Genomic DNA, 110,026 nt, shown 5'->3' on the forward strand with positions numbered 1-110,026 from the left:
CGGGGTCAACGGGCTGCGGCAGACGCTCTACGGGGGAGAGGCGTGGATCATCGTTCGCGACGTCTCGGTGCTGTTCGGCGTGTTCGTCGTCGCGATCCTCCTGACCGCGCTGGCGGCGCGACGGCAGAAGGTCTGGACCCCCAAGCAGCTGCAGCCCGAGCTCGTCATCTGACGGTGACGACCAGGTCGACCGTGCCGACTGCAGGCAGCACCCGGCGTACCTCGTCGGCGACGGTCGCCGTGGTCGCGTCGGCGGCCGCGAGCGGGGTGCCGGAGTCGGAGGTCGGTGACCGTCGAGCAGGCGGCGCCCGACGTCGCGGGCCGTCCCCCACAGCAGGACGAGGATGGCGAAGGTGATGAGCAGGCCGACGATCGGGTCTGCGAGCGGGAACCCGGACCAGATCCCGACTACTCCGAGGACGACAGCGAGGGATGTGAGTTCGTCGGTACGGGCGTGCAGGCCGTCCGTGACGAGGGCGGCAGAGCCGATCCGGCGACCGACCCGGATGCGGTAGACCGCGACGACCGCGGAGAGGGCGATCATCGCGACCACGCAGAGTCCGGCCAGGTCCTCGGCGCGTCCGAAGCCGTAGGCGTACCGGTCCGTGGCCATCCGGCGGCCGAGGGCGAAAGCGATCCACAGCGGCACGGCGGTCAGGGCGTCGGAGAAGTTGTGGACCGTGTCGGCCAGCAGGGCGACCGATCCGCTCCGCGACGATCGTGAGCTGCGCCATCGCGGTCGGGGCGAGGACGGCGAGCCTGATCGTGACTGCGCGGATGCCCTGCCCGCTTGCCTCCAGGACGTCGTCCACAGATCTTGCCGGGTCGTGCGAGTGCGGGACGAACAGCTCGTGAAATCACCACTCGACGAGGGCGAAAACGTTGGCGCTAGGGTGGAATGAAGTCGCGCTCACATAAGTTGATAGGATCAGACTCAATTAACTGAGTGCAGGCAAATCGGCGGGTCGCGAGCCCGCCCCGCGATCCATCAGGAGGAACTCATGGCCCGTGCGGTCGGAATCGATCTCGGCACGACCAACTCTGTCGTCGCCGTGCTGGAGGGCGGAGAGCCCACCGTCATTGCGAACGCCGAGGGTGCGCGTACGACCCCGTCCGTCGTCGCCTTCGCCAAGAACGGGGAGGTGCTGACCGGAGAGGTCGCCAAGCGCCAGGGTGTCACCAACGTCGACCGGACCATCCGTTCGGTCAAGCGTCACATGGGCACCGACTGGTCCGTGAAGATCGACGACAAGACCTTCACCCCGCAGCAGATCTCGGCGTTCGTGCTGCAGAAGCTCAAGCGCGACGCAGAGGCATACCTGGGCGAGCCGGTCACCGACGCGGTGATCACCGTCCCGGCATACTTCAGCGACGCTCAGCGCCAGGCCACCAAGGAGGCGGGCGAGATCGCCGGCCTCAACGTGAGCCGCATCATCAACGAGCCCACCGCCGCTGCGTTGGCGTACGGGCTCGACAAGGGCGACGACCAGACGATCCTCGTCTTCGACCTCGGCGGCGGCACCTTCGACGTGTCCCTGCTCGAGATCGGCGACGGCGTCATCGAGGTGAAGGCCACCAGCGGCGACAACCACCTCGGCGGCGACGACTGGGACCAGAAGGTCGTCGACTGGATCGTCGACAAGTTCAAGGCGAGCACCGGCCTCGACCTCACCAAGGACAAGATGGCCATGCCGCGTGTCCGTGAGGCTGCCGAGCGCGCCAAGATCGAGCTGTCCAGCTCGCAGTCGACCTCGATCAACCTGCCGTACATCACCGTCGACGCCGAGAAGAACCCCGTGTTCCTCGACGAGACGCTGACGCGTGCGGAGTTCCAGAAGATCACCGCCGACCTGCTCCAGCGCACCCGTGCGCCGTTCGAGCACGTCATCAAGGACGCCAGCATCAAGGTCGCCGACATCGACCACGTGGTCCTCGTCGGTGGCTCGACCCGCATGCCGGCCGTGTCCGACCTGGTCCGTGAGCTGCTCGGCGGCAAGGAGCCCAACAAGGGCGTGAACCCTGACGAGGTCGTTGCCGTCGGCGCGAGCCTGCAGGCCGGCGTCCTCAAGGGCGAGGTCAAGGACGTGCTGCTGCTCGACGTCACCCCGCTGTCGCTCGGTATCGAGACCAAGGGTGGCGTGATGACCAAGCTCATCGAGCGCAACACCACGATCCCGACCCGGCGCTCGGAGGTCTTCACGACCGCCGACGACAACCAGCCGTCGGTCGCGATCCAGGTCTACCAGGGCGAGCGCGAGATCGCGGCGCACAACCAGATGCTCGGCACGTTCGAGCTGACGGGCATCGCGCCGGCCCCGCGTGGCGTGCCGCAGATCGAGGTCACCTTCGACATCGACGCCAACGGCATCGTCAACGTCTCCGCCAAGGACCGGGGCACCGGCAAGGAGCAGTCGATGACGATCACCGGTGGGTCGGCCCTCTCCAAGGACGACATCGACAGGATGGTCCGCGAGGCCGAGCAGTACGCCGAGGAGGACCGCAAGGCCAAGGAGGCCGTCGAGGTCCGCAACCAGGGTGAGACGCTCGTCCACTCGACGGAGAAGTTCCTCGCCGAGAACGGCGACAAGGTCTCCGACGACGTCAAGACCGAGGTCCAGGCCGACGTCGACGCCCTCAAGGAGTCGCTCAACGGCGACGACACCGACGCCATCAAGGCCGCCATCGCCAAGCTCGGCGAGTCGAGCCAGAAGATGGGGACGGCGATGTACGAGGCCGCGTCGGCCCAGGCCAACGCCGCCGGCTCCGGTGAGGGGCAGGCGCAGGCCGAGGAGGACGACGTGGTCGAGGCCGAGATCGTCGACGACGAGGGTGAGAACAAGTGACGTCGGAGCGCGACGTCACGCCCGAGGCTGAGGGGGTGCCGGAGCAGGAGGCTGCTCCGGCCCCCGAGGCCACGGCCCAGGAGGAGGAGCTCGCCGCGTCCGACCTCGCGCGCCAGCTCGCCGAGCGGACGCTCGATCTCCAGCGCCTGCAGGCCGAGTACGTCAACTACAAGCGGCGCGTCGACCGCGACCGCGAGGTGCAGCGGGTGAACGCCACGGCGTCCGTCCTCGCCTCGTTCCTCCCGGTGCTCGACGACATTGGCCGCGCCCGTGACCACGGTGAGCTGGAGGGCGGCTTCAAGGCCGTCGCTGACTCGCTCGTCCAGGCCACGAGCGCGCACGGGCTGGAGCCATTCGGCAAGCACGGCGACGTGTTCGACCCGATGCTCCACGAGGCGCTCATGCACCGCCTCGACGCCGACGCGCCCGAGGGCGAGCCGACCGTCGACGCGATCATGCAGGTCGGATACCGGATTGGCGACAAGATCCTGCGCCCCGCGCGGGTCTCGGTCGTCGAGCACGATCCCGCCGGCGAGGCCGAGGCAACCTCGGAGGTCGACGGCGCGTCCGAGCCCACGGCGGAGTGATCCGCACGAGAATTCGATCGATCAGAAGTAGGGAGGTGGTCTCGTGAACAACGAGTGGTTCGAGAAGGACTTCTACAAGGTCCTGGGAATCTCGAAGGACGCGAGCGCGTCCGACATCAAAAAGGCGTACCGCAAGCTCGCGCGGGACCACCACCCCGATGCCAAGCCCGGCGACAAGGCCGCCGAGGACAAGTTCAAGGAGATCTCCGAGGCGTACGGCGTGCTCTCCAACGCCGAGAAGCGCAAGGAGTACGACGAGCAGCGGGCGATGTTCTCCTCCGGCGGGTTCGGCGGCGGGTTCGGCGGCGGCCGAACGGGCACCGGCGGATTTGGCTACGGCCAGAGCGGCGGCGGGGGGTTCGACTTCTCCGACCTGCTCGGCGGGGTGTTTGGTGGCGGCGGGGCACGTACGCGCTCGGCGCCGGCGCGTCGCGGTGCCGACCTCGAGTCCGAGACAACGCTGGCGTTCGAGGACGCGATCTCGGGGACGACGGTGTCGCTGCGGATGTCCAGCGACGAGCCGTGCCCGACCTGCCACGGCACCGGGGCCAAGGCGGGCACCGTCCCGCGGGTCTGCCCCCGCTGCGAGGGCAGTGGCATGCAGACCAGCGCGTCGGGCGGCGTCTTCACGATGACCGAGCCGTGCGACGTCTGCCGCGGCCGTGGCCTGGTCGTCGACGAGGCCTGCGACACGTGCCACGGGTCGGGACGCGCCGCGTCGTCGCGGACGATGCAGGTCCGCATCCCCGCCGGCGTCAAGGACGGCCAGCGCATCCGCCTCAAGGGCAAGGGTACGAAGGGCGAGAACGGCGGTCCCAACGGCGACCTGTACGTCACCGTGCACGTGAAGCCGCACCGGGTGTTCGGCCGCAAGGGCGACAACCTCACGGTCACCGTGCCGGTCACGTTCGACGAGGCCGTGCTGGGCGCCGAGATCGCGGTCCCGACGCTGGGCGGGGCGCCGGTCCGCATCAAGGTCCCGGCGGGCACGCCCAACGGGCGTACGTTCCGGGCCCGGGGCAAGGGTGCGCCGCGCAAGGACGGCACCAAGGCCGACTTGCTCGTGACCGTCGAGGTCCAGGTGCCCACGGCGCCGACCGAGGGGGAGCGGGCCGCGGTCGAGTCGTACCGGGATGCGCGCGACGGCGGCGACCCACGCGCGACGCTCTTCGCGGGAGGTGCGTGATGATGTCGCGCGGCAACGGTGACTTCGTGCCGCCGGGCCCCGAGGCGAAGGTCTTCGTGATCAGCGTCGCCGCCGAGCTGTCCGGGCTGCACCCCCAGACCCTGCGGACGTACGACCGGCTAGGGCTGGTCCGTCCCGCGCGCACGGGGGGTGGCGGGCGTCGTTACTCGCTGCGCGACATCGAGCTGTTGCGCTCGGTGGCGCGACTGACCGCCGAGGGACTCGGGCTCGAGGGCGTCAAGCGCGTCCTCGAGCTCGAGAACCAGGTGATGGCGTTGCAGTCGCGCGTCGCCGAGCTCGAGGACGAGCTGGAGTCGCGCGGTGCGGCGATGCCGCAGGTGCGCAACCTACCGGTGGCCTTCACCGAGGCGCCGACGTTCGTCGTACGGAGCACGCGCCGGCGCTGAGCGCGGCCTGGCCGGCGGCCTATCCCCGGTACGCGGGGGCGCGGGTGGTGCCGGGGCGTGGAGCGGACTCCAGCAGCGGCTGCACACGCCGTGCGATGAGCACCGACAGCACGACGATGCTCGTCGAGCGGACGATGCTCGGTGACTGGTCGAGCCGCAGCAGCGTCGCCTGGAGGTCCTCGTGCGACGCCGTGGCCACGAGGCACAGCACGTCGAACGACCCCGTCGTCACGACCGCCTCGACCACCTGCGAGATCGCGTCCAGAGCCTCGCGGACCTCGTCGAGCGCGCCCTGCGCGATCTCCAGCGTCACATAGGCCTGGACCGGGAACCCGGCACGCCGCAGGTCGACGTCCGGTCCGTACCCGGTGATCACGCCCTCCTCCTCGAGCCGCTTCAGGCGTGCCTGGACGGTGCCGCGGGCGACGGAGGTGGTGCGGGACAGCTCCAGCACTCCCGCACGCGGATGCGCGTGCATCGCGCGGATCAGGGCGAGGTCCAGCTCGTCGAGGGTCATCTGCCCACTGTCGTATGAACTGGGCTGGTCGTCCACCACAAAGGGGGATCGGATGGGCGATCTGCACGTTCTGGCCAGCCCGCGGCGCACGGGTTGCACAGCGGTCGACGAGACGCTGTGATCGGGACCACAACCGTTCACGGAGGGACCCGCGATGACCATCGAGCACACGCTGACCAGTGAGGAAGCTCTCGCCGGACTCGACGTCGACCAGCTCAAGCAGCTCGTCGGCCTGGTCGAGTACGACGAGCAGAACGATCCCTTCCCGGTGACCGGCTGGGACGCGGTGGTCTGGGTCGTGGGCAACGCCGCGCAGGCCGCCCACTACTACCAGTCGGCGTACGGGATGGAGCTCGTCGCGTACTCCGGTCCCGAGACCGGCAACCGCGACCACGCGGCGTACGTGCTGCGCAGCGGCGGGGTGCGCTTCGTCCTGAAGGGCGCCGTCGCTGCCGACAGCACCCTCGTCGCACACCACGCCGCGCACGGCGACGGCATCGTCGACATCGCCCTCGAGGTGCCCGATGTCGACCGCTGCGTCGCCCACGCGCGCGAGCAGGGCGCGACCGTCCTCGAGGAGCCGCACGACGTCACCGACGAGCACGGCACGGTCCGCGTCGGCGCGATCGCGACGTACGGCGACACCCGCCACACCCTTGTCGACCGCTCGCGTTACGACGGCCCGTACCTGCCCGGGTACGTCGCGCGCACCAGTGGTTTCGACCCTTCGACAGGCTCAGAACGGCGCAGGCTCAACCAGCGGGGGGACGGTGCCCCGCGGCGGATCTTCCAGGCGCTCGACCACGTCGTCGGCAACGTCGAGCTCGGCCGGATGGACGACTGGGTCGACTTCTATCACCGCGTCATGGGCTTCACGAACATGGCCGAGTTCATCGGGGACGACATCGCCACCGACTACTCGGCGCTGATGAGCAAGGTCGTGGCCAGCGGCAACCACCGCGTGAAGTTCCCGCTCAACGAGCCGGCGGCCGGCAAGAAGAAGTCGCAGATTGACGAGTACCTCGAGTTCTACGGCGGCCCCGGCGCTCAGCATCTCGCGCTCGCGACGAACGACATCGTGCGTGCGGTCGACATCCTGCGTGCTGAGGGTGTCGAGTTCCTCGCGACGCCGGAGTCCTACTACACCGACCCGGAGCTGCGCGCCCGCATCGGCGAGGTCAGAGTGCCGATCGAGGAGCTCCAGGCACGCGGCATCCTCGTCGACCGTGACGAGGACGGCTATCTGCTGCAGATCTTCACCAAGCCGGTCGGCGACCGCCCGACGGTGTTCTTCGAGCTGATCGAGAGGCACGGCTCGCTCGGCTTCGGCAAGGGCAACTTCAAGGCGCTGTTCGAGGCGATCGAGCGTGAGCAGGAGCGGCGCGGCAACTTCTGAGCCAGCGTGGGACGCCGGGTAATGGCACGTTGGTGCCATGGCCAAGCATTCGCGTCCTCTCGGGGTCGACATCGGTGGCAGCGGCATCAAAGGTGCTCCGGTCGACCTGAAGAAGGGTGAGTTCGCCGATGACCGACTGCGGATCGCAACGCCGCAGCCGTCGACGCCGGACGCCGTGGCGGAGGTGGTCGCCGAGATCGTCGACCACTTCGCGCCGGCCAAGGATGCGCCGGTCGGGGTCACAGTGCCGGCCGTCGTCACCCGCGGCCTCGTCCGTACGGCGGCCAACATCGACCGGAGCTGGATCGGGACCGACGCCGCACGACTGCTCACCGGACGCCTGGACCGCCCCGTCGTCGTCACCAACGACGCCGACGCCGCCGGCATCGGGGAGCTGGAGTACGGCGCGGGTCGCGGGACCTCCGGGCTGGTGATCATGACGACACTGGGGACGGGCATCGGCACCGCCCTCATCAGCGACGGCGTCCTCGTTCCCAACAGCGAGCTCGGCCATCTGCGCATCGACGGCGAGGACGCGGAGAAGTCGACGTCGTCGGCGGCACGCGAGAACGAGGACCTGTCGTGGGAGGAGTGGGCCGCGCGGTTGCAGACGTACTTCGCGCGGGTCGAGGACCTGTTGTGGCCCGACCTCTTCATCGTCGGGGGAGGGGTCGCCAAGCATGCCGACCACTACCTCCCGCTCCTGCACCTACGGGCCCCGATCGTCGCGGCGCGACTCGGCAACGCGGCGGGCATCATCGGCGCCGCGGTGCTCGCCGCTGGGGCGTACGGCTGAGCGGCTCGCCGCACGTCACGCAGCCTGAGGCCCGCTCTCCGGGGCGCCGTCGTCCTCGCCCTCGTACGTGAAGAACGAGATCCGGCCGTCCGTCTCCAGGACAGCGATCTCGACGTCACGCAGGCGCCGTACGCCCTGCTGGCGCGCGGAGGTGACCAGATCGGCCAGGCTCAGGCGCTGGTCTGCGAGCACCTTCATGCGCGGCTCTCCGTCGCGAAGGACCACGACCGGCTCGCCGCGGATGAAGCGCAGGCGCCGCGGCCACCGCCACGAAAGCCAGGACAGCGCGACCGTCAAGAGGGTGAACGTGCCGACGGCGAGCACGGCTCCCGTGACGGAGGAGTCCTGCTGGGTGACCGCGCCCTGGATGAGGTCGCCCATGACGATGAAGAGCACCAGCTCGAACGTGCTCAGCTCGCCGAGCGTCGAGCGGCCCACGGCCCGTGTGATGAGCCACAGGAACGCGAAGACGACGATCGCTCGGATGACGATCTCCATTGCGGGTCCTCGTTCTGACGGGGGTCAGGGAACCAGGCTCGTACGGATCCGGGTCGACGCGATCCGTCGACCGTCGTCGACCACCGAGACGGTCGCCTGCTCGCCCTGTTGGCTGGAAGGCTGGATGTACACGTCGAAGTCGATGCGCACCTCGGTGGCACCTGGTGCTGCGGCGACGGTGAGATAGAGGAGCTTTCCGTCCGTGCTCGAGTCGCTGGGGTCGGGGAAGATGCCTTGGTGCTCGAAGATCTCGAGGTACTCCTGCGAGATCGCGAGGACGACCTCCTCACCGACACCGTCGGGGTTCGACACCGTGATCGACAGCGGGGTGTCGAGCCCGGCGCGGGCGAGTCGCGGGTAGTCGACCGACAGGGTCCAGCCGTCCTCCTCGGTCGTCGCCGTCAGGTTGCGGACGCCGAACAGCCCGGCGGCTCCGGCGACGACGACCGCGCAGAGCACCACGAGCGTGATCCGCGTCGTCCAGCGCGCGGTGCCGGTCGTGCTGCCCTCGGGTACGTCGTCGAACGTCGTCACGGACGACATCCTGCCTTGCGCGGGCCGTGCTCGTCCCCGGCCCCCCATCGGGCTTGTCGCACTAACGTGGGGTGCATGGAATTCCGCTACCTCGGCGACAGTGGTCTGAAGATCAGCGAGATCGCCTACGGCAACTGGCTCACCCACGGCTCCCAGGTGGAGGCCGACATCGCGACCGAGTGCGTACGCCGTGCTCTGGACGAAGGCATCACGACGTTCGACACCGCGGACGTCTACGCCAACACCAGGGCGGAGTCCGTCCTCGGGGCGGCGCTGGCCGGCGTCCGCCGCGAGTCCCTGGAGATCTTCACCAAGGTCTACTGGCCGACGGGCCCCGGCGGTCCCAATGACTCCGGCCTCTCCCGCAAGCACATCATGGAGTCGATCGACGGGTCGCTGCGTCGCCTCGGCACCGACTACGTCGACCTCTACCAGGCGCATCGGTACGACGTGGAGACGCCGCTGGAAGAGACGATGCAGGCCTTCGCCGACGTCGTACGGTCAGGCAAGGCGCTCTACATCGGCGTCTCGGAGTGGACCGCCGACCAGCTCCGCGCCGGTGCGGCCCTGGCGAAGGAGCTGCGCATCTCCCTCATCTCCAGCCAGCCGCAGTACTCGATGCTGTGGCGGGTGATCGAGGAGGAGGTCATCCCGACGAGCGAGGAGCTCGGCATCAGCCAGATCGTCTGGTCGCCGATCGCGCAGGGCGTGCTCACTGGCAAGTACCAGCCCGGCCAGCCCGTGCCTCCGGGCTCTCGCGCGACGGACGCAAAGGGCGGCGCCGACACGATCGCCCGCTGGCTCAACGACGACGTGCTCGAGCGTGTCGCGCGTCTTGCGCCCGTCGCCGCCGACGCCGGCCTGACGATGGCACAGCTGGCGGTGGCGTGGGTGCTCCAGAACGACAACGTCTCGGCCGCCATCATCGGGGCCTCCCGTCCCGAGCAGGTGAGCGACAACGTCGCCGCGAGCGGGGTGCGGCTCGACGCGGAGATCATGGACGCGATCGACGACGTCCTCGCGGACGTGGTCGTGCGCGACCCTGCGATGACCGGCCGCAACGCCCCGAAGCAACGCCCCAGCTGAGAGGACGACCATGAGCACGCTCGACGACCGAGGACCACGCCGACAGCTCCTCCAGCTGTCGGCCGAGGAGTGCTGGGACCTGCTGCAGAACCAGGAGGTGGGACGGGTCGGGTTCGTCCACCACGGCACGCCGCAGATCTTCCCCGTCAACTTCCAGGTCCACGAGGGCCGCGTCCTGTTCCGGACCACCCCGTACGGAGCCGTGGCGCAGGCGGTCACCGACACGCCGATCGCCTTCGAGGTGGACATGATCGACCACCCCAACCAGACGGGATGGTCGGTGCTCCTGAGCGGGACGGGCCAGCACGAGACCGATCCTGCGGTCCTCAGCGAGCTGTGGGGACCCGACCGGGCGACGCCGTGGGCCGACGGCAGCCGGATCCTGTGGATCGCGCTGACGCCCAGCGAGGTGAGCGGACGGCGCATCGCCTGGGAGTGATCTCTAGGCACACGTCGCCGTGTCAGGCGATGATCGCGTCATGACCCAGCAGGTGAGTCCCGAGGAGTTCGACGACGTCCTCGAGCAGGTGCGTCAGTTCGTCCGCAAAGAGGTCGTTCCCCGCGAGCGCGAGATCGTCGAGTCCCGCGGTCCCCGACGACCTGCGGGCGATGGCGCGGGAGATGGGTCTGTTCGGCTACGCGATCGACCAGGAGTGGGGCGGCCTCGGCCTCGACCTCACCCAGGAGGTCGAGCTGGCGATGGAGCTGGGCTACACGACGCTGGCCTTCCGCTCGATGTTCGGCACCAACAACGGGATCGCCGGCCAGGTTCTCGTGAACTTCGGCACGGACCCGCAGAAGGCGGCCTGGCTGGAGCGGATCGCGAGCGGCGAGGTCGTCGCGTCGTTCGCGCTGACCGAGGCCGGTGCCGGGTCCAACCCTGCCGGCCTGCGCACCCGTGCCGCACGGGTCGAGGGCGGCTGGGCGCTGTCCGGCGAGAAGCGGTTCATCACGAACGCCCCGCTCGCCGACCTCTTCATGGTGTTCGCTCGGGTTGTCGGGGCCGACGGCGACGGGCAGATCGCCGTCTTCCTCGTGCCAGGTGACGCGCCAGGCCTGACGGTCGGCCCGCACGACAAGAAGATGGGCCAAGAGGGCGCGTGGACGGCCGACGTGCACCTTGACGACGTACGCGTCGACGACGACGCACTCGTCGGCGGCGCGGTCGAGGTCGGCTACCGGGCGGCGATGACCTCGCTGGCCAAGGGCCGCGTCCACATCGCCGCGCTCGCCGTCGGGCAGGCCCAGCGCGCGCTCGACGAGTCGGTCTCGTACGCCGCGACGGCGACACAGGGCGGGACGCCGATCGGCGACTTCCAGCTCGTCCAGGCGATGCTCGCCGACCAGCAGACGGGCGTGATGGCCGGTCGCAGCCTGGTTCGCGAGGCCGCGCGGGCGTACGTGTCCGGCGAGGACCGTCGGATCGCTCCGTCGGCGGCCAAGCTGTACTGCACGGAGATGGCCGGCCGTGTCGCGGACCTTGCCGTCCAGGTCCACGGCGGGTCGGGCTACATGCGTGAGAGCACGGTCGAGCGGATCTATCGCGACGTGCGTCTGCTGCGCCTGTACGAGGGCACTAGCGAGATCCAGCGCCTCATCATCGGCTCGAACCTGATCCGTCGGCAGCGCCAGAGCTGATCAGCCGAGCCGGACCTGGACATCGGCGCGGGTGCGTGACTCGGCGACGAGCCTCGCGTTCGCCTCGTCGCTTCGGCGTACCCACGCCTCGGCCTGCGCCGGCGACTTCCCGAACGCGACGTGCCGGGCGACCAGCCGTCGTCCGCGCAGGTCGTCTGGGACGTCGACGTACCAGACCTCGTCGAGCAGCGACCGGACGTCGCGCCACCCCGGCTCGTCGAGCAGCAGGTAGTTGCCCTCCGTGAGCACGAGGCCTGCCTCCCGCGGGACCGCGAGCGCCGCCGCGATCGGCTGCTCGAGGTCGCGCGCGAACCCCGGGACGTAGACCAGATCCTCGTCGCGCGTCGCGATCCGGCGCAGCGCCGCCGCGTACCCGCCGACGTCGAACGTCGCTGGTGCGCCCTTCACGTCGAGGAGCCCGAGCCGTGCGAGCGAGTCGTCGGCAAGGTGGAAGCCGTCCATCGGCACGTGCGCCACCGCGAGATCCACGCTGCGCGCGACGACCGCCTCGACCAGCCACGACTTGCCTGCACCGGGCGGTCCGGCGACGCCGAGCAGACGCCCGCCGTCGCGTACGAGGGCGCGGGCGCGCGCTGCGGCGGAGTCGAGGTCGGCCAGCACGGTGGTCACGAGCACCAGTGTGCGCATGGGTGACCGGTCGTGCGGGTATCGGGAAGCGGAGAGCCCGTACGAGAGGAGCGCGCCATGCCGGGTCGCAAGTCGCCGGGACCGAGCGTCAAGGACAAGGACCTGTACGAGGAGCTGCGCGACGAAGGCAACTCGAAGCAGAAGTCGGCGCGCATCGCGAACGCCGCCGCAGCGCAGGGGCGCGCGAAAGTGGGGCGCAAGGGCGGCAAGGCGGGCGACTACGACGACTGGTCTAAGTCCGACCTGTACGCGCGTGCGAAGGAGATCGGGATCGACGGCCGGTCGTCGATGACCAAGGGCGAGCTGATCTCGGCCTTGCGCAACAGCTGACGCGCGCCCTCGTGCGTCGCGACCGCCACCGCCCTACGCTCGGACCCTGGGCGGAGGGAGACGGCGATGGGAATCGTCACGCGAGGCTTTCGCGGACGCCGCGACCGCGATGAGGTCGTGCTGCCGCCCGGTCAGTACCTCGAGCACGGGTTCCCTGTGCTCTCGGCGGGGCCGACGCCGCAGATCGCACCGGGTGCGTGGTCGTTCACGGTGACGACGGAGACCGGGTCACAACGCCGGTGGAGCTGGGACGAGCTGCGGGCGATGCCGGCCGAGGACGTGACCGTCGACCTGCACTGCGTCACGAAGTGGTCCAAGCTCGGCACGCGCTGGCGCGGTGTCAGCGTCGACCTGCTGCTCGACGGCGTAGACACACAGGCCGCGTACGTGATGGCCCACTCGTACGGCGGCTACACGACCAACCTGCCGCTCGCCGACCTGCGCGACGGGCAGGCGTGGGTGGCGTTCGCGTACGACGGCGCGCCGCTGCGGCCCGAGCACGGCGGACCCGCACGACTGCTCGTCCCGCACCTGTACTTCTGGAAGTCGGCCAAGTGGGTGCGCGGCCTGGAGCTGATGAGCACGAACGAGCCCGGCTTCTGGGAGCGCGCGGGCTACCACGACTACGGCGATCCGTGGCGCGAGCAGCGCTATGCGGGCGACTGATGGCGGGGATGCCGTGGCGTCGTGCCGTGGTGCTGGCGCGCCGCGAGGAGACACCGACGGCGGCGACGCTGCTGCTGCACGTCGACGGTGACCATCAGGCCGTCGCCGGGCAGCGGGTGGAGGTCCGGCTGACCGCCGAGGACGGCTACACCGCCGACCGTGAATACTCGCTCGCGCGCGTCGGTGACCTCGACCGGGCCGAGATCACCGTGCAGGCGATCGAGGGGGGAGAGGTCTCGTCGTTCCTCGTCGACGACATCGAGGTCGGCGCCGAGCTTGAGCTGCGCGGACCGATCGGAGGGTGGTTCGTGTGGCGGCCCGAGCAGACCGAGCCCGTCCTGCTGGTCGCTGGCGGCTCTGGCGTCGTGCCGCTGATGGCGATGATCCGGGCCCGTCGTGACGCCGGCAGCAAGGCGCCGTTCCGGCTGATCTACTCCGTACGCTCACGTGCCGAGCAGTTCTACCGCCGGGAGCTCCGCGCGCCCGATCCGGGACTCGACGTCACGATCGCCTACACGCGTGAGGCGCCGGAGGGTGCTCCGCGGCCGGCGGGGCGCCTCACCGTCGCCGACGTCAACACCGGCGGGTGGCCACCGGACTTCGCGCCCACCTGCTATGTCTGCGGCCCCACGGGGTTCGTCGAGACCGTCGCCGACATGCTGGTCGCGTTGGGCCACGACCCACGCCGGGTGCGCACCGAGCGGTTCGGGCCCACCGGCGACGGCTGAGCAGGACGTTCGCGCGATGGCGGGGTACGGCCGCCCGCGCCATGATGAACGGAACGTGACGGGGGACGAGAGGGGACGGCGATGACGGCATCGACCGGCGTCGAGCTGCGGATCAGCGGCGGGCTGGCCGGGACGCAGACGGTGGAGGTCGCCGTCACCGAGAACGGCGCGGAGGCGCTGCTCGGCGTGCTCGACAAGCACGAGATCGGGTATGAGGTGCTCGACAAGAGGCTCGAGTCCCTCCCCGGCGGCACGGTGCTCTCCGTGGGCTCGTTCCACCTCGGCCCGAACGGGTCTGGGCTCGGTCAGGCTCTGCAGGACTTCGCGCGGGCGGTCGCCCCGATCGTCCCGGAGGTCACCATCGGCGGCACGCCGTACGAGATCGCGGAGTCGGGCGCGGTCGCGTCGGCGCTGGTCGCGCTACGGACCGCGCAAGACGCCGAGGATGCCGCAGCAGCCGAGGCCCGTGCGAAGTGGGAGCGTGGATACGAGATGGAGCAGGGTGCCGACGACTCCGAGGAGCCCAAGTAGCCCCTGAGCTCAGGCGGCGCTGTGGAAGAGCCTGGCGAGCTTGTCGAGCTCGCCCTCGGGCCTGTCTTCCGTCGGCGGTGCCGGGGGAGTCTCGGGCGTGGACGGCGTGGACGGCTGCTCGGGCTCGGGCTTGGTCGCTTCGGGCGCCTCAGGCGGCGCGGGAGGCCGCGGCATCCAATCGACGGGCACGGGCAGCACGGGCTGCGGTGCTTCGGGGCTGTCGAGGATCGACGTCATCCGCTCGATCTCCCGTGAGAGGTGCTCCTGCGGTGATGCGTCCTCCTCGACAACCAGATACTTCGCGGCGTTCTCCTCGGCGGCGAGCTTGGCGGGATCGCGCGGCGCCACAGGAGACGCCGGGGTCCACGGCACCGCCGGGCCCGGGAGCAGGAGCCCACGGCTGTCCTTGCGTGCCGCGGCCACCGTCCGTACGACCAGCGCGCCGGTCAGCAGCAGCGAGGCGGCCACCCAGGCAGTGACGAGCGCTTCGACGCCGGCGCGCGGCGCCAGCGGCAAGATCAGGTTGAACGGGACGAGCGCGGCCGCCAGCGCTACGAGAAACAGCGTCCCGAGCGGCTGATACCAGCTGCTCTCCCAGCTGAACAGCACCCGCTCCCGGTCGTCGACGCGGTGCCGGTACGTCGGCAGGTCCTTGCCGAGTCCCGCCAGCCAGCGTCGCTGGGTGGCAATGGTCCGCCGCTCGTCACGGCGTACGAGGAAGTCGGCGACGAGACCGCCGACCATGGTGGCGAGGAGGACGACCAGCACCGGGACGACGAGAACGTCGGGAAGACCCGTCCCCGACAGCAGGAGCGTGATTGCCGCTGCTCCTGTGGTCGTCACCAGCCCGGCCATCATCGGCCACGGGGTTCGTTCCTTGGTGCTCATGCGCTCCCTCCCCACGTTCGCGCGGCGCAAATCGCCTACAACCAGACAACGAGGTCTCGGTGACTCCATGTTTCCTTGCCCGGTGGTGAGACGCATCACGACGTCCGGCCCCGCGGGGTGGGACTGCCCGCCTACGATGGCTTCGTGATCGACATCGACGAGCAGGTGGCTCCCCGAGACGGTGCTGTGGAGGCGACCGGCGTCCGCAGCGTGCTGGCGTGGCTGATGGTCGTGGGTGGAGGGATCGGCCTGATCGCCTCGGGCGTCCTGACCTACGACAAGATCAAGCTCTTGCAGAACCCCGACAGCCAGCTCGCCTGCACGCTCAACCCGTGGGTCGACTGCGGCGGTGTCGTCTCGAGCTCGCAGTCGTCGCTCTTCGGGTTCCCCAACACGTTCCTCGGCCTCGTCGGATTCGCCGTCGTCGTGACGCTCGGCGTGCTGCTCCTGTCGGGCACCCGCCTGCCGGAGTGGATGTGGGGCGGCCTGCAGGTCGGCGTCGTGTTCGCGATCGGCCTCATCACCTTCCTCCAGTACACGAGCATCTTCACTCTCGTGAAGCTCTGCCCCTACTGCATGGTCGTCTGGACGGCCACGATCCCGCTCTTCGTCATGGTGACCGCGCGCAACCTCCGGTCTTGGGCGCCGGCGTCAGGCTTCACCAAGCTCGTGTCCAACTGGTCGCTGCTGATCGTGCTGCTCTGGTACGTCGCGGTGATCGCGACGATCTGGTTCCAGTTCGGTCCGGACCGCCTCTTCGCCTCCTGACCGACCGGGCTGCCCTCACCAGCCTCGGGCGATCCGCTCGCGGAACCACTCGTACGAGGCCTTCGGGGTGCGCTCGCCCGTCGCGAAGTCGACGCGCGTGATCCCGAAGCGCTGCGTGTAGCCCTCTGCCCACTCGAAGTTGTCGAGCAGCGACCATGCCAGGTAGCCGCGCACGTCGACACCTGCCTCACGGGCGGCGCCGACCGCCGCGATGTGGCGGTCGAGGTACGCGATCCGTGCCGCGTCGTCGACCGTGCCGTCGGGCCCGGGCTCGTCGGGGTAGGAGCATCCGTTCTCGGTGACCACTACCGGCGGCAGCGCCTCGCCATACGTCTGGCGTAGTCCGGTCAGGAGGTCGGTCAGGCCCTCGGGCACCACCGGCCACCCGAAGCCGGTCAGCGGATAGCCCTCGATCGGCACGAGCTCGAACGGCAGCGGGTTGTCCGGGCCGGGCGCCCTCACGAGCGTGGGGTTGTAGTAGTTCACGCCGAGCAGGTCGAGCGGTTGCGCGATGGTCGCGAGGTCGCCGTCGTGCACGACTCTCTCGGCTGCGTCGGCGAGCTCGTCGGGATAGGTGCCCCGCAGCACGGTGTCGAGGAACATCCGGTTGTGGAACGCGTCGTACACCGCCGCCGCGGCGGCATCCTCCGTCGACGGCGACGCGGCGCGTACGGGGGTCAGGTTGTTCACCAGCATCACCGGCGGTGAGCCGGTCGAGCCCTGTCCGCCGGTCGAGCCTCGTCCGCCGGTCGAGCCCCATCCGCCGGTCGAGCCCTGTCGAGACCCCGCCCGCAACGCCTGCGTCGCAAGCCCGTGCCCGAGCAGCTGGTGATGCCCCGCGGCGAACGCGTCGAGCAGCAGCGTCTCGCCCGGCGCGTGACTGCCGAACGCATAGCCCAGCGCCATGTGCACGAACGGCTCGTTGAGCGTTCCCCAGGCAGCCACCCGGTCACCGAGCGCCTCCGCGATCACGGCCGCGTACTCGGCGAACCGCTGCGCCGTGTCGCGCACTATCCACCCGCCGGCGTCCTGCAGCGGCTGCGGGAGGTCCCAGTGGAAGAGGGTGGCGAACGGCGCGATGCTGCGTGCGAGCAGGCCGTCGACGAGGCGGTCGTAGTACGCCAGCCCCGCGGCGTTGACCTGGCCGGATCCGGTCGGCTGGACGCGGGGCCAGGCGATCGAGAACCGGTAGGCGTTCGCGCCGAGACCGCTGAGCAGGTCGAGGTCCTCGCGCCACCGGTGGTACGAGTCGCAGGCGACCGCGCCCGACGAGCCGTCCGCGATCCGACCGGGCTCGGCGCTGAAGGTGTCCCAGATGCTGGGGCCTCGTCCGTCCTCGTCCACGGCGCCCTCGACCTGGTACGACGCGGTCGCGGCGCCCCACCAGAAGTCACCGGTCCCGCCGGTTGAGCTCGTCGAAACCCTGGCCTCTGCTCCGGTCATGGGCACATACTGGGCGTGTGTCCAAGATCACGCAACCCCCTGATGCTGTGGCACGGCGGGCGCGACTCGCGACCTCGGTCGGCTTCTTCCTCCAGGCGGCGATCCTCGTCACGATCCTGTCTAGGCTGCCCGACTTCCAGGACGAGCGTGGCGTCACTGAGGGCGACGTCACGCTCCTCCTGCTGCTGACCTCGGTCATCGCCGGCGGCGGGTCGCTGCTGGCTGAACGGATCGCGGTGCGCCGCTCGAGCGCGCTCGCTCTACGACTCGCGCTGCTGACGATCAGCGTGATGGTGGTCGTGATCGGGTTCGCCGAGTCCAAGCCGGCGATGTACGCGGCGTTCGCCGTGTACGGGATCGGTGTGGGTGCAACGGACGCCTCGACGAACATGCAGGGTGTGACCGTCCAGAGGCTGTACGGCCGCAGCATCATGACCAGCTTCCACGGGATGTGGAGCATCGGTGCGATCGTCGGAGCCCTATACGCCGCCGGCTGCGCGGAGCTCGAGATTGGGCTGATGCCGTCGCTGGTGGCTGTCGGAGTGGTCGGCGTGGCAGCCACCCTGGTGCTCTCCCCTTACCTGGTGCGTCCGGCCGTCGAGCACGAGGCGGGCGAGGTTTCGGAGGTGGAGCGTCCGCCGCTGCACGTGCCGTGGCGCCCGCTCGTCGCGCTCGGGCTCGTCGTCGTGGTCTTCTACCTGGCCGACACGTCGGTGATGAGCTGGAGCACGATCTACCTCCACGACGCCCTCGACGCCGCGAAGTCGGTCGCGCCGCTCGGTTATGCGGCCTACCAGGTCGGTGCCGTCATCTCCCGGCTGGCGGGTGACCGGTTCGTCGTCCGGTTCGGCGCGGTCGCCGTCGTCCGCGCGGGGACCGTGGTCGGCATCGTCGCCCTCGCACTCGTCGTCGTGGCGCCGACCCCGGCACTGGCGATCGCCGCGTTCGGCCTGATGGGCCTCGGCCTCCCGGTGATCATCCCGCTCGCGTTCGCCGCGGCCGGCAACCTGCCCGGCTCCGACGCCGACGTCGCGATCGCCCGCCTCAACCTCTTCAACTATCTGGGCAACATCATCGGCGCCGGACTCATCGGGGTGCTCGCCACCGAGGGCGCGCTCCGGTGGATCTACGTCGTGCCGCTCATCCTCGTGCCGTCCATCCTCTTCGTCGCCCGCACGTTCGCCCCGGCGAAGGAGATCGAGGCCGCCGCCCAGGCGCGCCCGTGAGGTCGCTCGTCGTTGCTGCGGGTCTCGGGTTCGCCGCGCTGGTCGCGTCTGCGGCTCCTGCCCACGCGATCTGTGCCGTGAACGCTCCGACGAGAGCGCCTGTGGTCTTCGTCGGCGTCGCAGCGGAGACTGAGCGCGGCTTCACGCGGCTCGCGGTCGAAGAGGTCTGGAAGGGCCCGGACCTTGCACCGGAGGTGTGGGTCCTGTCCGGACAGGAGGCACCGCCATGGCCGTTCTCGTGGAGGGCCGCCACGAGCTCGATCGACGCAGAGCTGGAGCCGGGTGAGCGCTACCTGGTCGGGACGAGCGAAGACTTCGCGACCAACGCGTGCGAGGTCGTGGCATATCCCTCGTCCGATCTCACGCAGCGGCCTGACGAGGCACGATCCGCGGTGGCCGCCGGTCGGGACGGAGCGTCGCCTCCGTCCCGCGTCGCCGACGTCGTCCCGACTGCCTCGTTCGTGCTCGATGCAGGTGTGCTCGCCTCGCTCCTGGTACGACGGCGCGGGGCGCGAGACGCGTAGTGACTCGTCAGCTGCGGCGTACGTGCACGACGCCGGTCTCCGTCCCCTGGTAGAGCGTCGCGTCGCGTCCCGTCATGCCGGTCATCTGCAGCGGGTTGAAGAGCAGCCCGAGGCCGAGCAGCGACGTCTTCACGACGCGGCCCGTGTGAGGGTCGACGACCGCGTACGAGTACGCGGCGAACGTGTGGCTCCCGACGATGTCGGTGGGCCCGCTGACGGTGACGGTGTAGGTCGGGTCGTCTCCGAGCGAGAGTTCGGGGGAGCGCGGCCGACTTCACGTCGGACTCCCAGACGACGTCGCAGCCGGACTCGTCGGCGCGCACGTCGACGCGGGTCATGCCCCCGGTAAACGACCCTGACGACGGCACGCTCGCTGGCGCGCCGTCCGGAAGGGCCGGATAGGGGTAGCCGAAGGTGTTGGTGACGAAGACGCTGCGCCCCGACGCGATCGGCGAGTCCTCGGTGCCGCTGTTCGCGGGATAGACGAGCAGTCGCGAGTGCGGGGCGGTGTTGTCGGTGATCGTCACCTACTCGGTGCCCTGGCGCGGGCCGAAGAACGTCGGCGTCGCGCCGCTGCCCCAGCTGAGCTGGCCGGGCTTGCGGCCCGGACCAGTGGCGTACGGGGCACGCCACCGCACCTCGGGTGTGCCGTCGGCGCGTGCGGAGAGGACGTACAGCGCATGCTCCGTGACGACGGCGGTGCGGCCCTCGACGGTGGAGATGCTGTTCTGGACGGCCTCGCCGAGGGCGATCGTCCGTACGGTCCCGTCCTCGGCGACCGTACCGACGGTGCCGTCGCTCGCAGCGATCCACACCTCGTGGTCCAGCCCGGGGAGAGTCCGACGACGGCCGCCCCGGTCCGGCAGCGCCGACGCGAGCGGAGTCGACTCGTCGACTGTGAGGCGCCACGTGCTGCCGTCGCGGTGGTGGCCGATCCGCAGCAGGTTCTTGTCGCCGTCGACCACGACGAGCCGGTCCTCGTGGTCCAGGTAGGCGTACACGCCGCCGAAGAGGCTTCCCTTCGTCAGCGGCAGCGAGGCGAGGCTCTTGCCGTTCGCCGGGTCGAGCAGGTGGACCGTCGGCGTCCGGTCGAAGATCGCGGTGCAGAGCGCGACCGATCCGGTGCCCGGACCTGCGTACGGCCGGGGTCGTGTCGCTGGACGCCGAGTCGCCGTGCATCGTCGCGGTGCCCGTGGTGGTGGTCGCGGGGTTCTGGGGAGGCCAGGGGAACGAGCAGACGGCGGAGGGCAGCGCGCATGAGGGGACGCTAGGGGCGCTCGCGCGGGGCGTCACGCCTTCTCCGCGTTGTGAAAGGAACCTGACCCTTCTTGCTGCCGAATTCGGTCAGGTTGCTTTCACCACGCGGACGCGGAGGGCGTCCAGGCGGCTCAGGGCCTCGGCGATCACCGGCTCCTGCTTGCAGAACGCCCACCGTACGAGGGGACGACCCGCGTCCTCGTCGTCGTAGAACACCTGCGTCGGCACCGCGACGACGCCTGCGAGCTCGGGCAGCGCGCGGCAGAACGCGATGCCGTCGTCGTAGCCGAGCGGGCGGATGTCGGTCGTCGCGAAGTAGGTCCCCTGCGGCACGTAGGTCGTGAAGCCGATCTCGGTTAGCCCGGCGCAGAGCTGGTCGCGCCGCGCCTGCAGCGTCGCCGCGAACCCTTCGAAGTACGCCGCGTCGTGCCCGAGCGCGTGCGCGATCGCGGGCTGGAACGGCGCGCCGGAAGTGTAGGTGAGGAACTGCTTCGCTCCGACGGCCGCCCGGACGAGCGCGGCAGGCCCGCTCAGCCAGCCGATCTTCCAGCCGGTGAACGAGAACGACTTGCCGGCGCTGGAGATCGTCAACGTCCGCTCGCCCATGCCGGGCAGCGTCGCCAGCGGCACGTGCGCGACCCCGTCGAAGGTGAGGTGCTCGTACACCTCGTCGGTGATCACCACGAGGTCGTGCGCGACGGCGAGGTCGCGGATCGCTTCGCGCTCCTCGGCGTTCAGCACCATCCCGGTCGGGTTGTGCGGGCTGTTGATCAGCATCGCCGTCGTGCGTGGACCGACGGCGGCGCGCAGCGCGTCGAGGTCGAGCCGGAAGTCGGGAGCACGCAGCGTGACCGGTTTGCGGATGCCCCCGGCAAACTCCAGGACCGCCACGTACGAGTCGTAGTACGGCTCGAGGACGACCACCTCGTCGCCGGGGTCGACCAGGCCGAGGATCGCCGCCGCGATCGCTTCGGTCGCCCCGGTCGACACCGCGATCTGGGTCTCGGGATCGAGAACGATCCCGTACCAGCGCCGCTGGTGCGCCGCGATCTCCTCGCGCAGCGCGGGGACCCCGAGGCCCGGCGGATACTGGTTGGCGCCGGAGCGCATCGCCTCGACCGCCACGTCGATCACGTCGCTCGGACCGTCGGTGTCGGGGAAGCCCTGGCCCAGGTTGACCGCGCCCGTACGGACGGCGAGCGCCGACATCTCGGCGAAGATGGTCGTGCCGAGTCCGGCGACGCGTGCGCTGCTGGTCTTCACCGTCCCGACTCTAGGCGCCACCACGTGCTTCGCAGCCCACGGGCGTACGCGGGGCACCGGTACGCCGCGACGATCGCGCCCCAGCACCTGCTCCCTGACGAGTCGCGCCCTCGGGTGGGGCGCGAGTCGTCGGGTGAGGGCGGAGACCTGCAGGCGCGCCGTCCACGCGTGCGAGCGGACATCGGGTCACGCACGGCGAGCCGTTCCGCCACTTCCTCGGGCTGCGCGAGGGCGACGAGGTCATCGTCGAGACACGCACGCACGTTTTCACGTACGTCCTGCGCGACGACGGGACGGACCGCGAGCTCGACTTCTCCGAGGGGTGGGTGCTCGACCCGGTGCCCGGGGAGCCGGGCGGGGTGCCGACCGAGCGGTTGATCACCCTCGTCACGTGCTCGGAGTTGTTCCACACCGACGCGCGGTCGGTGGTCTTCGGCGAGCTGGCGTCGGCCGTCGCGAAGTAGGCGCCAGCGGCTCGATACCCTCGAGCCATGAGCGATCGCGACGCCCTCATCGACCAGGTCAAGGACAAGGCCGTCATTCACGGCAAGGTCACGCTCTCCTCGGGCAAGGAGGCCGACTACTACGTCGATCTGCGCCGGGTGACGCTCGACCACGAGGCAGCACCGCTGGTCGGACGCGTAATGCTCGACCTGCTCGGCGACCTCGAGTACGACGCGGTCGGCGGGCTCACGATGGGCGCCGACCCCGTCGCAGCGGCGATGCTCCACCAGGCCGCGGCGCAGGGACGGGCGCTCGACGCGTTCGTGGTCCGCAAGGCCGAGAAGGCCCACGGGCTCCAGCGCCGGATCGAGGGGCCCGACGTCGCCGGTCGGCGGGTCGTCGCCGTCGAGGACACCTCCACCACCGGTGGCTCGGTGCTCACTGCCGTCGAGGCGCTGCGCGAGGCCGGTGCGGAGGTCGTCGCCGTCGCCGTGATCGTGGACCGCGAGACCGACGCGGCCGACCGCGTGCGCGCCGAGGGCCTCGACTACCGCTTCGCGATCTCGAAGACCGACCTCGGGCTGTAGCGCGCCACCCGCGCCGCGACGGCCTCGACGGCGACGTCCGGCTGGTCGGCGAACATCCCGTCCACGCCGAGCGCGAGCAGCGCGTCGAGCTCCCGGCGTACGTCTCCGGCGTCGCCGCCGATCTCGCTGGAGCGCAGGTCGACGGGTAGGAAGGCGTTCTCGCGCCGGACCGTCCAGACGTACACCTCGAGGCCGGCCGCGTGTGCGTCGCCGGTGAGGCCGCTGGGTGACCCGAGCTCGCCTGCCGGCGTCCGGGGGAGCAGCAGGTCTTTCGGCGCGCCGAGCACGTGCGCGTACTCGGCGACCCGCGCCAGACCCGTGGGGCGCACCATCTCGGCGTACGTAAGCGGGTCGCCCGCGCGCACACGGTCGTACGGGGCACCCACCGGCTCGACCAGCTGGACGAGTCGCAGCCGCGAGTCCGCGGCCAGCCGCTGAAGGTTCGCGACCTCGAACGACTGCACGGCGAACCCGGAGTCGGCGGCGTCGAGTCCCCATTCGCGCACGGCCCGCAGGAGCGGCTCTTCGAGCGGCAGGTCGCGCTCGCGGAAGTACGTGGACGTCTTGAGCTCGGGCACGACGCCGACGCGTCGCCCGAACTGGTACGACGCCATCTCGGCGAGCCCGAGGATCTCGTCGAGTGTCGGCACCTCGTACCAGCCGTCGTACGAGGTGTTGCTCGGGCGCAGCTGCGGGATCCGTTCGCGGGCGCGCAGCGTCTTGAGCTCGGCGAGCGTGAAGTCCTCGGTGAACCAGCCGGTCACCTCGCGGCCGTCGACGCGCCTGGTGGTCCGGCGGCCGGCGAACTCGGGGTGGGCGGCGACGTCGGTGGTGCCGCCGATCTCGTTTTCGTGGCGGGCGACCAGGACGCCGTCGGCGGTGCTGACGAGGTCGGGCTCGATGACGTCGGCGCCGAGCGCGACGCTGAGGAGGTACGACGCGAGCGTGTGCTCCGGGCGATAGCCGGAGGCGCCGCGGTGTGCAATCACGACCGGTCGGACGTTGCCTGCCGGTCCGGGGAGTCCAGACATAGCGGGACGAGCGTACGCCGCGTGGGCAAGCGCCCGCGGTCCGGCTCGCCGGTCCTCCGCTGGTCGAGCTCTGGCCTGCGCCGGTCGAGCCTGTCGAGACCTCCCGCCGGTCGAGCCCGCCTCCCGCCGGTCGAGCCCGCCTCCCGCCGGTCGAGCTCTGTCGAGACCCGTACGCTCGCCCCGTGGACGGTGACGAGGCGCACGAGACCGAGGTCGGAGTCGGCCCCTGGGAGGGGGAGTGGCCCGACGATCCGCGGTTCGACGTCGAGCTGCTGCGTGACGGCGACCGGCGCAACGTGGTCGACGCCTATCGTTACTGGACGGTTGAGGCGATCGTCGCCGACCTCGACACGCGCCGGCACCCGTTCCACGTCGTCGTCGAGAACTGGCAGCACGACCACAACATCGGCTCGATTGTCCGTACCGCCAACGCCTTCCTTGCCGCGGAGGTGCACGTCGTGGGGCGACGTCGCTGGAACCGTCGGGGCGCGATGGTGACGGACCGTTATCAGCACGTGCGCCACCATCCGACGGTCGAGGACTTCGTGGCATGGGCCCGTACGGAAGGGCTGCCGCTGGTCGCGATCGACAACGTGGAGCGGTCGCGCCCGATCGAGCGCGCCGTGCTGCCGCGCGCATGCGCACTGGTGTTCGGCCAGGAAGGGCCAGGGCTGTCGGAGGAGATGCTCGCGGCGGCCGATGCCGTGCTGGAGATCACGCAGTTCGGCTCGACGCGCTCGATCAACGTCGGCGCCGCGGCCGCCGTCGCGATGCACTCCTGGGTCCTGCAGCACGCGGAGATCTCGGGCTGAGCGTTCAGGTCTGTTCAGGATTCAAGTCTGTTCAGAAACCATGAACAATGGGCTATTCCGAACGCATGAACCGTCAAGAGACCTCGCGGCTGAAGTCGAGCGACCTCCGCAGGGAGAGCGGTCGAGCGTGCGGACCGCACCATCGGGTGGGCCAATGACTACGTGATGACAGTGCTGGGCTTCACTGAGGCCTATGCGAACGCAGACGTCGTGCGGCTGCGTCACGCAGGACGAATCGCCGTCCCGACCCTGGAGGCGCAGGTCGTCCTCAAACTGATCGCGTGGCGCGATCGCCACCGGCGCGATCCCAGAGATGCCGGCGACCTCCGCGCTCCTCGTTGCGGCCTCGCACGGCCCCAACGTTGACCGGCTCTACAGCGAGGGCGCCCAGGAGCTGGCGGACCACGACTGGGATCCCCGCTTCGCGGCAGCTGCTCTGCTCGGGCGGCTGGCCGGCGGGACGCTTGGCGCGACAGCTCGGGATCTGTCCTGGCAGAAGGTCCTGACCGGACATTCCGGCAGCGAGCACCGCAACCACCAGCCTTCCAACGAGGGCTCATCGCCGGCGGCGCCTAGGCTCGACCCATGCCCCGCAGACTTGTCGTGGTCGGAGGTGACGCCGCCGGGATGTCAGCGGCGTCCACCGCGAAGCGCGCGCTCAAAGACGCGCTCGACGTCGTCGTCCTCGAGCGCCAGCCCTGGACGTCGTACTCCGCGTGCGGCATCCCGTACTGGGTCGCCGGCGATGTCACCACGCTCGACGACCTCGTCGCCCGTACGCCTGAGCAGCACCGCGCCAACGGCATCGACGTCCGTACGGAGACGACGGCGATCGAGCTCGACCTCGATGCCGGCAAGGTCGTCGCGCGGACGCCTGAGGGTACGGAGACGTTCGCGTACGACGAGCTCCTGATCGCCACCGGCGCCGAGCCCGTACGCCCCGACGTCCCGGGCGTCGACGCCGACGGCATCCATGGGGTGCAGACGCTTGCCGACGGCCGCCGCGTGCTCGACGCGCTCGAGAAGGACCCGAAGCACGTCGTCATCGTGGGCGCCGGATACATCGGCGTCGAGATGGCCGAGGCATGCGTGCGTCGCGGCCTCGAGACCGTCGTCGTCGGCAGCCACCCGACCCCGATGCCGACGATCGACGCCGAGCTCGGCGCGCAGATCGCGACCGAGATGCGCACGGACGGCATCGACGTCCGCGCGCCCGTCACGGTGACGGGCTTCGAGTCCGACGTCGACGGCCGCGTACGGGCGGTGGTGACCGACCACGGCACGATCGAGACCGATCTCGTGATCCTCGGCGCCGGAGTACGGGCCCGGACGGAGCTCGCCGCGGGCGCGGGTCTGCCGACCGGGGTCAAGGGCGCGCTGCCTGTCGACGCCCGCGGGATGCTCGACGCCGACCGGCACGTCTGGGCCGCCGGAGACTGCGTCGAGTCGCGCCACCGGGTGAGCGGGCGCCAGGTCTACATCCCGCTCGGCACGCACGCCAACAAGCAGGGATGGGTCGTCGGCCGCAATCTCGCCGGGTCCGACGTCACCTTCCCCGGCGTCGTCGGTACCGCCATGACGAAGGTCGTCACGCTCGAGATCGCGCGTACGGGGCTGGGGGAGCAGGACGCCTCCGACACGGGCTTCACGCCCGTCGCGGTCACGATCGAGGCGACGACGAGCGCCGGATACATGCCGAACGCCCGCCCGCTGACGGTCAAGGTCGTCGCCGACCGTCCGAGCCGGCGGCTCCTGGGCGCCCAGATCGTCGGGGGAGAGGGAGCGGCCCTGCGGATCGACTCGTTCGCGCTCGCCCTGTGGAACGAGATGACCGTCGACGACCTGATGATGACCGATCTCGGCTACGCGCCGCCGTTCGCCTCGGTCTGGGACCCCGTCCAGCAGGCCGCACGCGCCGCGGTGTCGACGCTCGGCGCGCCCCTGCGATAATGGCCCCACTGCGTGGGTCATGAACTCACCGCCCCACGAACTGCACAGCCGAGCTCGATGAGGAGTCATCCATGCCCGTCGCAACGCCCGAGGTCTACGCCGAGATGCTCGACAAGGCGAAGCGCGACGCGTTCGCCTACCCCGCGATCAACGTCAGCTCGTCCCAGACGCTCAACGCCGCGCTCGCCGGCTTCGCCGAGGCCGAGAGCGACGGCATCATCCAGGTCTCGACCGGCGGCGCCGAGTACCTCTCCGGGCCGACCGTCAAGGACATGGTCACCGGCTCGTTGGCGTTCGCCGCGTACGCGCACGAGGTCGCCAAGAAGTACCCGGTGAACGTCGCGCTCCACACCGACCACTGCCCCGAGAACAAGCTCGACGGCTTCGTCCGTCCGCTGCTCGCCGCGTCCACCGAGCGCGTGAAGCAGGGCGGTCTGCCCTACTTCCAGTCGCACATGTGGGACGGCTCGGCCGTGCCGCTCGACGAGAACCTCCAGATCGCCGAGGAGCTGCTCGCCGCGTGCGCCGCGGCCAACGTCATCCTCGAGATCGAGGTCGGTGTCGTCGGCGGCGAGGAAGACGGCATTGTCGGCGCGATCGACGACAAGCTCTACACGACTCCGGGGGACGCGCTCGCCACCGTCGCCGCGCTCGGCACGGGTGAGAAGGGCCGCTATCTCACGGCGCTCACCTTCGGCAACGTCCACGGCGTCTACAAGCCGGGCAACGTCAAGCTGCGGCCCGCCGTCCTCGACGCCGCCCAGAAGGCGGTCCAGGAGAAGTACGGCATCGCGCGCGCGTTCGACTTCGTCTTCCACGGCGGCTCCGGCTCGACGGCGGAGGAGATCGCCGAGGCGGTCTCGTACGGCGTCATCAAGATGAACATCGACACCGACACCCAGTACGCCTTCACGCGCCCGGCGGCCGACCACATGTTCCGCAACTACGACGGCGTGCTCAAGGTCGACGGCGAGGTCGGCGACAAGAAGAAGTACGACCCCCGCTCGTGGGGCAAGGCGGCCGAGGCCGGCATGGCGGCGCGTGTCGTCGAGGCCTGCCAGCACCTGTCCTCGACCGGCACGAAGCTCGGCTGAGGCGGCGGACATGTCCAACCTGCTCGGAGAACCGACCGAGACCCTGCTTCCCGACGACCCGGCGGCGGGAGCCGACGGCACGCCGCAGGACGTCGCGCGGGCCTACCCGGCGTCCAGCCTGGCGTGGGCGCTGTGCGCGGACGAGGCGCTCGCGGCCGACGACGACGTCACGGCGTACGCGTTCGCCCGTACGGGCTACCACCGTGGGCTCGACGCGCTGCGCCGCAGCGGCTGGAAGGGTCACGGCCCGGTCCCGTGGTCGCACCCCGGCAACCAGGGCTTCCTGCGGGCGCTGGCCGATCTGGCCGAAGCCTCGGAGCGTATCGGCGATCTCGACGAGGCGCACCGCTGCCGGGAGTTCCTTCGGGAGTCGAGCCAGGAGGCGTACGACGTGCTCGTCCTGGGCGGTCGCGCAGGGGCCGAATAGCCTGTCCTGAAAGGCGTAACAGTGGCCGCGGACTGGAGCCATCCCCCGGTAGACTCCGTCGCGGCCACTGCCACTCACCCCATTGTGACCCGGATGGGGTCACTCCGCAATATGTCCTGTAAGACCGAGTTTCACTCGTCCTGGGTGGGCTTGTCGGGGCCCGAGACGAGCATGCGGTAGCCAGCCTGCTCGATCCGCCAGGTCCGCGTCCGAAGGCCGTCGCTGACCTCGCCGTCGGCGTTCCAGGTCATGGCGTCGCCGGAGATGGTGACCTCGCGGCCCCGTACGGACACGACGTCGTCGCGCTCGGTGTGCCGGCCCCGCAAGAGGCGCAGCCCGTACGCGAGCCGTCGTGGCAGGGCGTCCGCGTGGGAGATCGTGATGTCGAGCAGCCCGTCGCTCGGATCGGCGTCGGGGAGCAGCGGTGCGCCGCCCCCGACGTACCGGCCGATCCCGACCGCAGCCTGGACGACGTCATCACCGTGGTCGACGAGCCGCCCGTCGACCACGACCCGCAGCCGTTCGGGCGCCCCGACCAGACCTGCCTTGACGGCGCCCACGGCATAGCCGAGCGGCCCGAGCCGACGTTTCCACGGGCCAGCCTCCTCGCCGGCGAGCGCGCCGACGCCGACGTGGACGGCGTTCACGACGACGGCGCCGTCCTTGTCGACGGCGAGGTCGAGCGGCTGGGGCTCGGCGTCGAGCAGCCCGCGGGCCGCGTCGACAGGATCGTCGGGGAGCCCGAGCGTGCGTGCGAAGTCGTTGCCGGTGCCCATCGGGACCAGCGCAACGACCTGCTCGGGGAGCCGGCCGAGGGAGTGCAGCGCCTGCACCACCGCGTGCCACGAACCGTCGCCGCCGGCCGCGACCACCACGTCGGTGTCGGTGTGGGAGGCGAGCACGTCACGCAGCTCGTCCGGCTTGGCCGTACGGGCGACCTCGACGTCCCATCGGGAGCGCAGCACAGCGACCACCTCGTCGAGCACGTCGTCGTCGGCACTGCCTGCGGAGGTGTTCGCAATGAGGAGGGCGGAGGTCATGGAGACGGTCTACCACCTCGGGGGGCGCCGTCGGTCGGCGCGGCCCGGTAGACTCTGACCGTAAGAGCCCCGTCGCACGGGGCTTGTCGCATGTCTCAGGTGGTGCAGGTCCATGCCCGCAGTCGTGATCGTCGGAGCCCAGTGGGGAGACGAGGGGAAGGGCAAGGCGACCGACCTGCTCGGTAGCCGCGTCGACTATGTCGTCAAGTTCAACGGCGGCAACAACGCCGGACACACGGTCGTGATCCCCCAGGAAGACGGGACCAGCGAGAAGTACGCCCTCCACCTCCTGCCCAGCGGCATCCTCACGCCGGGCTGCATCCCGGTCATCGGCAACGGCGTCGTCGTCGACATCGGCGTGCTGTTCGAAGAGATCGACGGCCTCGAGGCGCGCGGCGTCGACACCTCGGCCCTGCAGGTCAGCGCGAGCGCGCACGTGATCCCCGAGTACAACAAGGTCCTCGACAAGGTCACCGAGCGGTTCCTCGGCTCGCGCAAGATCGGCACGACCGGGCGCGGCATCGGCCCGACGTACGCCGACAAGATGAACCGTCTGGGCATCCGCGTGCAGGACCTCTTCGACGAGAAGATCCTCACCCAGAAGGTCGAGGGTGCGCTGGAGCTGAAGAACCAGATCCTCACCAAGGTCTACAACCGCCGCGCCGTGACGGTCGAGGAGGTCGTCGAGGAGCTGCGGGGGTACGCCGACCGGCTCGCGCCGTACGTCACCGACACCACCTTGGTGCTCGATCGCGCGATCGCCGACGGCAAGACGGTGCTCCTCGAGGCGGGACAGGCGACGATGCTCGACGTCGACCACGGGACGTACCCGTTCGTCACGTCGTCGTCGGCGACCTCCGGGGGCGCGGCGACCGGCTCGGGTATCGCCCCGACGCGCATCGAGCGGGTCATCGGCATCGTCAAGGCCTACACGACGCGTGTGGGCGAGGGCCCGTTCCCGACCGAGCTGCTCGACGCGTCCGGCGACTTCCTGCGCGAGCAGGGCGGCGAGTTCGGCACGACGACGGGTCGGCCGCGTCGCTGCGGTTGGTACGACTCCGTCGTCGCCCGCTACGCCGCGCGGATCAACGGCGTCACCGACTTCGTCCTCACGAAGCTCGACGTGCTCACCGGCCTGGAGACCGTCCCGGTCTGCGTCGCGTACGACGTCGACGGCGTGCGTCACGACGAGATGCCGGTCGACCAGTCCGACTTCCACCACGCGGTGCCCGTGTACGAGGAGCTGCCGGGCTGGCCCGAGGACATCTCGGGGGCACGGACGTTCGAGGAGCTGCCGGCCAACGCGCAGGCGTACGTGCGTCGCGTCGAGGAGCTGTCGGGCGCGCGCATGTCCGTCATCGGTGTGGGCCCCGGCCGTGACCAGGCGATCGTCTGCCACGACCTGCTCTGAGGGTCACCGCGTCAGCGGGACGGGCGGCGCTCCGGTCCCGCTGACGCGGTAGCCGCCCCACGGGTTGCGCTCTCCGAGCCGTGCGGTCACCTCGGTGCCGCCGGGCGCCCGTACGCCGATCGGCTTGCGCCCGACCTTGGTGGCGAGCGCGGTGAGCGCGTCGGCGGGCTCGAGTCGCCCGGTCCAGTGGTACGCGCCGTCGATCGGCTGCATCACGCCGGACAACGTCCCCCGTGCGGCGACGACCTCGTCTCCCGCGACCAGCTCGAGCGTCCCGACGTACGTGGCCTCGTCCTGCTCCTCCGCGTCGCTCACGCCGTCTCCGGAACCGCGTCGAGCAGGCCTGCGCGCTTCCACAGCAGGCGGCTCGGGCCGGTGATCATGCCGATCTCCTCCAGCGTCGCGCGTACGCGTCGGGCCGCCCAGGTGCGGGTCGCTCGCGCGTACGGGTTGGTGCGGGCCACGCGCACCGCCGTCCGCATGTCGAGTCCGGCATCGCGATAGACGTGGGGGTGGACCAGGCCACGCGAGGCGAGGAACGCCGACGTGGCGATCGCGAGCTTGGACCACTCGCGGGTGACACGGCCCTGACCTTCGTACTCGAGGGCCGCCTCCTCGCGCGCGAACCGCATGTGCCGCGCTTCTTCGACGACATGGACGTGCGAGACCCCGCGCACGAGCGGCTGCAGCGACTCGTCGGCAAACGCCTCGCGCTGCATCTGGTCGAGCACCTCCTCGACGAACAGCGCGGCGGCGAAGCAGGTGGCGCCGTTGGACGTGGCCTTGAGGAAGCGGCCGCCCTCGTGCATGAAGCGCACCGGCCGGTAGTACGGCGCGTCGAGCGTCGAGAGGAGCTTGCCGAACATCACCGAGTGGCGGCACTCGTCGCCGATCTCGGTGAACCCGTACTGGACGTGGGCCGTACGAGGGTCGTTGTCGTAGAGGCGCCGCACCATCATCTGCATCAGCAGCGTCTCGAACCAGATGCCCATCGAGGCGATGCTCGCGAGCTCGAGGCGCGACAGGTCGATGCGCTGGGCGCGCGACATCGAGTCCCACAGGTCGGTCCCGTACAGGGTGATCCGGTGCGGCGGCGCGAAGAACGCGTCGTCGAGCAGCGGGGCGTCCCAGTCGAGGTCGACGACGGGGTCGTACGACAGCGCGGCGGACGACCTCAGGAGCCGCTGGCCGGACTCCTCACGCTGGGCGGCGATGCGCGACTGCTGCTCGTCGGTGGTCAGCGACATGCGCGGTCTCCTTCTGGCGAGGATGTGAGCCAGGTCTCATCGGGAATGTAACACTCGCACTGGCGGATTGCGATGCGCTGGCGCGAAGACGCCACCACTAGGCTGGTCGCCCGTGAAGACCCTCGTCATCGGCACCGGCGGCCGTGAGCACGCGCTCGCGCTCGCGCTCTCCCGCGATCCGTCCGTCACCGAGGTGCATGCCGCGCCCGGCAATCCCGGCATCGAGCAGGTCGCGACCCTGCACTCTGTCGACGCACTCGACGGTGCTGCGGTGGCCGACCTCGCCGCGTCGCTCGGCGTCGACCTGGTCGTCGTCGGGCCCGAGGCTCCGCTGGTCGCGGGTGTCGCCGACGCCGTCCGTGAGCGCGGGATCGCCGTGTTCGGACCGTCCGGCGAGGCCGCGCGGCTCGAGGGGTCCAAGGCGTTCGCCAAGCAGGTCATGGCGGCTGCCGAGGTGCCGACCGCGATGGCCCACGTGTGCGAGACGGCCGACGAGGTTGCCGCCGCGCTCGACGCCTTCGGACCTCCGTACGTCGTGAAGGACGACGGGCTGGCCGCCGGCAAGGGCGTCGTGGTGACCGACGACCGCGAGGCCGCCGTCGACCACGCCGCCCAGTGCGAGCGGGTCGTGATCGAGGAGTACCTCGACGGGCCCGAGGTCTCGCTCTTCGCGCTGTGCAGCTGGAGCGAGACGGACGGCGCGACCGTCGTCCCGCTCCAGCCGGCCCAGGACTTCAAGCGCGCGTACGACGACGACGCCGGCCCGAACACCGGTGGCATGGGCGCCTACACACCGCTCCCGTGGGCGCCTGGCGACCTCGTCGACGAGGTCACCCGCCGCGTCCTCCAGCCGACGGTGGACGAGATGGCGAAGAGCGGTCGCCCGTTCACGGGCCTGCTCTACGCGGGTCTGGCGCTGACGAGCCGTGGCCTGCGGGTCGTCGAGTTCAATGCGCGCTTCGGCGATCCAGAGACGCAGGCGCTGATGGCGCTGCTCGAGTCGCCGCTCGGCGCGCTCCTCGCCGGCGCCGCCGACGGCACGCTCGCACAGGTCCCGTCACCGCGCTGGCGCGACGGGGCTGCGGTCACGGTGGTCATCGCCGCCGAGGACTACCCGGCGTCGCCGCGCAAGGGCGACGTCATCACCGGGGTCGAGGCCGCCGACGCGCTCGAGGGCGTCGACGTCATCCACGCCGGCACCGCGCGCGACGCCGACGGCAACCTCGTCACCGCCGGTGGCCGGGTGCTGACCGTGACGGCACGCGGGGACGATCTCGCCGACGCGCGCCGCCGGGCGTACGAGGCCGTGGACCTGATCCACATCGACGGCGGGTTCTCGCGTCGCGACATCGCCGCGAAGGCGGCTGCCGTCTAAGCCCTCGCGCGACGCGCGAGGGCGGGTGCACACTGGCGGACATGCCGATCACTGGAGAGTACGTCCCGAGCGCGTGGAAGATGTCGCGTGACCAGGTCGAGGGGTACGAGGCGTCCGGCGGGCGTACGCACCGCACGATCGTGGGCAAGCCCGTCGTCATCGTCACCTATCGCGGTCGCACCACGGGCAAGGTGCGCAAGACGCCGGTGATGCGGGTCGAGCACGACGGCGTCTATGCGATCGTCGCGTCGCTGGGCGGTGCCCCGCAGCACCCGCAGTGGTACGCGAGCGTCGTCGCCGACCCGCACGTGATGCTCCAGGACGGGCCCGAGCCTGCGGACTTCGTCGCGCGCGAGGTGCACGGTGACGAGAAGGCACTGTGGTGGGAGCGGGCCGTCGAGGCCTTTCCTCCGTACGCCGGCTATCAGAAGAAGACGACTCGCGAGATCCCTGTCCTCGTGCTGGAGCCCGTTACCGGTGCTTGACTGGGCAGATGTCAGTCACCGGAGAGTACGAACCGAGCCCGTCGGCACGCGTGCGCAAGCACGTGGAGGAGATGGAGACGACGGGTGTCCCGACCGGCACGCCTCTCGACAAGCCGATCGTCGTCATGACGTTCCACAGTCGTCGTTCGCACAAGGTCCACAAGACGGCCGTGATGCGGGTCGAGCACGACGGCTCCTACGCCTTGGTCGCGTCCAAGGGCGGGGCGCCACAGCACCCGGCGTGGTACCACGCGCTCACCCTGCATCCCGAGATCGACCTGCAGGACGGGACGGAGAAGCGTGCCATGCGCGTCCGCGAGCTCCACGGTGACGAGCGCCAGGGGTGGTGGAAGCGGGCGGTCGAGGCGTTTCCGCCGTACGCGGAGTACCGGCGCCGCACCGACCGCGAGATCCCCGTCCTGCTCGCCGAACCGGTGTAGGAGCGGCTCAGTCGCCGAGGAGCTCCTTGAGCGCCGTGCGGTAGCGGCGGTAGGCCGCCCGGCCGGTCGCGGTGAGCGAGTAGGACGTGCCTGACCCGCGTCCGCGTCCGCTCTTGTGCACCTTCACGTAGCCAGCGGCATCGAGCGCAGACATCTGCTTCGACAGGTCCGACTCCGTGAGGCCGAGGTGGCCAGGAGGAACCGGAACGTCACGTGGTCAGAGGAGGTCAGCACGGCCATCGCGGCCAGCCGCTTCGGCGCGTGGATCACCGGGTCGAGGTCGGCGAGGGTCAACCGAGACGCTCCTTCGCCGCCGCTGCTGCCCGGGCGTACGCGCGCTCGTACCACCACAGTCCGGCCCCCACGGTGACGAACCCGACCGCTGCGCACAACCACCACGGGGCGACGGCGACCGTGGCCGCGTTGACCGCGAGCGCGACCGCAGCCCCCACGAGATAGCTACGCCCGACGCTCCGGATCTCGAACGGCTTCTTGCCGCGCAGCGAGGGCGGCGCCTCGTGGTAGCGCTGGTACCAGCCCAGGTAGACGCCGACCAATACCGACAACCCGACGTTGCTGGCGGCGGCCCAGATGCGGTACGGGTCGTTGCCGTACGTCAGCTTCGCGAGAGCCGCGAGGGCAGCGGACGCGAGCGCGGTTGTGGGGAGGCGCCACCGGGGAGTCGGCGGAGCGTCGGTGTAGGACGCAGGTTCTGCGCGCTCGAGGTCCCGGAGCTGGTCGCGGACCTCAGAGTCACTTTCCATGACGACGAAACCTATCGCGAGCGTTCTCCACCTGCGCAAGGGAAAGCGGTGACCGTCTCGCGGCGCCACGCTGGATCGGTTCTCGTACGGGGCACCTGGGACAATGGGGCGCGTGACGACTCCGAACGTGCTCGCGCTCCGCTACGCCTCGCCCGAGATGGTCCGCATCTGGTCGCCCGAGCACAAGATCGTGCTCGAACGCCGCCTGTGGATCGCCGTCCTCGAGGCTCAGCGTGACCTTGGCATCGAGACACCCGACGGCGTGATCGAGGCGTACGAGGGCGTCGTCGACCAGGTCGACCTCGACTCGATCGCCGCCCGTGAGCGCGTGACGCGTCACGACGTGAAGGCGCGGATCGAGGAGTTCAATGCCCTCGCCGGCCACGAGCACATCCACAAGGGCATGACCTCGCGCGACCTCACCGAGAACGTCGAGCAGCTGCAGATCCGGTCGTCCCTCCTCCTCGTGCGCGACCGTGCCGTCGCGGTGCTGGCCCGGCTGGCCGAGCGCGCGGCGGAGTTCGAGGCCCAGGTGCTCACCGGCCGCAGCCACAACGTCGCGGCCCAGACGACGACCGTCGGCAAGCGGTTCGCCACGGTCGCCGACGAGATGCTGGTGGCGTACGCCCGCGTCGAAGAACTGATCGCGCGCTACCCGCTGCGCGGCATCAAGGGCCCCGTCGGCACCGCGCAGGACCAGCTCGACCTGCTGGGCGGAGACCGAGACGCGCTCGCGACGCTCGAGCAGCGGGTCGCGGGGCACGTCGGCTTCGAGAACGTGCTCACTTCGGTGGGCCAGGTCTATCCCCGCTCGCTCGACTTCGACGTGGTGAGCGCGCTCGTCCAGCTCGTCAGCGCCCCCTCGAACCTGGCGACCACGATCCGGCTCATGGCCGGCAACGAGCTGGTCACGGAAGGCTTCAAGCCGGGTCAGGTCGGCTCGTCCGCGATGCCGCACAAGATGAACTCGCGCTCGTCCGAGCGGGTCAACGGGCTCGCGGTCGTGCTGCGCGGCCACCTGTCGATGGTCTCCGAGCTCGCCGGCGACCAGTGGAACGAGGGCGACGTCTCGGACTCCGTCGTCCGGCGGGTCGCGCTGCCGGATGCGTTCTACGCGACCGACGGGCTGTTCGAGACGTTCCTGACGGTGCTCGACGAGTTCGGTGCGTTCCCCGCGGTGATCGCGCGCGAGCTCGACCGCTACCTGCCGTTCCTCGCGACCACCAAGATGCTGATGGCGGCGGTCCGCCACGGCGTCGGACGCGAGGAGGCGCACGAGGCGATCAAGGAGCACGCGGTCGCCGTCGCGCTGGAGATGCGCGAGAAGGGGTCGACCGAGAACGAGCTGTTCGCGCGCCTCGGTGCCGACCCGCGCCTCGGGCTGACCGAGTCCGACCTCGGGACCCTGGTCGCCGAGCCGCTGACGTTCACCGGCGCCGCGGTCGCGCAGGTCGGCGCGGTCGTCGCGAAGGTCGCCGCAGTGGTCGAGCAGCACCCGGAGGCTGCGGCGTACTCTCCCGGCTCCATTCTCTGACAGCACCCGCACGGACGTCGAGGCACTCCGACCGATATCTGGTCGGAATGCCTCGTCGTCCTGCAGGGTCGCGCGTCAGCTGCTGGCGCGCATCGCCTTCGCCCCGATGACGAGCCCGACGACGCAGGTGATCGCGGCGGCGACCGCACCGGCGACCGCGTCGCCGTCCCAGGTGCCTGCGATCAGGGCGCGCTCGGCGTCGACGACGTAGGTCAGCGGGTTGATCTTCGAGGCCACCTCGAGCCATCCCGGAGCCCCCTGGAGCGGCAGGAGGATCCCGGCGAGCAGCATCAGCGGGAACAGCAGGGTCTGCTGCACACCCCAGAACGCCCACTGGTTCTCCTTCACGGCAAGCGCCAGCGCATATGACAGCGCGCCGAGCCCGACGCAGAACACCGACAGCACCGCGAGACCGACGACCAGCCCGGCGACGTCGGGACGGAAGCCGAACGGCACCGCGACGCCGACGATGACCAGCGCCTGCACGATCGTCGGGACGATCTCCTTCAGCGCGCGCCCGATCATCAGCGACGAGCGCGAGAGCGGGCTGACGAGCGTGCGCTCGTGCGAGCCGGTCTGCATCTCGAACTGTAGGTTGGCCCCGGTCGTGGACGTGCCGAACAACGACAGCATCACGATCACGCCCGGCACGAACCACTGCAGTGTGTCGGCCGTCGACTGACCCGACGACGCGACGAGCAGCGGCGTGAACAGTCCGAGGAAGAACAAGGGCTGGATGATCCCGAAGACGACCGAGAACGGGTCTCGGACGACGGGCCGCAGCTCGCGGCCGAAGACGAGCCCGATGTTGTGGAGCTGGCTGGTCGGTCGGCTCGTCGGCGCCGGTGCTGTGGCCGTACGGGTGGGGGTGTCGAGGGCGGTCATGCCGCCACCTCCTCGGTGATGTCGGTGGTCAGGTCGGTGCGAAGGTCCGTGCGGCCCTCGCGCAGGCTGCGGCCCGTGAGCGCGAGGAAGACGTCGTCGAGCGTCGGGCGCGCCACCTCGATCGTCGACGGCGCGATGCCTGACGCAGCGAGGTCGGTGACAAGCCCGCTCACGAGCCCGGCGCCTCCGGTGGCCTGGACATCGACCGCGGTGCCGTCGTGCGCGACCTGTGCGGCCGGGTGCGCGGCGATCGCCCGCCGTGCGGCACGCGCTGCCGCGTCGCGGCTCTCGAACGTCATCGCGATGCGGTCGCCCGCGTGGCGCGACTTGAGGGCCGCGGGGGAGTCGTCGGCGACGACCTTCCCGTCGTCGATGACCACGATGCGCTCGGCGAGGCTGTCGGCCTCTTCGAGGTAGTGGGTCGTGAGCACGACGGTCGCCCCGTGCTTGTGTCGCAGGTCCACGACGTGCTGCTGGAGGTTCGCGCGGTTCTGCGGGTCGAGCCCGGTCGACGGCTCGTCGAGGAAGAGCAGCCCCGGCGAGTGGATGAGGCCCATCGCGATGTCGAGCCGGCGCCGTTGCCCGCCCGAGAGCGTCATGACCTTCTGCGTCGCCTGGTCGGTGAGCCCGAGCGACTCGAGCATCTCGTCGGCGCGGGTCCGTGTCTCGGCGCGCGACAGTCCGTACGCCCGCCCGCTGACGACGAGCTCGTCGATCACGCGCTGCGCGTGGCCGGCGCTGTTGCCCTGGCCGATGTAGCCGATCGCCCGACGGACGGCGTGCTGGTCGCTCGTCACGTCGAACCCGGCGACGCGGGCGGACCCTGAGGTCGGGGCGAGCAGCGTCGTGAGCATGCGCAGCGTGGTCGACTTGCCCGCGCCGTTCGGCCCGAGCAGCGCGACCATCTCACCCGCCGCGATGTGGAGGTCGAGGTCCTTGACCGCGGTGACGGTCTTCTTGCCGGAACGGAACTCCTTGGTGAGTCCCTGTGTCTCGATCATCGTGTCCATGGCCTTACTGTCTCGTAGCTTCCGGACAGGTTCTGTCCTGATTGGTGCCCTAGGCTGAGAAACATGGCCGGATCGAGTGAACGCATGCTGCGGCTGCTGTCTCTGCTGCAGACCCACCGCTACTGGACGGGCCCCGTGCTGGCCGACAAGCTCGACGTCAGCGAGCGCACGCTGCGCCGCGACGTCGATCGGCTGCGCGGGCTCGGCTACCCCGTGGACGCGACGCGAGGGGCGGCCGGTGGCTACCAGCTCCAGGCCGGCGCGTCGCTGCCTCCGCTGCTGGTCGCGGACGACGAGGCGGTCGCCATCGCGGTCGGACTGCAGTCGTCGGCCGGCACGGGGGCGAGCGCGTTCGACGACGCCGCCGTCCGCGCGCTGAGCAAGATCGTCCAGGTGATGCCGCCGCGGCTGCGTCGCCGGGTGAAGGCGCTGCAGGACTACACCGACCGAGGCCCGATGTACGGCCCGTCGGTCGACGCGGTGCTGCTGTCGGTGCTCGCCCAGACCTGTCGCGACGACGAGCGCCTCGAGCTCGTCTACCACCGCGCCGACGGCGAGCGGACCCGTCGTACGGTCGAGCCCCACCGGCTTGTCTCGCTCGGTCGCCGCTGGTACCTCGTGGCCTACGACCTCGGGCGCAGCGACTGGCGTACGTTCCGCGTCGACCGGATGTCCGAGCCGCGAGCCACCGGCGTGCGGTTCCGTCAGCGCGAGCTGCCCGCGCCGGACGCGGCGACGTTCGTCAACGAGAAGATCGCCGCGCTGCGACCGACGACCGACGTGTCGTTCCTCGTCCACGCGCCGGCGGACAAGGTCGCACGGGTCGTCCGCTGGTGGGGGACGGTCGAGGCCGACGGCGACGAGCGGTGCTGCGTGACGATGAGCGTGGACACCTTCGACTGGGTGGTGTTCACCCTTGCCTCGGTCGGTGCCCCGTACGAGCAGGTCGAGCCACCGGCGCTTGTCGAGCACCTGCAGCGCGCGGGTGCACTGCTCTCCGGCGCCGGCTGATCTCGACCACCGCTCGAGCGCGCGCCGAGGTGGCGTCTGCGCTACCCCTGGACGGGCCCACGGGGTAGGGATTTCGTGCCACCGCCGCGATGAACTGGAGACATGAACGTCCCCCGTACGCCAGTACTGCCCGAGCCCGATCACGTCCGTCACCGTGGAGTGCGGTGGTTCCTCGCGTTGGCCTTCCTGGGTGCGTGGGTGCCCTGGCTGGTGGTCCATCTGGCCGGCGGTTCGATGGATGATCCGGTGATCCAGCTCGCGACCGCCGCGTTCGTGCCGGCGATCGCGGCGTGCGTGGTCCGGCAGTGGGTAACCCGTCAAGGCTTCGCTGACTCCGGGCTCCGTCTGCACCTACGCACGTCGTGGCGGCACGTCCTGATCGCGATCACGATGCCGTGGGGTGTGGTGCTCGCGGCCGTCGCCGTCGCGATGCTCGCCGGATGGTCGCCGGCGTCGGTCGACCTGAGCGCGACGTCATGGGCCTACCTGGCAGCAGGTCCGCTGGTGTGCCTGCTTGCGGCGCCTCTCTTCTGGGGTGAGGAGTACGGCTGGACCGCCTATCTCCGAGATCGTCTCGTCCCGGGGCGGCCCGTCGCGACCACCTTCCTCACGGGACTGGTGTGGGGCGTGTGGCACTGGCCGCTGCCCTGGGTCGGCTACCTCGGCGGGACCACCACCCCTGCCGACGCCGTGTGGGCCATGGTCTTGTGGGTGCCCCTGAGCATCCTGCTCGAGTTCGTCATCGGATGGCTGTGGTCCGAGACCGGCTCGGTGTGGCCCGGCGCGATGCTGCACGCCGGCGGCAACCTCGTCGCCTCGCAGGGTCTGTCCCTCGTGCTCGGTGACGCGTTCGGGCCGACCGGGTCGATGCTCCTGCTGTGCGCCGGGCTGACCCCGTTCGTGGCGGTGATCGTGCTGAGCGGGCACACCGCCGGTCCTCGACACGCTCGCCGCGGGCTGGCAAGGTAAGCGCACGCTTAGCCTCGTCCCTCAGGAGCCCCCATGGCCGAGATCCACGGCACGTACGACGACCGCTTCCAGCCGCTGATCGACGAGCTCGCACGTCGCTTCGATGTCGGCGACGAGGTGGGCGCCTCGCTTGCGGTCGTCCAGGACGGCCGTACGGTCGTGGACGTCTGGGGAGGCCATGCCGACGCCGAGCGGACGACGCCGTGGAGCGAGGACACCGTCACCAACGTCTGGTCGTGCACCAAGACGGTCACCGCGCTGGCCGCCCTCGTCCTGCACGACCGCGGGTTGATCGACGTGTACGAGAAGGTCGCCACGTACTGGCCCGAGTTCGCCGCCAACGGCAAGGCTGACGTCGAGGTGCGCCATCTGCTCGCGCACATGTCCGGCGTCCCGGCGATGGACCAGCCGTGCACGGTCGACGACCTGTTCGACGCCGAGAGCGCTGCCGCGCGGTTCGCGGCGCAGGAGCCGTGGTGGGAGCCGGGGACGGCGTCGGGCTATCACGCGATCAACTACGGGCATCTGATCGGTGAGGTCGTCCGTCGCGTGACGGGCCAGAGCCTGAAGGAGTTCGTCGCCGCCGCGGTCGCTGGCCCGCTCGGCGCCGACTTCACGATCGGCCTGCCAGCGGACGCGTACGACCGAGTCAGCCCGATCATCGCGCCTACGGGTGTCGAGATGCCGCCGGGTGTGGAGCCGGGCCCGCTGGCGCTCCGTACGCTCGGCGGGCCCCCGCTGCATGCGACGGTCGTCCTCACCGACGAGTGGCGCAGCGCCGACATCGGCGGCGCGAACGGCCACGGCAACGCCCGCTCGCTGGCGACGATCCAGTCGACCGTCAGCAACGGCGGCGTCGCGGGCGGACGCACGTTCCTCTCTGACGAGACGATCGCGCTGATCTTCGACGAGCAGGCGTCCGGGCCAGACCTCGTGCTCGGCGCGCCGCTGCGCTGGGGGATCGGCTATGCGCTCGTCGACCCGGTCACTCAGCCCTACCTCCCCGAGGGCCGGATCTGCCACTGGGGCGGCTGGGGCGGGTCATACGTCGTCAACGACCTCGACCGACAGATGACCGCGACCTACGTGATGAACAGGATGGGCAACGGCCTGCTCGGCTCGCACCGCGGCGCGGGATATCTGCGCGCGCTGTACGGGTGCGTGGACGCCTAATCACCTGGGCGGGCCGTCGTCGATCCGTCCGTCGCGCATCGCGAGGTGCATGCCGGTGAAGCGCGAACGCATCCGCCGGTCGTGCGTGACGACCACGAGTGCGCCCTCGTACGCGGCCAGCGCCTCCTCCAGGTCCTCCACCAGTGCGGGGGACAGGTGGTTGGTCGGCTCGTCGAGCAGCAGCAGGTCGAGGGGCTGACTGACCAGGCGGGCCAGCTCGATCCGGCGCCGCTGCCCGTACGACAGCACGTCGACGCGCTTCTGCAGATCCCCCGGCTCGAACAGCCCGAGCGACAGCAGCGCCTCCGCGTGCTCGTCCGCAGGGCCCGGCCGCCCGTACGCGAAGGCCTGGAGTGCGGTGGTCCCCGGCGGCCACGGCGCCTCGTCCTGGCGAAGGTGACCGACGGTGCCCGGGACCCGGACGCTGCCGGCGTCGGGGCGCAGCTCGCCGGCGAGGACACGGACCAGCGTGGTCTTGCCGGCGCCGTTGGGACCGGTCACGAGCACGCGGCCCCCGGCCGGGATCACCAGCGACGGCACGTCGAGCCGCTCGCCGACCCGCACGTCGGCGAGTCGGGCTGCCGGCTCGTGCGACCCGCCGTCGCCGGTCGCGATCCGCGCGGCGAGGGTGAGCGGGTCTGGCGGCGGAGCCAGCGGCGCCGCTCGCAGCCGCTCGGCACGCTGCTTCGCGTTGCGGATGCGGACCATGGCGCCGTGGCCGCGACCGCGCGTCCGGAACCCGCTGTGTCCGAACACGCTCAGCGGCAGCTTGCGCGGGATCGCATCCAGCCGGGCGACGTTCGAGGCGGCGAGCCGCTCGTTGCGGACGAGCTCGTCGCGCCAGGCCTCGTACTCCTGCAGGCGTCGCCGGCGCTCGGCGGCCTTCGCCGTGAGGTAGCCGTCGTACCCGTTGCCGAACCGCGCGACCCGGCCGCCGTCGATCTCGAGGACGGTCGTGGTGAGCCGTTCGAGGAACACGCGGTCGTGGGTGACGACCACGACCGTCCCGGAGTGGCGCAGCAGGTGGTCCTCCAGCCAGCCGATCGCCGCGTCGTCGAGGTCGTTGGTCGGCTCGTCGAGCAGGAGCAGCTCCGGCTGCGAGGCTAGGGTCGCAGCCAGCGCCAGCCGCGCGCGCTCGCCTCCGGACAGCGTGCCGAGCGGCCGCGCCGGATCCAGGTCGGGCAGGCCGAGCCCGTGCAGCGCGATGCCCACCCGGACGTCGGCCTCGTACCCGCCGCGCGCTTCGTACCGTGCGGTGAGGGTGGCGTAGGTCGCGGCGACGGAGGAGGAGGCGAACCGCTCCGGCGGCTCGCGGGTGAGGGCGTCCTCGAGCGCGTGCATCGCGGACTCGAGAGTGCGTAGGTCGGCGAGTGCGAGGTCGACGGCGTCCCGCACGGTGGCCTCCGGCGGGAGGTCGAGCGCCTGAGCGAGGTAGCCGATGCCGCCCGGTGCGCGGACGGTGACCTCGCCGTCGTCGGGGTGTTCGTGGCCCGCGAGGAGGCGGAGCAGTGTGGACTTGCCCGAGCCGTTGTCGCCGACGACGCCGACCTTTTCGCCGGGCTTGACCGTCAGGGAGACGCGGTCGATCACGCGGCGCTCGTCGTAGGTCTTGGAGACGTCGTGGAGGGCGAGCTGGGAGTGCGGTGAGGTGTGCAGCGGTACTCCTGCGGTCGGGTGAAGCGAGACGGTTCGTCTCGCTTCCTTGACTCTAAGGCGCGTTCGGTCGCCACGTCAAGACGGACCGTCTCGTCTAGTCACTTGCTAGGGTGGAGCCCATGCCGACCCAGCGTCCGAAGTCGACCTCTACCGCCCACGCGTCCCGCCGCAGCGAGTCCTCGCGGCGCGCGATCCTCACGGCCGCGTTCGACCTCGTGCAGGAGGTCGGCTACTCCGGGCTGAGCATCGAGGGCATCGCCTCGCGAGCCGGCGTCGGCAAGCAGACGATCTATCGCTGGTGGCCGTCCAAGGGCGCGGTGCTCTTCGACGCGTTCCTGATGCTCAGCGAGGGCGACGACGGTGACCCGGCGCTTCCCGACACCGGCGACCTGCGGGCCGACCTCGCCCTGGTGCTGCGTGCGACCGTCGACGAGCTCAACGACCCGCGGTACGACGTCCCGATGCGGGCGCTGACGCTGGAGATCGCGCGCGATCCCGCCCTCGCCGCCACCTACGCCGAGCGCCTGGGCGAGCCGATGAGCGCGCTCAAGAAGGAGCGCCTGCGCAGTGCCCAGCGCGCCGGCGAGCTGCGCGACGACCTCGACCTGGACGTGGTCGTCGACCTCGTGTGGAGCCCGCTGTTCAGTCGCTGGCTCCAACGCAGCGGGCCGCTCACCCACGCGTACGCCGACGGCGTCGTCGCCACCGCGCTCGACGGTCTGCGGCCTCGTCTACGCTGAGCGCGTGAGCGAGCCGTACGACATCCCCGGAGCCACCCACGTCTACTCCGGCAAGGTCCGCGACCTGTACGACCTGGCCGACGGCAACCTGCTGATGGTCGCCAGCGACCGGATCTCCGCGTACGACCATGCGCTCGACCCACCGATCCCCGACAAGGGGGAGATCCTCACCCGCATGTCGCTGTGGTGGTTCGACCAGCTGAGCGACGTCGCCCCCAACCACGTGGTGTCGACCGGCGTCCCCGATGTGGTCGCCGGGCGCGGCATCGAGGTCGAGCGGCTCGACATGGTGCAGGTCGAGTGCATCGCCCGTGGCTACCTCACCGGCTCCGGCCTCTCCGACTACCGCGCGACGGGCGTCGTCTCCGGCATCGCGCTCCCGGACGGCCTGACCGACGGCTCGCAGCTGCCCGAGCCGATCTTCACGCCGAGCACGAAGGCCGCGTACGGGGGCCACGACGAGCCCATCTCGTACGAGCAGGTCGTGGACCTGGTCGGTGAGGGCCTGGCCGCGAAGCTGCGCGACCTCACGCTGGAGGTGTACGTGCGTGGCGAGGCGCTCGCGCGCGAACGCGGCATCATCGTCGCCGACACCAAGATCGAGATCGGCCTGCGACCCGACGGCACGCTCGTGCTCGCCGACGAGCTGCTCACGCCCGACTCGTCACGCTTCTGGCCCGCCGACCAGTGGGAGCCCGGCCACCCGCAGTCCTCGTACGACAAGCAGTTCGTCCGCGACTGGCTGACGTCCCCGGCGTCCGGGTGGGACCGCGCGTCCGACACGCCTCCACCGCGCCTGCCCGATGAGATCGTCGAGCGGACCCGTGCGCGCTACGTGGAGGCGTACGAGACGCTCACCGGTTCCACGTTCTGAGACTGGCTGCCCGACCCAGCGTGACGTGCATCATGTGTCGCGTGTCACTCTTGGGCCGAACGTACTCGTCAGTAGCCGTGCGCTCTGACCGACCCCCCAGAACAGGAGCACCTGCGGTGAGCAACCTGGCTTCCTTCCTCGAGAACTCCGCCGCCCAGTACCCCGAGCGGACCGCGATCGTCTTCGGTGACAAGCGCTTCAGCTACGCGCAGGTCGACGGCGCCGCCAACCAGGTCGCCAACCTGCTGGCGTCCCGCGGGATCGGGCACGGCGACAAGGTCGCTCTCGCGGCACCGAACGTCCCGTACTTCTCGATCGTCTACTACGGCATCCTCAAGACCGGTGCCACCGTCGTTCCGCTGAACGTGCTCAACAAGGCGCGTGAGGTCACGTACTACCTCGACGACTCCGACGCACGCACCCTCTTCGCGTTCGAGGGCACCGCCGACCTGCCGATCGGCGCGGAGGCCTGGAAGGGCTACAACGACGCCGACGAGTGCGACAACTTCTTCCTCATCACGATCGACCCGACGGCCCCATCGCCGATCGAGGGTGCCGAGACGTTCGCCTCCGCCGTCGCGAACCAGCCCCCCACGTTCGACTCGGTCGAGACGGCCGACGACGACACCGCGGTCATCCTCTACACCAGCGGGACGACCGGGCAGCCCAAGGGTGCCGAGCTGACCCACGAGAACATGCGGAGCAACGCCCTCGTCGGCGACCGCCTCTTCGGTGCGGACGCCGCTCACCCCGACACGTACCTGTGCGTGCTGCCGCTGTTCCACTCCTTCGGGCAGACCGTGATCCAGAACGGCGCCTTCGCGTACGGCGGCACGATCGTGATGCTGCCCCGCTTCGAGCCGAACGCCGCGCTGCAGCTGCTCGTGGGCGAGAAGGTCAGCTTCTTCGCCGGTGTTCCCACGATGTACTGGGCCCTGCTCGGTGCGCTCGAGGGCAGCGGCATCGAGGCGCAACAGATCGCCGACAACCTCCGAATCGCGGCCGCCGGCGGTTCGTCGTTGCCGGTCGAGATCATCAGGGAGTTCAAGTCGCGCTTCGGCATCGACATCCGCGAGGGGTACGGCCTGTCGGAGACCTCGCCGGTCGCCAGCTTCGCCCCGCCCGGTGAGGAGCCGCGTCCGGGCTCGATCGGCACCCCGATCCCCGATGTCGAGATGAAGCTCATCGACCCGGACTGGGCCGAGGTCACCGAGCTCGGCGAGATCGGCGAGATCGCGATCAAGGGCCCGAACATCATGAAGGGCTACTACGACCGCCCGGAGGCAACCGCCGAGGTCATCAAGGACGGCTGGTTCCGGTCGGGCGACCTTGCCCGCAAGGACGAGGATGGCTTCTACTACATCGTCGACCGCGCCAAGGACATGATCATCCGCGGCGGCTTCAACGTGTACCCGCGCGAGCTGGAGGAGGTGCTGATGACCCACCCGGCGGTGTCGCTGGTCGCGGTCATCGGCGTCCCCCACGACAGCCACGGCGAGGAGGTCAAGGCAGTCGTCATCAAGAACGCCGGCGACGAGACCACCGAGGAGGAGCTGGTCGCGTGGGCCAAGGAGCAGATGGCGGCGTACAAGTACCCGCGCGTCGTCGAGTTCCGTGACGAGCTCCCGATGACGGCCACCGGCAAGATCCTCAAGCGCGAGATCTGACGCCCTCCCGTCCCGTCCCCGATTTGGGCACTTCTCCACCCTTCCCGCCTGGGTGCTCGGTGGGAAACCGCCCGAATCGGGGACGCGACGGCGGCCGGTAGACTGGCCCGGAATCCCGTCCCGCCTCCCAAGGAGTGCCACCGTGGCTCGTGTCGTCGTCGACGTCATGCCCAAGCCGGAGATCCTCGACCCCCAGGGCAAGGCCGTCCACGGCGCGCTCGACCGGCTCGGCTTCGGCGGAGTCGCCGACGTCCGGCAGGGCAAGCGCTTCGAGCTCGAGGTCGAGGGCGAGATCACCGAGGAGCGCCTCGCCGAGATCCGTACGCTCGCTGAGACCCTGCTCTCCAACCCTGTCATCGAGGACTTTGCGGTCCGCATCGAGCAGCCCGTCTCCGAGGCCGGGCTCGACGCATGAGGGTCGGCGTCGTCACCTTCCCGGGGTCGCTCGACGACATCGACGCCCAGCGGGCCGTACGCCTCGCCGGTGCCGAGCCAGTCGCGCTCTGGCACGGCGACCACGACCTCAAGTCGGTCGACGCGGTCGTGCTGCCGGGCGGCTTCTCGTACGGCGACTACCTGCGCTGCGGGGCGATCGCGCGCTTCGCCCCGGTGATGAGCGAGGTCGTGGACGCCGCGAACGGCGGCATGCCCGTCCTCGGCATCTGCAACGGCTTCCAGATCCTGTGCGAGTCCCACCTGCTCCCGGGTGCACTGATCCGCAACGACCACCGCAAGTTCGTCTGCCGTGACCAGCGCCTGCGCATCGACAACGCCGCGACTGCGTGGACCAGCGGGTACGAGGCGGGCGACGAGATCGTGATCCCGCTCAAGAACGGCGAGGGTGGCTTCGTCGCCGACGACTTCACCCTGGACCTTCTCGAGGGGGAGGGGCGCGTCGTCGCCCGCTACCTCGACGACAACCCGAACGGCTCGATGCGCGACATCGCCGGCATCACCAACGAGCGCGGCAACGTCGTCGGTCTCATGCCGCACCCCGAGCACGCTGTCGAAGAGCTCTGCGGCCCCGGGACGGACGGCCTCCCGTTCTTCACCTCGGTGCTCAGCGCGCTGGTGAACGGCTGACCAAGAAGGCCCACACGCCTGCGCCGAGCGCGAGCGAGACCGACGCGCCGCGCAGGTCCGGGGCGAGCAGCATCGGCGTTGTCGTCAGCAGCAGCACGTCGAACCCCGCGATCACGCTCCCGTAGAGGTTCGTCGGGATCGCGCCCGCCGGTGTCGCGATGAGTGGCTTGCTGTAGTCGGGGGGACGTCGCGTCACCCAGCGCACCCCCGAGGCCGCGACGGCGACGCCTACTGCGAGCCCGCACAGCAGCGCAGCCTCACGGTCCGCTGCGACGTCCTGGCGCATCGCCGCCGCCGTCGCCATCCCGTACGCCAGTGCCGCCACCGTCGGCACCGCCGCCGTCGCCGCCTGGGCGACCGCGCTCGAGAATGGCATCGCGCGGGCGAGCGAGGGGCCGCGCGCCATCACCCGCAGGCCGCTCAGCAGCGGCAGGCACGCAACGAATCCGGCAGTCGCGGCCACGAGCACGACGAACCGTCCCGCACCGGCAGCGGTCGCCGCGTACGGGACCGCTGCCGTCGCCGCCAGCACCACGAGCCGCTGCGGGCTGCGACGCAGCCGCAGGACGTCGCTCCCCACGAGCGCGAGCGCGCCGCCGGGTCCACCTCGGCGGGCGCGTACGCTGCCGCGCCCCTTCCAGCGGTGCGAGAGGACGACGTCGTACGCGAGGGCGAGGTCGAGGGTCGCGAGTGCACCCGACAGTCCGGGGGTCAGCTCCCCGCCGGTGACGACGTCGCGGTGACGCAGCCGGCCCAGCCGCCGCCAGGCCGCCGTACCGGCGAGGACGGCTGCGGCCGCCGCCACAACCACGGCGACGGCCGATGCCGGGTGATCCGCCGCGGGCAGCGGCATCCGGGGAGCTTCGCCGACGGCGATCGACAGGACTGCGCACCACAGCACGACGACGAGCACCCACTGCGACGCCGTGGCCAGCGCGCGTCGGTCCTGCTCCTGGGCGTACGCGGCCGCTGCCGCGGTCGCAGTCGCGAGCAGGGACGTCGCGGCGGCGAACGCGACGGCGGAGGTGAGGGCGGTCCCGGCCAGCACCACGCCGACACCCACCGTCGCGAGCGTCACGACGGTGGCAGCAAGCAGGATCTGCGTGAGCCGTGGCCGCAGGAGCGAGGCGCGGTCGAGCGGGCTCGACAGGAGCCACGAGCCGTCGGCCGGCGTCACGTACACCGGACCGAACAGTCGGGCCACGACGAGGATCGTGACCAGGCAGCCGCCAGCGACGAGCCAGGGCACGAGGCTGCGGGCGTCGCGGCACGCCGCCGAGGCGCAGAGCTGATCGGTGACGCCACCGACCTGGACGACCGCGTTGACGAACATCCCGCCGAGCATGATCGTCGCGAACACGGCGACGTAGGCGTCCTGAAGCGCGTCGACCAGCCGGACGGACGCGCGCCCTCGTCTCCAGTGGCGGATCTCGGCGCGCAGTGCACGGAGCTCGTGAGTGCTCAGCGCGGGGCCCCGAGAGTGATCACGCGGTCGGCGACGGCGTCGACGAGGCTCGGCTCGTGGCTGGCCATGAGGATCGCGGTGCCCGCGGCCTTCTCACGCTGGAGGCGCTCTGCGAGCCACGCGACGCCCTCGACGTCGAGCCGCTGCTCGGGCTCGTCGAGGATCAGCAGCCGGCGCGGCCGTACCAGCGCGCTGGCCAGGGCGAGCCGCCGACGCTGACCGGAGGACAGGGAGCCGGGCAGCTGGCTCGCCTGCGCCACCAACCCGACGTCACGCAGCACGTCGTCGACGACCGTCTCGGCATCGCTGACGCGATGGGCCCGTGCGAACAGGTCAAGGTGTTCGACGACGCTGAGGTCGGGGAAGTAGTCGAGGTCGTCCATCACAATCGCGAGCGCGGCGCGGACCCGCGCCGCTCGCTCGTCGAGCGGCGCGCCGTCCAGCGTGACCGTGCCCTCGGTCGGTGCGTCGGCACCGGTCACGCACCGCAGCACGGTGGACTTGCCGCTGCCGTTGCTGCCGACCAGCGCGACCGCCTGCCCGGCGTCGACGTCGAGGTCGAGACCGCTCACGACGTCGACCTCGGCATACCGCCGTCGCAGACCTCGTACCTCCAGGAGCGCCACGGCGCTCAGTATGGTGGACGCCATGATTGAGGACACTCGCAGCATCGAGGTCGTCGACAACGCCGAGGACCAGCGGTACGACCTCCTGGTCGACGGTGAGCTCGCCGGCACGATCGTCTACCGCGACCCCCGAGCCGGCGTGAGGCAGCTCGTCCACACGGAGGTGCGCCCAGAGCTGAGCGGGCAGGGGCTCGCCTCGATCATCGCGAGAGCGGCCCTCGACGACGCCCGTGCCAAGGGCCTGAAGGTCGTCCCGACGTGCCCGTACGTGGCCTCGTACGTGCAGAAGCACACCGAGTACGCGGACCTCGTCGTCGAGCGTTGAGGTCCGCCCGGCCCTTCGAGTAGCGCCTCGCCCGGTCTCGGGTGAGGATCGAGTGACCCCCCACGATGTAGGAGATTCCGAGCTCGGGGAGGGTCCGCTCGATGGTCGCCAAGCTTGTGACGTGGTCGGTCACCCTGTCAGCGATCGCCGCGCTCAGTTTCGTCGGTGGTGCGGGCCAAGGTCCGGCCGACGAGCCCGGCGAGAGCCTCGAGAGGATGCTCGTGGCGATGGGCAACCGCGAGTACGAGGACGCGTGCCGGCTCACCGCGCAGGACGGCGTCCCGGTCGACGGCGACGCGCTCACCGAGTGCGTCAGGACGATGCGCGTATACGCCGAGGGCCTACGCCCCGGTGCCATCCAGGTGCTGCGACAGGCTTCCGTTCCGGACGTCCCAGCGAAGGGGACGCACGTCGAGATCCCGGGCGAGCGGATCGCTGGGATCACGCAGCCGTTCGACGAGGGCTTCTTCGAGCTCGTACGGATCGACGACCGCTGGTACGTGGTGGTGACGACCTCGTGACCGGCACCGCGCCGCGTCACCGAGAGCAGCCCTTCCCGCGCCCCATGGCGATGCTCGCCGCGCTCGTCGCCGGCGTCGCGCTGGCCGCGGTCGCGAGCCTGACGACGAGCCTCGGGACGATCGGTGCGAGCGGCTCGCACGCACAGGCGGCCGGGGCACCCGCCCCGACGACGCCCGAGCGCAGCGTCGAGACGATGCTGCACGCGCTCGGCGAGGGTGACGTGGGAGCCGCCTGCTCCGTTGCCGCGCCTGACGGCTTCCCGATCCGTACGGGGACGGCATTGCAGCGCTGCGAGGACGGGCTCGGGCGGCTTCTGGACGACCTCGAACCCCGTGAGCTGAGCGCGTACCGCGAGGTCGTGGTTCGGGGTGCCCTCGTCGAGGGAGACGGTGCGACGGTCGAGCCTCGCCACCTCGCGCACGCGCCGGTCGCGATGCACAACGCGGTGTTCGTCCTCGTCCGCGCAGGAGGCGCGTGGTTCGTCGTGGTGTGACACGCTCGTCGCCTCCGAGACGGCGTTGGTCCATGCTGGGGGGCGTGTTCGTCCGCGCGCCCCGCCTCCCCAAGAGCGTCAGCCTCCTCGGCCCTGCCTTCGTGGCGGCCGTGGCCTACGTCGACCCGGGCAACGTCGCGACCAACGTCACCGCTGGCGCGACCTTCGGATACACACTGGTGTGGGTGGTCGTCCTTGCCAACGCGATGGCGGTGATCGTCCAGTACCTCTCCGCCAAGCTCGGCATCGTGACCGGGCAGTCGCTGGCCACGCACATGGGCGAGACGCTGCCGCGCCCGGCCCGTCTCGCGTACTGGCTGCAGGCCGAGGGCGTCGCGATCGCCACCGACGTCGCCGAGGTCGTCGGCGGCGCGGTCGCGCTGTCGCTGCTGTTCGACCTGCCGTTGCTGATCGGGGCGGTCGTCACGGTCGTCGTCTCGATGGTCGTCCTGCGCATCGGCGACCGGTTCGGGCAGAGCGTCCTCGAGCGCGTGGTCATCGGGTTCCTGCTCCTCATCGCGGCCGGGTTCACCGCCGGCCTCTTCGTGGCGCCACCGGACGCCGGTGCCGTCGCCGAGGGTCTCGTCCCCCGTTTCGAGGGGACGGAGAGTCTGCTCCTGTCGTCGGCGATCATCGGTGCGACCGTGATGCCGCACGTCATCTATCTCCACTCCGGTCTGACCGCGGGTCGGCTCGGTGTCCGCGGCCAGCGCCGGACGGTTGCCGAGCTGCTCGGCGCGACGCGCATCGACGTCGGCGTCGCGCTGCTGGTGGCCGGCACCCTCAACCTGGCGCTCCTGCTCACCGCCGCGACGAGCCTGGCCGGCAAGGAGGGCACCGACACGCTCGACGGCGTGCACGCGCTGATGAGCTCCGAGCTGGGCACCGGCGTCGCGCTCTTGTTCGCGGTCGCCCTGCTCGGTTCCGGCCTGGCGTCGACGTCGGTCGGCTGCGCGGCAGGGGCCGAGGTGATGCACGGGCTGCTGCGTCGGCGGGTCCCGCTGGTGGCGCGCCGGATCGTCACCGTGATCCCTGCGCTGATCGTGCTTGCCCTCGGGATCGAGCCGTCGTGGGCGCTGGTGGTGTCCCAGGTCGTGCTGTCGGTCGGCATCCCCTTCGCGCTCGTCCCGCTGCTGTGGCTGACGGCGCGCCGGTCGGTGATGGGGGAGTGGGTGAACCGCCGTGTGACCACGGCTGTCGCGGCGGTCATCGCCGGCCTTGTCATCGCGCTCAACGTGGCGCTTCTCGTTCTGACCTTTGCCTGACGGTGCCGAGCCCTAGGCTGCCGACATGGACCAACGTCTGAGCTTTATCACCCTCGCGGTCGCCGACGTCGCCCGCAGCCGTGCGTTCTTCGTCGACGGCCTGGGGTGGCAGGAGAGCCTGTACGTCCCCGGTGAGGTGCTCATGCTCCGGGTCGGGGAGCGTCTCGTCCTCTCGTTGTGGGACCGGGTGGCCTTCGAGGCCGAGGTCGGCCCGATCGCCAGTGGCACGGGGGTCCCACCGCTCACCCTCGCCCACAACGTCGCCTCTCCCGCCGACGTCGACGAGGTCATCGAGGAGGCTGTGGCCGCAGGTGCGACGCTCCGTTCGGCTGGTGCCGAGCGGGAGTGGGGCGGCTACAGCGGCTACGTCGTCGACCCTGACGGGTTCGCCTGGGAGATCGCGTACAACCCGGGTCCGATCGGTCAAGACCTGCTCCCGTGACCGGCGCCGCGCCGGTCGTGCTGACGACGGCACGGCTGATCCTGCGGGGCTGGACCGACGACGACCGTCCGGCGTTCGCCGCGCTCAACGCCGATCCTCGCGTGATGGAGCACTTCCCGAGCGCGCTGACGCGGGAGCAGTCCGACGCGATGGTCGACCGGATCATGGACCGGATGGCCGCGCAGGGGTACGGCCTGTGGGCGCTTGAGGAGCGCGCGTCAGGGAGGTTCCTCGGATTCACCGGTCTCAACCCTGTCCCGCCGGGGATCCTGGCTGCTGGTGAGCCCCCAGGCACAGAGGTCGGCTGGCGACTCTCGTACGAAGCCTGGGGGTGCGGCTATGCCACCGAGGCCGCACGTGCGGCGCTCGCACACGCGTTCGGCTCGGCCGGGCTCGACCGCGTGTGGTCCTTCACCGCCCGCACCAACGTTCGCTCGCAGGCCGTCATGCGGCGCCTCGGGATGGTGCTCGCGGCCGAGTTCGACCACCCGACCCTGCCGGTGGAGTCGCCGTTGCACCGGCACGTGCTCTTCAGAGTCGACCGTCCGGACGCGCGCGAGGGCACTTGACGGGTGCGGTTAGGGTTGCCTGATATGAGCATCACGGCGCAGCCGGAGTCATCCGCAGCACGGGGGCGCCGTACGCCCCTCAGGTTCGAGGTCGTCGCCAGCGAGCGACTCACCCGGCACATGCAGCGTGTGGTCTTCTCGAGTCACCAGTTCGACGAGTTCGCCCGCAAGTTCGGCGGATTCTCCGACTCGTACGTCAAGCTGGTCTTCCTCACCGAGGGTGTGGACTACCCCGATCCGCTCGACCTCGACTTCGTCAAGGAGTCCTACCCGCCCGAAGCGCAGCCGACGGTCCGCACATACACGCTGCGGGCGATCGACCTGGAGCACGGGCGGATCACGATCGACTTCGTGCTCCATGGCGATTCCGGTGTGGCGGGGCCGTGGGCCGCTACGGCCAAGGTCGGAGACACACTGCACGCGTTGGGTCCCGGTGGCGCCTACTCGCCCGACCCGATCGCGCCCTGGCACCTCGTCGCCGGAGACGAGGCAGCACTGCCCGCGATCCAGGCCGCGCTCGAGGCGATGCCGGCCGGTGCGCGCGTGCACGCCTACGTCGAGGTCGACGGGCCCGCCGACGAGCAGCCGGTCGTCAGCGAGGCCGACGTGACGCTCACCTGGCTCCACCGCGACGGCGCCGCTCCCGGGAGCACGACGCTGATCGCCGATGCCGTACGCGCCGACGAGTGGCCGCCAGGAGCGCCCCAGGTGTTCGTCCACGGTGAGGCCGGTCTGCTCAAGCAGCTCCGCTCGTACCTCCTCACCGAGCGTGGCGTCCCGCGCGAGCGCCTGTCGCTGTCGGGCTACTGGCGGCAGGGCGCGACCGAGGAGGGCTTCCGCGCCTGGAAGGCGACTCAGCCGAAGGCCTGACCGTCCGTCCTCAGAAGTAGTCGGTCATGAACGGCGTCGCCGCGAAGGCGGCGTCGAGCAGCGCGTCGTTGGACGGATCGCCGTCCTCGGCGAGCCCCGACGCCCGCAGGGTCGACACCGGCGTCCCTGCGAACAGCGCCGCTGCGCCGCGTGGGCCGAGCGCGATGCCTCCCGGGCCGTCCGAACGACGCAGGACTCCGCGGCCGCCTGAGACCGCGAGCACGAACGTCCCTGAGCCTGCGGCGTCGAGCGGGTCGGAGAGCGTGAGCGGCACCTCGACGGTGAGCCCGACCGGGAACCCACGCTCCGCGACCGCAGCGGCCGCGTCGACCAGCCGGAGCATCCACCACTGGCTCGCGGCGGCCGCGATCTCGTTGTCGGCGAGCATCCAGAACACCGGGTCGGTCGGCCCCAGGGCGACTCGGGTCGTCGCCTGCGTCGAAGAGCCCGACCCGACCAGCCGCCAAAGGGCGTGCAGCGTCTCGGGCGACGTCGCGCCGATCGCGTGGACCTGAAAGCGGTCGCCAGCGAACCCGTACTGGAGCGCGCCGTCGTCGGCGAGGTAGGTCAGCACCTCGTCGTCCGCGAGGTCGGCCGCGACCTCGGCCGGCTCCCAGTCGAAGGGGCCACTGTCGCCGCGCGCCTGCGTGGCGGCGCCGAGGAGCCGCACGACCTCCTTCGCGTCCTCCGCTCCACCGCGCCGCAGCGGCACCGAAGAGCCGGGCAGCCGTCGCAGGGCGTCGGTCGAGAGGTCGACCGTGCGGCGTACGCCCGCGAGCTCGTAGCCGGCGCGGCGGTAGGGGGCAGTGGTCGCGGGGTACAGCGCGGAGAGTGTGAACCCGAGTGAACGGGAGCGTCCGACGACGGCCTCCATGAGGGCCAGGCCGACGCCGGACCCACGGTGCTCAGGGGCCACGACCACCCCGCCGATGCCCGCCATCGGCACTCGTCGTCCGCCCCACCACTGCCCGAACGCGTTGATGCGGGCGATCGCGACGACCGTGCCGCCGTCGTACGCGGCGAGCACGCGACCTGCACCGATCGCGCGCGTCATCATCGTCTTCCACTGGTCGACGTCGCCCCCCGACAGCGGGCCGAACGAGCGCGAGCGGACGTCGAGGGCGGGGTCGAGGTCGTCGACAGCGAGGTCACGGATCTCCACTGGTCGAAACTAGCGGCTCGGCCGGGTGACGGTCGAAGGACTTTCTCGGCACCGAGCCGTTCAGCGGGCGGCGCGGTGGTCGGCCCGAAGGAGAAGGTCGGCGACATGGGCTACGCCGCGTACTTCGGTGACCCGGAGGGCAACATCGTCGGGCTCTGGGAGAACACCTGGCCGCAGTCGGACTAGCGTCGAGGACATGTACCTGATCGACGTCACCACCACCGACAACATCGAGGGCGCGGCGTACGGAGCCGGGATCTCGATCATCCAGGAGGACACCGACGTGGAGGGGAGCGGCCCGCGGCTGCACACCCATCCGTACGCGGAGACCTTCGTGATCCATGCCGGCAGCGCGCTGTTCACCGTCGACGGCGACGAGCTCGTCGGCCGCGCGGGCCAGGTGATCGTGGTCCCGCCGGAGACCCCGCACAAGTTCTCCGTGCTTCCGGGTGGCTACCGGGCGACCCACATCCACGCCAGCGACACGTTCGAGACCGACTGGCTGGAGTAGCCCTCTGGCGGCGACGACTACCCTGGTCCCGTGACCGACGCGCCTGCCGCCACCGCACCGACTCCCCAGACCCGCCTCGACACCGTCGAGCATGCCGCCGCCACTCCTGACCGGGAGCTGCCGTGGGCCGAGCTGGGACTCAAGCCCGACGAGTACGAGCAGATCCTCGAGATCCTCGGTCGCCGCCCGACCGGTGCCGAGCTCGCGATGTACTCGGTGATGTGGAGCGAGCACTGCTCCTACAAGTCGAGCAAGGTCCACCTCAAGAAGTTCGGCGAGCTGTCGCAGGAGACGCCGCTGGGCAAGACGCTGGCGGGCATCGGCGAGAACGCTGGCGTGATCGACGTCGGCCAGGGCTATGCGGTCACCTTCAAGGTTGAGTCGCACAATCACCCGAGCTACGTCGAGCCGTACCAGGGTGCGGCGACCGGCGTCGGCGGCATCGTCCGCGACATCCTCGCGATGGGCGCACGCCCGGTCGCCGTGATGGACCCGCTGCGCTTCGGCCCGCTCGACGCCCCGGACACCAAGCGCGTGATGCCCGGCATCGTCGCGGGCGTCGGCGGCTACGGCAACTGCCTCGGCCTGCCCAACATCGGGGGCGAGGTCGTGTTTGACGAGACCTATCTCGGCAACCCGCTCGTCAACGCGCTCTGCGTCGGCGTCCTGCGCCACGAGCAGCTCCACACCGCCCATGCCTCGGGCGAGGGCAACAAGGTCGTCCTGTACGGGGCACGCACCGGCGGCGACGGCATCGGCGGAGTCTCGGTGCTCGCGTCGGAGACCTTCGAGGCCTCGACAGGCTCGACCAGCGGCGGTCCCGCGAAGCGCCCGAGCGTCCAGGTCGGTGACCCGTTCATGGAGAAGCTCCTCATCGAGTGCACGCTCGAGCTGTTCGACGCCGGCGTCGTCGCAGGCATCCAGGATCTCGGCGGTGCCGGGCTGTCGTGCGCGACGAGCGAGCTGGCCAGCGCGGGCGACGGCGGCATGCACGTCGAGCTCGACACCGTGCCGCTTCGCGACTCGACGCTCTCGCCGGAGGAGATCCTCATGAGCGAGTCGCAGGAGCGCATGATGGCCGTGGTCGAGCCGCAGCACCTCGACGCGTTCATGGACATCTGCCGCAAGTGGGACGTCGAGGCGACCGTGGTCGGCGAGGTCACGGAGACCGGTCGCCTGGTCATCGACTGGCACGGCGAGACCGTCGTGGACGTGCCGCCGCGGTCGGTCGCGCACGACGGACCGACCTACCACCGCCCCTACGCGCGCCCCGACTGGCAGGACGCGCTGCAGGCTGACACGACCGCGTCCCTTGCGCGGCCGACGACCGGCGACGAGCTCCGTACGACGGTGCTGAGGGTGCTCGGTTCGCCCAACCAGGCCGACAAGTCGTGGGTCACCGACCAGTACGACCGGTACGTCCGCGGCAACACCGTGCTCGCGCAGCCCGAGGACGCCGGTGTCATCCGGATCGACGACGAGACCAACCTCGGTGTGGCTGTCTCGACCGACTGCAACGGACGGTTCGCCAAGCTCGACCCGTACGCCGGCGCGCAGCTCGCGCTCGCTGAGTCGTACCGCAACGTCGGTGTCTCCGGCGGGCTGCCGCTGGCCGTCACGGACTGCCTCAACTTCGGCTCGCCCGAGGACCCGGCGGTCATGTGGCAGTTCGAGCGCGCCACGTCGGGGCTGAAGGACGCGTGCGAGGTGCTCGGCATCCCGGTCACGGGCGGCAACGTGTCGTTCTACAACCAGACCGGCGAGACGGCGATCCTCCCCACGCCCGTGGTCGGCGTCCTGGGCGTGGTCGAGGACGTCACCAAGCGCATCAAGCAGGGGTTCTCCTCCGAGGGCGACGCCGTGCTCGTCCTCGGGACTACCCGCGACGAGCTCGACGGATCGGCGTGGTCGCAGGTCGCCCACGACCACCTCGGCGGCCTTCCGCCGCAGGTCGATCTGGCTGCAGAGAAGGCGCTGGCCGACCTGATGGTCGACGTCGCCAAGCAGGGCCTGGCCACGGCCGCGCACGACCTGTCGGACGGCGGGCTCGCGATCGCGCTCGCCGAGGCAGCGATCCGCAACGGCGTCGGCGCCACGGTCGCGCTCGACGGCGACGCGTTCGTCGGGCTCTTCTCCGAGTCGACGGCGCGGGCGCTGGTCACCGTGTCGCCCGAGCGTGTGGACGCATTCACAGCGCTCGCCGGCTCGTACGGGGTGCCGGTCGCACAGATCGGGACCACCGGCGGCGAGGCACTGTCCGTCGAGGGACAGTTCACGGTGCCAATCTCCGAGCTGCGCGAGACGTGGACCGCGACGATCCCCGCCGTGATGGGCGCCTAGCGAACGGTCGACCTGCGGCCGCGGTCGTCCTACGCTGAGGCGCGTGATCCCCTCCCGTGCGTACGTCCTCGACGCCGCTGCCATCGTGTCCCTGCGTGACGCGCTCGCTCGCTGGCAGGCGTCCGCCGGCATCGACCAGTGGCAGCCTGGCGAGGTCGACGTGCCGACGGTGCGCGACCAGATCGCGGCCGGGCAGTGGTGGGTCCTGCGTGACGACGGTGCGCTCAACGCCACCGTCCGGATCCTCGAGGACGACCCCGAGATCTGGGACGACCTCGTCGCACCGGGCTCCGGAGACGCGCTGTACGTGCACGGGCTGATGGTGCGGCGGCTCCACCGCGGACGCGGGCTCGGCGTGGTGCTGCTGGAGTGGGCGGAGGCGCGTGCCCGCGAGGCGGGGCGGGCATACCTGCGCCTCGACACGGCCGCGGCCAACGCTGCGCTGCGGACGTACTACCGGGACCGCGGCTTCGTCGAGCGCGGTGAGCGTGCGTTCGAGGAGCCGTGGGGGACGCTCGTGCGTCTGGAGAAGGCGCTCGCGTGAGGACGCCGTGGTCGCGCCGTTCGCTCGGGTCCGCCGAAGACCGTGCGACGTACGAGACCTTGCACACCGCGTCGTTGGCGGCGCCGGCACTGCGTCGCGGTCTCGACGAGGGCAGCGCTGAGAAGGCGCTCAAGCACCTGCGCACCCTCCTCGGAGCGCCGGCCGTCGCCCTCACCGACACCGAGCGGGTGCTCGCGACCGACGGCCCGCGTCAGCGTCTCACCGACGTCATGGAGCTGGCCCGCGAGGTGATCTCGGCCGGGACGACGCAGGCGTTCAGCACGCCGCGGGCCACCTATCCTCACGCGATCGTCGCCCCGTTGACCGTCGAGGACGCCGTGGTGGGTGCCGTCGTCGTCAGCTCGCCCACCGCGTCGGCGGGCCTGGCGAGAGCGACGACCGAGGTCGCGCGGTGGGTGTCGAGCCAGCTCGAGCTCGCCGAGCTCGACAAGTCACGCACGGCGCTCATGGAGGCCGAGCTGCGGGCGCTGCGGGCGCAGATCTCGCCGCACTTCGTCTACAACTCGCTGGGCGCGATCGCGTCGTTCGTCCGGACCGATCCCGAGCGGGCGCGCGAGCTGCTGCTGGAGTTCGCCGACTTCACCCGCTACTCGTTCCGGCGGCACGGCGAGTTCACGACGCTGGCCGACGAGCTGCGGTCGATCGAGCGCTACCTGGTGCTGGAGAAGGCGCGCTTCGGCGACCGGCTGCACGTCACGGTCCAGGTCGCGCCGGAGGTGCTGAGCGTGACGCTGCCGTTCCTCTCGATCCAGCCGCTGGTCGAGAACGCAGTCCGGCACGGCCTCGAGCGCAAGGCGGGCGGCGGCAACGTGGTCGTGATCGCGCGAGATGCGGGCAACGAGGCCGTGATCACGATCGAGGACGACGGGGTGGGGGAGGAGCCGGACCGCGTACGCCGTGCACTGGCGGGCGACCCGTCCACCGACTCCGTGGGTCTGGGCAACGTGGACGAGCGGATGCGCACGGTCTACGGCAACGCGTACGGGATCGTCATCGAGACGGCACCCGGCGCCGGGACGAAGGTGAGCGTCCGGGTGCCGAAGTACGCCCCCGGTGCCTCCCGCTGAGTCGGTGCGTGACGGGGACCACAGGTGCGGCCTAGACTCGTGCGCCATGGGTCTCCGCGTCCTCGTCGCCGACGACGAGCAGCCAGTCCTCGACGAGCTGGTCTATCTGCTCGGCCAAGACGAGCGCGTGAGCCAGGTCCGCGCGGTCGGGTCCGGCGCTGACGTGCTCCGCGCGCTGGAGTCCGACCCGGTCGACGCCGTGTTCCTCGACATCGCGATGCCCGCGCTCTCGGGGCTGGAGGTCGCCCGGGTCCTGGCGCGGTTCCGCACCCAGCCCAAGGTTGTGTTCGTCACCGCCCACGAGGACCACGCCGTCGGCGCGTGGGACCTCGACGCCGTCGACTACGTCCTCAAGCCGGTCGCCGAGGAGCGCCTGCGCGAGTCCGTACGCCGCGTGGTGGGCGCGCGCTCTCCCCAACCCGTGACGCCGGTTTCCGACGACGAGGTCGTCGCGGTCGAGCTCGCCGGGGTCACCCGGTTCGTCCCCCGCTCCAGCGTCGCGTACGCGGAGGCGCAGGGCGACTACGTCCGCCTCCACACCACCGAGGGCGAGAGCCACCTGCTCCGTACGCCGCTGACGACGCTCGAGCACGACTGGGCGCCGGCCGGGTTCGTCCGGATCCACCGGAGTCTGCTCGTATCGTCCGCACGGGTCCACGAGGTACGGACGGTCTCCGGGCGCTGCTCGGTCCTCGTCGACGCGGGCGGCCCTCCGTACGTCGAGCTCCAAGTCGCGCGCCGCCACACCCGCGACCTCCGCGATCTCGTGCAGCAGCGCGCCCGCACCGGCGGCGGCTGAGGTGGCGCCCGACGAGGCGCCCTCGCGGGTCCGGATCGCCAGCCCGCACACCACGGCACGCCCGCACCGGCGCCGGACGGTCGAGCAGGAGATCGACGAGGACACCGCGATCGGCGAGGTCTACATGCGCTCGCTCGTCCGCTCCCAGCTGCGGCTCGCGCTCGCGGTCGCTGCCCTGCTGGTCCTCCTCGTCGGGAGCCTGCCGCTGCTCTTCGTGCTGTCCGGCCTCGAGACCGTCACGGTCGCTTCGGTCCCGCTGCCGTGGTGGCTGCTGGGAGTGGCGGTCTATCCGTTGCTGTTCGTCGTCGGGTGGGGGTTCGTCCGCGCGTCTGAGCGCAACGAGCGGGCGTTCAGCGACCTGGTCGAGAGGCCGTGAACAGCTCGTACGCCGCCGTCGCCGTCACCGCGGTGGCGCTGCTGACGCTGGGGATCGGGCTGTTCGGGCTGCGCTTCAGCAGGACGACCTCGGACTTCTACGTCGCCTCGCGGTCGGTGAGCCCGCTCTGGAACTCCTCGGCGATCGGAGGGGAGTACCTCTCCGCGGCCTCGTACCTCGGCATCGCCGGGCTCGTCCTCACCTTCGGCGCGGACATGCTGTGGTTCCCCGTCGGCTGGACCGCGGGCTATCTCGTGCTCCTCGCGTTCGTGGCCGCGCCGCTGCGCCGCTCCGGGGCCTACACGCTGCCGGACTTCACCCAGATCCGTGTCCAGTCGAGCGTCGCCCGTGCCGTGGCGAGCGTGCTGGTGGTGGTGATCGGGTGGCTCTACCTCATGCCGCAGTTCCAAGGGGCCGGTCTGGTCCTCCACACCGTCACCGGGGCGCCGACCTGGGCCGGGTCGGTGCTGGTCGCGGCGATCGTCGTCGTCAACGTCGTCTCCGGAGGCATGCGGAGCATCACGTTCGTCCAGGCCTTCCAGTACTGGCTGAAGCTCACCGCGCTGCTCGTCCCGCTCGTCTTCCTCCTCCACGCGTGGACCGAGGACGGTCGCCCCACCCCGTCCGGCGCGGGCGCCACGGGGGCCTGGTTGTCGCCGATGTCGGGGGACAACACCTCGCTCGCCCTGTACGGGACGTACTCGCTCATCGTCGCCACGTTCCTCGGCACGATGGGCCTGCCGCACGTCGTCGTGCGCTTCTACACGAACCCCGACGGCCGGGCCGCGCGCCGGACGACGCTGATCGTGCTGGCGCTGCTGGGTGCGTTCTACCTGCTGCCGACGGCGTACGGGGTGATCGGTCGCGTGTACGCCGGAGACCTGGCCGGGACCGACAGCAGCGACATCGTCGTCCTCGAGCTGCCGCTGCGCGTCATCGGCGGGACGCTCGGCGACGTGCTCGGTGCGCTGCTGACGGCGGGGGCGTTCGCCGCCTTCCTGTCGACGTCCTCGGGACTGACGATGTCGGTCGCGGGTGTGCTCGCCCAGGGATCGCTCGGCCGTCGCGCACTCGGACCGGTCGCCGCCGTCCGGGCGGGCGCGGTCGTCGGGACGGCGTTCCCGCTCGGTCTCGCCCTCGCCTCGGACCAGATCGCGGTGGCGAGCTCGGTCGGGTTCGCGTTCGCGGTGGCGGCTTCGACGTTCTGCCCGCTGCTCGTCCTCGGGATCTGGTGGCGTCGCCTCACGGCTGCCGGCGCGGTTGCGGGGATGCTCGCCGGCGGCCTCGGGGCGGGCGGCGCGGTTGTCGCGACGATCGTCCGGGGGACCGACGACGGCTGGCTCGACCTCCTGCTGTCGCGGCCTGCGGCGTGGTCGGTGCCGCTCGCGTTCACCGCGATGGTGGTGGTGTCGCTCGCGACCCAGCACCGCCGGCCGTCAAATGTCGCCCGCACGATGGTGCGGCTGCACACGCCCGAGCGGCTACGCCTCGACCGCGCGGACCGATGACCGCCCGTTCCTAGCCGAGCATCTCGACCTCGAGCAGGCCGTCGGGGATGCCGAAGGCGTCGACGAGGTCGCCGGCGTACGGGCGCAGCCGCCCGCAGAGGGCGTTGACGGACGTCGTCACGTTCTTCGCCCGGCTGATGGACAGCCGGCGGTGCTCGAGGAACCATGCCTTGTCCTGCTCGACGACGCTCAGGGCGTAGAGGTCGCAGAGCGCGTCGAGGACCTGGCGCGTCTCGTCGTCCTCGACCTCGCCGACGACGGTGACGAACGACTCCAGCACGACGCGCTCCACGTGCGCGCGTCCCAGGTGGACGAGGTGGTCCTGAGCGCGGTTGAACGCATCGAACGCCTCCTCGCTCGAGGCCTTGCGTGCCGCCTGCATACGGCGCGCCAGCGTCTCCAGCAGGTGCTCCTCGCGGTCGGTGAGCAGGCTGAGCTGCGTCCCGCGGTCGAGCAGGTCGGGTTCGTCTCCCTCGCGCCTGGTCGCGTCGCGCAGCCGGGCGACCAGCGGTGCCACCGGCGTACGCTCCAGCACGACCTCGGCGGCATTGGACACCGCGAACGACACCATCCCGACCGGGTCGAGCCCGCGCACCTCGTCGGCGTACCCGGTCAGCAGCTCCTTGCCGACGAGCTGCATCAGCACGGTGTTGTCGCCCTCGAAGGTGGTGAAGACGTCGGTGTCGGCCTTGAGCGAGGTGAGACGGTTCGCGGCCAGGTAGCCGGCGCCGCCGCACGCCTCGCGGCTCTCCTGGATCGTCGCGGTCGCGTGCCAGGACGCGTACGCCTTCACGCCGGCGGCCAGCGCCTCGAGCTCGCGCTGCTCCTCCGGGTCTGCGGGACTGCCGCCGCCCTGGATCCGCGCCAGGGTGGCGACGAGATCGTTCTGTGCGGTCTGCAGGGCGTACGCGCGGGCGAGCGCGGGGAGCAGGCGGCGCTGGTGGGTGCGGTAGTCCATCAGCAGCACCTCGCCGTCGCTCCCGGGTGCGCCGAACTGGCGCCGCTGCAGCGCGTACCGGACGGCCAGCGCCAGTGCGTGCCGCGCTGCCGCGCCGCTCGCGCCCGCGATGCTCACCCGGCCGCGGATGAGGGTGCCCAGCATCGTGAAGAAGCGGCGGTTCGGGTTGTCGATGGGGGAGGAGTACGTGCCGTCCTCGGCCACCGATGCGTACTGGTCGAGCAGGTTCTGGCGCGGCACGCGGACCTGGTCGAAGACGATCCGGCCGTTGTCGACGCCGTTGAGGCCGCCCTTGACCCCGCAGTCCGAGGTGGTGACGCCAGGGAGATCGTTGCCCTCGGCGTCGCGGATCGGCACCAGCAGGCAGTGGACGCCCTTCGACTCCGGCGTCTCACCCGGCGCGGCGGTGACGAGCTGGGCGAAGACGGCAGCGAGCGTCGCGTCGTGCGCCGCCCCGCCGATGTAGTCCTTGCGGGCGGTCGGCGTGGGGGAGTCGACGACGAACTCGCCCGTCGTCGGGTCGTACGTCGCCGTCGTCTCCAGGCTCTGCACGTCGCTGCCGTGCCCGGTCTCGGTCATCGCGAAGCAGCCGAGGAGGTCGCCGCTGATGACGTCGGGAAGGTACGCGGCGTGGTGGCGGTCGGTGCCGAGGTTCTCGATGGCACCGCCGAACAGGCCCCACTGGACCCCGGCCTTCACCATCAGCGACACGTCGGAGTGGACGAGCATCTCGAACCCGACCAGCGTCGCGGCGATGTCGCCGGTGCCGCCGTGCGCGGTGGCGAAGCCGGCTGCGGACAGTCCGCTCGAGGCAAGGCCCTTGAGCGCCTCGCGGATGGTGGCGCGTTGCTCGTCCAGGGAGAGCGTCGGGTCGGTGAGGACGCCGGTCGCCGCCAGCTGGTCGCGCGCGGTGTCGCGCGCGGTGGCGTACGGGCCGTCGAGGGCGGTGCGGAGGGAGGTCGCGAGGTCGGCCATACCTCGACGCTACCTGGCGGCCCGGTGTGAGCGAGGCCACGTCCAGCGCGCTGCGGTTCTGGCGAGGCCCGACCTAACATCAGAACGAAACCGTTTCGTTTCGATTGAGCAGGAGCCCGTACCGCGTGAGCAGTCGACTGACCCCCGAGCGCACGGACGAGCTGTACGCCGCCACGCTGCGCCTGCTGGCCGAGGTCGGCTACGACAAGCTGACGATGGACAAGGTCGCCGAGGAGACTCGCTCCAGCAAGGCCACGCTCTATCGGCAGTGGGGGAGCAAGGAAGCCCTGGTCATCGCCGCGATCGACGCCGATGTGCCGGTCGTGCCCCAGAGCGTCGACACCGGTTCCCTGCGCGGTGACCTCCTCGCGCTCATCGAGGCACTGCCGCGTGACGAAGACCCGGACATCGCGCTCGCCGCCGCGATCCTCCATGCCTGCAAGACGCACCCGTCCCTCGCGCAGTCGTTCAGCGACCGCGTGGTCGCGTCGCGGGTGCAGATCGTCACCACGGTCGTCGACCGTGCGATCGCACGGGGCGAAGTGAGGGCCGACAACCCCGCCATCCCGCTGGTCGTCCCGGTCCTCATCGGGCCGGCGATCCTCCGTGACGCACTCACCAACGAGCAGTGCGGACCAGACTTCTTCGTCGAGATCCTCGACGCCGTGCTGCTGCCGGCACTCGGCGTCACCTCTCCCACACCCTGACCCACCACGCGCCCGCGGGCGCACGACCCACAGGAGACACCGTGTCCTGGTACCTCTACCGCCTCGGACGGTGGGCGTTCCGTCATCGCAAGGGCGTCCTCGCCGCGTGGCTGACCGCGCTCATCCTCGCCGGCACCGGCGCGGCGACGCTGTCTGGCAAGACCTCCGACAACTTCTCGATGCCGGGCCTGGAGTCCGTCGAGGCGTTCGACCTGATGAAGGAGCGCAACCCCGACGCGGCCGCGGACGGCGCCACGGCGCGCATCGTCTTCCAGGCGCCGGAGGGCTCGAAGGTCACCGACCCGGAGTACGCCGGCGTGATCGGCGAGACGGTCGAGTCGCTGGGCGCCGAGGAGGGTGTGGTCAGCGCCGTCGATCCGTTCCAGGCGAAGCAGGTGTCGCCGGACCAGACCGTCGCTTACACGACGATCACGTACGACACGCAGTCGATCGACCTCACCGAAGCGCAGGTAGAGGCGCTGGAGGAGGCGCCAGAGGCCGGGCGTGACGCCGGGATGACGGTCGAGATCGGCGGCGACGCGCTCATGGAGATCCCGGAGACAGGGGCCTCCGAGCTCATCGGCATCGTGGTCGCGCTCGTCGTCCTCGTCATCACCTTCGGCTCGCTGATCGCGGCCGGCATGCCGCTGCTCACGGCGCTGATCGGCGTCGGCATCGGGATCGCGGGCATCACGACCCTCACCGGCTTCATGTCGCTCGGCTCGACGACGCCGATCCTCGCGACCATGCTCGGGCTCGCGGTCGGCATCGACTACGCGCTGTTCATCGTGTCGCGCTATCGCCACGAGGTGATGATCGGCCGTAACCCGGAGGAGGCGGCGGGTCGCGCCGTCGGGACCGCCGGAAGCGCCGTGGTCTTCGCCGGCATCACCGTCGTCATCGCCCTCGCGGGCCTGGCGGTCGTCAACATCTCCATCCTCACCGAGATGGGTCTCGCGGCCGCCGCCACGGTGGCGATCGCCGTGCTCATCGCGCTGACGCTGGTCCCGGCCATGTTCGGGTTCGCGAAGCGGCGCATCGTGAAGGGCAAGATCCCCGGCCTTCGCCAGCACGACCCCGAGGCGGACGACCACTCCGGCGAGCCCACGATGGGGCACCGCTGGGCGGGCTTCGTCTCGCGACGCAAGTGGATCGTCGGCGTGCTCGGCGTGCTGGTCGCTGCCATCGCGTCGATCCCGGTGATGTCGCTGCAGGAGTCCCTGCCCGACGACGGCACCGCCGCGACGGACACGACCCAGCGCAAGGCGTACGACCTCATCTCCGACAGCTTCGGCGCCGGGGCGAACGGCCCGCTGCTGGTCGTGGTGGACACCCGTGAGGCCAAGGATGCGGAGGCCGCCGTCGGTGCGACCACCCAGGCGATCGAGGGCATCGACACCGACGTCGCCACGGTCGTACCCGGCCAGGTGATTCCTGGTGCCGACCTCGCCACGATCACCGTGATCCCCAAGAGCGGGCCGGCCGACGCCGAGACGCAGGACTTGGTGGCCGAGATCCGTGACGCGGTGGGAGGCATCCAGGACGACACCGGTGCCGAGGTCCTGGTCAGCGGCCAGACGGCCGTGTCGGTGGACGTGTCGGAGAAGCTCGCCGACGCCCTGCCGGTCTACCTCGCGCTCGTGGTCGGGCTGGCGTTCATCTTGCTGATCCTGGTGTTCCGCTCGATCCTGGTGCCGCTGTCGGCGGTCGTCGGCTTCCTGCTGACGATCGGTGTCGCCCTCGGCGCCACGGTGGCGGTCTTCCAGTGGGGTTGGCTCTCGGACATCTTCGGTGTGGACACCCCCGGTCCGATCATCAGCATCCTGCCGCTGCTCATGGTGGGCATCTTGTTCGGACTCGCGATGGACTACCAGGTATTCCTGGTGTCGCGGATGCGAGAGGACTACGTCCACACCGGCGAGGCGAATGCCTCGGTGGTCTCCGGGTTCAGCCACAGTGCCCGCGTCGTCACCGCGGCCGCGATCATCATGATCTCGGTGTTCGGCAGCTTCATCATCAGCCCGATGGCGATGATCAAGCCGATCGGCTTCGGGCTCGCCTTCGGCATCCTGGCCGACGCGTTCCTGGTCCGCATGACGCTGATCCCGGCGTTCATGGCGATCGTCGGCAAGTCGGCGTGGTGGCTGCCGAAGTGGCTCGACAGGCTGATCCCGAACCTCGACATCGAGGGCGACCAGCTCACGAAGCGCCTCGAGGCCCAGAAGCCGAAGGAGCCGGTGGAGGCCGGAACGCGCTGACGTCACCTGCGTCGGTCGAGGGTGCGTTCGCTGGGGTACCCCAGCGAACGCACCCTTCCCCGACTGTGCACCGTCGGGTGTCCTGAGGTTCGCTGGGGTACCCGACCCTGGTCGTACGCGTCAGCCCACGCGTGCGCCGTAGTCGTCGGCGGTGGCGAGCACCGAGGCGACGTAGGCGTCGGAGTGGTTGTACGACCTGACGGCGGCAGTCCACCCCGGGCCTGTGGCCAGGTCGTGTCCGTCCGCGCACAGGTAGCGGGCCGCGGCGTACGCGGCGTCGTCGATGTCCGTACGGTCGGTGCGTCCGTCGTCGTCGCCGTCAGCACCCCACCGGCGCCACGTGGAGCCGATGAACTGCATCGGGCCGACGGCCTGGTCCCACTCGGCGTTGCCGTGGGCGGCGGTGTCCTCGCTCTGGGCCCGGTGGGCGCCGACGCCGTCGCCGCCGTCGAGCGCGGGGCCGAGGATCGGGGTACGGGTGGTGCCGTCGGGCAGCAGTGCGTTGCCGTCGATCGTGCCGTGCTGCGACTCGACCCAGCCGATGGCAGCCAGCGTGGTCCATCCGAGGGTGCAGGTGGGTTGTTCCGTGCCGATCCGGAGCGCGGCGCCGGCGTACGCGGCAAGGGCGACGTCGCCGATCCCCGTACGGGCGGCCATGTCCGACACCCAGGCGCGAGCGACTCCCGAGCCGGACGTCCCGACACCGGAGTCGAGCGACGTCGCCGCGAGATAGGGCGTGACAAGAGGCTGAGCGGGCGCGTCGGTCGCGATGCTCGGCGCCTCGAGAGTCGTGACGCTCGCCTCGCTGACCTGGGCCCCGGCGCTCGCGCCCGCCCAGGCCAGGAGGCCTGCCGAGGCGCACGCGAGGCTCAGGACAGCCGGGATCACAACACCCTTGCTCGTCCAGACCCGGTCGCTCACGCCCGCCAGCGTAGACGGAGAGCGCGGTGTGCCCGGCCTCGTACCCTCGAAGGGTGGACACCCTGACCCCCGCTCCCGCCCTCGCCGAGGCCCGTACGCTGCTGGCCGGGCGCCGCGTCGTCGTGCTGACCGGGGCCGGGATCAGCACCGACTCGGGCATCCCTGACTACCGCGGCCCGGACTCCGTGCCGCGCCAGCCGATGACGTACCAGGAGTTCGTGGCGACCCAGCAGGCGCAGCAGCGCTACTGGGCACGCGCACACGTCGGGTGGCGCCACATGACCGGCGCCGCGCCCAACGCCGCGCACCACGCGCTCGTCGCGCTCGAACGCGCGGGCGCGGTGTCGGCCGTCATCACGCAGAACGTCGACGGGCTCCACGAGGCCGCGGGGCAGGACGCGCTCGTCACGCTCCACGGGCGGATTGCCGACGTCGTCTGCCTCGACTGCGGCGACCGTACGTCGCGGCTCGCGCTGCACGAGCGGCTGGAGGCACTGAACCCCGGGTACGGGGAGGGGGCGCACGCGATCGCGCCCGACGGCGACGCCGTCCTCGAGGAGACGAGCGGGTTCGTCGTCGCCCCGTGCGAGCGGTGCGGCGGGAGGCTGAAGCCAGACGTGGTGTTCTTCGGGGAGAATGTCCCGAAGCCGCGGGTGGAGCAGTGCCGTGCCTTCGTCGACGACGCCGGCGCGCTCCTCGTGGTGGGGTCGTCGCTGCAGGTGATGTCAGGCCTGCGGTTCGTCCGCCAGGCGGCGAAGGCCGGGACGCCGGTGGTGATCGTGAACCGTGGGACGACGCGCGGTGACGAGCTCGCGACGCTCAAGGTCGACGCGGGATGCGCAGAGACACTGGTCCCGCTGGCCGAGGCGCTCGCCCCGGCGTGACCGCGTCCGCCCCGCGATTTGACGCCTTACCCACCTTTTCCGGCCCGCGACACGTGGAGAAGGCGTCAAATCGTGGGGCTCAGCGCTGGTCAACGCCGCGGGTCGCGCGTCGACGTCGAGGGCTCGCGCGAGGTCGTGGGGATCCCGGCCTGAGAGGTCGTCACCTCACCTCGCGCACGCGTCGTCCCGCGAGACCAGCGGCGTCGCGCCCGCGGGTGCGAGCGCGTACAGCCGCCGACTGACGACCGCGAGGTCGGTGACCTTGGCCTGGGGGACCGGCGTCGACCTCCAGCGCACCCCGTCGGCGGACGAGACGAGGTCGCGCGACTCCTGCCCTGCGGCCACGGCGATGCAGGTCCCGTCGTACGCCGCGCGCGGCCGCGCCACGTACGCCTCGACCGCGACACGCGGCAGCCGGAGACGCCGCACGGCCTGCGCGTCGACCCGCCACGCGGACAGCCGGTCGCCGACCCAGCCGGCGACGACGCAGGCGTCCGGTCCGCAGGCGAGGTCCGTCGCCCCGCTGGAGACGCGGGCGCCTGCGGCCAGCGCGAGCCGGTCCCATCGCTGGAGGTCGCGGGTACGCCACGCCACGGCGGTCTGTCGCGTGCTCGTGGCGGTGGTGATCGTCTCGGTGCCCACGACCACGACCTGAGTGCGGGTGGCGGCCACCGCCGTCGGGAGCGCCTGGACTCCGCCCCGGTCCGCGAAGGCGTCGACGTCCGTACGGCGGAGCCATCGCCCGGCATCCTCGTGCCACACCGCGGGCGACAGCTGCTGGGACGAGGTCGCCCAGCTGCCGATCACCGTCGCGACCGGGGCTGAGGCGACGCCCGCGAGTCCGCCCGCCGACGGACCGCCGAACGTCTCGAACACCTGCGGCGTCTCCGTCACCGCTTCCAGCGTGCCCGACCACGCGGTCCAGCGCGGCATCAGATGGGCGCCTCCGGTGGCGTTGCCGAGCGCGACGACCCTGCCGCTCGGGGCGACCGCGAGCTCGACGAGGGAGGCGATCTCTCCGTACCCGGTCCGCGGCGTGAGCGGCACGTCCTCCCACCCGTCGCCGCCCCGTACGAGCAGGCGCGGCTCGGCGTCGTCGCCGATGCCCGCGCCTCCACCGACGACGAGGCGGCTGCCGTCGGTGGTGATGACCACGGGTCGCAGCCGCCCGGGCAGGGCCTCGGCCTGCCAGCCGCCCGGCAGCGCACGGGGCGGCGGCGTGGCGGTCGACGGCGTGGCGGTCGGGGTGGTCGGGGTGGGGGAGGTGGTGCGGTCGCCCGCAAGGTCGGCGGCCGACGAGCAGCCGAGGAGGACGCCCAGCCCGACGATCACGACCGCCGGTCGCCGCCAGCCGCCCGGCTCGGTCATGACGAGCCGAGCGCCTCGGCGAGGTCGTCGGGGAGCTCGCCCGTACGGGCGTAGTCGCGGTCGGCGACGTACAGCGCCTCGCGCCCGTCGGTCAGGTCGTACCGGGCCACGACGGCCTCGGTCGGATCAACGCCCGGGATGTGACGGACGCCCGCCGGCCGGAACTCCAGCGTCTCCATCGCGCCCGGATCGCAGCTGCGCGGCCCCTCGCCGGCGTTCAGCGGGTCGTCTGGGGTGACCAGGTCGTCGCGGGAGACCGGCCGACCGACCGAGTAGTAGGAACGGCCGTCGTACGTGATCCGGGCGCACTCGCCGGAGAACTCGTCGGCATCGGCGTCGTCCATGACCCACCACGTCCCTGCGATCGCGACTGCTGCGAGGAGCGCGGCGCCCAGCAGCGCGCCGATGATCACTCCGCGACGGTTCCTGCTCATCTCCGCACCGTATCGGCCCGGTCGGTCCGTGTCGCGGGGTCAGGCTCGCGTCGCGCGGGCCGACGTGCAAGGCTGCGGAGGAGCGCCGTCGGCGCGTGACGCACGGACGACCTTCAGGGCGAGAGGGGCGGACATGGGACACAGGGTGCTGGTGACCGGAGGCGTACGGTCGGGCAAGTCCCGGTACGCGGAGTCGCTCCTCCAGCAAGAGCCGGTGGTTACCTACATCGCGCCGGGCCCGGCGCCGGACGGGAGCGATCCCGAGTGGTCGGCGCGGGTCGCCGACCACCAGAGCCGCCGCCCGGACGGGTGGGTGACGACGGAGACCACCGACGTCGCGAGCGCGCTCGAGGGCACATCGACCCCGGTGATCGTCGATTGCCTCGGCACGTGGGTGACGGCGATGCTCGACGAGCTCGGCGCCTGGGACGCCCCGGACGCGCAGTGGCGACCGGAGGTCGGCAAGCAGATCGACAGCCTCGTCGAGGCGTGGTGCGCGCGTCGTCACCTGAGCGTGGCGGTCACCAATGAGGTCGGCTTCGGCGTGGTGCCGGAGCACCGCTCGGGCCGGGTGTTCCGCGACGTCCTCGGGCTCGTGAACCAGCGGGTCGCAGAGTGCTCGGACGAGGTTGCGCTGGTCGTCGCGGGGCGCGTGCTCTACCTCTGAGGTCGCGCGGCCTCATCGTGCCGCGGTGACGACGCAGAGCGCGACCAGGGCCAGCTCGACCGCGGCACCGATCACGTCGCCCGTGATCCCGCCGAGGAGCGTGACCGCCCGGCGTACGAGGAGCACGACGGCCGCCGCGGCTACCGCCGCGGCGACGAACCCCTGCCACCACGGTGCGCCGGTCGCGGCGAGTGCGAGCGTGAGGACAGCGGCGCCGACGAGGCCGACGCCGACGGCGGCCAGAACCGGGACGGAGCCGGCGACGGCCGCACCCAGTCCGCCAGGCGTGGCGGCGGGGACAGGGGTCGCGCACGTGACGACGACGACGGCCCGCGACACGCACACGAGGACACCGGCGAGCAGCCACCCGTACGGGCGTGAGGCGACGGCGCCGAGCACTGCGGCCTGGACGAGCAGCGCGAGGACGAGCGCAACGACGCCGGCGGGCCCGACGTCACCCGACTTCATGATCGCGAGCCGGCGTTCGCGGTCGTACGGGGCGCTGAGCCCGTCGACGGTGTCCGCGAGTCCGTCCAGGTGCAGCACCCGCGTCCCGACGGCGAGCGTGCCGACACCGAGCGCGCCGGTCAGCACGGCGGGCCAGGCCAGCGCGTCGCCGAGCGCGACGACCGCCGCGACGCCGAGCGCGAGCGGGAGCACCGCGAGAGGCGCGAGCAGCATCGCCGCACGTGCACGGGCCCGATCCACCGTCGACGGCGGCGCCACGGGGAAGACCGTGAACGTCCCGACCGCGAGCAGGACGCCGTCGGGGAGCACCCCGCGGCGCACCCCTGCGGTCACGACCCCAGGACGTCCGCGAGCAACGACATCTCGGCGAGCAGCGCCCCGGCCGAGCGCAGCACCGGCAGTGCGGCGACCGCGCCGCTGCCCTCGCCGAGGCGCATGTCGAGGTCGAGGAGCGGGTCGAGGCCGAGCTTGCTGAGCGCGAGCGCCTGCGCGGGCTCGGGGGAGCGGTGGCCCGCCGCGAACCACGCCGACGAGCCGGGCGCGTAGTCCTCCGCCACGAGCGCGCACGCGACCGAGATGACCCCGTCGAGGAGCACCGGCACCCCCTGCCGGGCGGCCTCGGCGAGGAACCCGACCTGTGCGGCCAGGTCTGCCGATCCGAGTGCGGTGAGGCGGTCGACGGGATCGGCGACGCGCTCGCCCGCGCGTACGAGGGCCCGCGCGACGACCTGCTCCTTGTGTGCGAGCGTCGCCTCGTCCACGCCCGACCCGCGGCCGGTCACGTCACGAGCGTCGAGCCCGAGCGTGGCGGCGATCAGGGCGGCGGACGGCGTGGTGTTGCCGATGCCCATGTCGCCCGGGATCAGCAGGTCGGCGCCCGCGGCGATCTCCTCCGCGGCGACGGTGGCGCCGACGGCGAGCGCCTGGTCGGTCTCGCCAGGCGTGAGCGCGTCCTCAAGGTGGAGGGCACCCGAGCCGCGTCGGACCTTGTGGACGCTCACCTCGGCCGGCAGGACGCCCGGCTCGACATCGACGCCGAGGTCGAGCACACGCAGTGCCGCACCGTGCTGGCGGGCGAGCACCGCGACCCCGGCACCGCCGGACAGGAACTGCCGCACCATCAGCGCGGTGATCTCCTTCGGGTACGCCGAGACGCCGTGCGAGGTCACCCCGTGGTCGCCGGCGAAGACGACGATGCGGACGTCGTCGAGCGGGCGCGGCGGGCATGCGTCCTGCACGGCCGACAACCAGACGGCGGCATCACCGAGCCGGCCCAGCGCACCGGCAGGCGTCGCGAGTCCGGCCAGCCGCTCGGCGGCCTGCGTACGGGCGCGGTCGGACGGGGGAGCGACGCGGCCTGCGGCGTCGGGACGGGTCATCGGGTGGTCCTCCGAGTGGGGCGAACGGGCCCTTCAGCCTAAGCCCGGCTCCGCCTGACCGGCGCACGCGACCGTCTGCCGCCTCGTACCGACCGCTCACCGACGTCGACGGCGCGGGCCGTGGACGGCGCACGGGGCCGGTGCCAGCCTGTGTGACCGCAGTCACACCGGGTACGTCCTCCCCGGGACCCCGCAATGCCTCGAGAGAGCGAGACGTGATGACCTCCGGAAACGACCGGGCCGACGACCCGACCCTGCACGAAACCACTCCACCGGCGAATCGTGCGCTGCTGACCCTCGCAGCCGTGCTGCTCGCCATCCCCGTGATCGCCCTGCTGTGGGTCGACTCGTACGCACGTGTCGACCCGAAGCTCGGTCCCTGGCCGTTCTTCTTCTGGTACCAGTTCCTCTGGGTCTTCATCACCGCCGCGCTGACGTACACGTCGTACCGGATCGTCCTCGTGGCCCGCCCGCACCGTCCGATGCACGAGGGCGACGAGCGATGAACGACATCAACGGGGTCGCCCTCACGATCTTGATCCTGCTCTTCGCGCTCGTCACCGTGATGGGCTTCTACGCGGCGCGCTGGCGCCGCCCGCACTCGATGGAGTCGCTCGACGAGTGGGGGCTCGGGGGTCGCAAGTTCGGCACCTGGGTCACGTGGTTCCTTCTCGGCGGCGACCTCTACACGGCGTACACGTTCGTCGCCGTGCCCGCGGCGATGTTCGCAACCGGCGCCGTCGCGGGCTTCTTCGCGGTGCCGTACACGATCGTGCTCTATCCGATCATCTTCGTGTTCATGGCGCGGCTGTGGTCGGTGAGCCACCGGCACGGGTACGTGACGCCCGCCGACTTCGTGCGCGGGCGCTACAGCAGCCGCGGCCTGACCCTCGCGATCGCGATCACCGGATTCCTGGCGACCATGCCGTACATCGCGCTCCAGCTCGTCGGCATCCAGGCCGTGCTCGAGGTCGCGGGTCTCGGCGGCGGCTCCAACTGGGTCGCCAAGGACGCGCCGCTGTTCATCGCGTTCGCGCTGCTCGCCGCCTACACGTACTCGTCGGGGCTGCGCGCGCCCGCGGTCATCGCGTTCGTGAAGGACGCGCTGATCTATCTGGTCATCATCGTCGCGATCATCTATCTCCCCTCGAAGGTCGGCGGCTGGGAGGCGATCTTCGGTGCGGCCGAGGAGAAGATGGCCACACCCAACCCTGCGACCGGTGCACCGACCGGCTCGTTCATCCCGACCGGCATTGACGCCCACTGGGCGTACGCGACCTTGGCGCTCGGCTCTGCGCTCGCGCTGTTCATGTACCCGCACTCGATCACGGCGACGCTGTCCAGCCAGAGCCGCAACACGATCCGGCGCAACGCGTCGATCCTGCCGGCGTACTCGTTCATCCTGGGTCTGCTCGCGCTGCTCGGCTGGGTCGCGATCGCGGCCGGGACGCAACCCGTCGGGCTCGACGGTGAGCCGAACGCGCAGCTGGTGATCCCGCAGCTGTTCGAGGACATGTTCCCGTCGTGGTTCGCGGGCGTGGCCTGGGCGGCGATCGCGATCGGAGCTCTGGTGCCTGCGGCGATCATGTCGATCGCGGCGGCGAACACGTTCACGCGCAACGTCTACAAGGAGTTCGTCAGACCGGACGCCACCCCGAAGCAAGAGGCGAAGGTCTCCAAGCTCGCCTCGCTCGTGGTGAAGGTGTTCGCGCTGGCGTTCGTGCTGACGCTCGACAAGCAGAACGCGATCAACTTCCAGCTGCTGGGCGGCATCTGGATCCTGCAGACGCTGCCGGCGATCGTGTTCAGCCTCTACACGAAGTGGTTCCACCGCTGGGGTCTGCTCCTCGGCTGGGCCGTCGGGATGGTGTACGGGACGATCAGCGCGTACCAGGTCGTCAACCCGGTCACGGGCGCGCACTTCGGAGGGTCGCTCGACCCGATCCCGATCATCGGGCACCTCGGATACATCGCGCTGACGGCGTTCGTCATCAACGTGGGGGTGGCGGCGGTCGTCACGCTCGCACTGCGGGCCGGCAAGGTCTCGAACGGGACCGACGAGACGATCGCGGGCGACTACTTCGCCGACGCGGGTGACCCGAGGGTCATGAAGACGCTGCCGGGGCTCGACGAGTCGGTGGAGGGCGTCTCAGACTCGCGATGAGTCGGGGTCAAGCGGCGGTGTAGGCCCGCCGGCGCCTTCCCGGGCGCCGGCGAGCATCTCACCGAGGGCCTCGGCGGCGTCGTGGCGAGGCTGCCACCCAAGCTCGGTCTTGGCACGCGCCGTCCCCAGCACGGGGACTCGCAGGAGCGCGTCGAAGAGGTCGCCGGGTGCGCCGGCGAGCCGCGCGCGCCACGCTCCCTCCAACGCGGCGCGCGCGATGCGTCGGGGCGCGGTGAACGTGTGCGCGCCGAAGACCTCGCCGAGCTCCTCGCGTCGTAGGAGACCGTCGGCGGCCACGTTGAACGCTCCCCGTACCGGCCGCTCCACGGCCTCGGCGTAGACCCGGGCGAGGTCGTCGGCGTGGACGGTCTGCAGACGCAGTCCCGACGGGATCGGGAGGAGAGGGAGCAGGCGGCGGTCGAGCATCCAAGGACGCAGCGCGGGAGCGCCGAAGATGCGCCGCTGCTCCGAGGCCGCCGAGCGCTGGAAGACGAAGGCCGGGCGTATGCGTACCACGCGCACCTCGGGGTGGGTGGCCTCGAATACGTCGAGCACCCGCTCGACGTAGGCCTTCTCACGGCAGTACGCGGCAGGAGACGGGCCGTCGGTCGGCCACGACTCGTCGACCGGGTCGTCGCCGCGCGCGGGGGAGTACGCGGCGACCGAGGACGCGCAAACGACCACACCGATGCCGGTCCGTGAGGCGGCCTCGAGCACCTTCCTCGTGCCGACCGCGTTCGCTCGCCACGTGGTGTCGGGATCGTGGGTGGGCTGGAACATCCAGGCCAGGTGCACGAGCGCGTCCGTGTCGACGAGGACCGGGTCGAGCGGCTCGTGGGCGACATCCGCGGCGTGCCAGTCGACGCCGTCCAGCGCCGTGCCACGGGAGCGCTCGGGTGAGCGCCGGGCAACCCCGGTCAGGGCGTGGCGCCTGCGGGTGAGCTCGCGCACCACGGCACTCCCGACGTTGCCGCTGGCTCCGGTGACGACGATCCGCACGTCCGCTCCCTCCGTCACCGGACGGGTACCCGGCGCAGGGAAGCATCAAACGCCGGTGGTCTCGGAGCCGGGGTCGAAGCCCGCGACCTTGCCGATCACCGTGATCGCCGGAGAGGCGATGCAGGCCTCGGCGATGCGCTCGGCGATCGTGGCCAGGTCCGCGCGGACCACGCGCTGCGTCGGCAGCGTCGCGTCGGCAACCGTCGCGGCGGGGGTCGCGGCGTCGAGGCCCTCGGTGATCAGTGTCGCGGTGATCGCCGGGAGCGTCGCCACGGCCATGAGCAGGACCAGGTCCGTGCCGGAGCGGGCGAGCGCTGCCCAGTCGAGGGTCGAGCGCGGGTCTCCCGGCGGCACGTGTCCGGAGACCACGGTGAAGCCCTGGCTCAGCCCGCGGTGCGTGACCGGGATGCCGGCCAGTGCCGGACCGGCGATCGCGGACGTGACGCCGGGGATGACGTCGACGGGGATGCCGGCGGCCACGCACGCCTCGAGCTCCTCGCCGCCCCGCCCGAAGACGAAGGTGTCGCCGCCCTTGAGCCGTACGACACGCTTGCCAGCCGCGGCGTGCGCGACGAGGATCCGGTTGATCTCCTCCTGCGGGGTGGTGCGCCCGCGAGGGATCTTGCCGACGTCGACGATCTCGCAGCCGAGGCCGTGCAGGACGCCGAGGGGCGCCAGCCGGTCCGTGACGACGACGTCGGCCGAGCGTACGGCCTCCAGACCCGCCACCGTGATCAGCCCCGGGTCGCCCGGTCCGCCGCCCACGAGCACGACCCGTCCCCGATTTGGGCGGTTCTCCACGCTTTCGCCCCCGTCAGAACGTGGAGAACTGCCCGAATCGGGGACGGAGCACCAGGTGCCGGTCTCGGAGGCGTCGGAGGAGACCCGGGCGTCGAGCTGGGGATCGCCGGTCGCGAGGACGACGAGGTCGTGACCGGTGACGTCGGAGGGCTCGTACGCCCGCGCGTGCCACGTCAGGATGCCCCGGTCCGCGAGGTCGCTGATCGACTGCACGGTTTGCGGCGCGACGACCGTGACGCGGGCGCCGCCGTCGCGCAGGGCAGCGACGTGCGTGAGCGCTTCGGTGTCGCCGCCGACCACCAGGACGCGGCGGCCGGAGACGGGAAGGGTGGCTCGGAACCCCTCGGCGCGTGCCATCAGCGCGGTCGTCCTCTCGTTCGCGGATGAGTCCTCGATGGTAGGCGCGGAATTCCCGCACGGGTCGTACCCGCCGCATCGCGGACAATCTGCTCGATCACACTCCGCCCGGGCTTGGGCTCTGCCCGCTCGGACGGATAGCGTCTGCACCCATGCAGCGGATCACGGTCGTAGGCATGGGCGCGGACGGCTGGGAGGGTCTCGCCATGGAGTCGCGCCGGCTCGTCCGTGAGGCCGAGGTGGTCATGGGCGGCAAGCGACACCTCGAGACCGTTCCGTGGGCGTGGTGGCAGGTCCGGGTCGAGTGGCCGCACCCGCTCGACGAGGTGCTGCCGGCTCTGCTCGACGAGCACGAGGGCAAGCGCGTCGTCGTCCTCTCGTCCGGCGACCCCCTCGTCGCCGGGATCGGGACGACGCTCGTCCGGATGCTCGGCGCCGAGTATGTCGAGATCGTGCCGACCGTGTCGTCGGAGGCGCTCGCACGCGCACGCATGCACTGGTCGTACGAGGAGACCTCGCTGGTCTCGCTCGTCGGCCGCGACGTCCGCCAGCTCGTCCCGCACCTCGCGCCCGGGCGCAGGCTGGTGGTGCTGTCGAACGACGGCGGCACGCCCTCGTCGGTGGCCGCGCTGCTGGTCGCCCAGGGATACGGGGACACGAGGATGACCGTGCTCGGAGACCTCGGCGGGCTCACCGAGTCGCGTGCCGACGCGACGGCGGCGTCGTGGAACGTCCGGGTCGCCTCCGAGCTCAACGTGGTCTGCCTCGACTGCGTCGCCGACGCGTCCCGCCGTTCCGCGATGTCGAGCGTCCCGGGTCTGCCGGACAGCGCCTTCGGAGAGGGAAGCGCGGTCGTGCCGCGCGACGTCCGTACGGCCGCGCTGGCGCGCCTCGCTCCTGCCGCCGGCGACCTGCTCTGGGGGCTCGGACCGGGAGCCGCCTCGGTCGCGATCGAGTGGGTGCGCGCCGAGCCGCTGGCCTCGGGCGTCGTCGTCGAGCCCGACCGCGCAGGCCTCGTCCGCACGAAGGAGTCGGCGGCCGACCTCGGCGTTCCCGAGCTGCGCGTCGTCGAGGGAACGCTGCCCGAGGCCCTCGACGCCCTGGCGGCACCCGATGCTGTCTTTCTCGGTGCCCGTGGCTCCGACACCGCGCTCGTCGAAGCCGCCTGGAGCGTGCTGCGCCCGGGCGGACGTCTCGTCGTGCACGCCGTCACGCTCGACGACGAGGCCGCGCTGATCGATCGCTTCCGCAAGCACGGCGGTGAGCTGGTCCGGATCGCCGTGGACGCCGTCTTCTCGGGCGGCGGCTCGATCGCCTGGAAGCCGTCCCGGCCCGTCATGCAGTGGAGCGCGGTGCGCTGACTTACGGCAGGACCCGGTCGAGCAGCCGGCGAGACACCTCCAGCGTCACCCCATAGACGGCGTGGCTGCCGCTCTCCCACAGCACGGCCGACGCCGGGAGCGTCCACGGTGGCTCCTGGATCCCCGCCGCCGGCAGCCCCGTCCCGTGGGTGGCTGCATAGAGCGCGATCCCCGCAGGCGCGCCGCCCCCGCGCGTCACGCCGGGGAAGCGCGCGGCAAGCGCCCCGTACGCGGCGCCGGCCACGGCACCGAACACGTAGTGGATCGCCGTGCTGGCACGGACCTTCTGGGCGGTGTCGAGCACGGTCCCGTCGCGCAGCTCGGCGACCTCCGCGGCGACGACGGCCGGCGGCATGTTCTCCGGGTGGCCGCTCGGGTCAGTCCCGACGAGGCGCTTCTGCCACACCTGCGGCGGGACCACCTGCTCCGCGGCGCGCTGCAGCGCAGGCTCGGTCACGGCCTTGACGTACGACGCGGGCAGCGACGCGAGGGCGCCGACGGCCGCGCCGCGGAGCATCCGGTGAGCGCTCATCCGGCCACGGTACGCGGGTCAGCCGCGTGGCGTGAGCGTCACCGAGGCGGGTAGGTGGTCGGAGGCCTGCGAGCCGCCGACGCGCGGCGCGGACGGAGCGAGGTCGGGGCTGACGAGCAGGTGGTCGATGCGTGCCGTCGGCCGGTCCGCCGGCGAGGTCGGGTCTGCGCCGTCGAGGGCGTCGACGAGCCCGAGGCCCACAAGCAGCGCGTACGAGGTGCTGCCCGGCTGCGTGTTGAGGTCACCGCCGAGGACGAGCGGGAGACCGTCGGCGAGCCGGGTCCGGAGCATCGCGGCGAGATCCTCGGTCTGCGGGCCGACGCCTTCATCGCCGTCGTTCGGCTGCAGGTGCGTCGACACGAACCACGTCGGTGCCCCCGCGAGGTCGAGCCGTACGGACAACGCCTGGGCTCCGGTCACCGCGCCGTGCGACGGCAGCGGGGTCCCGACCGACTCCTCGACCGGCAGCGCTGTGAGCACCGCGTCGCCCCACACCGGGTCGGCCGCGGGCGCGAACACGGCGTCGCGGTCGAGCATCCGCTCGAGGATCGCGAGCTCGTCCTGGCCGCCGTTGAGATACCACCCGCGGTCGACCTCGCTGAGCAGCGCGACCTCGCTCGACCGCAGGGTCTCGGCGACGAGGTCGGGGCGGAACGTGCCGTCCATGCCGTAGCCCATGCGCAGGTTGTACGCGGTCACGCGCACGCTCCCCGAGGCGGGCAGGTCGGGGCCCGCGACGTCGTCGAGCGCCGGGACAGTGAGCCCGGGGCCGAGCCACGCGACGGTGCCGGCGAGGAGGCCGAGGCCGCCCAGGAGGACGGGCGACACGCGCGCCGCCCCCGTACGGTCGGTGCCGGCCGCGCGCGGGGCCCCGGTCGCCGCGACGACGGCGAGCACTGCCGCTGCGAGGACGACGACGATGTCCGCACGGTAGCCGAGGTCGTACCCGGCGTAGTAGACGAACAGCAGCGCCACCCACACGAGCCCGCCGAGCGCCAGGGTCGCGGCACGCGCCGGTCGGCCGTGGTCGGAGGCGGCCCACAGGTGGGTGAGCGCGGGAAGCCCGACGGCGTACGCCGCCAGAGTCCACGTCGGCGACACCGCCGGGATGCCGTCGACGTCGGCGGTCACGAGCAGCGCCACGGCGCTCGCTGCGACGAGGACCACCGCCGCCGCCCACGCCGTCGCGCGGCGCGGCCGCACGGCCGCTGTCGCGACTGCGGCAACCGACGCGAGCGCGACGACGACCAGCCCGGCCGTCCCCGCGACCGCCGACGCGCGGCCCGCGTTCGCGAAGACGATGCCGGCGAGGAGGAGACCGGGCATCACCAGCCAGGCCGTACGACGCGCCGCTGCCCTCGACCGGTGGTCGCGCGCGAGCCGCCATGCCACCGCGGCGCCCACGACCTGGAAGACGAGCAGCACCCAGCCCCACGCGTCACCGCGCCAGACCGCACCCCACGTCCCGAGGGCCGCATGCGTCACCGTCCCGAGCGAGAGGCCTGCCGCGAGGCCGACGACGAGCACGTCACCGTACGAGACTGCCGCCAGCGAGAGCCACGCGATGCCCGCGGCGATCCCGAGCGAGGCGGCGACGAGCTGAGCCTGCCCGCCGTCGGTCAGCTGCAGGGCGGTCCGGCACACGAGCGCGACGGCCAGCGCGCCCGCGGCCACGCCCGTGGCGTGGCGCCGCGCGAGAAGCGCAACCACCGCGCCGACCGCGACGCATCCGAGCGCGTACGCGCCCATCAGCTCGGGCGGCGTCGACGCGGCCTGTCCGAAGATCGTGATCAGCGAGGGCGCCCACACGCGGACGAGGTCGCAGAGGACCCAGACCCCGACGGCGACGACGAGCGTGGCGGCGGTACGAGGCGGGAGCGTCATGGACGAGTTCTACCGGTACGGAGGCTGCTGCGGCCAGTGGCGCTTGGTGTCGGGCCTGCGTCGATGGCGATGCGGAGCGGTGTGAGCCGGCCGAGCGACGCCGGACGTCGCCGGGTGAGCACGAGGATCGTCGTGAGCCCGAGCACGACGACTAGCGCCGGGGGAGCCCCATCGACACCGGCACGACGAGGAAGAAGACGAGGTTCTCGCACGCGTAAGAGCGCGCCGAGAGGGGGATAGTCACGGCGACATCAACCGGCCGTCCGGGTCAGCCCTGGTGAGGCCGCTAGTGTCGGCCCCGTGAGCGCGCGTGATCGGCACGTCCCGGAGCCGGGGGAGGACCTCCCCGATCCGCTCGACCTGCTGGCCTCGTGGCTCGGTCCCGTCCCGGGCGCGGAGCCACCGCTGATGACGCTCGCCACGCGCGAGATCGACGGCGCGCCCGACGCCCGTACGGTCATGGTCAACGGGTTCGACGGCGAGCGGATCTCGTTCCACAGCGACAGCCGCGCCCGCAAGGTCGCCCAGCTCACGGCGTACCCGTACGCCGTCGGCGTTCTCGTGTGGCCGGAGGAAGCGAGGCAGCTGGTGGTCGCCGGCGCGACCGAGCGGGCGACGGACGACGAGGCGGCGCGGCTGTTCGAGGCATGTCCGCGTGACCTCCAGCTGCTGGCGTGGCTCAACGATCCGCGCCTTGCCCTGCTGCCCCGCGAGGAACGCCAGGAGGAGTGGCGCCGCTTCGACGAGGCCCATCCCGTCCTCGTGCCACCGCCGACATGGCTCTGCTTCCACCTCGTTCCGCAGCGCCTGACGTTCTGGGCTGGCGACGACGACGGACCGAGCACGAGGTGCGAGGCCAGGCGTGACGGCGACGACTGGACGGTGCACCGCCTCCCCGGCTGACCGGTTACGCTGAGTGCGGCAAAAGGGAAAGCCGGTCGAAGTCCGGCGCTGACCCGCAACCGTAGGCCTCCCCTAAGAGGCGAGCCGGAGCACCTGCTGCCAGCTCCGCGATCCGCTCCGCGATCCGGAGTCCACCTCCGTGTGCTGCCGAGGACAACGGGCCCCGCCCGTCGCAGCAGGAAGGAACCGCTCGCATGCGCACGCTCGCCGCTGCCGCCGCTCTTCTCGTAGGGGCCGCCCTCCCCGTCCTGGGGACCACCCAGTCCGCCCACGCCGCCGACGGGGTGTGCACCGACGCGTCGGGCACCACCGTCGTCGTCGACTTCACCGATCTCGGCGGCGACGTCGAGGTCAAGTGCGCCGAAGACTCCGCCGGCATGACCGGCATGCAGGCGCTCGAGGCCGCGGGCTTCGAGGTCACCCCGGTGACCGGCAGCGGGATGACGGGCGCCTGCCGCATCGACGGTCAGCCTGCGGAGGACGAGGCGCTCGACCTCGATGGTCGCCGCTACACCGAGAAGTGCCAGGAGTTCCCGCCCGGCGGGGCGTACTGGTCCTTCTATGTCGCCCCCGCCGACGGGACCTGGGCGTACGCGGCGAAGGGCGCCGACGTCAACGCCTCCGTCCCCGGCGGGTACGAGGGATGGCGCTTCCAGCTCAACCAGCCGGCTGAGTCCACACCGATGCCCGACTTCGACCCGGCGAACCCGCCGACCGCGGCGGCCTCGGACTCCTCGGACAAGGCCGACGCCGCCGCCGACACCAGCGACGAGGACGCCGACGACGAGAACGACGGCACCTCGATCGTCTGGATCGGGATCGCGGTCGCCATCCTGCTCGCCGTCGCGATCGCCGTCACTCTTGTGCGACGCCGCAGCGGCGAGGACGTCTGAGCCGTGCCCGAGCGCCGTACCCGGCGTGACCTGCATCCCGGAGCCTGGTGGGTGTGGGCGCTCGGGCTTGCGGTCGCGGCCACCCGCACGTACGACGTGCTGCTCCTGGGGCTCGTGATCGGTGTGGCCTCGCTGGTGGTCCTTGCGCGTCGGCCGGTCGCGCCGTGGGCGATGTCGTTCCGGCTCTATCTGGGCCTCGGTGCCCTGGTCATCGTGATCCGGGTGCTGTTCGGGGTGCTCCTCGGCGGAGCATCCACCGGCACCGTGATCCTCGATCTGCCCCAGGTGCCGCTGCCGTCGTGGGCCGACGGCGTGCGGCTGCTTGGTCCGGTCACGGCGGAGTCGCTGCAGCGGTCGTTCGCGGCGGGTCTCCAGCTCGCGGCGCTGATCATCTGCGTCGGCGCCGCGAACTCGCTGGCCAACCCGCGCCGCCTGCTCAAGTCGCTGCCGGCGGCGCTGTACGAGGTCGGAGCCGCCGTCGTGGTCGCGATGACGCTGTTCCCGCAGCTCGCCGAGTCGGTCGGACGCGTCCGTCGTGCCCGGCGGTTGCGGGGTGACTCGTCGCGCAACATGCGGGCGCTGCGGTCGATCGTGATCCCGGTGATGGAGGACGCGCTCGACCGCTCGATGCAGCTCGCGGCGTCGATGGACGCGCGCGGGTACGGACGCAAGGGCACCGCCGACGCCCGTACGCGCAGGCTCACCGGCGTCCTGCTGCTCGGAGGACTGCTCGGCGTCTGCGTCGGTGCGTACGCGACCGCCGACCTCACCGCCCCGCGGATCCTCGCGGCGCCGATGCTGGTCGCCGGCTTCGCCGTGGCCGGGATCGGGTTCTGGCGCTCCGGGCGCAAGGTAGGGCACACCCGCTATCGGCCCGACCCGTGGCGTGGCTGGGAGTGGTTCACCGCGCTGTGCGGCGTCGCCGTCGCGGCGACCTTCTTCGTGGACTACACGCTGTCGCCGGTCGTCCTCGCGGGGCTCGTCGTCGCCGCGCTGCCGGCGCTGCTGACGCCCGAGCCGACGTCCCCGTACGCCGCGCTGCGGACCGCCTCCACTGCCCGTGCGGCCGAGGGGGTGGCGGCGTGATCGAGATCGAAAGCGTCACCGTCACGTACGACGGTGCGACGCGTCCGGTGCTGCGCGACGTCGACCTGCACGTCGATGAGGGCGAGCTCATCGTCGTCACAGGGCCGACGGGCGCAGGCAAGTCGTCGCTGCTCGGGCTGCTCAACGGACTCGTCCCGCACTTCACGGGTGGCAATCTCGACGGGACCGTGACCGTGGCCGGGCTGCGGACACAGGACCACCCGCCGCGCGAGCTCGCCGCGACCGTCGGCTGGGTCGGGCAGGACCCGCTCGCGGGATTCGTCACCGACACGGTGGAGGAGGAGCTCGCGTACGGGATGGAGCAGCTCGGCGTCGACCCGCAGGCGATGCGGCGCCGCGTCGAGGAGGCGTTGGACCTGCTCGGCATCGCCGACCTGCGGGCGCGGTCGCTTCGGTCGCTGTCGGGAGGCCAGCAGCAGCGGGTCGCGATCGGCGCGGTGCTCACGATGCACCCGCCCGTGCTCGTGCTCGACGAGCCGACGTCCGCGCTCGACCCGACGTCGGCGGAGGACGTCCTCGCGACGCTGGCGCGCCTCGTGCACGACCTGGGGACCACCGTCGTGCTCGCCGAGCACCGGCTCGAGCGGGTGGTGCCGTTCGCGGACGTGCTCGTGTACGTGGGGACCGACGGCTCGGTGACCGCCGGTGCGCCCGCGGCGATCCTGGCGACGAGCCCGATCGCGCCGCCGATCGTCGATCTCGGCCGCTTTGCCGGGTGGGACCCGCTCCCGCTGACCGTACGAGAGGCCCGCCGCACCTCCAAGACCCTGCGCAAGGAGCTCGCCGAGCTCCCGCCCCCGTTCCGTCCCCGATCTGTGCACACAACGGGGACGGGACCGGCGGGGCCGCTGCTGACGGCGCGCGGGGTCGAGGTGCGGTACGGGCCGCTGCTCGCCGTACGAGGGGTGGACCTCGACCTTCCCGCGGGGTCGGTCACGGCACTGATGGGGCGCAACGGCTCGGGCAAGTCCACGCTGCTCTGGGCCTTGCAGGGATCGGGATCGCGGCACGGCGGTGACGTCCAGGTCGCGGGGGAGGACCCTGCCCGGCTGTCCCGCACGCAGGCGCGGCGCCGGATCGGCCTGGTCCCGCAGACCGCGAGTGACCTTCTCTACCTCGAGTCGGTGGCGTCCGAGTGCGCGGCGGCGGATGCCGAGGCGGGTGCCGACGACGGCACGTGCGCCGCGCTCCTCACCCGCCTCGCGGGCACGATCGACCCCGCGGCCAACCCGCGCGACCTCTCCGAGGGCCAGAAGCTCGCGCTCGTCCTCGCCGTCCAGCTCACCGCGGCGCCACGCGTGATGCTGCTCGACGAGCCGACGCGCGGTCTCGACTACGCGGCCAAGGATGCCCTCGCGACGATCCTGCGCGACCTCGCGGCGGGCGGCGGTGCCGTCCTGGTCGCGACGCACGACGTCGAGTTCGTCGCCGCCGTCGCGGATCGCGCCGCCGTGATGGCCGAAGGTGAGGTCATCGCGGCCGGTGACGTCCGCGAGGTCCTGGCGACCTCGCCGGCGTTCGCCCCGCAGGTCACGAAGATCCTCGGAGAGCCGTGGCTGACCGTCCGCGACGTCCGTACGGCCCTCGGGGAGCGCCCGTGAACGCGATCGCGCTCCGCCCCCGATCCACCGCCGTGCTGGTCCTCGCCACGGTCGCAGGGCTCGCGATGTTCGCCTGGCCGCTGCTGTTCGAGCCCGGGTCGAGCGGCCAGCAGGAGGCCCAGGCGCCGATGTACTTCGTGCTGCTCCTGCCGCTGCTCCTCCTCGTCGTCGCGGCCGAGCTGTCCGAAGGCGGGATGGACGCCAAGGCGCTCGCGATGCTCGGTGTGCTGTCCGCGATCCAGTGCGGGATGCGGGCGCTGAGCGCCGGGACGGCCGGGCTCGACCTCGTCTTCTTCCTGCTGATCCTCGCTGGACGCGTGTTCGGCGCCGGATTCGGCTTCTTGCTCGGGTGCACCTCGCTGTTCGCCTCGGCGCTGCTCACCGCCGGCGTCGGACCGTGGCTGCCGTTCCAGATGATGTGCGCGGCGTGGCTCGGGATGGGGGCCGGACTGCTCCCGAAGCACGTCACCGGTCGCTGGGAGATCGCGATGCTCACCGTGTACGGAGTCTTCGCGGCGCACTTCTACGGCGCGCTGCTCAACCTGTCCTTCTGGCCGTACCTCGCCGGCGTCGACCCGAGCGGCGAGCAGGGCCTCGCGTTCGTGCCCGGCGCGTCGCTCGCGGAGAACCTGCAGCGGTTCTTCTGGTTCACCCTGCTCACCTCGACCGGCTCGTGGGACACCGGCCGCGCGATCACCAACGCGGTCGCGATCGCCGTCCTCGGCCCCGCGGTGCTGATCACGCTGCGGCGTGCGGCACGGCGCGCGTCGTTCGGCCGTACTCCGACGTTTGGCGCAGCCGCGAGCCCTTCCGGCGTACGGCCGCGCTAGCTCAAGAACGCCCGCAGCAGCGCGGCGGAGCCCGCGAGATGCTCCTCCATCGCCGCGGCGGCACGGTCCGCGTCGCCGGTGAGGACAGCGATCACGATCGTCTCGTGCTGCTCGTCGGAGTGCGTTCATCGGCGTGCTGCTCAACGAGACCTACCGCCCGGCCGTGATCGCGATCGTCCTGATCTACGTGGTCATGCTGCTGCTCTTCGCCCTCTGGGGACGCCACCGCCTGGTGCTGTCGCCGGAGGAGGAGTACGCGGTGACCGGCGGTCTGCACGGGTACGACCCGGAGAAGGAAGGAGTCGGCGGGACCATCGAGGACGAGATCCTCAAGGGCCACACCGACTGACCCCCGTACCGGGGTGCGCCTCGCCGGATCACGGGGGGATTCGGTGCGGCGCACTCCCTCGGTCGGGTCACGTCGGTCAGTCGATCCGGCTCGGCTCAGTCGCGACTGGGAAAGACCCCCTCGACGCAGAGGAAGTACGTCATGCCGTCCGGCGCTGCTGCGCGCAGGTCCGGCAGCGCGAACGTCGTCTGCCCGTTGCCGCCGTACGTGGTTCCGAGGAGGGAGAACAGCGCGGTGTTCTGGGCGATCGGCAGCACCTGTCCGTTCGCGGGGACGCCGGTCCCCACGGCGCCGGCGAAGAGCCGCACCTCGCCGATGGTGCACTCGGTGCCCTTCCCAGCGGCGAACGTCCCGGTGCCGTTCCCGAACGCGGTCGTCCCCGCAGGGCCGGTCGCCCCGCGGGGTCCGACGGGTCCGCGCGAACCGACGGGTCCGCGGGTGTTGAGCGTGACCTTCTTCAAGCCCCTTCGGCACTTCCCCGACTTCGTGGCGCTGACGACGACGCCCTTCTTCGTCGTGCACACCTTCACCGTGCGTGCCGTCGTGGCCGCGTCCGCGACGACGACGCCACCGAGCACGAGTGCTCCCGCGCCGACTGTCGCTGCAGCGATCGATGCACCGCGCATCTCACCTCTCCTGTCCGCGGCACCGCGGTCGGGCGCCGCCAACCTGGAGTGTGGAGCGAGCGAGGGGTCGCCCGTACGGATCTTGAGGAGCTAGGGGACGAGCACGACCTTGCCGAGGGCCTCGCGGCTGTCGATGACCTCGAGTGCGCGAGACGCATCCTCGAACGGGAAGCGGCCGCCGATCGGGGGGATCAGCGCACCGGACTCCAGGTGCGCCACGAGCTCCTGCCACTGCGCCGCGATGTAGCCGGGGCGCTTCATGACGTACGCTCCCCAGCCCACGCCGCGGACGTCGAGGTTGTTGAGCAGCAGACGGTTCACCTTCACCTCGGGGATCGTGCCGGCGGTGAACCCGATGACGAGGAGGCGGCCGTCGTCCTTGAGGCTGCGCAGCGAGTCGGTGAAGCGGTCGCCGCCGACCGGGTCCACCACGATGTTGACGCCGTGGCCACCGGTGAGCTCCTTGACGGCGTCCTTGAACCCGTCGACGAGCACGTACGCGTCCGCGCCGGCGGCCACGGCGACCTCGCCCTTGGCGTCGGTGGAGACGACGGCGATGACCTGGCCCGCGCCGAACGCCTTCGCGACCTGGATCGACGCGGTCCCGATGCCGCCGGCCGCGCCCTGGACGAGCACGGACTCGCCGTTGCGCAGATGACCACGCTTGAGCAGCGCGAAGTGCGCGGTGAGGTAGTTGAAGGGCAGGCCCGCCCCCTGCTCGTACGAGACGTTGTCGGGCAGGTGGAAGGTCACGTCGCTGTCGGCGACGGCGCGTTCGGCGAACCCACCGAGGATCGTGAGTGCGGTGACGCGGTCGCCGGTGGAGAAGCCCGACCCGGACGGCGCCGACACGACTTCGCCCGCGACCTCGGATCCGGGGACGAACGGGAGGTCCGGCTTGTACTGGTACTGCCCGCGGCTCTGGAGCACCTCGGGGAACGACACCCCCGACGCCTTGACGTCGATGACGACCTGGTCGGGTCCGGGCTCGGGGGCGTCGATCTCGACGACCTCGACGGCGGACGGTCCTTCGAGTGAGGTGATCTGCACGGCACGCATCCTCGGAGCCTACCTAAGCGTGCGCTTAGTTGTCATCGAGTCCACGGCCTGAGTCAGCGCCCGTGCAGCGTCACGACGGCCTTGTGCTTCGGGACGTGGGTGATGTTGCGCAGCATCGAGACCTCTTCGCCGTCGACGGAGACGCGGTAGCGCGTGAGGACCTCCTTGAGCGCCACCGTCCCCTCCATCAGCGAGAACCCGGCGCCGATGCAGCGTCGTACGCCGCCGCCGAACGGCAGCCACGTGTTCGGCGCGATCGTCTCGTCGAGGAAGCGGCGAGGACGGTAGCGCTGCGGGTCGCCGAAGCTGTCGCTCGACGCGTGGGCGAGTGCAATCGACGGCGTGACAACGGCGCCGGTCGGCAACGACCAGCGGCCGATCTTCTGCGGCGAGGTGACGCGGCGTGCGACCTGGTCGATGATCGGGTGGAGCCGCATCGCTTCCTTGAGGCACGCCTCGAGGAAGTCGCCGTCACCCTGGTCCGCCGCGCGCAGCGCCTCGGCCTGGACGTCGGGGTTGGCGCCGAGCTCGTGCAGCGTCCACGAGAGTGCGGACGCTGTCGTCTCGTGGCCCGCGAGGAGCAGTGTGACGAGCTGGTCGCGCAGTTCGGCGTCGGTCAGCGGCTCGTCCTCGCTGGTCGCCCCGACCTGCAGCAGCCGCGACAGCACGTCCGTACGGTCGGCGAGGTCGCTGACGCCGCGCCGGTCGCGGATCTCGTCGTACAGGAGCCGGTCGACGGCGGCCTGGTTGCCGAAGTATGCCTTCCAGGGGCCGAAGCGGTGCAGCTTCGGGTAGGCCCAGCCGAGCAGCAGCAGCGGCGACACCTCCACCATCCGCATCACCCGTGGTCGCAGCGTGGAGAGGCGTTCCTCGTCGGTCACCCCGAAGACGACCTGGAGGATGATCTCGAGCGTGAGCGCGTTCATCCGCGTGTGCGTGACGAGGTGCTGGCCGTCGTGCCAGCGGTCGACCTCGCTCTTGGCGATGACCTCGACGAGTCCGCGGTAGCCGCGCAGCGACGCGCCGTTGAACGCGGGCATCAGCAGCTTCCGGGCGCGCAGGTGCTCGCTCTCGTCGGTGAGCAGCACCGAGTGGTCTCCCATGACGGGGCGGAGAATCTCGTTGCCCTCGCCGGCGTGGAAGTCCTCAGACCTGCCGGCGAACACCTGCTTGATCTCGTCGGGCCTGCTGATCCCGACGATCGTGCGCGGGCCGGGGAGGATCCGCAGGGTGAACGAGTCGCCGTACGTGCGCGAGAGATGGTCGAGGAGCGGGTTGCGGAACGCGATGAACGCCACCGTCTGGGCGACGGAAGGCCAGCGCGGTCCGGGTGGGAGGGTCATGCCGACGCGTTCTCCAGGTCCGCCTTCTCCGTGCGTCGGGCGCGGGTGAACACGTAGTCCTGGTCGCGCACCATGCGGGTGTCCCACCAGTACTGGAACGTGAACTTCGGCCAGATCGTCCGGTTTTTGCCAGCTGCGTCGAGGTACCACGACGTGCAGCCGCCCTGCGTCCAGATGCCCTTCTCGACCCGCGCCTGGATGTCGGCGTTGTACGCGTCCTGGGCGAGCTTGGTCGGCTCCATCGTCGTGGCGCGCTGGCGGTCCATCTCGTCGAGCGAGCGGACGATGTACTTCGCCTGCTGCTCGATCATGAAGACCACCGAGTTGTGACCGAGCGCGGTGTTGGGGCCGAGCATGAAAAAGAGGTTGGGGAACTGGTGGATGGTGATGCCGAGGTACGTCTCGACGCCCTGCGCGGCGAACAGCCGACCCAGGTCGGTGCCGCCGCGGCCGGTGAAGTTGAGGTGATCGAAGGCGTCGACGACGTGGAAGCCCGTCCCGTACACGATGACGTCGGCCTCGTGGAGCACCCCGTCGCGGTCGACGACGCCTTCGGGCACGATCTTGGCGATGCCCGTCGTCTCGAGCGCCACGTCGTCGCGGTTGAACGCCTTGTAGTAGTCGTTCGACTGGAGCACGCGCTTGCAGCCCAGGCGGTAGTCGGGGGTGAGCTTCTCGCGGAGCGCCGGGTCCTCGACCTGCCGGGCGATGTGGGCGTGGACGACCTTCTCGGCGATCTTCAGGAACGCCGGGACATGGCCGTTGAACGTGATGGCGCGCGACTCGAGCACCCAGTAGAGAGCATCGCGGTACACACGGTTGGCGCCGGGGACCTTCTCGAAGATCGCCTGCCTGACCGGGCCGATCGGGCGGTCGTTCTTCGGCAGGACCCACGGGGGGGTGCGCTGAAAGAGCGTCAGGTGTGATGCCTGCTCGGCGATGATCGGCACGAACTGGACCGCACTCGCCCCGGTGCCGATCACGGCGATCCGCTTGCCGGTGAGATCGACCGAGTGGTCCCACTCCGCGGAGTGGAAACGTGCTCCCGCGAAAGTGTCGGCGCCCTCGATCTCCGGGATGTTGGGGATGTGGAGCCCGCCGACTCCCGCGACGAGCACGCGCGCGTCGTACACGTCGCCGTCGGCGGTGTTGATCGTCCAGCGCTCGCGGGCTTCGTCCCAGTGGGCGCCGACGACCTCCTTGCCGAAGTGGATGCGCTTGCGGATGCCGCGCTCGTCGGCGACCTTGCGCATGTAGTCCCAGATCTCGGCCTGGCCGGAGAACGACTTGGACCAGTGCGGGTTGAGCTCGTACGAGAACGAGTACATGTGGCTCGGGACGTCGCACTCGCAGCCGGGATAGGTGTTGTCCCGCCAGGTGCCGCCCACGTCGTCGGCCTTCTCGAGGATGACGAAGTCGTCGCGCCCCGCCTCTTCGAGCTTCATGGCCATGCCCATACCGGAGAAGCCGGTGCCGATGATCACGATATCTTGGGTCATCACGGCTCAGATACTAATGGTATCTGAGCTGGATGCAACACTCTTGATGTCATATTCTTTTTTCGCGAGAGGGGTTCGATGTCCACTCGGGCAGAACGTCAGGCGATGACGCGCACGGCGCTGGTGGCGACGGCGCGCACCCTCTTCCTCGACGACGGCTACGGTGCGACGAGCCTGGATCGGGTGGCGCTCGAGGCCGGCTTCTCCAAGGGGGCGGTCTACTCCAACTTCAAGAGCAAGGAGGAGCTCGGGCTCGCCGTCCTGGACGAGATCCACCGCGAGATGGTGGCCGAGGTCGTGGAGGCCGTGGGGGTCGCTACCACGTACGACGACGCGATCAACGGCCTCGAGGGCTGGCTGAAGGTACGGCTCGGGCAGCCGCGTTGGACCGCGTTGGAGGTCGAGTTCGCCGCGGTGGTGCGGACGAGCCCGTTCGTGGCGACCGAGCTCGCCGCCCGGCACGTCCAGATCCGCGAGGCGATCGCGGCACTGCTGCTCGAGATCGGGCGCCGTACGGGGATGCGGCTCGTGCTGCCCGCCGACCAGGTCGCGCTGGCGCTCCTGAGCCTCGGGATCGGCATGGGGGCGCAGCGTTCGCTCGACCCGACCATCGACGTGCACGCGTTCACCGCCACGATCCGCTCGTTGCTCCTCCCGCCGGAGGCCGGCTGAGCGAGCGCCGTGGCGCCGGCGGAGCTCTGGCGCGTGTGTGGTCACCGCGCCCGACTCGCGTGACCAGCGAGCAGCCGACGCGCGCGGCGGTGGGTCGAGCGCGCGAGGCAGGATGGAGGCATGACCTCGACACCGCGCTGGTTCAGCGAGACCTCCGACGGCCACTCGCAGTGGTACATCGAGCGCTTCCGCACGATGGAGCGCGAGGGTGCGGACCTCGGCGGTGAGGCGCGGCTCGTGAACGCGCTCGTCCCGCCAGGTTCCCGGATCCTCGACGGCGGGTGCGGCCCGGGCCGCGTGGGGTCGCGCCTGTACGCGGCAGGCCACGACGTGGTCGGCGTCGACGTCGACCCGGCGCTCATCGAGGCCGCCGCGCACGATCATCCGGGTCCGACGTGGCAGGTCGCCGATCTCGCCACGCTCGACCTCCCCGGTGACCCGTTCGACCTCGCCGTCGTCGCCGGCAACGTCATGGTGTTCCTCGCGCCCGGTTCGGAGCGCGCCGTGCTCGAGCGGCTGCGGGCGCACATACGCCCCGGCGGCCGGATCGTGCTCGGCTTCCGGACCGACCGGCCGTACGGGGTCGAAGCGCTCGACGCGGACGCGGAAGCCGTCGGGCTGGAGGTCGAGCAGCGGTTCGCGACGTGGGACCTCGTGCCGTACGACGACACGGCGGACTTCGCGGTCACGCTGCTGCGCGTGCCGCAGTGAGCTTTCGTACGGGGGGCGTGTCGTCGCTCGGCCCGTACTTCGCGGTCGACGCACTCCCGGCCGACCCAGCGGCCGCGGGGTGGCAACCGCTCACGGACCTGCTCACGCCGGGCTCGCTGGAGGAGCGGGTCGTCTCCACGCGGGAGGCCCTCGGCGGGACCGACGTCGAGGAGCGGGTCGCCGCATCGACGGTGGCGCTCGGATTGTTCTCACGGCTGCTCTCGCCCGCGGTTGGCGCCGCCGCGCTCGGCGTGCCGGCACCGCCAGTGACGCTCGACGCGACGTGGTGGCGTCCGTTCGAGACCGGCCCGTGGCCGTTGGCGGTTGAGCCGCACGCGCGTGCCGTCGACCCGGGTGAGATGCTCACGCCGCTCGTCGAGCGGTTCGCCACGGGCTTCGCGTTGTCGCGCACGGTCCTGTGGGGCAACGCGACGTCGGCACTCTTCGGAGCGGTGGCCGCGCTCCGCTCCATGCATCCACAGCTCGCGCCGTCAGCCGCCACGTACGCGTCGGCGGTTCTCGCCCGCGCCCCGTTCGCCGGCACCGGTGACGTCGTACGAGGCAGGTTCGTACGCAGGTCGTGCTGCCTCTACTACCGCGTCCCGGGCGGCGGCTACTGCGGCGACTGCGTCCTCACCCAACCCCAGTGAGCCCCGTGTGCGGTCGATCGGTGTCACCGGGGAGCACCGATCGAAGCACAAGCGCCGCGACCCCTGGCCCGCCTAACATCTCGACCCGATGAGTCCTCGAACCGCGACGTCCGTCGCCATCTTCGGTGTGGTCGCGGCTGGGCTGGCCGCACGAGCCGTCCTTCCCGCACCGATTGCGGGACCAGCCGGTGACGCGCTCTACGCGACCCTGGTCGTCTTGCTCGTGGTGGCGGTCCGGCCAACTACGCCGCCGCCCGTGGCTGCGCTCGTCGGGTTCGCGGTGTGCGTCGCCGTCGAGCTCTTCCAGCTCACCGGCATCCCGGTCGCGGTGGCGGAGCACGTGCCAGCCGCACGGCTCGTGCTGGGGACAACGTTCTGGGCGCCTGACCTGCTTCGGTACGCCGTAGGGGCGGCCGTCGGCGGCGTGCTCTGCAGCGTTGTCGGGCAGCTCAGAACGCGCTGATCGCCTCCGGCATCCGCTCGCTCCGCGTCAGCGCGCTGGTGAGCGCCGCCTGCCCGTGGCGCTCGGCGGCGAGCTGGACGAGGAGATAGACGACCGGCAGATAGGCGTCGTCGGGGAACTCAGGCGTCGGCAGGTCGATGCTGCGGGCGAGGTCGTCGGTGTGGACGACGATCTCGAGCATCCGCGTCAGCAGGAAGTCGGAGCGCGTCAGGCTCCAGCCCTGCCACGGGATCGCGACCACGTCAGCGACCTCGCCGTCCTCGAGGAGCCGCTCGACGTTCGCGAGCGCCGCAGCGCATCGGACCTCAAGCGCTTCGAAGCCAAGGGCCGCCTCCTGCTCGTCGCGCGTGCGGTCGTGCGCGGGGTCGTCGAGGCTCGTCGCGGTCACCCACGCGGCACGACGGTAGTGCTCGGCCGTGTCCGGCAGCGGTGACGTGGCGCCGTCGACCCCAAGGAGGTCACCGGCAGCGACGGTCTGCCGCCCGAGGTGGCACGCGAGCATCCCCACCGTCATCCTCGGCAACGCGCTCGGTTCGCCCCACTTCGCTGCGACCTCGGGCCGCGTGAGGAGAGCAGCGGCGATGTGGGCGGCGGTCACGAACGCGGCATCTCGTGGATCCATGACACGCGATCCTAGGCGTGCGGGGCGGAGCTCAGACGTCCTTCACGTACCGGCGGCACAGCACTGCGAACCGCCCGCCGGCCACCTCCGCCTCGTACGCGAAGCCTTCGGCGTCGATCCACCCGCACCGCTCGTAGAAGCGGCGCGCCCGCGCGTTGCCCGGGGCCACCGCGAGCCACGCCTGTGGGTTTCCCGCCGCCGCGACCCGACGCTCGGCCTCCGCGAGCAGGGCCGATGCCACGTCGCTGCCACGGAACGCGCGGTCGACATACACCTGCTCGACCTCGTCGCCGGCGACCATGACGAACCCGGCCACGTCGTCCCCGACCACCGCGACGGTCGTGTCAGGCACGCGCGCGAGCGACCGTTCCTCGAACGACGCCCGTGTCCGCGCGGCGACCAGCGCCTCCGGGACCTGGCCGAGGTGCCCGTCTCCCCAGCCTTCGTGCCAGATCGCCGCGACCGCAGCCGCGTCCTCCGTGCGGGCGGGACGCAGCTGCGGGGTCATCCCGTCAGGCTAGGTGGTGCTGTGCGCCCAGCACTCATCAGTGCGCCCGCGCGTTGACCTCGTACGAGGTGTTGGTCGACTCGAAGAGTTCACCAGCTGCAAGGAGTCGTTCGCGGTCGCCATCCACTTCGCTTGATTCGCGGCGCGGTAGTGCGGCTCGAATTGAGCCCGAGGATCCCGCCGGGCAGCAGGTCGCGGTTGTACGCCTCCTCCATCTCCACCGCATCGAGGATCATCTGCCGGATCTCGTCGGCGAACTCAGGCGTCGCCACATCGGGGTTCTCGTCGAGCACGGTGAGGATGAGGTTGATCCCGAACTTCAGGCGCAGGCTCTCGTCACGCACGATCCAGTGCCCTCCAGGATCACGTTTTACGCGATGAGGTTGCGGACGAAGTCCTGCTTGCCTGCGGTGGTCGTGAGGGCGAGGGTCTGCTCGGTCATCCGCGTGATGTCACGGACCTCGAACGCCTCCTTCGCCGCCATCGACGGCACCTCGACGTGAGAGGCATACGCGAACGACATGCAGTGGTTCGCCTCCTCCCACATCTGCTTCGCGAGATAGAGGTGACACTCCGCGGCGTTGACGTACGGGTAGACGCCAAACGCGAGCGCCTTGTTGACCGTACGGAGAAGTCGGCACCTTCGAACCAGGTCGCCCCACGATTTGACGCCTCATCCACCGGTTCGACGCCGAACAACGTGGATAACCGCGCAAATCGTGGGGCGGGCGGGGGAGTGGGTACCTTCGGTCCATGAGTGACTCCACCCCCCGTACGACCACGCCCATGGACCAGCTCGCCGACGCATGGCTCATCGAGATGCTCGATCTCAACCCCGAGCTGCACGTCGAGCTCGGCCGGCCGGGTCGCGAGGGGGAGTACACCGACTTCTCCCCCGAGGGCGCCGAGGCCCACGCCGAGGCCGCGCGCCGGGCGCTCGCCCGCGTCCGTACGACCGAGGTGCGCGACGAGACCGACGCGATCACGCGCGACGAGCTCATCCGTACGCTCGAGCTCGAGGTGGAGCAGCACGACGCCGGCAACTGGCGGCGCGACCTCAACGTCATCGCGTCGCCCGCGCAGAGCGTCCGCGAGATCTTCGACCTGATGCCGACCGAGTCCGAGGCCGACTGGGAGCACGTCGCGAAGCGGCTCGGCAACGTTCCGACAGCCGTCGGCGGATACGTCGCGTCGTTGCGCGCCGGCATCTCCGCAGGCGACATCCCGGCCGTACGACAGGTCCGTGAGGTCGCGGAGCAGGCGCGCACCTACGCGGCGCCGGACGGGTTCTTCGGCGCCCTCGTCGCGAACCCCGCCGCGCCTGGGGGGCTGCGTGCAGACCTCGAGCGCGGGGCGCGTGCGGCCGCCGAGGCGTACGGAGAGCTCGCGACGTTCCTGTCCGACGAGCTCGCCCCGGTGGCGCCGACCGACGACGCGGCGGGGCGGGAGCGCTACGCGCTGGCGTCGCGCGGCTTCGTCGGCGTGCAGATCGACCTCGACGAGACCTACGCCTGGGGCGTCGAGGAGCTCGCGCGCATGGTCGCCGAGCAGGAGGTGGTCGCCGACCAGGTCTTCCCGGGCGCCACCGTCGCCGAGGCCGTCGCGTACCTCGAGGCGGACGAGGCCCGTCGCCTGCACGGCACCGACGCGTTGCGCGAGTGGATGCAGGCGGCGAGCGACCGCGCCGTCCTCGAGCTGGGGGCGACGCACTTCGACGTCCCCGACCCGCTGCGCACGCTGGAGTGCCTGATCGCGCCGACGCAGGAAGGCGGCATCTACTACACGGGGCCGACCGAGGACTTCTCGCGGCCGGGCCGGATGTGGTGGTCTGTGCCCGAGGGAGTCACGGAGTTCGACACGTGGCGTGAACTGACCACCGTCTACCACGAGGGCGTGCCGGGGCACCACCTCCAGGTCGGGCTCGCCACCTACAACAGTGCCGAGCTCAACGCCTGGCGCCGGCTCAACTGGAACTCCGGGCACGGTGAGGGCTGGGCCCTGTACGCCGAGCGGCTGATGGCTGATCTCGGCTACCTCGACGACCCTGCGGACCGCCTCGGCATGCTCGACGGGCAGCGGATGCGCGCCGCGCGCGTCGTCGTCGACCTCGGGGTGCACCTCGGGCTGCCCAAGCCCGACGGCTCCGGGCCCTGGACCGGCGACGACGCGCTGCCGTTCATGCTCGAGCACGTCAACATGAGCGAGGCGTTCGTCCGGTTCGAGGTCAACCGCTACCTCGGCTGGCCCGGTCAGGCGCCCTCGTACAAGGTCGGGCAGCGGCTGTGGGAGCAGCTGCGCGACGACTGGGTCGCGGCCAACGGCGCAGACGGCGCGGATCTCAAGGACTTCCACCGTCGCGCGCTCGCCGTCGGCAGCATCGGGCTCGGCACGCTGCGTCGGTCGCTGCTGGGGGAGTAGCAGCCGTGATCACGGTGCTCCCCGCGGCCGCCGACGACCGCACCCGCGTCCTCGACCTGCTGCGCGCTGGGCTCGCTCGCGACGCGGGCGACGATGGCGACGGCCTGGAGCACCTGCTGTGGGGTGATCCGGACGACCACGGCCTGGCCATCCTCGCCGAGCGCGACGGTGAGCTCGTCGGCGCCGCCTTCGGGAGCGTGGCCGAGCGCGACGGGGCGCTGCGCGCGTACGTGAAGGTTGTCGCCGTGGCCGACGGCCACCGGCGTTCCGGCATTGGCCGGCTGCTCCTGAGCGCGCTCGAGGACGCGGCGCGTGCGCGCGGTGCGACTGACCTCCAGGCCGGCGGCAGCGCACCGGCGTACTGGTGGCCGGGGGTCGACACCGCCGACCACGAGGCGACCGCGTTCTTCCTCGCCTGCGGGTACGAACCGCCCGGCGACTCCGTGGCGACCAACCTTGACGTCGACCTCGTGGCGCACCGCGACCTGATCACCGAACCGCCCCCGCCAAAGGTGCCGATGCGCCGCCTGACGCCTGAGGAGTGGCCGGCGTTCGAGGCGTGGATGATGCAGACGTGGGGCGAGACGTGGGCCGCGGAGGCCGGGGGAGCGCTGCGGCGCCGGCCGGTCAGCTGCTTCGTGACAGTCGAGGACGGCGTCTACCTCGGCTTCGCTGCGTACGACACCAACCGGGCGGGTTGGTTCGGGCCGATGGGCTCGTCCCCGACGGCCCGCGGACGAGGCGTCGGCTCGGCGCTCCTGCGGGCCTGCCTGTCGGACTACCTCGCCGCCGGGCGCACGACCTGCGAGATCGCCTGGGTCGGTCCGGTCGACTTCTATGCCCGGACCGTCGGCGCCGAGCTCGGCCGTACGTTCGTCGCGTTGCGCAAGCCGCTGACCGGCATCCCCGCGTCAGCGTAGGTCGGCGAGGCTGCGCACGACCCGCGCGAAGACCGCTTCGTCGACGGTCGCGCCGCTCTCGCGCAAGGCGAGGACGGCGGCGCCCGCGGTGCCCTCCTCGACGAGGTGCGCCGAGCCCGTACGCCCGCGGGCGCGCCACGCCTTCTCGACGGCCCGCGCCGCCGTCTCCTGACGGAGCAGGACGCTGCCCCCGAGGACGAGAGGACCGTCGACGTCCTGATCGATGGCGGCGACGATCGTCCGCGACAGGGCGGTGGTGGTCTCGTCCACGATCGCGCGGGCGACCGGGTCCGCCGGGTCGGCGAAGGCCAGCGGGGCGAACTGGGCGAGGCGGACCGGACGCATCGCATAGACGACGTCGACGAGCTCCTCCAGTACCGGCAGCCGTGGTCCGGTCGCCGTGGTCGCCGTGCCGGCCGCCGCGGAGAGCCCGAGCCTCTCGAGCAGCGCCGGTGTCATCGGCGTGGCCGGTCCGCGGCCGTCAAGGTCGGCGACCACGGCGCGGGTGACCGCGTGCCCGATCGAGAACCCCGACCCGGCATCGCCGAGCAGCCAGCCCATGCCGTCGACGACGTGCTCGACAACCCCGTCGCGGACCCGGATCGCGGCGGCGCCCGTCCCGGCGACCATCGCGTAGCCGTCGAGCGCAGGAGTCCCCGCGCAGTACATCGCCAGCAGGTCGGAGCGCAGGGCGAGCGGCGCGTGGATCCCGCACGCGGCGAGCGCGTCCACGAGCACCCGGTTGCGGGGGTCGTCGGCCGCCAGGTGCGTCGCCGCCCCGGCCATCGCGATCGTCGTCGAGGCGATCGTCGAGGGGTCGGCGCCCGCTCCCGCGATCGCGCCCTGGACCGCCGTGCTCAACGACTCCGCCGCCTCGCCAGGACCCGACGAGACCGGGTTGCCGCCCCCGGCCCTCCCGTACCCGAGCGTGCGGCCGCTGGTGTCCACCACGACCGCGCGCGTGGACGTGCCACCGGCGTCGACGGCGAGGAGCACCGGCATCGTTACTGATCCGATACCGCGTGTGATCTTGACCACGTCAGCCCCATGGGAATAGTTTTCAACGAATTCCAGATCTTTTGAGATGGATTTTCACGGAGCGTGATCATGGACCACCCGATCGACGGCGTGACGCTGACTCTCGGCGCGCTCGGAGTCGCCGATCGGATCCAGGCTCGACGTCCGCAGATGTCGAGCGCGATGGCCAAGATCGCCGCCTTGCTGGTCGAGCATCCCACCGCCCCTCTCGAGATGTCCATCACCGAGCTGGCGGCGCAGGCAGGCACCTCGGCCGCGACCGTCACCCGGTTCTGCAGGCTGATCGGCTACTCCGGATACGTCCCGCTGCGGGTGGGCGTCGCTGCCGACGTCGGACGCGGGGACGTCCACGCCTCGTGGCACGCCGACATCGGCAAGAGCTTCGACCCCGACGACACCTCCAGCGACGTCCTGCACGCGCTGCTGGGCTCGCACACGCGTGCGGTCCAGGCCACGGCGAGCTCGGTGGACCTCGAGCAGATCGACCGCATCGCGACCGCGATCGCCACGTGCCGCCACCTCGACATCTACGGCATCGGTGGGAGCGGCCTCATGGCCGACGAGCTCCAGTCGCGTCTCTACCGGATCGGCCTCAGCGCCCACGCCTGGACGGAGGTCCACGCCGGCCTCGCGAGCGCAGCGATCCAGGACGAGACCTGCGTGGCGCTCGCGATCTCCAACACCGGGCGCACCAGCGAGACGATCCAGATGCTCGGCCAGGCGAACTCCTCCGGCGCGTTCAGCGTCGCCCTGACCAACCGGCCCGACTCGCCCCTCGCCGCGGTCGCCCACGAGCACGTCGTGGCCGCCGCGCCGGAGGAGTACCTCCAGCCGGACGACCTCTCGGCCAAGCACTCCCAGCTCTTCCTCCTCGACCTGATCTACCTCCTCGTCGCCCAGCAGGACTTCGCGCGGACGACGACGAAGCTCGCGGCCTCCGCGATGGCTGTGCTCCCGCACCGCAAATCCGTACGCACCCGGTCCCGAACGCAGTGACCTGACCACCGATCCAGGAGAGCGCCGCATGTCCGACACCTCGCACCAGTTCCTGAACGAGACGACCAGCCGGCTCGAGCGGCTTGCGGCGGTCGCGGCAGAGGGCGGCCTCGACCCGGCCATCGACCTGATCGCGGGCGCGCTGCAGAACGGGGGGATCGTCCAGGCGTTCGGCACCGGTCACTCGCAGGCGTTCGCGATGGAGATCGCCGGGCGTGCCGGCGGCCTCATCCCGACCAACAACATCGCGCTGCGCGACGTGGCGCTGTTCGGCAGCCAGGACGTGTCGATCCTGTCCGACCCCAAGCTCGAGCGGGACCCGTCGGTGGTCGAGGAGCTGTGGGAGATCACGGCGCCGAGCCCGCAGGACGTCTTCGTGATCGCGTCCAACTCTGGCGTCAACGGGTCGATCGTCGGGATGGCGCTGGAAGCGAAGGCGCACGGCAACCCGGTGATCGCGGTGACCAGCATCGCCCACACGAGCCGGGTCACTCCCAAGCACCCGAGCGGCAAGCGTCTGAGCGAGGTCGCCGATGTCGTCATCGACAACCTCGCACCGTACGGCGACACGACCCTCACCACCGGCGACGACATCGGTGTCGGCGCCGTCTCGTCCTTGACCGCAGCCTTCGTCGCACAGCTGCTGACGATCGGGGTCGCCGAACGCCTGGCGGCCGCAGGCTCGGTCCCGCCGATCTACCTCTCCGCCAACATCCCCGGCGGGGACGACCACAACCACCAGCTCGAGGACATGTACGGCGACCGGATCCGGCGCCACGCCTGACACCACCACCATCACCACAGGAAGGCACTCCAGATGAGTATCGAGAGGAAGACGGTCGACCGGCGCACCCTGCTCCGAGGTGCGCTCGCGGCCGCAGCGGTCATCCCCCTCAGCAGCGCCCTGGCTGCATGCGCGGGGAGCAGCAACAACGACGACGACAACTCCACCAAGGGTGGCGAGAAGAGCACGGACAACCCGTTCGGCATGGCCGCCGACTCCACCACCGACGCCGTGATCTTCGACGGCGGCTACGGCACCGACTACGTCGCGTTCGCCGCGACGATCATGCAGAAGAACCACAAGGGCTCGACGGTCAAGGTCACTCCGACCACTGAGATCTCCCAGGAGCTCCAGCCTCGCTTCGTCGCGGGTGACCCGCCGGACCTGATCGACAACTCCGGCGAGAACTCGATCGGGTTCAGCGCGATCCTCGACCAGGTGGAGGACCTCACCGACGTCCTGGACGCCAACAACCTCGAGGGTACGAAGATCCGCGACACGCTCTTCGGTGGCGTCGAGGCGCCCGGCACCTTCGACGGCAAGCTCGCCGCCCTGAACTACGTGATGACGGTGTACGCGGTCTGGTACTCGTCGAGCCTGTTCGAGGAGAACGGGTGGACGCCCCCGAAGACGTGGGACGAGGCGATCGATCTCGGTGCCAAGGCGAAGTCCGCAGGGAAGTACCTCTTCCTCTGGGGCAAGGAGGCGGCGACGTACTACCAGACCCTCGCCATCGGCTCGGCGATCAAGCAGGGCGGCGACGAGGTCCGGCTCGCGCTGGAGAACCTCGAGGCGAACTGCTGGTCCAACCCCGCCGTCCAGCAGGTCTTCGAGGCCATGGGCAAGATCGTCGACGCCGGCTACGTCAAGCCCGGTGGTGCCGGCACGCAGTTCACGGCGGCTCAGGCGCAGTGGAGCAACAACCAGGACGCGCTGCTCTATCCGTCCGGGTCCTGGATCGAGAACGAGATGAAGGACCAGACCAAGGCCGGGTTCGACATGAAGGGCTTCCCGGAGATGGTCGTCAACTCCGACTCGGCGATGCCGTGGGAGGCGCTGCACAGTGCGGCGGGCGAGCCGTTCATGATCCCGTCGCAGGGCAAGAACGTGCCCGGCGGCAAGGAGCTGCTGCGGACGATGCTCTCCAAGGAGGCAGCGACCAACTTCGCCAAGACGAAGCTGGCGCCGACGATCGTCAAGGACACCGTCCCCGCTGACGGGTTCGGCTCGACCGCGCTCGTGTCGCAGAGCGAGATGCTCACGGCGGCGGGCTCGGACGTCTTCACCTGGAAGTTCGTCGACCTGTACGGCATGAACGTCGACCAGCTGGTGGTCTGGAACAGCTTCCTCGCCGGCAAGTCGAGCGTGAAGGACTTGACGTCGCGCCTGCAGGAGATCACGGACAAGGTGCGCGAGGACGACTCCGTCACGAAGATCCCCGCCACGTGATCGAGTCCCCTCTGGTCCCCACCGCGGACACCGGGAAGCTCCCGCCGCGCAAGAAGAAGCGGCGGCCGCTGACGTTCGACCGAGTGAGCTTCGTGCTCGTCTTCCTCGTGCTGCCGTTGGCGCTCTTCTCGGTGTTCGTGGTGTGGCCCTTCGTGCAGGCCTTCTGGTACTCCCTGACGGACTGGTCAGGGTTCACGCCCGACATGAGCTTCGTCGGGCTGGAGAACTACCAGAAGCTGCTCGATGACAACATCTTCATGACGTCGTTGCGCAACAACATCATCTTGGCGCTCGTCGTCCCGTTCGTGACCGTCGTGCTCGCCTTCGCGCTGGCGACGATGATCACGGTCGGCGGCTCCACGCACGGGGCGACCCGAGGGCTGAAAGGTTCGAGCTTCTACCGTGTCGTGTCGTTCTTCCCGTACACGATCCCGGCGATCGTCATCGGCCTCATCTGGCTGCAGATGTTCGACCCGTCGAACGGCCTGCTCAACGGCGTCCTCACAGGGATCGGGCTGGACGGGTTCGAGTCGTTCCCGTGGCTTGGCGACACCCGGACGGCGATGCCGGCGTCGATGTTCGTCATCATCTGGGGCTTCGTCGGGTTCTACATGGTGCTGTTCGTGGCCGCGATCAAGAGCGTCCCCGGCGAGCTGTACGACGCGGCGCGCATCGACGGCGCGGGCCGCCTCCGTACGGCGTTCTCGGTCACGCTGCCGCTGATCCGCGACAACGTCCAGACCGCATACATCTATCTCGGCATCCTCGCGCTCGACGCGTTCGTCTACATGGTTGCGCTCAACCCGGGCGGCGGTCCCGAGAACTCGACGCTGGTCATGCCGCAGCGTCTGCTCCTCACCGCCTTCGAGAAGGGCCAGTTCGGGCTGGCGAGCGCGATGGGCGTCGTCATGGCGATCGCGACGATGATCTTCGCCGCAATCGTCTTCACCGTGAACCGCCTCGTGGGCGGCCGACCCGAGGGAGAGCGCCGATGACCGCGAGCGCCGACACCAAGACCTCGCAGCGAGCGGCTGCCGCGAGCGAGCCCTCTTCGTCAGGCGAGAAGCGCATAGGCTCCGGCGACCGTGCGGTGACGACGGTCGCGCACGTCATCCTCGGCATCTGGGCGCTGCTCGTCATCATCCCGCTGCTGTGGACGCTGCTGTCGTCGTTCAAGACCAGCAGCGAGATCTTCCAGTCGCCGTTCACGCTGCCCGCGAGCTGGAGCTTCGACAACTACGTCTCGGCATGGACGTCAGAGGGCATCGGCCGCTACTTCGTCAACACCGTCGTGGTGGTCGGGACGGCGTTGGTGATCGTGATGCTGCTGGGCTCGATGTGCGCGTACGTCCTCGCGCGCTTCTCCTTCTGGGGCAACCGGCTGATCTACTACCTGATGCTCGTCGGGCTGACGTTCCCGGTCTTCTTGGCGATCGTCCCGCTCTTCTTCGTGCTCAAGGGCTTCGGGATCCTCAACACGCTGCCGGGCCTGATCGTCACCTATGTGGCGTTCGCGCTTCCGTTCACCGTCTTCTTCCTCTATCCGTTCTTCCGGATCCTGCCGCAGGACGTCTCGGAGGCGGCAGACATCGACGGCGCGGGGGAGTGGCGGAAGTTCTTCCAGGTCATGCTCCCGATGGCGAAGCCGGGCATCGCGTCCGTGGCGATCTTCAACTTCCTCGGGCTGTGGAACCAGTTCCTGCTCCCGGTCGCGCTCAACACCAAGCGCGACAACTACGTGCTGTCGCAGGGGATGGCGGCGTTCGCGTCGCGGGCGGGCTACAACACCGACTACGGCCGGTTGTTCGCGGCGGTCATCATCACGATCGTGCCGGTGCTGATCGTCTACGTGATCTTCCAGCGCCAGCTGCAGGGATCGGTGTCGCAGGGGGCCGGAAAGTAACGGTCGCGCACTTCCGCAGCCAACGACCCCGAGCGTCTCGTACGATCCGGCTGCCAGCCTTCCCCCAGGAGTGCCCGTGAACGCGTCCGCCCTCAGCCGCCTGCCCACCCTGCTGCGGGCCCGAGTCGTCGTCGCGACGGTCGTCGCAGGCCTCCTCGGCATCACAGGGCTCATCGCGCTCGGCGTCGTGGCGAACCACACGGTGGTCCTTCAGGCGAAGGCGGATGCGCTCGTCCGGCATGCGCCTCACCAGGTCGGGACGTACGTCCATGCGGACGACGACGCATCGGCGGGACTGTCGTTCTCGTGGGACAGCGACGAGAGCGTCCGCCTCGAGGATGGCAGGACGGTGGCGTTGTGGCGATCGGATCAACCTGATCGCAGCGTTTCCCTGACGCAAGGTGAGGAGATCGAGGTTATCGAGTTCCCCGGGCGCGACCTCGCCTTCCTGGTCGACGAGGTGCCCGCAGATCATCCCCTCGTCCTCCGGGTGATCGACTGGGCACTCTTGATGCCGGGCGCGCTCCGTGGCATCGCGATCCCGCTCGCCGCCCTGTACGGCATCGTCCGCCTCATCCTCGGCTTCACCCCGCGCGCGCTCCCTTCGCTGCTGCGCCGCCGGGCCGAGGTCACCGGGGTCGTCGACGGTTTCTGGCCCACGGTGGACGAGCGCCGCGGCGACCTGCACGTCGCCGCCGGGTCTGCCGCGTACGTGGCGCGGGTGAAGGTCCGTGGCGATCGGCCCCGTGTGGGCGATCCGATCACGCTGCGCGGGAGCGTCCGGCCTGGCGGCTGGGTGGTCGCCTGGACCGAGCGGGGCGTGGTGGTCCCGAGGGAGCCGCTCCGCGCAGACGTCCCCGTACCCCGCCCCTAGGCTGGCCCCATGGTGGACCCACGGGCCGGCACGCCGGCAGAGCCGAAGGACCTCGTCGATCTCGACGCCCTCGCTGCGGCGTACTACGACCGCGTCCCTGACCCTGACGACCCCGCCCAGCAGGTGGCGTTCGGGACGAGCGGCCACCGCGGGTCGAGCCTCGACGGCGCGTTCAACGAGGCGCACATCCTGGCGACCACGCAGGCGATCGTGGAGTATCGCGCGCAGGCGGGCATCGCCGGTCCGGTGCTCGTCGGCCGCGACACGCATGCCCTCTCGCTCCCGGCCTGGCATACCGCGCTGGAGGTGCTCGTCGGCAACGACGTCGTCACGCTCGTCGACACCGACGACGGGTTCACCCCGACGCCCGCCGTGTCCCACGCGATCCTTCGCCTCAACGGGCTGAGCGGTCACGCAGGGGGAGGCGCAGGACAGGTCGATGGCATCGTCGTCACGCCGTCGCACAACCCGCCCCGCGACGGTGGCTTCAAGTACAACCCGCCCAACGGCGGCCCGGCCGGCTCCGACATCACCGGCTGGATCCAGGACCGTGCCAACGCGCTGCTGCGTGACGGGCTGCGCGGGGTCAAGCGGGCGACGACCGACGAGACGCGTGACCGGGTGCAGGCGTACGACTTCCTCACGCACTACGTCAACGACCTGGGCTCGGTCGTCGACATGGAGGCGATCGGGCGGGCAGGCGTACGGATCGGGGCCGACCCGCTCGGCGGCGCCTCGGTCGCGTACTGGGGCCGGATCGGCGAGCAGTACGGTCTCGACCTCACCGTCGTCAACACCGCGGTCGATCCGCAGTGGGGGTTCATGACCCTCGACCACGACGCCAAGATCCGCATGGACTGCTCCTCCCCGTACGCGATGGCGTCGCTGGTCAAGCAGCGCGACCGCTTCGACATCGCCACGGGCAACGACGCGGACGCCGACCGGCACGGCATCGTCACGCCTGACGCAGGCCTGATGAACCCCAACCACTTCCTCGCCGTCGCCATCGCGTACCTCACCGAGCACCGCGGCTGGGACGCCGCGGCAGGGGTCGGCAAGACGATCGTCTCCTCAAGCATGATCGACCGGGTCGTCGCCGACTCCGGGCGTGCCCTGTACGAGGTGCCGGTCGGCTTCAAGTGGTTCGTCGACCCGCTCATCTCGGGATCGGTCGTCTTCGGCGGCGAGGAGAGTGCGGGCGCCACGTTCCTGCGGCGCGACGGTCAGGTGTGGACGACCGACAAGGACGGCCTCATCCTGGCGCTGCTCGCGTCGGAGATCCAGGCGGTCACCGGACGCAGTCCGAGCCAGCACTACGCCGGCCTGACCGCGCGGCACGGCGATCCCGCGTACGCCCGCGTCGACTCCCCGGCGACCCGCGAGCAGAAGGCCCGCCTCGGTGCGCTCGACCCGGCAGCGGTCACGGCGACCGAGCTCGCCGGCGACCCGATCACCCGCATCCTGTCGCACGCCCCCGGCAACGACGCCCCGATCGGCGGGATCAAGGTCGAGACCGCGGACGCGTGGTTCGCCGCCCGTCCGTCCGGCACGGAGGACGTCTACAAGATCTATGCCGAGTCGTTCCGAGGAGCCGACCATCTGGCGGAGGTCCAGGCTGCAGCAAGAGCCACGGTGGACGCGGCGCTGACGTAAAGTGCTGAGAAAGGCGGGTCAGGTCGTTGACCTGCGACGACGGGGGACATACGTGAGGCTCGCGACGGACCGCAGTGCGCGCAGGGTCGCGCCTCTGTTCGCCGTGGCCGCGCTGGCCCTCGCGGGGACGCCGGCCGTCCACGCGGATGAGACGCCCAGCGCCCACGATGTGCGTGACGCGCGGGCCGGGGTCGCCACCAAGTCGGGCGACGTCACCGACATCCGTGCCCGGATCGCCGCCGCGACGGCCCGTGTCGACGCACTCGCCGTGGAGGCTGCTCAGGCCGCTGAGGCATACAACGGTGCTCAGTACGCCCTCGAAGAGGCCTCAGCCACCGCACGCTCCGCCCAGAAGGCTGCGCAAACCGCCGCCCGCGACGCGGAGGCCCAGCGGCTGGTCGTCGAGCGGCTCACGGTTGCCGGGGTGACGGCGCGTGCCCCGTACCACCGCATCCGCAGCTTCTTCTCCGGCGGAGGGCCGAGCTCGCTGCTCGGTCAGATGAGCTCCTACAACGCGGTCGGTGACGCCAGCCGTGCGGCGCTCGCCACGTACGAGTCCAAGCGCGCCGTCGCCGTGACCCTGAAGCGTGAGGCCGACGCGGCGCTCGCGCGTCGCGAGAAGCTGGCGGCTGCTGCCACGAAGGCCAAGCACGACACCGAGAAGGCGGTCGCGGGTGCGGCGGCGGCGCGAGCCGGACTCCAGCGCGACCGCGACCAGCTCATCCGCGAGCTCGCCAACGCGGACGGCATCTCGGTGAAGCTGGCCAGCAGGCGTCAAAAGGCTCTCGAACAGCTCGCCCAGCAGGCCCAGGAGGCAGCCAACCGCCCGCAGACGGGCGCGCCCAGCCTGCCACCGACAGACAGCCCGGCGCCCTCGCCGACTCCTGCGCCCCCGACGCTGGACCCTGATGCCGACCCGCCGAAGCAGGCGAAGGGTGTCGAGGCGGCGGTTCGCTTCGCGCTGACGCAGGTGGGGGAGCCATACGTGTGGGCAGGGGCCGGGCCGGACGTCTGGGACTGCTCGGGCCTGACGATGCGTGCGTGGCAGGCCGCAGGCAAGGGACTCCCGCACTTCAGCGGCGCGCAGTACGCCGTGTCGGCGCCGATCGCGGTGCCGGAGGCGCGACGGGGCGACCTGCTGTTCTGGAGCCGTGGCGGTCCGGACTCGATCCACCACGTCGCGCTCTACCTCGGCGACGGCTGGATGGTCGAGGCTCCGCGGCCCGGCAAGAACGTCCAGGTGGTGTCGGTCTACTCGTGGACCGCGCCGGATCTTGCCGCCCGCGTGCGCTGACCTCCGTCCCGTCTGGGGTTCGTCAAGACGCACCAGAGGTGCGTCAGGGCCGACCCGCCCCGCCCGCCACGGCCTCGACGCATCCTTGCGGTGGTTGGCGCAGCTGGGCGCCGAGGACGACGAAGGCCGCTGACCCTCGCGGGGTCAGCGGCCTTCGTACGACGTCAGTGCAGGCTCAGTGGTCGGCGCCGTGCTCGGAGACGCGCTTGAACGAGGCTTCGACCTCGTCCTCGGCCTCGCGGCGGCCGACCCACTCGGCGCCCTCGACGGACTTGCCGGGCTCGAGGTCCTTGTAGACCTCGAAGAAGTGCTGGATCTCCAGGCGGTCGAACTCCGGGACGTGACGGATGTCCTGGAGGTGCTCCTGACGCGGGTCGTCGACGGGCACGCACAGGACCTTGTCGTCGCCGCCGGCCTCGTCGGTCATGCGGAACATGCCGATCGCGCGGCAGCGGATCAGGCAGCCGGGGAACGTCGGCTCGGACAGCAGGACCAGCGCGTCGAGCGGGTCGCTGTCCTGGCCGAGGGTGTTCTCGATGAAGCCGTAGTCGGCCGGGTACTGGGTGGAGGTGAAGAGGGTGCGGTCGAGCCGGATCCGGCCGGTCTTGTGGTCGACCTCGTACTTGTTGCGTACGCCCTTGGGGATCTCGACCGTGACGTCGAATTCCAGCACTGTTCCTCCATTGGTTCGTGCGAGTGGTCCGAGCAGCGCACGCAGGGCCTGTCCACCCGGGCACGCAAGACTTGTCTAGTCTCTCGTACGTGGGCAAAGACACGGGACACGGGGTTGGCCCCTGTGACGTACGCAACAGCGTATGCCCGCGGTGACGCCGCGGCTCACGGTGCTCGCGACGACGGATCTGCACGGTCAGGTCCGCGACCACGACTACGGCACCGACCGTCCGTACGAGGACGCGTACGGCAACCGCATCGGTCTCGCCCGGGTGGCCGGCGTGGTGCGTCGCCTCCGCGAGTCCATACCCACGGCGCTGCTCGTCGACGCCGGTGATGTGCTCGAGGGCAGTGCGCTGTCGCACGAGTACGCACGGCTGCTCGCCGAGGCGGCAGACGACGACGTGCCGCTGCACCCGATGGCGGCCGCGATGAACCACCTCGGGTACGACGCCGTGGCCCTGGGCAACCACGAGCTCGACTACGGCGTACGGGCGCTGGAGCGCTTCCGCGAGCAGCTCGACGCCCCGCTGTTGGCGGGCAACGCGCACGACGCCGTGACGGGCGAGCCTGCGTTGGCGGCGTCCGTCATGCGCGAGGTCGTCGTGGTCCCTGGCGAGCCGCCCGTACGGGTCGGGATCGTCGGGCTCACCACGCCGAAGGTGACCTCCTGGAACCGCGACGTGCGCGCCCACCTC

Annotated in this window: 116 protein-coding genes, 6 pseudogenes and 1 riboswitch (2 of these 123 only partly in view); of the genes and pseudogenes, 79 read left to right on the forward strand and 43 right to left on the reverse strand. The window is 71.0% G+C overall.

What is annotated here, in order from left to right; translation table 11 throughout:
- On the forward strand, positions 1-172 hold the final stretch of the coding sequence (locus ACFSDF_RS03670; RefSeq protein WP_377156227.1) for a YhgE/Pip family protein. 1,922 nt of this gene lie to the left of the window's left edge; only the last 172 of its 2,094 coding nucleotides appear in the window; its start codon lies off the left edge, out of view; the stop codon is at positions 170-172.
- 183 nt (positions 173-355) lie between these two features.
- Here the strand turns inward: ACFSDF_RS03670 and ACFSDF_RS03675 are convergent.
- Positions 356-649: pseudogene (locus ACFSDF_RS03675) on the reverse strand (cation efflux transmembrane domain-containing protein); the annotation flags it as partial.
- Positions 650-1,001: 352 nt separating this feature from the next.
- Between ACFSDF_RS03675 and dnaK the strand changes: the two are divergent.
- From dnaK to ACFSDF_RS03695, 4 genes are read left to right on the forward strand one after another with little or no spacing between them, the layout of a single operon-like run.
- Entirely contained in the window at positions 1,002-2,843 is a 1,842-nt protein-coding gene (gene dnaK / locus ACFSDF_RS03680) for a molecular chaperone DnaK (RefSeq protein ID WP_167006554.1), read from the forward strand.
- Positions 2,840-3,430, forward strand: a complete 591-nt coding sequence (gene grpE, locus ACFSDF_RS03685) for a nucleotide exchange factor GrpE (protein ID WP_377156229.1) — start codon at positions 2,840-2,842, stop codon at positions 3,428-3,430. The genes dnaK and grpE overlap by 4 nt, the downstream gene beginning before the upstream one ends.
- A gap of 43 nt (positions 3,431-3,473) precedes the next feature.
- Positions 3,474-4,616: a molecular chaperone DnaJ gene (gene dnaJ, locus ACFSDF_RS03690; RefSeq protein WP_167006548.1), complete on the forward strand. Its 1,143-nt coding sequence runs from the start codon at positions 3,474-3,476 to the stop codon at positions 4,614-4,616.
- 2 nt (positions 4,617-4,618) lie between these two features.
- On the forward strand, positions 4,619-5,023 hold the full coding sequence (locus ACFSDF_RS03695; RefSeq protein ID WP_167006546.1) for a heat shock protein transcriptional repressor HspR: 405 nt from the start codon (positions 4,619-4,621) through the stop codon (positions 5,021-5,023).
- Positions 5,024-5,042: 19 nt separating this feature from the next.
- On the opposite strand, the gene ACFSDF_RS03700 is transcribed toward ACFSDF_RS03695, so the two are convergent.
- Entirely contained in the window at positions 5,043-5,540 is a 498-nt protein-coding gene (locus tag ACFSDF_RS03700) for an Lrp/AsnC family transcriptional regulator (protein ID WP_167006544.1), read from the reverse strand.
- A 154-nt stretch (positions 5,541-5,694) separates the two neighbouring features.
- Here ACFSDF_RS03700 and hppD point away from each other — a divergent pair, with 154 nt between their 5' ends.
- The gene (gene hppD, locus ACFSDF_RS03705; RefSeq protein WP_167251333.1) at positions 5,695-6,936 is read left to right on the forward strand and encodes a 4-hydroxyphenylpyruvate dioxygenase; all 1,242 of its coding nucleotides are present in this window, start codon (positions 5,695-5,697) and stop codon (positions 6,934-6,936) included.
- A gap of 37 nt (positions 6,937-6,973) precedes the next feature.
- Positions 6,974-7,732: a polyphosphate--glucose phosphotransferase gene (ppgK, locus tag ACFSDF_RS03710; RefSeq protein ID WP_167006540.1), complete on the forward strand. Its 759-nt coding sequence runs from the start codon at positions 6,974-6,976 to the stop codon at positions 7,730-7,732.
- A gap of 15 nt (positions 7,733-7,747) precedes the next feature.
- Here the strand turns inward: ppgK and ACFSDF_RS03715 are convergent, their stop codons facing one another.
- Positions 7,748-8,230, reverse strand: a complete 483-nt coding sequence (locus ACFSDF_RS03715) for a DUF421 domain-containing protein (RefSeq protein WP_167006537.1) — start codon at positions 8,228-8,230, stop codon at positions 7,748-7,750.
- A 24-nt stretch (positions 8,231-8,254) separates the two neighbouring features.
- The gene (locus ACFSDF_RS03720; RefSeq protein WP_167006534.1) at positions 8,255-8,764 is read right to left on the reverse strand and encodes a hypothetical protein; all 510 of its coding nucleotides are present in this window, start codon (positions 8,762-8,764) and stop codon (positions 8,255-8,257) included.
- A gap of 75 nt (positions 8,765-8,839) precedes the next feature.
- Here ACFSDF_RS03720 and ACFSDF_RS03725 point away from each other — a divergent pair, with 75 nt between their 5' ends.
- From ACFSDF_RS03725 to ACFSDF_RS03735, 3 genes are all read left to right on the forward strand, one after another.
- Entirely contained in the window at positions 8,840-9,850 is a 1,011-nt protein-coding gene (locus ACFSDF_RS03725) for an aldo/keto reductase family protein (RefSeq protein WP_167006531.1), read from the forward strand.
- Positions 9,851-9,860: 10 nt separating this feature from the next.
- Entirely contained in the window at positions 9,861-10,289 is a 429-nt protein-coding gene (locus ACFSDF_RS03730) for a pyridoxamine 5'-phosphate oxidase family protein (protein ID WP_167006528.1), read from the forward strand.
- Between the two features lie 170 nt (positions 10,290-10,459).
- Entirely contained in the window at positions 10,460-11,488 is a 1,029-nt protein-coding gene (locus ACFSDF_RS03735; RefSeq protein ID WP_377156234.1) for an acyl-CoA dehydrogenase family protein, read from the forward strand.
- Here ACFSDF_RS03735 and ACFSDF_RS03740 read toward each other — a convergent pair whose 3' ends face one another.
- Positions 11,489-12,118 (reverse strand): nucleoside/nucleotide kinase family protein, encoded by a 630-nt coding sequence (locus tag ACFSDF_RS03740; protein ID WP_377156236.1) that lies wholly within the window; start codon positions 12,116-12,118, stop codon positions 11,489-11,491.
- 75 nt (positions 12,119-12,193) lie between these two features.
- Here ACFSDF_RS03740 and ACFSDF_RS03745 point away from each other — a divergent pair, with 75 nt between their 5' ends.
- From ACFSDF_RS03745 to ACFSDF_RS03760, 4 genes are all read left to right on the forward strand, one after another.
- On the forward strand, positions 12,194-12,466 hold the full coding sequence (locus ACFSDF_RS03745) for a DUF7218 family protein (RefSeq protein WP_167251339.1): 273 nt from the start codon (positions 12,194-12,196) through the stop codon (positions 12,464-12,466).
- Between the two features lie 66 nt (positions 12,467-12,532).
- Positions 12,533-13,132 (forward strand): sulfite oxidase-like oxidoreductase, encoded by a 600-nt coding sequence (locus ACFSDF_RS03750; protein ID WP_167006516.1) that lies wholly within the window; start codon positions 12,533-12,535, stop codon positions 13,130-13,132.
- Positions 13,132-13,860 (forward strand): ferredoxin reductase, encoded by a 729-nt coding sequence (locus ACFSDF_RS03755; protein ID WP_377156238.1) that lies wholly within the window; start codon positions 13,132-13,134, stop codon positions 13,858-13,860. The genes ACFSDF_RS03750 and ACFSDF_RS03755 overlap by 1 nt, the downstream gene beginning before the upstream one ends.
- A gap of 81 nt (positions 13,861-13,941) precedes the next feature.
- A complete protein-coding gene (locus ACFSDF_RS03760) occupies positions 13,942-14,391 on the forward strand; it encodes a hypothetical protein (RefSeq protein ID WP_167006510.1) in 450 nt (149 codons plus the stop codon).
- 9 nt (positions 14,392-14,400) lie between these two features.
- On the opposite strand, the gene ACFSDF_RS03765 is transcribed toward ACFSDF_RS03760, so the two are convergent.
- Entirely contained in the window at positions 14,401-15,279 is an 879-nt protein-coding gene (locus ACFSDF_RS03765; RefSeq protein ID WP_377156240.1) for a hypothetical protein, read from the reverse strand.
- Positions 15,280-15,423: 144 nt separating this feature from the next.
- On the opposite strand from ACFSDF_RS03765, the gene ACFSDF_RS03770 reads away from it, so the two are divergent.
- Positions 15,424-16,047, forward strand: a complete 624-nt coding sequence (locus tag ACFSDF_RS03770) for a vitamin K epoxide reductase family protein (protein ID WP_377156242.1) — start codon at positions 15,424-15,426, stop codon at positions 16,045-16,047.
- Between the two features lie 15 nt (positions 16,048-16,062).
- Here ACFSDF_RS03770 and ACFSDF_RS03775 read toward each other — a convergent pair whose 3' ends face one another.
- Complete coding sequence (locus tag ACFSDF_RS03775; RefSeq protein ID WP_377156244.1) at positions 16,063-17,490, reverse strand: glycoside hydrolase family 1 protein; 1,428 nt, start codon at positions 17,488-17,490, stop codon at positions 16,063-16,065.
- Between ACFSDF_RS03775 and ACFSDF_RS03780 the strand changes: the two are divergent.
- Positions 17,445-18,716 (forward strand): annotated as a pseudogene (locus tag ACFSDF_RS03780) (MFS transporter); the annotation flags it as partial. The gene ACFSDF_RS03775 and the pseudogene ACFSDF_RS03780 sit on opposite strands and share 46 nt — an antisense overlap.
- Positions 18,713-19,240 (forward strand): hypothetical protein, encoded by a 528-nt coding sequence (locus ACFSDF_RS03785; RefSeq protein WP_377156246.1) that lies wholly within the window; start codon positions 18,713-18,715, stop codon positions 19,238-19,240. The pseudogene ACFSDF_RS03780 and the gene ACFSDF_RS03785, both read left to right, overlap by 4 nt.
- A 7-nt stretch (positions 19,241-19,247) precedes the next feature.
- Here the strand turns inward: ACFSDF_RS03785 and ACFSDF_RS03790 are convergent, their stop codons facing one another.
- From ACFSDF_RS03790 to ACFSDF_RS03800, 3 genes are all read right to left on the reverse strand, one after another.
- Positions 19,248-19,373, reverse strand: a complete 126-nt coding sequence (locus ACFSDF_RS03790) for a hypothetical protein (protein WP_279587743.1) — start codon at positions 19,371-19,373, stop codon at positions 19,248-19,250.
- 394 nt (positions 19,374-19,767) lie between these two features.
- Positions 19,768-20,241 carry a hypothetical protein gene (locus ACFSDF_RS03795; RefSeq protein ID WP_377156248.1) on the reverse strand — a complete coding sequence of 158 codons (474 nt, stop codon included), beginning with the start codon at positions 20,239-20,241 and terminating at the stop codon, positions 19,768-19,770.
- A 343-nt stretch (positions 20,242-20,584) separates the two neighbouring features.
- Positions 20,585-21,760: a pyridoxal phosphate-dependent aminotransferase gene (locus tag ACFSDF_RS03800; RefSeq protein WP_377156250.1), complete on the reverse strand. Its 1,176-nt coding sequence runs from the start codon at positions 21,758-21,760 to the stop codon at positions 20,585-20,587.
- Between the two features lie 185 nt (positions 21,761-21,945).
- Here ACFSDF_RS03800 and ACFSDF_RS03805 point away from each other — a divergent pair.
- A pseudogene (locus ACFSDF_RS03805) lies at positions 21,946-22,224 on the forward strand (sortase domain-containing protein); the annotation flags it as partial.
- A 27-nt stretch (positions 22,225-22,251) separates the two neighbouring features.
- Positions 22,252-22,791 carry an orotate phosphoribosyltransferase gene (pyrE, locus tag ACFSDF_RS03810; protein ID WP_167006488.1) on the forward strand — a complete coding sequence of 180 codons (540 nt, stop codon included), beginning with the start codon at positions 22,252-22,254 and terminating at the stop codon, positions 22,789-22,791.
- Here the strand turns inward: pyrE and ACFSDF_RS03815 are convergent.
- Positions 22,752-23,822, reverse strand: a complete 1,071-nt coding sequence (locus tag ACFSDF_RS03815; protein ID WP_167006485.1) for a glycerophosphodiester phosphodiesterase — start codon at positions 23,820-23,822, stop codon at positions 22,752-22,754. The two genes, pyrE and ACFSDF_RS03815, sit on opposite strands and share 40 nt — an antisense overlap.
- A 182-nt stretch (positions 23,823-24,004) precedes the next feature.
- Here ACFSDF_RS03815 and ACFSDF_RS03820 point away from each other — a divergent pair, with 182 nt between their 5' ends.
- From ACFSDF_RS03820 to ACFSDF_RS03835, 4 genes are all read left to right on the forward strand, one after another.
- A complete protein-coding gene (locus ACFSDF_RS03820; protein ID WP_167006482.1) occupies positions 24,005-24,634 on the forward strand; it encodes a TrmH family RNA methyltransferase in 630 nt (209 codons plus the stop codon).
- A gap of 585 nt (positions 24,635-25,219) precedes the next feature.
- A complete protein-coding gene (locus tag ACFSDF_RS03825) occupies positions 25,220-26,584 on the forward strand; it encodes an FAD-dependent oxidoreductase (protein ID WP_167006479.1) in 1,365 nt (454 codons plus the stop codon).
- Positions 26,585-26,655: 71 nt separating this feature from the next.
- Positions 26,656-27,678 carry a class II fructose-bisphosphate aldolase gene (fbaA, locus tag ACFSDF_RS03830; RefSeq protein WP_167006476.1) on the forward strand — a complete coding sequence of 341 codons (1,023 nt, stop codon included), beginning with the start codon at positions 26,656-26,658 and terminating at the stop codon, positions 27,676-27,678.
- Positions 27,679-27,688: 10 nt separating this feature from the next.
- Positions 27,689-28,105, forward strand: coding sequence for a DUF3151 domain-containing protein (locus ACFSDF_RS03835; protein ID WP_167006473.1), 417 nt, complete (start codon positions 27,689-27,691; stop codon positions 28,103-28,105).
- Between the two features lie 131 nt (positions 28,106-28,236).
- Here the strand turns inward: ACFSDF_RS03835 and ACFSDF_RS03840 are convergent, their stop codons facing one another.
- The gene (locus ACFSDF_RS03840; protein WP_377156254.1) at positions 28,237-29,145 is read right to left on the reverse strand and encodes a diacylglycerol/lipid kinase family protein; all 909 of its coding nucleotides are present in this window, start codon (positions 29,143-29,145) and stop codon (positions 28,237-28,239) included.
- Between the two features lie 112 nt (positions 29,146-29,257).
- On the opposite strand from ACFSDF_RS03840, the gene ACFSDF_RS03845 reads away from it, so the two are divergent.
- Positions 29,258-30,556, forward strand: a complete 1,299-nt coding sequence (locus tag ACFSDF_RS03845; RefSeq protein WP_167006467.1) for an adenylosuccinate synthase — start codon at positions 29,258-29,260, stop codon at positions 30,554-30,556.
- A gap of 3 nt (positions 30,557-30,559) precedes the next feature.
- On the opposite strand, the gene ACFSDF_RS03850 is transcribed toward ACFSDF_RS03845, so the two are convergent.
- Together ACFSDF_RS03850 and ACFSDF_RS03855 are read right to left on the reverse strand one after the other, a co-directional pair.
- Positions 30,560-30,871, reverse strand: coding sequence for a DUF4873 domain-containing protein (locus ACFSDF_RS03850; protein WP_167251362.1), 312 nt, complete (start codon positions 30,869-30,871; stop codon positions 30,560-30,562).
- Positions 30,868-31,803, reverse strand: coding sequence for an AurF N-oxygenase family protein (locus tag ACFSDF_RS03855; RefSeq protein ID WP_167251364.1), 936 nt, complete (start codon positions 31,801-31,803; stop codon positions 30,868-30,870). The genes ACFSDF_RS03850 and ACFSDF_RS03855 overlap by 4 nt, the downstream gene beginning before the upstream one ends.
- Positions 31,804-31,915: 112 nt before the next feature.
- Here ACFSDF_RS03855 and purD point away from each other — a divergent pair, with 112 nt between their 5' ends.
- The 3 genes from purD to ACFSDF_RS03870 are packed head-to-tail and all read left to right on the forward strand — an operon-like array spanning position 31,916 to position 34,103.
- Positions 31,916-33,178: a phosphoribosylamine--glycine ligase gene (gene purD / locus ACFSDF_RS03860; protein WP_167006459.1), complete on the forward strand. Its 1,263-nt coding sequence runs from the start codon at positions 31,916-31,918 to the stop codon at positions 33,176-33,178.
- 41 nt (positions 33,179-33,219) lie between these two features.
- On the forward strand, positions 33,220-33,663 hold the full coding sequence (locus ACFSDF_RS03865) for a nitroreductase family deazaflavin-dependent oxidoreductase (protein ID WP_167006456.1): 444 nt from the start codon (positions 33,220-33,222) through the stop codon (positions 33,661-33,663).
- An 8-nt stretch (positions 33,664-33,671) separates the two neighbouring features.
- Complete coding sequence (locus tag ACFSDF_RS03870) at positions 33,672-34,103, forward strand: nitroreductase family deazaflavin-dependent oxidoreductase (RefSeq protein ID WP_377156258.1); 432 nt, start codon at positions 33,672-33,674, stop codon at positions 34,101-34,103.
- Between the two features lie 7 nt (positions 34,104-34,110).
- On the opposite strand, the gene ACFSDF_RS03875 is transcribed toward ACFSDF_RS03870, so the two are convergent.
- Positions 34,111-34,257: a transcriptional regulator gene (locus ACFSDF_RS03875; protein ID WP_243843054.1), complete on the reverse strand. Its 147-nt coding sequence runs from the start codon at positions 34,255-34,257 to the stop codon at positions 34,111-34,113.
- Positions 34,258-34,393: 136 nt separating this feature from the next.
- The gene (locus ACFSDF_RS03880; protein ID WP_167006450.1) at positions 34,394-34,867 is read right to left on the reverse strand and encodes a hypothetical protein; all 474 of its coding nucleotides are present in this window, start codon (positions 34,865-34,867) and stop codon (positions 34,394-34,396) included.
- Positions 34,868-34,970: 103 nt separating this feature from the next.
- Between ACFSDF_RS03880 and purB the strand changes: the two genes are divergently transcribed.
- A complete protein-coding gene (purB, locus tag ACFSDF_RS03885; RefSeq protein ID WP_208322453.1) occupies positions 34,971-36,401 on the forward strand; it encodes an adenylosuccinate lyase in 1,431 nt (476 codons plus the stop codon).
- A gap of 75 nt (positions 36,402-36,476) precedes the next feature.
- On the opposite strand, the gene ACFSDF_RS03890 is transcribed toward purB, so the two are convergent.
- Together ACFSDF_RS03890 and ACFSDF_RS03895 are read right to left on the reverse strand one after the other, a co-directional pair.
- Complete coding sequence (locus tag ACFSDF_RS03890) at positions 36,477-37,286, reverse strand: ABC transporter permease (RefSeq protein WP_167006444.1); 810 nt, start codon at positions 37,284-37,286, stop codon at positions 36,477-36,479.
- Entirely contained in the window at positions 37,283-38,296 is a 1,014-nt protein-coding gene (locus ACFSDF_RS03895) for an ABC transporter ATP-binding protein (RefSeq protein ID WP_347877944.1), read from the reverse strand. Before ACFSDF_RS03895 ends, ACFSDF_RS03890 begins: the two co-directional genes overlap by 4 nt.
- Before the next feature lie 63 nt (positions 38,297-38,359).
- Here ACFSDF_RS03895 and ACFSDF_RS03900 point away from each other — a divergent pair, with 63 nt between their 5' ends.
- From ACFSDF_RS03900 to ACFSDF_RS03910, 3 genes are all read left to right on the forward strand, one after another.
- The gene (locus ACFSDF_RS03900; RefSeq protein WP_208322929.1) at positions 38,360-39,307 is read left to right on the forward strand and encodes a helix-turn-helix transcriptional regulator; all 948 of its coding nucleotides are present in this window, start codon (positions 38,360-38,362) and stop codon (positions 39,305-39,307) included.
- Between the two features lie 102 nt (positions 39,308-39,409).
- Entirely contained in the window at positions 39,410-40,276 is an 867-nt protein-coding gene (locus ACFSDF_RS03905) for a CPBP family intramembrane glutamic endopeptidase (protein ID WP_167006441.1), read from the forward strand.
- Between the two features lie 33 nt (positions 40,277-40,309).
- Positions 40,310-41,449: a serine hydrolase domain-containing protein gene (locus ACFSDF_RS03910; protein ID WP_377156262.1), complete on the forward strand. Its 1,140-nt coding sequence runs from the start codon at positions 40,310-40,312 to the stop codon at positions 41,447-41,449.
- On the opposite strand, the gene ACFSDF_RS03915 is transcribed toward ACFSDF_RS03910, so the two are convergent.
- Positions 41,450-43,105, reverse strand: coding sequence for a TlrC/CarA/OleB/SrmB family ABC-F type ribosomal protection protein (locus tag ACFSDF_RS03915; protein ID WP_377156622.1), 1,656 nt, complete (start codon positions 43,103-43,105; stop codon positions 41,450-41,452).
- Between the two features lie 119 nt (positions 43,106-43,224).
- On the opposite strand from ACFSDF_RS03915, the gene ACFSDF_RS03920 reads away from it, so the two are divergent.
- The 5 genes from ACFSDF_RS03920 (at position 43,225) to purQ (ending at position 47,469) form a co-directional block, all read left to right on the forward strand.
- On the forward strand, positions 43,225-43,845 hold the full coding sequence (locus ACFSDF_RS03920; RefSeq protein WP_377156264.1) for a TetR/AcrR family transcriptional regulator: 621 nt from the start codon (positions 43,225-43,227) through the stop codon (positions 43,843-43,845).
- 4 nt (positions 43,846-43,849) lie between these two features.
- A complete protein-coding gene (locus ACFSDF_RS03925) occupies positions 43,850-44,719 on the forward strand; it encodes a phosphoribosylaminoimidazolesuccinocarboxamide synthase (protein WP_167006433.1) in 870 nt (289 codons plus the stop codon).
- Positions 44,720-44,835: 116 nt separating this feature from the next.
- Entirely contained in the window at positions 44,836-46,386 is a 1,551-nt protein-coding gene (locus tag ACFSDF_RS03930; protein WP_377156266.1) for a long-chain-fatty-acid--CoA ligase, read from the forward strand.
- A 142-nt stretch (positions 46,387-46,528) separates the two neighbouring features.
- Complete coding sequence (gene purS / locus ACFSDF_RS03935; RefSeq protein ID WP_167006427.1) at positions 46,529-46,801, forward strand: phosphoribosylformylglycinamidine synthase subunit PurS; 273 nt, start codon at positions 46,529-46,531, stop codon at positions 46,799-46,801.
- Positions 46,798-47,469 (forward strand): phosphoribosylformylglycinamidine synthase subunit PurQ, encoded by a 672-nt coding sequence (gene purQ, locus ACFSDF_RS03940; protein WP_167006424.1) that lies wholly within the window; start codon positions 46,798-46,800, stop codon positions 47,467-47,469. The genes purS and purQ overlap by 4 nt, the downstream gene beginning before the upstream one ends.
- On the opposite strand, the gene ACFSDF_RS03945 is transcribed toward purQ, so the two are convergent.
- Positions 47,447-48,829 (reverse strand): DUF6297 family protein, encoded by a 1,383-nt coding sequence (locus tag ACFSDF_RS03945; RefSeq protein ID WP_377156269.1) that lies wholly within the window; start codon positions 48,827-48,829, stop codon positions 47,447-47,449. The genes purQ and ACFSDF_RS03945 overlap by 23 nt on opposite strands.
- Before the next feature lie 101 nt (positions 48,830-48,930).
- Positions 48,931-49,584: an ABC transporter ATP-binding protein gene (locus tag ACFSDF_RS03950; protein WP_167006419.1), complete on the reverse strand. Its 654-nt coding sequence runs from the start codon at positions 49,582-49,584 to the stop codon at positions 48,931-48,933.
- On the opposite strand from ACFSDF_RS03950, the gene ACFSDF_RS03955 reads away from it, so the two are divergent.
- From ACFSDF_RS03955 to ACFSDF_RS03985, 7 genes are all read left to right on the forward strand, one after another.
- Complete coding sequence (locus ACFSDF_RS03955; protein ID WP_167006416.1) at positions 49,583-49,885, forward strand: GNAT family N-acetyltransferase; 303 nt, start codon at positions 49,583-49,585, stop codon at positions 49,883-49,885. The genes ACFSDF_RS03950 and ACFSDF_RS03955 overlap by 2 nt on opposite strands.
- 101 nt (positions 49,886-49,986) lie before the next feature.
- Positions 49,987-50,406 (forward strand): hypothetical protein, encoded by a 420-nt coding sequence (locus ACFSDF_RS03960; RefSeq protein ID WP_377156272.1) that lies wholly within the window; start codon positions 49,987-49,989, stop codon positions 50,404-50,406.
- On the forward strand, positions 50,403-50,900 hold the full coding sequence (locus ACFSDF_RS03965) for a hypothetical protein (RefSeq protein ID WP_377156274.1): 498 nt from the start codon (positions 50,403-50,405) through the stop codon (positions 50,898-50,900). Before ACFSDF_RS03960 ends, ACFSDF_RS03965 begins: the two co-directional genes overlap by 4 nt.
- Before the next feature lie 44 nt (positions 50,901-50,944).
- Complete coding sequence (locus ACFSDF_RS03970) at positions 50,945-52,165, forward strand: Nramp family divalent metal transporter (RefSeq protein WP_243843052.1); 1,221 nt, start codon at positions 50,945-50,947, stop codon at positions 52,163-52,165.
- A gap of 25 nt (positions 52,166-52,190) precedes the next feature.
- Positions 52,191-52,607 (forward strand): VOC family protein, encoded by a 417-nt coding sequence (locus ACFSDF_RS03975; protein WP_167251372.1) that lies wholly within the window; start codon positions 52,191-52,193, stop codon positions 52,605-52,607.
- Entirely contained in the window at positions 52,604-53,176 is a 573-nt protein-coding gene (locus tag ACFSDF_RS03980; RefSeq protein WP_377156277.1) for a GNAT family N-acetyltransferase, read from the forward strand. Before ACFSDF_RS03975 ends, ACFSDF_RS03980 begins: the two co-directional genes overlap by 4 nt.
- A gap of 24 nt (positions 53,177-53,200) precedes the next feature.
- Positions 53,201-54,046, forward strand: coding sequence for a siderophore-interacting protein (locus ACFSDF_RS03985; protein ID WP_167006401.1), 846 nt, complete (start codon positions 53,201-53,203; stop codon positions 54,044-54,046).
- A gap of 10 nt (positions 54,047-54,056) precedes the next feature.
- Here the strand turns inward: ACFSDF_RS03985 and ACFSDF_RS03990 are convergent, their stop codons facing one another.
- Positions 54,057-55,208 (reverse strand): GNAT family N-acetyltransferase, encoded by a 1,152-nt coding sequence (locus ACFSDF_RS03990; protein ID WP_167006398.1) that lies wholly within the window; start codon positions 55,206-55,208, stop codon positions 54,057-54,059.
- Between the two features lie 75 nt (positions 55,209-55,283).
- Here ACFSDF_RS03990 and ACFSDF_RS03995 point away from each other — a divergent pair, with 75 nt between their 5' ends.
- From ACFSDF_RS03995 to ACFSDF_RS04030, 8 genes are read left to right on the forward strand one after another with little or no spacing between them, the layout of a single operon-like run.
- Positions 55,284-55,394 (forward strand): VOC family protein, encoded by a 111-nt coding sequence (locus ACFSDF_RS03995; protein ID WP_377156280.1) that lies wholly within the window; start codon positions 55,284-55,286, stop codon positions 55,392-55,394.
- 10 nt (positions 55,395-55,404) lie between these two features.
- A complete protein-coding gene (locus ACFSDF_RS04000) occupies positions 55,405-55,719 on the forward strand; it encodes a cupin domain-containing protein (protein ID WP_167006395.1) in 315 nt (104 codons plus the stop codon).
- A 30-nt stretch (positions 55,720-55,749) separates the two neighbouring features.
- Positions 55,750-58,059, forward strand: a complete 2,310-nt coding sequence (gene purL, locus ACFSDF_RS04005) for a phosphoribosylformylglycinamidine synthase subunit PurL (protein ID WP_167006392.1) — start codon at positions 55,750-55,752, stop codon at positions 58,057-58,059.
- A 43-nt stretch (positions 58,060-58,102) separates the two neighbouring features.
- Positions 58,103-58,603 (forward strand): GNAT family N-acetyltransferase, encoded by a 501-nt coding sequence (locus tag ACFSDF_RS04010; protein ID WP_167006389.1) that lies wholly within the window; start codon positions 58,103-58,105, stop codon positions 58,601-58,603.
- Complete coding sequence (locus tag ACFSDF_RS04015) at positions 58,600-59,691, forward strand: sensor histidine kinase (RefSeq protein ID WP_208322451.1); 1,092 nt, start codon at positions 58,600-58,602, stop codon at positions 59,689-59,691. Before ACFSDF_RS04010 ends, ACFSDF_RS04015 begins: the two co-directional genes overlap by 4 nt.
- A gap of 46 nt (positions 59,692-59,737) precedes the next feature.
- Positions 59,738-60,490, forward strand: coding sequence for a LytR/AlgR family response regulator transcription factor (locus tag ACFSDF_RS04020; protein WP_377156283.1), 753 nt, complete (start codon positions 59,738-59,740; stop codon positions 60,488-60,490).
- 1 nt (position 60,491) lies between these two features.
- Positions 60,492-60,866, forward strand: coding sequence for a hypothetical protein (locus ACFSDF_RS04025; RefSeq protein WP_167251376.1), 375 nt, complete (start codon positions 60,492-60,494; stop codon positions 60,864-60,866).
- Positions 60,863-62,374, forward strand: a complete 1,512-nt coding sequence (locus ACFSDF_RS04030) for a sodium/solute symporter (RefSeq protein WP_377156285.1) — start codon at positions 60,863-60,865, stop codon at positions 62,372-62,374. Before ACFSDF_RS04025 ends, ACFSDF_RS04030 begins: the two co-directional genes overlap by 4 nt.
- Before the next feature lie 10 nt (positions 62,375-62,384).
- Here the strand turns inward: ACFSDF_RS04030 and ACFSDF_RS04035 are convergent, their stop codons facing one another.
- Positions 62,385-64,307, reverse strand: coding sequence for an acyl-CoA dehydrogenase family protein (locus tag ACFSDF_RS04035; RefSeq protein ID WP_377156287.1), 1,923 nt, complete (start codon positions 64,305-64,307; stop codon positions 62,385-62,387).
- Positions 64,308-64,432: 125 nt separating this feature from the next.
- On the opposite strand from ACFSDF_RS04035, the gene ACFSDF_RS04040 reads away from it, so the two are divergent.
- The gene (locus tag ACFSDF_RS04040) at positions 64,433-65,014 is read left to right on the forward strand and encodes a TetR/AcrR family transcriptional regulator (protein ID WP_377156289.1); all 582 of its coding nucleotides are present in this window, start codon (positions 64,433-64,435) and stop codon (positions 65,012-65,014) included.
- Between the two features lie 41 nt (positions 65,015-65,055).
- Positions 65,056-67,272, forward strand: coding sequence for an MMPL family transporter (locus ACFSDF_RS04045; RefSeq protein ID WP_377156291.1), 2,217 nt, complete (start codon positions 65,056-65,058; stop codon positions 67,270-67,272).
- Positions 67,273-67,392: 120 nt separating this feature from the next.
- On the opposite strand, the gene ACFSDF_RS04050 is transcribed toward ACFSDF_RS04045, so the two are convergent.
- Positions 67,393-68,193 (reverse strand): lytic murein transglycosylase, encoded by an 801-nt coding sequence (locus ACFSDF_RS04050; RefSeq protein ID WP_167006373.1) that lies wholly within the window; start codon positions 68,191-68,193, stop codon positions 67,393-67,395.
- 53 nt (positions 68,194-68,246) lie between these two features.
- On the opposite strand from ACFSDF_RS04050, the gene ACFSDF_RS04055 reads away from it, so the two are divergent.
- On the forward strand, positions 68,247-69,077 hold the full coding sequence (locus tag ACFSDF_RS04055; protein WP_377156293.1) for an NAD-dependent protein deacetylase: 831 nt from the start codon (positions 68,247-68,249) through the stop codon (positions 69,075-69,077).
- A gap of 165 nt (positions 69,078-69,242) precedes the next feature.
- On the opposite strand, the gene ACFSDF_RS04060 is transcribed toward ACFSDF_RS04055, so the two are convergent.
- The gene (locus ACFSDF_RS04060) at positions 69,243-70,445 is read right to left on the reverse strand and encodes a hypothetical protein (protein ID WP_167251384.1); all 1,203 of its coding nucleotides are present in this window, start codon (positions 70,443-70,445) and stop codon (positions 69,243-69,245) included.
- Positions 70,442-70,879: a hypothetical protein gene (locus ACFSDF_RS04065; protein WP_167251386.1), complete on the reverse strand. Its 438-nt coding sequence runs from the start codon at positions 70,877-70,879 to the stop codon at positions 70,442-70,444. Before ACFSDF_RS04065 ends, ACFSDF_RS04060 begins: the two co-directional genes overlap by 4 nt.
- Before the next feature lie 133 nt (positions 70,880-71,012).
- On the opposite strand from ACFSDF_RS04065, the gene ACFSDF_RS04070 reads away from it, so the two are divergent.
- The gene (locus ACFSDF_RS04070) at positions 71,013-71,546 is read left to right on the forward strand and encodes a bifunctional adenosylcobinamide kinase/adenosylcobinamide-phosphate guanylyltransferase (RefSeq protein WP_167006361.1); all 534 of its coding nucleotides are present in this window, start codon (positions 71,013-71,015) and stop codon (positions 71,544-71,546) included.
- Positions 71,547-71,558: 12 nt separating this feature from the next.
- On the opposite strand, the gene ACFSDF_RS04075 is transcribed toward ACFSDF_RS04070, so the two are convergent.
- Together ACFSDF_RS04075 and cobT are read right to left on the reverse strand one after the other, a co-directional pair.
- The gene (locus ACFSDF_RS04075) at positions 71,559-72,347 is read right to left on the reverse strand and encodes an adenosylcobinamide-GDP ribazoletransferase (RefSeq protein WP_243843050.1); all 789 of its coding nucleotides are present in this window, start codon (positions 72,345-72,347) and stop codon (positions 71,559-71,561) included.
- Positions 72,344-73,393, reverse strand: a complete 1,050-nt coding sequence (cobT, locus tag ACFSDF_RS04080; RefSeq protein ID WP_167251388.1) for a nicotinate-nucleotide--dimethylbenzimidazole phosphoribosyltransferase — start codon at positions 73,391-73,393, stop codon at positions 72,344-72,346. The genes ACFSDF_RS04075 and cobT overlap by 4 nt, the downstream gene beginning before the upstream one ends.
- Positions 73,394-73,611: 218 nt before the next feature.
- Here cobT and ACFSDF_RS04085 point away from each other — a divergent pair, with 218 nt between their 5' ends.
- The gene (locus ACFSDF_RS04085) at positions 73,612-73,899 is read left to right on the forward strand and encodes a DUF3311 domain-containing protein (protein WP_167006355.1); all 288 of its coding nucleotides are present in this window, start codon (positions 73,612-73,614) and stop codon (positions 73,897-73,899) included.
- Positions 73,896-75,557: a monocarboxylate uptake permease MctP gene (mctP, locus tag ACFSDF_RS04090; protein ID WP_167006352.1), complete on the forward strand. Its 1,662-nt coding sequence runs from the start codon at positions 73,896-73,898 to the stop codon at positions 75,555-75,557. Before ACFSDF_RS04085 ends, mctP begins: the two co-directional genes overlap by 4 nt.
- On the opposite strand, the gene ACFSDF_RS04095 is transcribed toward mctP, so the two are convergent.
- The 3 genes and pseudogenes from ACFSDF_RS04095 to ACFSDF_RS20385 all read right to left on the reverse strand — a co-directional run.
- The gene (locus ACFSDF_RS04095; RefSeq protein WP_167006349.1) at positions 75,543-76,556 is read right to left on the reverse strand and encodes an NAD-dependent epimerase/dehydratase family protein; all 1,014 of its coding nucleotides are present in this window, start codon (positions 76,554-76,556) and stop codon (positions 75,543-75,545) included. The genes mctP and ACFSDF_RS04095 overlap by 15 nt on opposite strands.
- Before the next feature lie 45 nt (positions 76,557-76,601).
- Positions 76,602-77,357, reverse strand: a complete 756-nt coding sequence (cobA, locus tag ACFSDF_RS04100; protein WP_243843076.1) for a uroporphyrinogen-III C-methyltransferase — start codon at positions 77,355-77,357, stop codon at positions 76,602-76,604.
- Between the two features lie 45 nt (positions 77,358-77,402).
- A pseudogene (locus tag ACFSDF_RS20385) lies at positions 77,403-77,714 on the reverse strand (precorrin-2 dehydrogenase/sirohydrochlorin ferrochelatase family protein); the annotation flags it as partial.
- Positions 77,715-77,866: 152 nt separating this feature from the next.
- Between ACFSDF_RS20385 and cbiE the strand changes: the two are divergent.
- Positions 77,867-79,075, forward strand: coding sequence for a precorrin-6y C5,15-methyltransferase (decarboxylating) subunit CbiE (gene cbiE / locus ACFSDF_RS04105; protein WP_377156298.1), 1,209 nt, complete (start codon positions 77,867-77,869; stop codon positions 79,073-79,075).
- Position 79,076: 1 nt separating this feature from the next.
- Here cbiE and ACFSDF_RS04110 read toward each other — a convergent pair whose 3' ends face one another.
- Together ACFSDF_RS04110 and ACFSDF_RS04115 are read right to left on the reverse strand one after the other, a co-directional pair.
- Complete coding sequence (locus tag ACFSDF_RS04110) at positions 79,077-79,607, reverse strand: DUF1440 domain-containing protein (RefSeq protein WP_377156300.1); 531 nt, start codon at positions 79,605-79,607, stop codon at positions 79,077-79,079.
- Between the two features lie 18 nt (positions 79,608-79,625).
- Positions 79,626-81,491 (reverse strand): endonuclease/exonuclease/phosphatase family protein, encoded by a 1,866-nt coding sequence (locus ACFSDF_RS04115; protein ID WP_377156302.1) that lies wholly within the window; start codon positions 81,489-81,491, stop codon positions 79,626-79,628.
- A gap of 300 nt (positions 81,492-81,791) precedes the next feature.
- On the opposite strand from ACFSDF_RS04115, the gene ACFSDF_RS04120 reads away from it, so the two are divergent.
- The 5 genes from ACFSDF_RS04120 to ACFSDF_RS04140 all read left to right on the forward strand — a co-directional run bounded on the left by ACFSDF_RS04120 (position 81,792) and on the right by ACFSDF_RS04140 (position 86,825).
- Complete coding sequence (locus tag ACFSDF_RS04120; protein ID WP_377156304.1) at positions 81,792-82,394, forward strand: pyridoxamine 5'-phosphate oxidase family protein; 603 nt, start codon at positions 81,792-81,794, stop codon at positions 82,392-82,394.
- Positions 82,378-82,509: riboswitch (cobalamin riboswitch) on the forward strand. (Overlaps the previous gene by 17 nt.)
- 79 nt (positions 82,510-82,588) lie before the next feature.
- Positions 82,589-83,287 (forward strand): hypothetical protein, encoded by a 699-nt coding sequence (locus ACFSDF_RS04125; protein WP_167006334.1) that lies wholly within the window; start codon positions 82,589-82,591, stop codon positions 83,285-83,287.
- 3 nt (positions 83,288-83,290) lie between these two features.
- Positions 83,291-84,373: an energy-coupling factor transporter transmembrane component T gene (locus ACFSDF_RS04130; protein WP_167006331.1), complete on the forward strand. Its 1,083-nt coding sequence runs from the start codon at positions 83,291-83,293 to the stop codon at positions 84,371-84,373.
- The gene (locus ACFSDF_RS04135; protein ID WP_377156307.1) at positions 84,370-85,995 is read left to right on the forward strand and encodes an ABC transporter ATP-binding protein; all 1,626 of its coding nucleotides are present in this window, start codon (positions 84,370-84,372) and stop codon (positions 85,993-85,995) included. The genes ACFSDF_RS04130 and ACFSDF_RS04135 overlap by 4 nt, the downstream gene beginning before the upstream one ends.
- Positions 85,992-86,825, forward strand: a complete 834-nt coding sequence (locus tag ACFSDF_RS04140; RefSeq protein WP_377156309.1) for an ECF transporter S component — start codon at positions 85,992-85,994, stop codon at positions 86,823-86,825. The genes ACFSDF_RS04135 and ACFSDF_RS04140 overlap by 4 nt, the downstream gene beginning before the upstream one ends.
- On the opposite strand, the pseudogene ACFSDF_RS04145 reads toward ACFSDF_RS04140, so the two are convergent.
- Positions 86,822-86,932: pseudogene (locus ACFSDF_RS04145) on the reverse strand (GntR family transcriptional regulator); the annotation flags it as partial. The gene ACFSDF_RS04140 and the pseudogene ACFSDF_RS04145 sit on opposite strands and share 4 nt — an antisense overlap.
- Positions 86,933-86,958: 26 nt before the next feature.
- Between ACFSDF_RS04145 and ACFSDF_RS04150 the strand changes: the two are divergent.
- Positions 86,959-87,174 (forward strand): hypothetical protein, encoded by a 216-nt coding sequence (locus tag ACFSDF_RS04150; protein ID WP_377156311.1) that lies wholly within the window; start codon positions 86,959-86,961, stop codon positions 87,172-87,174.
- A gap of 95 nt (positions 87,175-87,269) precedes the next feature.
- Here ACFSDF_RS04150 and ACFSDF_RS04155 read toward each other — a convergent pair whose 3' ends face one another.
- The 4 genes from ACFSDF_RS04155 to ACFSDF_RS04170 all read right to left on the reverse strand — a co-directional run bounded on the left by ACFSDF_RS04155 (position 87,270) and on the right by ACFSDF_RS04170 (position 91,701).
- On the reverse strand, positions 87,270-87,800 hold the full coding sequence (locus tag ACFSDF_RS04155) for a phage tail protein (protein ID WP_208322448.1): 531 nt from the start codon (positions 87,798-87,800) through the stop codon (positions 87,270-87,272).
- A 90-nt stretch (positions 87,801-87,890) separates the two neighbouring features.
- The gene (locus ACFSDF_RS04160; RefSeq protein ID WP_167251402.1) at positions 87,891-88,859 is read right to left on the reverse strand and encodes an NADPH:quinone oxidoreductase family protein; all 969 of its coding nucleotides are present in this window, start codon (positions 88,857-88,859) and stop codon (positions 87,891-87,893) included.
- Between the two features lie 53 nt (positions 88,860-88,912).
- On the reverse strand, positions 88,913-90,202 hold the full coding sequence (locus ACFSDF_RS04165; RefSeq protein WP_377156313.1) for a cytochrome P450: 1,290 nt from the start codon (positions 90,200-90,202) through the stop codon (positions 88,913-88,915).
- A complete protein-coding gene (locus ACFSDF_RS04170; RefSeq protein ID WP_167251406.1) occupies positions 90,199-91,701 on the reverse strand; it encodes a flavin-containing monooxygenase in 1,503 nt (500 codons plus the stop codon). Before ACFSDF_RS04170 ends, ACFSDF_RS04165 begins: the two co-directional genes overlap by 4 nt.
- Before the next feature lie 105 nt (positions 91,702-91,806).
- Here ACFSDF_RS04170 and ACFSDF_RS04175 point away from each other — a divergent pair, with 105 nt between their 5' ends.
- The 4 genes from ACFSDF_RS04175 (at position 91,807) to ACFSDF_RS04190 (ending at position 94,197) form a co-directional block, all read left to right on the forward strand.
- Positions 91,807-92,373 carry a TetR/AcrR family transcriptional regulator gene (locus ACFSDF_RS04175; RefSeq protein ID WP_377156315.1) on the forward strand — a complete coding sequence of 189 codons (567 nt, stop codon included), beginning with the start codon at positions 91,807-91,809 and terminating at the stop codon, positions 92,371-92,373.
- A 120-nt stretch (positions 92,374-92,493) separates the two neighbouring features.
- Complete coding sequence (locus ACFSDF_RS04180; protein ID WP_167006299.1) at positions 92,494-93,084, forward strand: class I SAM-dependent methyltransferase; 591 nt, start codon at positions 92,494-92,496, stop codon at positions 93,082-93,084.
- On the forward strand, positions 93,081-93,734 hold the full coding sequence (locus ACFSDF_RS04185; protein ID WP_377156318.1) for a (2Fe-2S)-binding protein: 654 nt from the start codon (positions 93,081-93,083) through the stop codon (positions 93,732-93,734). The genes ACFSDF_RS04180 and ACFSDF_RS04185 overlap by 4 nt, the downstream gene beginning before the upstream one ends.
- Before the next feature lie 88 nt (positions 93,735-93,822).
- Complete coding sequence (locus ACFSDF_RS04190; protein ID WP_167006294.1) at positions 93,823-94,197, forward strand: ribosomal maturation YjgA family protein; 375 nt, start codon at positions 93,823-93,825, stop codon at positions 94,195-94,197.
- On the opposite strand, the gene ACFSDF_RS04195 is transcribed toward ACFSDF_RS04190, so the two are convergent.
- The 3 genes and pseudogenes from ACFSDF_RS04195 to ACFSDF_RS04205 form a co-directional block, all read right to left on the reverse strand.
- A complete protein-coding gene (locus ACFSDF_RS04195) occupies positions 94,184-94,819 on the reverse strand; it encodes a maleylpyruvate isomerase N-terminal domain-containing protein (protein WP_167251412.1) in 636 nt (211 codons plus the stop codon). The two genes, ACFSDF_RS04190 and ACFSDF_RS04195, sit on opposite strands and share 14 nt — an antisense overlap.
- A 31-nt stretch (positions 94,820-94,850) precedes the next feature.
- Positions 94,851-95,327: a GNAT family N-acetyltransferase gene (locus ACFSDF_RS04200; RefSeq protein WP_167006288.1), complete on the reverse strand. Its 477-nt coding sequence runs from the start codon at positions 95,325-95,327 to the stop codon at positions 94,851-94,853.
- Positions 95,328-95,364: 37 nt separating this feature from the next.
- Positions 95,365-95,949, reverse strand: a pseudogene (locus ACFSDF_RS04205) (ribonucleotide-diphosphate reductase subunit beta); the annotation flags it as partial.
- Between the two features lie 131 nt (positions 95,950-96,080).
- On the opposite strand from ACFSDF_RS04205, the gene ACFSDF_RS04210 reads away from it, so the two are divergent.
- Together ACFSDF_RS04210 and ACFSDF_RS04215 are read left to right on the forward strand one after the other, a co-directional pair.
- The gene (locus ACFSDF_RS04210) at positions 96,081-97,745 is read left to right on the forward strand and encodes a DUF885 domain-containing protein (RefSeq protein WP_377156322.1); all 1,665 of its coding nucleotides are present in this window, start codon (positions 96,081-96,083) and stop codon (positions 97,743-97,745) included.
- Positions 97,746-97,750: 5 nt separating this feature from the next.
- Positions 97,751-98,665 (forward strand): GNAT family N-acetyltransferase, encoded by a 915-nt coding sequence (locus ACFSDF_RS04215; protein WP_167006282.1) that lies wholly within the window; start codon positions 97,751-97,753, stop codon positions 98,663-98,665.
- On the opposite strand, the gene ACFSDF_RS04220 is transcribed toward ACFSDF_RS04215, so the two are convergent.
- Positions 98,657-99,703, reverse strand: a complete 1,047-nt coding sequence (locus ACFSDF_RS04220) for an N-acetylglucosamine kinase (protein WP_377156324.1) — start codon at positions 99,701-99,703, stop codon at positions 98,657-98,659. The genes ACFSDF_RS04215 and ACFSDF_RS04220 overlap by 9 nt on opposite strands.
- Positions 99,704-99,772: 69 nt before the next feature.
- Between ACFSDF_RS04220 and ACFSDF_RS04225 the strand changes: the two genes are divergently transcribed.
- From ACFSDF_RS04225 to ACFSDF_RS04260, 8 genes are all read left to right on the forward strand, one after another.
- Entirely contained in the window at positions 99,773-100,699 is a 927-nt protein-coding gene (locus tag ACFSDF_RS04225; protein ID WP_167006276.1) for a MurR/RpiR family transcriptional regulator, read from the forward strand.
- 28 nt (positions 100,700-100,727) lie between these two features.
- On the forward strand, positions 100,728-101,483 hold the full coding sequence (locus tag ACFSDF_RS04230; protein WP_167006273.1) for a sugar isomerase domain-containing protein: 756 nt from the start codon (positions 100,728-100,730) through the stop codon (positions 101,481-101,483).
- 33 nt (positions 101,484-101,516) lie between these two features.
- A complete protein-coding gene (ngcE, locus tag ACFSDF_RS04235) occupies positions 101,517-102,932 on the forward strand; it encodes an N-acetylglucosamine/diacetylchitobiose ABC transporter substrate-binding protein (protein WP_167006270.1) in 1,416 nt (471 codons plus the stop codon).
- Complete coding sequence (locus tag ACFSDF_RS04240) at positions 102,929-103,927, forward strand: carbohydrate ABC transporter permease (protein WP_208322447.1); 999 nt, start codon at positions 102,929-102,931, stop codon at positions 103,925-103,927. Before ngcE ends, ACFSDF_RS04240 begins: the two co-directional genes overlap by 4 nt.
- Positions 103,924-104,835: a carbohydrate ABC transporter permease gene (locus tag ACFSDF_RS04245; RefSeq protein WP_167251420.1), complete on the forward strand. Its 912-nt coding sequence runs from the start codon at positions 103,924-103,926 to the stop codon at positions 104,833-104,835. Before ACFSDF_RS04240 ends, ACFSDF_RS04245 begins: the two co-directional genes overlap by 4 nt.
- A gap of 76 nt (positions 104,836-104,911) precedes the next feature.
- Positions 104,912-105,709 (forward strand): hypothetical protein, encoded by a 798-nt coding sequence (locus tag ACFSDF_RS04250; protein WP_377156328.1) that lies wholly within the window; start codon positions 104,912-104,914, stop codon positions 105,707-105,709.
- 9 nt (positions 105,710-105,718) lie between these two features.
- A complete protein-coding gene (gene pgm / locus ACFSDF_RS04255; protein WP_377156330.1) occupies positions 105,719-107,362 on the forward strand; it encodes a phosphoglucomutase (alpha-D-glucose-1,6-bisphosphate-dependent) in 1,644 nt (547 codons plus the stop codon).
- Between the two features lie 52 nt (positions 107,363-107,414).
- Complete coding sequence (locus ACFSDF_RS04260; protein WP_377156332.1) at positions 107,415-108,656, forward strand: C40 family peptidase; 1,242 nt, start codon at positions 107,415-107,417, stop codon at positions 108,654-108,656.
- A gap of 175 nt (positions 108,657-108,831) precedes the next feature.
- Here ACFSDF_RS04260 and ACFSDF_RS04265 read toward each other — a convergent pair whose 3' ends face one another.
- Complete coding sequence (locus tag ACFSDF_RS04265; protein ID WP_167007190.1) at positions 108,832-109,326, reverse strand: inorganic diphosphatase; 495 nt, start codon at positions 109,324-109,326, stop codon at positions 108,832-108,834.
- A gap of 145 nt (positions 109,327-109,471) precedes the next feature.
- Between ACFSDF_RS04265 and ACFSDF_RS04270 the strand changes: the two genes are divergently transcribed.
- Positions 109,472-110,026 carry the start of a bifunctional metallophosphatase/5'-nucleotidase gene (locus tag ACFSDF_RS04270; RefSeq protein ID WP_377156334.1) on the forward strand. It continues 1,137 nt past the right edge of the window, so only the first 555 of its 1,692 coding nucleotides appear in the window; its start codon is at positions 109,472-109,474; its stop codon lies beyond the right edge, outside the window.

The sequence above is a fragment of the Mumia zhuanghuii genome (genome assembly GCF_042681565.1).
Lineage (GTDB): Bacteria > Actinomycetota > Actinomycetes > Propionibacteriales > Nocardioidaceae > Mumia.

Excerpts from the sequence above, each read along its gene's own strand:
- dnaK (WP_167006554.1), top strand. The coding sequence starts at position 1,002 with ATGGCCCGTGCGGTCGGAATCGATCTCGGCACGACCAACTCTGTCGTC.
- ACFSDF_RS03695 (WP_167006546.1), top strand. The coding sequence starts at position 4,619 with ATGTCGCGCGGCAACGGTGACTTCGTGCCGCCGGGCCCCGAGGCGAAG.
- ACFSDF_RS03700 (WP_167006544.1), bottom strand. The coding sequence starts at position 5,540 with ATGACCCTCGACGAGCTGGACCTCGCCCTGATCCGCGCGATGCACGCG.
- hppD (WP_167251333.1), top strand. The coding sequence starts at position 5,695 with ATGACCATCGAGCACACGCTGACCAGTGAGGAAGCTCTCGCCGGACTC.
- ppgK (WP_167006540.1), top strand. The coding sequence starts at position 6,974 with ATGGCCAAGCATTCGCGTCCTCTCGGGGTCGACATCGGTGGCAGCGGC.
- ACFSDF_RS03715 (WP_167006537.1), bottom strand. The coding sequence starts at position 8,230 with ATGGAGATCGTCATCCGAGCGATCGTCGTCTTCGCGTTCCTGTGGCTC.
- ACFSDF_RS03725 (WP_167006531.1), top strand. The coding sequence starts at position 8,840 with ATGGAATTCCGCTACCTCGGCGACAGTGGTCTGAAGATCAGCGAGATC.
- ACFSDF_RS03730 (WP_167006528.1), top strand. The coding sequence starts at position 9,861 with ATGAGCACGCTCGACGACCGAGGACCACGCCGACAGCTCCTCCAGCTG.
- ACFSDF_RS03735 (WP_377156234.1), top strand. The coding sequence starts at position 10,460 with ATGGCGCGGGAGATGGGTCTGTTCGGCTACGCGATCGACCAGGAGTGG.
- ACFSDF_RS03745 (WP_167251339.1), top strand. The coding sequence starts at position 12,194 with ATGCCGGGTCGCAAGTCGCCGGGACCGAGCGTCAAGGACAAGGACCTG.
- ACFSDF_RS03750 (WP_167006516.1), top strand. The coding sequence starts at position 12,533 with ATGGGAATCGTCACGCGAGGCTTTCGCGGACGCCGCGACCGCGATGAG.
- ACFSDF_RS03755 (WP_377156238.1), top strand. The coding sequence starts at position 13,132 with ATGGCGGGGATGCCGTGGCGTCGTGCCGTGGTGCTGGCGCGCCGCGAG.
- ACFSDF_RS03760 (WP_167006510.1), top strand. The coding sequence starts at position 13,942 with ATGACGGCATCGACCGGCGTCGAGCTGCGGATCAGCGGCGGGCTGGCC.
- ACFSDF_RS03765 (WP_377156240.1), bottom strand. The coding sequence starts at position 15,279 with ATGAGCACCAAGGAACGAACCCCGTGGCCGATGATGGCCGGGCTGGTG.
- ACFSDF_RS03775 (WP_377156244.1), bottom strand. The coding sequence starts at position 17,490 with ATGACCGGAGCAGAGGCCAGGGTTTCGACGAGCTCAACCGGCGGGACC.
- pyrE (WP_167006488.1), top strand. The coding sequence starts at position 22,252 with ATGAGCGATCGCGACGCCCTCATCGACCAGGTCAAGGACAAGGCCGTC.
- ACFSDF_RS03815 (WP_167006485.1), bottom strand. The coding sequence starts at position 23,822 with ATGTCTGGACTCCCCGGACCGGCAGGCAACGTCCGACCGGTCGTGATT.
- ACFSDF_RS03825 (WP_167006479.1), top strand. The coding sequence starts at position 25,220 with ATGCCCCGCAGACTTGTCGTGGTCGGAGGTGACGCCGCCGGGATGTCA.
- fbaA (WP_167006476.1), top strand. The coding sequence starts at position 26,656 with ATGCCCGTCGCAACGCCCGAGGTCTACGCCGAGATGCTCGACAAGGCG.
- ACFSDF_RS03835 (WP_167006473.1), top strand. The coding sequence starts at position 27,689 with ATGTCCAACCTGCTCGGAGAACCGACCGAGACCCTGCTTCCCGACGAC.
- ACFSDF_RS03840 (WP_377156254.1), bottom strand. The coding sequence starts at position 29,145 with ATGACCTCCGCCCTCCTCATTGCGAACACCTCCGCAGGCAGTGCCGAC.
- ACFSDF_RS03845 (WP_167006467.1), top strand. The coding sequence starts at position 29,258 with ATGCCCGCAGTCGTGATCGTCGGAGCCCAGTGGGGAGACGAGGGGAAG.
- ACFSDF_RS03855 (WP_167251364.1), bottom strand. The coding sequence starts at position 31,803 with ATGTCGCTGACCACCGACGAGCAGCAGTCGCGCATCGCCGCCCAGCGT.
- ACFSDF_RS03865 (WP_167006456.1), top strand. The coding sequence starts at position 33,220 with ATGCCGATCACTGGAGAGTACGTCCCGAGCGCGTGGAAGATGTCGCGT.
- ACFSDF_RS03870 (WP_377156258.1), top strand. The coding sequence starts at position 33,672 with ATGTCAGTCACCGGAGAGTACGAACCGAGCCCGTCGGCACGCGTGCGC.
- ACFSDF_RS03875 (WP_243843054.1), bottom strand. The coding sequence starts at position 34,257 with ATGTCTGCGCTCGATGCCGCTGGCTACGTGAAGGTGCACAAGAGCGGA.
- ACFSDF_RS03880 (WP_167006450.1), bottom strand. The coding sequence starts at position 34,867 with ATGGAAAGTGACTCTGAGGTCCGCGACCAGCTCCGGGACCTCGAGCGC.
- purB (WP_208322453.1), top strand. The coding sequence starts at position 34,971 with ATGGGGCGCGTGACGACTCCGAACGTGCTCGCGCTCCGCTACGCCTCG.
- ACFSDF_RS03890 (WP_167006444.1), bottom strand. The coding sequence starts at position 37,286 with ATGACCGCCCTCGACACCCCCACCCGTACGGCCACAGCACCGGCGCCG.
- ACFSDF_RS03895 (WP_347877944.1), bottom strand. The coding sequence starts at position 38,296 with ATGGACACGATGATCGAGACACAGGGACTCACCAAGGAGTTCCGTTCC.
- ACFSDF_RS03900 (WP_208322929.1), top strand. The coding sequence starts at position 38,360 with ATGGCCGGATCGAGTGAACGCATGCTGCGGCTGCTGTCTCTGCTGCAG.
- ACFSDF_RS03905 (WP_167006441.1), top strand. The coding sequence starts at position 39,410 with ATGAACGTCCCCCGTACGCCAGTACTGCCCGAGCCCGATCACGTCCGT.
- ACFSDF_RS03910 (WP_377156262.1), top strand. The coding sequence starts at position 40,310 with ATGGCCGAGATCCACGGCACGTACGACGACCGCTTCCAGCCGCTGATC.
- ACFSDF_RS03920 (WP_377156264.1), top strand. The coding sequence starts at position 43,225 with ATGCCGACCCAGCGTCCGAAGTCGACCTCTACCGCCCACGCGTCCCGC.
- purQ (WP_167006424.1), top strand. The coding sequence starts at position 46,798 with ATGAGGGTCGGCGTCGTCACCTTCCCGGGGTCGCTCGACGACATCGAC.
- ACFSDF_RS03955 (WP_167006416.1), top strand. The coding sequence starts at position 49,583 with ATGATTGAGGACACTCGCAGCATCGAGGTCGTCGACAACGCCGAGGAC.
- ACFSDF_RS03950 (WP_167006419.1), bottom strand. The coding sequence starts at position 49,584 with ATGGCGTCCACCATACTGAGCGCCGTGGCGCTCCTGGAGGTACGAGGT.
- ACFSDF_RS03960 (WP_377156272.1), top strand. The coding sequence starts at position 49,987 with ATGGTCGCCAAGCTTGTGACGTGGTCGGTCACCCTGTCAGCGATCGCC.
- ACFSDF_RS03975 (WP_167251372.1), top strand. The coding sequence starts at position 52,191 with ATGGACCAACGTCTGAGCTTTATCACCCTCGCGGTCGCCGACGTCGCC.
- ACFSDF_RS03985 (WP_167006401.1), top strand. The coding sequence starts at position 53,201 with ATGAGCATCACGGCGCAGCCGGAGTCATCCGCAGCACGGGGGCGCCGT.
- ACFSDF_RS04000 (WP_167006395.1), top strand. The coding sequence starts at position 55,405 with ATGTACCTGATCGACGTCACCACCACCGACAACATCGAGGGCGCGGCG.
- ACFSDF_RS04020 (WP_377156283.1), top strand. The coding sequence starts at position 59,738 with ATGGGTCTCCGCGTCCTCGTCGCCGACGACGAGCAGCCAGTCCTCGAC.
- ACFSDF_RS04035 (WP_377156287.1), bottom strand. The coding sequence starts at position 64,307 with ATGGCCGACCTCGCGACCTCCCTCCGCACCGCCCTCGACGGCCCGTAC.
- ACFSDF_RS04060 (WP_167251384.1), bottom strand. The coding sequence starts at position 70,445 with ATGACCGAGCCGGGCGGCTGGCGGCGACCGGCGGTCGTGATCGTCGGG.
- ACFSDF_RS04065 (WP_167251386.1), bottom strand. The coding sequence starts at position 70,879 with ATGAGCAGGAACCGTCGCGGAGTGATCATCGGCGCGCTGCTGGGCGCC.
- ACFSDF_RS04070 (WP_167006361.1), top strand. The coding sequence starts at position 71,013 with ATGGGACACAGGGTGCTGGTGACCGGAGGCGTACGGTCGGGCAAGTCC.
- cobT (WP_167251388.1), bottom strand. The coding sequence starts at position 73,393 with ATGACCCGTCCCGACGCCGCAGGCCGCGTCGCTCCCCCGTCCGACCGC.
- ACFSDF_RS04085 (WP_167006355.1), top strand. The coding sequence starts at position 73,612 with ATGACCTCCGGAAACGACCGGGCCGACGACCCGACCCTGCACGAAACC.
- mctP (WP_167006352.1), top strand. The coding sequence starts at position 73,896 with ATGAACGACATCAACGGGGTCGCCCTCACGATCTTGATCCTGCTCTTC.
- cbiE (WP_377156298.1), top strand. The coding sequence starts at position 77,867 with ATGCAGCGGATCACGGTCGTAGGCATGGGCGCGGACGGCTGGGAGGGT.
- ACFSDF_RS04110 (WP_377156300.1), bottom strand. The coding sequence starts at position 79,607 with ATGAGCGCTCACCGGATGCTCCGCGGCGCGGCCGTCGGCGCCCTCGCG.
- ACFSDF_RS04115 (WP_377156302.1), bottom strand. The coding sequence starts at position 81,491 with ATGACGCTCCCGCCTCGTACCGCCGCCACGCTCGTCGTCGCCGTCGGG.
- ACFSDF_RS04125 (WP_167006334.1), top strand. The coding sequence starts at position 82,589 with ATGCGCACGCTCGCCGCTGCCGCCGCTCTTCTCGTAGGGGCCGCCCTC.
- ACFSDF_RS04155 (WP_208322448.1), bottom strand. The coding sequence starts at position 87,800 with ATGCGCGGTGCATCGATCGCTGCAGCGACAGTCGGCGCGGGAGCACTC.
- ACFSDF_RS04160 (WP_167251402.1), bottom strand. The coding sequence starts at position 88,859 with ATGCGTGCCGTGCAGATCACCTCACTCGAAGGACCGTCCGCCGTCGAG.
- ACFSDF_RS04165 (WP_377156313.1), bottom strand. The coding sequence starts at position 90,202 with ATGACCCTCCCACCCGGACCGCGCTGGCCTTCCGTCGCCCAGACGGTG.
- ACFSDF_RS04170 (WP_167251406.1), bottom strand. The coding sequence starts at position 91,701 with ATGACCCAAGATATCGTGATCATCGGCACCGGCTTCTCCGGTATGGGC.
- ACFSDF_RS04175 (WP_377156315.1), top strand. The coding sequence starts at position 91,807 with ATGACGCGCACGGCGCTGGTGGCGACGGCGCGCACCCTCTTCCTCGAC.
- ACFSDF_RS04180 (WP_167006299.1), top strand. The coding sequence starts at position 92,494 with ATGACCTCGACACCGCGCTGGTTCAGCGAGACCTCCGACGGCCACTCG.
- ACFSDF_RS04190 (WP_167006294.1), top strand. The coding sequence starts at position 93,823 with ATGAGTCCTCGAACCGCGACGTCCGTCGCCATCTTCGGTGTGGTCGCG.
- ACFSDF_RS04195 (WP_167251412.1), bottom strand. The coding sequence starts at position 94,819 with ATGGATCCACGAGATGCCGCGTTCGTGACCGCCGCCCACATCGCCGCT.
- ACFSDF_RS04200 (WP_167006288.1), bottom strand. The coding sequence starts at position 95,327 with ATGACCCCGCAGCTGCGTCCCGCCCGCACGGAGGACGCGGCTGCGGTC.
- ACFSDF_RS04210 (WP_377156322.1), top strand. The coding sequence starts at position 96,081 with ATGAGTGACTCCACCCCCCGTACGACCACGCCCATGGACCAGCTCGCC.
- ACFSDF_RS04225 (WP_167006276.1), top strand. The coding sequence starts at position 99,773 with ATGGACCACCCGATCGACGGCGTGACGCTGACTCTCGGCGCGCTCGGA.
- ACFSDF_RS04230 (WP_167006273.1), top strand. The coding sequence starts at position 100,728 with ATGTCCGACACCTCGCACCAGTTCCTGAACGAGACGACCAGCCGGCTC.
- ngcE (WP_167006270.1), top strand. The coding sequence starts at position 101,517 with ATGAGTATCGAGAGGAAGACGGTCGACCGGCGCACCCTGCTCCGAGGT.
- ACFSDF_RS04245 (WP_167251420.1), top strand. The coding sequence starts at position 103,924 with ATGACCGCGAGCGCCGACACCAAGACCTCGCAGCGAGCGGCTGCCGCG.
- pgm (WP_377156330.1), top strand. The coding sequence starts at position 105,719 with ATGGTGGACCCACGGGCCGGCACGCCGGCAGAGCCGAAGGACCTCGTC.